Genomic DNA, 114,988 nt, shown 5'->3' on the forward strand with positions numbered 1-114,988 from the left:
CGCGTTCTTCGACCTGCACCTGCGCGGCATCCCCTCGCCCCGCCTGGACGGCCCCACGGCCGCCGACCCCGAGGTCGTGTTCCACCGCACGTGAGGCACGCGGCCGGTGGGCGGCGCACCCGCCGTGCGCCGCGTGCGCCGTCCACCGGCTCCACCGGTGTCGGGGTCCCCCCGAGGGCGGCTCGGCAGGTCAGGCGTCCACGGGCTGCCAGGCCGGGCCGCCCCCGTCCTGCCGGACGCGGCCGAAGACCACGTCGGCGAAGTGCACGCCGAAGCCGATCGTGCCGGGCTCCGCGAGCTCGGCGACGAGGCGGCGGCGGTGCTCGGCGGTCCGGGCGAGGTCGTGGTCGAAGGCCGAGGACCACTCGGGGTGGTCGATCTGGATCGGCGAGTGCACGGCGTCGCCGAAGGCGATGAGCCGCCGTCCGCCCCCGCTGATGACGTACTCGGCGTGCCCGACGGTGTGGCCGGGGGTGATCCGCACGCGGACGCCGGGGAAGACCTCCTGGCCGTCCGTGACCGTCCGCACCCGCTTGGCGAGTGCGTCGGCCTGTTCGGTCATGCCCTGCTCGTCCAGGAGGTCGCGCCGGTCCCACTCCGGCTCGGAGACCAGGTACTCGGCGTGGTCGAACACCGGCCGGTCGCCACCGGGCGCGGGGAGGGCGGCCCAGCCGAGGTGGTCGGAGTGGAGGTGGGTGAAGGCCACCGCTTCGACGTCCTCGGGGCGGCGGCCGAGTTCGGCCAGGCTGTCCGGGAGCGCGCCGCCGCGGATCGTGCCGAGGGGCCCTTCCGGGGCCCGCAGCTCCTGCGGGCCGAAGCCCGCGTCGATCAGCAGCGCACGGTCACCGTGCTCGACCAGCAGACCGCCGACGCTGCCCACGAGGTGGCCGGTGGCGTCCAGGTACTCCGGGTGCGCGGCCCACACCTCGTCGGTGGTGTCCCGGAGCAGCGGCAGCGGCCGGAGCCGCACGTCGCCGTCCGGCACGTAGGAGACCCTGATGTCGCCCAGCCGGATCGAGCGGATCCGCCCCGGGCGGCGCAGTCGCGAGTCCTGATCCGCCGTCAGATCTGCCATGGGTGCTCTCCCGTGGTTCGCCGTCGGGCCGTCGCCGGCCCGTCGCCGCGTCTTCCGCGGCGACGACGCCAACCATAAGCATCAAGCTTGAATCATTCAAGCTGTAATTATTCTGTCTTGATGAACTTGGTAGACTGCCGCCATGACGACGTCCCCCGAGCCGCAGGCCATCGCCGAGCGACAGCTGTGCGGTCTGGTGAACGGACTCGCCCAGCGGATCGCCGAGCACGTGCGGGAACGCGCCGCCACCCTGGGCCTCACCGCCTCCCAGGCGACCGCGCTACGCGAGATGAGCGGGCCGATGACCATGCGGGAGCTCGCCGAGCGCATGAGCTGCGAGCCCTCCAACACCACGTTCGTGGTCGACAAGCTGGAGAAGCAGGGCCTGGTCGAACGCCACCCGCACCCCACCGACCGCCGCGCCAAGCACCTCGTCCTGACCGCCGAGGGCACCGCGCTGCGCGAACGACTGCTTGAACTCCTCCACACGGACTCCCCGCTGTCCGGCCTCACCCCGGAGGAGCAGCGCGTGCTTCACGGCCTGCTGGAGCGGGCCGTCAACCCCGCCTGAACCCGCAGCGGCGCCTGCCTGCAGCCACTCGGACGCAGCGGCACGGGGGCACGCGGGCACGCCCGAACGGACCCGGGACGCGGCCGTTCGACCCCACCGATCGACCCGGGCCGCCCCGGGCCGCCCCGGAACGCCCTAACCGGCGCTGCCGACCAGCCGGGCGATCTCGGCGGCGACGGCCTCCGGCTCGGCCGCGACGGTGACGTGGGCGACCTCGTCGAGGCCGGTGTGGGTGCCGACGCGGACCGCCCGCTCCGCGTTCCGCAGGAGGTCGAAGTCGTTGATGTCGTTCCCGAACGCCACGTACCCGCCGATCCCCATCGACGTCAGGGCCTCCCACTTGGTGGTGGAGCCCGGGGCGAAGTCGATGATCGCCTCGTCCAGGTGGTGGTTGACCGTCAGCCCCAGGCCGCGGCCGGCCGCGGCGAGCGCCGTCATGTCCGACGCTCCGACGACGAGGAACTTGACGACCTCGGGGAGTTCGGCGAGGTCCACCCGGCGCGCGAGGGCGCCCTGGTCGACCCGGCCCAGGATCGGGTGGTCCGCGGGACCGGTGTAGGCGTAGTCCCAGGGCCCGTCCGCGAGGTAGACCGCCGCGTGGCGACGGACCTCCTCCAGCAGCGCGCCGAACTCGACGGGACCGAACGCGGCCCGGGAGCGCACCCGGCCGTCGACGGAGACGAGGCTCCCGTTGCCGCCGATCAGCACGGCGGACGGGAAGGCGCCGCCGAGCACAGGCAGGAGGTCGCGGACGGGCCGGGCCGACGCGAAGACCAGGCGGAAGCCGGCGCGCTCGCACGCGGCGATGGCAGCGAGGATCCGGTCGTCGATCGTCCGCCCGTCGAAGCAGAGGGTGCCGTCGATGTCGAAGACCGCCGTGCGGGCGCCAAGGCTGAGCATGATCGGATCATATCCGCCGACCGGTCCTGACCTGCGGCCGAGGCAGGGCGAGGAGCGGCCGGGGTGGGAGCGGGGCGGGGCCGGGTCAGCTCCCGCTGCCACCGCCGTCGCCGCCACCGCCGCCGTCACCGCCGAGGAAGGCGGACCCGTCCTGGGACCGCCCCCGGTTCCGCCGGGACCGGCGCACCAGCCCGCCCGCGCCGAGAGTCGCGGCGGCCACCGCGCGCACCCAGCGGGGACCGCCGCGCTCCGCCCACACCACGCAGACGCACCCGCCGACGACCACCACCAGCACGCCCACCAGCACCAGACCGATCACGTTCCCCACCTTCGTCCTCGTCCACGTGTCGTGCCGGTGATCCTCCCAGACCCGACCCGCTGCACCGTACCCGAACCGCCCGGCACCGCTCCCGGGCGATCCGGCGGCCCCGGCACCCGTCCCCCGCTCCGCCCGGGCGAGCCGCCTCGACGAACCCTCCCGCGCACGCTCTCGGTCAGGAGCGCCGGGTGGCGACGACCGCCGAACTGGCGGGTGTCGTGAGTACTTCGGTGCCGTGGAGGGCGGGATGGGTGAGGTAGAGGAGCCGGAGCTCGTCCACCTCGCCGCCGTAGCGGGGCGGCCAGTGGGACGAGGGCGTGAAGTCGTCCAGGATGAGGAGGCCGCCGGGGGCGAGCAGCTCGACGACCCGCTGGGGATCGTCGCGCTTGCCCCCGCCGTCGCAGAAGAAGACGTCGAACGGGGCGTGCCGTTCGAGCAGCCGCCAGTCCCCGGTGAGGACGCTGACGCGCTCGTCGTCGGCGAACGCCACGGCCGCCCGGCGGGCCAGATCCTCGTCACGCTCCACCGTGACCAGGCGCGCACCGGCGCCGAGGCCGCTGTGCAGCCACGCGGTTCCGACCCCCGCTCCGGTGCCGCTCTCGGCGATGACGCCGCCGGGCTTGGCGGCCGCGGCCAGACTCAGCAGCCGACCCACTTGGGGGAGGCAGCTCTTCGTGAACCCGGCTTCCGCGGCGGCCTTCTCCGCGGCTGCCACACGTGGCGGAACCGCACGTTCTGCCTGCTCCATGACCCTCCCCCTGCGAACGGTGAGGCCGACGCTACCCGCCGGCGGACGCATGCGCCCGGTCTTCCGCCCGTCCGGTCCCGGCGGCGGCCGCGGGGCGCAGCACCGGTGTCGGCGTACGGCCCGAACCACTCACCTGCGCACGGCCCCGCTCCTCCGGAGGCAGACCCTCACCGCGCCCCTGCCGTGCCGGGGGCGGACCCCGGGCCGGACCCCGGGCCGGGCAGGACCGTGAGTCCACCGCCGGGCACCGACGTGAAGCACCACCGCTCCGGCCCGGTGATCCTCCACGCCGACGACTCCCCCGGGCACGTCAGATGCAGACCGGTGTCGAACACCACCCGCAGGGCACCGGACTTGAACGCGACGGCGGACAGGACCGAGGCCCCGAGCAGTCGGAGCGCCAGGTCCCGTGAGGCCGGTGCGAGCGGCAGGCCGGGGTTCGCGTGCACCGGGCCGTGCGACAGGAGGGCGGGGCCTTCCACCCCGACCTCCCACCCCGGCGCGAGCGAGAGCACCAGGTGGGGAGTGGTGCCGACGCCGGTGACCGGTCGGCCCCGGAGGCCCGGCACCCACCGGTCAGCGTGTTCGACCGAGGTCGTGTCAGTTCTCACCCCTGCACCCTGCCCCGCTCCGCCACGGCGGTCCAGGGATTTACGTCCCCGCGCCGCGCCCGTCAGGCCGCCTCGGGATTCCGTCGGATGACCCCGGGACGGCCCAGGCCGACGGGCGGCGGACGCCGCGTCAACCCGGCGGTCCGGGGCCGGAGCCCGCCGCGGGCCCGTGCGCTTCTCACCGGATGGAATAGGGGGTTCCGCTCGCGGAGGTTCCTGCCAGACTGTGCACCACATGTGCCCGACACCGCGGGCCCGTGCTCAGCGACCATGCCAGGAGGCCGACATGACCGCGCCCAGCACCACCGCCCCCGAGACCCGCGACCCCGGCGACAACCGCGAGGCCGGCACACCCGGCACCGTGCGCACCTCGCTGATCAGTGGAGTCATCGGTGGCGTGATCGGCGCGGTGATGAGCGCGGCCGCCAACTACCTGATCGTCGGCACTCCTGACGACGAGACGGCCAACGCCGTCAACCACGCCGTGTCGGGCCTGATCAGCGGCTTCATGGCCGGCTTCATCGGCCTCCTCGTCCACCAGCGCAAGACGGCCGCCGCGGCGCGGCAGCGGTAGCCGCAGCCGTGACGGCCGCGGCAACGACCGCGGCGGCGGCAGCCGTGGCAGGAGCGGACGAGTGACGGCGGCCCGCCTCCCGACGGGGAGGCGGGCCGCCGTCACGACGCGCACAGGTCAATCCCAGTTGACCGCTCCGCATTTCTTGCAAATCGTCGGCTGCCCGGCGATGAGGTTGAAGATGGGATTCCAGTCGAGGCCGATGCGGTTGATGATCTCGTCGAACGTGCCGGGCTTGGAACCGAACGCCCGCGCATTGCTGACCTTCACCTGGTCGGTCACCCGCCGGCAGCCCTTGCCGTCGCAGTAGGCGGACACCGGCCTCCCCACACCGGTGTTGAGCAGGCGCTCGATGATCGACTTCGGGACGGGAACAGAGACGGTCACGGGAACCCCCTGGAAAAAGAGTTTCTGTCATGCGCAGCGTCGAATTCGCCGCGGGAAGTCCATCCAGGATCAGGCTAACCCCGCCGCCGAAGATTGGGAAAGCGAATTTCCGGAATTCTTTCCGACCTTTCCGGGAGCCTTGAAAAAATACCTGAGAATTCCCGCGAACCCGCAACAGGACGGGGACGGCCCGCGCCGGAAAGCACACGGCCCACCCCCTTCGGCAAGGGGGTGGGCCGTGAACCGTCCGTGAACCGGTCGGACTCCGGACGACGGACGGAGGACTCAGTCCACCGGGCGGCGGGCGGCGGAGACCCGGGCCGAGAGGGCTGCGAGCAGCTCCCGGGCGGGCTCCAGGCCGGGTTCCACCGTCAGCGCCCGGCGCAGCAGGAGCACGGCCGAGGAGTCGTCGCCGACCCGGGCCAGCTCCAGGGCCTCGTTGTAGTCGATCCGCCCGGCGTAGCGGAGCCTGACCAGGGCGGCCAGGTCCTCCCGGCAGGACGGGCAGCGCAGGGTCTCCGGGTCGGCGGGGAGTGCGCACTGGGGGCACGGCACGTCGATCGGAGGCACCGTGTCCACCGGTCCCGCACCCGGCAGCGGCCCAGGCTCCGGTTCCGCCCCCGGTACCGGTCCCGACTCCGTGCCCGGTCCTGTGCCCGGCGCCGCGTCAGCCCCCGGCAGCCCGCCCGCCGCCGGACCGCCCGCCGCCGGACCGCCCGCCGCCGGATCGTGCGCCGCCCGCTCGTCCGTAGGGAGTTCGCTCATCGCGGCCCCGCCTCCTCCGGGCGGACCGGGCCGAGCGACTCGGCCGCCGGCTCGCTGCCCATCTCGCGCTGCGCCTCCGCGTACAGCAGCAGCAGCGCCGAGGTGTGCCGGTTGGCCGCCTCCATGTTGGCCGACTCGACCGCCGAGTCGAGCCCGCGCAGCTCCGCCAGGATCCGCTGGGCCAGGGCCGGCGAGACCAGGTTCTGGTTCACGTAGACGTTGCACATGGTGAGCATCCGGAAGGTGTGCCCGAGCGAGTCGCACAGCTCGTCCGCGCGGGCGGCTGCGGCCATCGCGCCCTCCCAGTCGGCCGCCTCGCGACGCAGCCGCAGCTCCGCCGCCACCGAGCGGAGCCGGTCCAGGTCGCTCGGGTCGAGGTGCTTCTCGCAGTAGTGCAGGAACAGGCTCAGGTAGGCCTCCGAACCGCGCACCCAGCGCTGGGCCTTGAGCTGGCGCTGCGCCCGCTCCAGCGCCTCGTCCACCGACTGGCCCCGGCTCTGGCCGGCGGCCAGGTCGTCGAGGGTGTCCATCAGCCGCTGCGCGTCGCGCAGTTCGGCTTCGGTGAGCTCGGTCCCCCAGCGGTCGGTGAAGCTCTCGATCTGCCGCTGCTGCTCCTCGACCTGCACCTTGAGCTCGGGGTCGAGGGTGACCCGTTCCAGCTTGACGGTCTTCTCGCCGCCGCCCTGGATGCGCACCGAGAGGGTGATCGTGCGGTCCCGGTCGAGGCCGAAGGAGACGTCGATGGGGGTGCGGCCGCCCAGGCCGGCGGGCAGGCGCAGGGTGAGGTGCCCGATCAGCTCGTTCCGCTGGGCGGTCTCGTGCTCGCCCTCGTAGACGGCGACTTCGAGCCGCTGGCGCCCGCCGCCGGATACCACGAACTGCCGGCTGACCGGCGAACTCGTCGGGTAGCTGGTGTTCTTGGGGATGATGACGGCCAGCCGGCCGTCGTTGAGCTCGATGCCGAGGTTCTTCGGGGTGATGTCGAAGGGGTTGGTGACCTGCATCAGCTCGCCGCAGCCCGTACAGACCTCCACGCCGGGCGGGTTGACGATGCCGCAGGAGGCGCAGCGCAGGCCCACGTCCTCGGACGCTGTGGAGGCCACCCTGGTGTTCCCGGAGGCGGCGGAGTTCAGTGCCTCGCCGCAGAGTTCGCAGGAGGTGACGCCGGGGGCGGCCGGGGTGCCGCAGCGGGGGCAGTTGTCGGTGCGGACGACGGTGGCCGCCCGGGAGGCGGCCGGGGCCGCGCCGCCGCCCGGACCTCCGGTGGCCTGGCCGCACTTGGGGCACTCGGCGGCCGCGGTGTCCACCGGGATGTGGCAGCCGGTGCAGGAGACCCGGTCGCCGCCGAGCAGCGAGTGCGCGCAGTTGGAGCAGGCCGAGGCGGCCAGGTCCGCGGGGGCCCGGCATTCGGGGCACTCGACCTCGCCGACCAGCGCGGACTGCACGGCCGCGCCGAGTGCCACGCACTGCATCGGGTTGACGCCGCGGCGGACCCGCCGGGGCCCGAACACCTCGCCGAGGCGGCGCGCCACCAGCGGGATGGAGGTGGAGCCGCCGACCAGCAGCACCTCGTCGATGTCCCCGACGGTGAGGTTGGCCTGCATGATGGCCTTGTGGGTGAGTTCGATGGTGCGCTCGATCTGGGCCTCGATCAGTTCCTCGAAGCGGGAGCGCTCGAACTCCGTCTCCAGGACCAGCTGGCCGGCGCCGAGGCCGGGCAGGATCACCTCCGAGGACTCCTGGTGGGACAGCTCGATCTTGACGGTCTCGGCGGTGGACGCGATCTTGGGCCGGTCCCGCAGGTCGGGCTGGTAGTCCGAGCCGTACTCGGCCCGGATGTCGTCCAGCAGCGCGGTGGTGATCGCGCGGTCGAAGTCGTCGCCGCCGAGCAGGTTGTCGCCCTCGATGCCGAGCACCGAGACCGAGCCGGGCACCAGCAGCAGGATCGAGATGTCGAAGGTGCCGCCGCCGAGGTCGTAGACCAGGACCGTCCGGCCGTCGATCCCGGCCTCGGCGGTGATCCCGTAGGCCAGCGCCGCGGCGGTGGGCTCGTTGATGACCCGCAGCACGTGCAGGCCGGCCATCCGGCCCGCCTCCTGGGTGGCGGCGACCTGGCGCTCGCCGAAGTAGGCGGGGACGGTGATGACCGCCCGGTGGAAGGGCTCGCCGAACCGCTGTTCGGCGTCCTCCTTCAGCCGGTGCAGGATGATCGCGGAGATCTCGATCGGGGTGTAGGAGCGGCCGTCGAACCAGACGTTGACGTCGCCGTCGGCGCCCGCGGTGACCCGGTAGTCCAGCTCGCCGAGGGCCGCCTGGACCTGCGGGTCCTTGAACTTCCGCCCCATGAAGCGCTTGACCGAGCGGATCACGTTCTCACCGTCGAGGGCGAGGCGGCTGCGGGCCGTGGAGCCGACCAGCAGTTCGCCCTTGCGGCCGCGGCCGACGACGGAGGGCGTGGCCTCCTGGTTCTGCCGGTTGAAGACGATCTCCGGCTCGCCGCGGCGCAGGTGGGCCACCACCGAGTTGGTGGTGCCCAGATCGATGCCGAGTGTGCGGTACATGTGTTCCCCTCTTGCCCCTCGTGTTCCTAACGCTTCTTCCGCTTGCGCCGGTTGGCCGCCCGGCCACCCCTGGGCTTCGCGGCCCGTACCCGCGCGGCCTGCTCGGGGGCCGGCGGTTCGGGAGACGTCCGTTCGGCGGCCGGCGGTTCGGCCCCGGCGGCGGTGGATCCGGCGGCGCTCCCGGCGGCGCTCTCGGCGGCGGCCGGTCCGGCGGCGGTCCCGCCCACGTACACGGTGTCGGTGTCCGCCTCCGCCCCGGCCACCGGGCCGATGACGGTGCCGGACCCGGTTTCGGGACCGGTGCCCTCGCCCGCGCCGGCCCCGGTCGTGCGGCCTGATTCCGGTAGCACCGACTCCGGTAGCACCGACTCCGATAGCGCCGGCTCCAGTAGCACCGGCTCAGCCGGAACGTGCGCCGCGACCACGACCTGGGCCCGGCGCAGCACCTCGTCCCCCCAGAAGAAGCCGGTGACGACGGTCTCCACCACGGTCTCCGGCGCCACCCCGCGCCTCGGCTCACTGCCCACGATCTCGGTCAGCGCCGGGTCGGCCGCCAGTCCGTCCAGCCGCATCGGGCGCACCCCGGCTCTGGCGAGCTTGCCGAGCAGGCGGCGGCGGGTGGCCTCGATCCCGGCTCCCCGCCCCAGCAGCACGAGTTCACGGTCCAGGCCCAGGGACGCCAGCGCGTCGTCCACCTCGATCAGGGCCGCGACCAGCTCCCGCTGGGCGGACTTCGCCGCCTGCGCCTCCTCGGCCCGGCGGCGCTGCAGCATCGAGGCCCGGAACAGCAGTTGGCCGAAGGCCTGGGGCAGGTCGACCTCCAGGGCCCGCTGCGGGACCTCCAGCGGCTTGCGCGGCTCGGGTGTCGTCACGTCGTTCACTCCGGGATCTCGATCTGCGGCAGCACCGACAGGTCGGCGGCGAAGCGCGCGGGGACCGCGGGCTCGGGGTCGACACCGGCGGGGACGGGTTCGGCGAAGTCCGCCGCCAGCTCTCCGCCGTGCAGGACGAGCAGTTCGGCGGCGGACGGCAGCGGCGGACGGTCGATCACCAGCAGGGGTTCGGCCAGCGCGGGCGCGAGCAGGCCGGCCACCTGGTCCACCGGCTCGGGCGGGAGCGGCTGTTGGAGGTCCGCCTCCAGGCGCCGGTCCGGGTTGCGGAGCAGCGCCGCGGCCTCCTGGATCTGCTGGCGGGTGAAGCGGCCGGCCCGCATGGCGGGGCCCACGGCCAGGTTGATCTCGCGCACGCCGGCCGAGAGCGGGATGCCCAGGACCTCGTACGGTGACGGTTCGTGCAGTGGCATGGCGAGGGTCGTCTCTCCTTCTCTCCTCCGGACGGCGGACCCGGCCGGACGGCCGGGACGCGCCGACCGCCCGGCCCGGGGCCGGGGTTCCGGAGACTGGTTCTCCGGTGGCCGGTCCCGGCCACCGGTTGTCCGGGGCCGGTCGGGCCGGTCTGGCCGGTACGGCCGGTCCTCCGGAAGCCGATGGCCGGTCGGCCGGCGGCCGGGCGGTCCGGCCACCGGGTGCTGGGGATGGGTGGCCTCAGTAGAGCGAGTTGATCTTCTTCTGGAGTCTCTTCAGCTCCCGGTCGTCGGGGCAGTACTGGACGGCCGTCTTGACCAGCTCCCTGGCCTGCCGGAACTCCCGCAGGTTGGCCCGGGCGACGGCGTAGTTGCCGTACACGACGCCGAGTTCGCGGTGGAGCTTCGCGGTCTCCTCGTGCGAGGGGGAGAACTCCAGCGCCTGCTCCAGCAGCCTGGTGGCCTCCAGGTAGCGCGTCGCCTCGTACAGGTCCGCGGCCTCGCTGCGCCAGACGCCGACCATCAGCTGGCGGATGTCGACGGAGTCGTCGTAGGTCCGCGCCTTGCGGAGGATCGCGGCGCGCTCGGAGAACGGGCGCCCGGTCATCTCGTCCAGCATGTGGTTGGCCAGCATCACCGAGACCCTGCGGCGCGACTCGTGGCCGGTCTCGCCGGTCCACTCCGGGTCCGCCTCCAGGGCGGCGGCCATCCGGCTGACGGCGACGCTGGAGCGGTCGTTCATCGCGGCGTGGCGCGCCAGGTGGCGCATCACGAACACGTAGCCGAGCAGGTGGTCGGACTCCGGGTTGAGCGCGTGCAGTTCCTTCCAGAGCTCGGCCGCCTCCAGCAGGTCCGCCTCCGGGGCCTCGGCGTCGGTGAGGTCGCCGGCCCGGTTGCCGAGCACGGCCTCCAGGAAGTGCCGGGCCGTCGGGTCCTCGGGGGCGAGGGCCATGCCCTTGCGGAGCAGGCCGAGGGCCCGGGAGTAGTCCTTGGTCTCGTTGTTGATCTTCCGGGCCCACTGGGCGTAGGTCGCGCCGAGGTCGCCGCGCACCTCGGCGTGGTCCGGTGCCAGGTCCAGCGCCTGCTCCAGCAGTTTCGCCGCGCCTTCCTGGTCGTCGTCGCTGGCCTTGAGCAGGGCGCGGGCGGCGCGCAGCCCGGACTCGGCGGCGATGTCGGCGGCGTCCGCCGGGAGTTCGACGTCCGGGACGGTCCGGGCCCGGGCCAGGCAGTCGAGCGCCTCGCGCCACTCCTGGTGGCGGTGGTGCTCCCGGGCCTGGCCGACCAGCGCCTCGGACAGCAGGACCCGCCAGTCCTCGCCGCGCTCCTCCCCGGGGATCGCGTCCAGGGCGCTCACGGCGGCGGACTGGCGGCCCTGGAGCAGCAGGTAGCGCTGCGGGCCCAGGCCGTCGAACAGGCCGAGCGACCGGCCCAGCGGGTGGCCGTCCTGGCCGCGCCAGGCCCGCACCGCGCGCTTGAACTGCCGTTCCCAGAGCGGGACCGCGGGATCGTCGCAGAGCTCGCGGTGGAGCACGGGGCCGATCACGAGGCGCCGGAGCGGGCGGTCCGGCAGGGCGATCCGGACGTCCTCCCCGGCGAAGGCGGCGGCGCAGTGCGCCTCCATGCCGAGGCGGACCGTCCAGGCGTCCAGTTCGTCGCCGGTGCGGCCGCGGAGGACGTCCAGCTCGCGCAGGTCGGTGCGGAGCCGGTCGAGCAGCGCGGTCCGGGCCGCGGCGGCGCGCTGCTCCTCGACCGGGCGTCCGGTGACGCGGGCGGTCTCGGCCCAGAGGTCCGGCAGGTGCAGGGCCGCGGTGAGGCAGCCGAGGGTCCAGGACCAGAGCCGCTCGTCACCGCTCCGGGCGGGACCGGCCGCCCCCTCCGCCCCGGTGGTCGTTCCGGGCGCGGCGAGCCGGTAGCCCGCCAGGCCCAGGGCGTGCAGCAGCCGGGGGTGGGCCGGGTCCTTGAGCAGCAGGGCGCGGTAGCCGTCCCAGGCCTCCTGGTGCCGGCCCTCCGCCGCGTGCTGCCTGGCCTCGTGCTCGGCCAGCAGGCCGAGGGCGGCGGCCGCCTGCGGGTGGTCCGGCGTCAGTTCCAGTGCCCGGCGCAGGTCTCCCGCGGACCGGCCCGGCTCGCCGGACTCCAGCGCGGCCGCGGCCCGGCGGACCAGTACGGCGGAGCGCTCCCGTCCGGCCGTGTCCGGCAGTTCGGCCAGGGCGTCGTCCAGCAGACCGAGTTCGGCGCGGAGCAGCGCGAGGTCGAGGCGGACGGGAGCGGCGGCGGGGCTGTCGCCGAACGCCCCGGCCCAGTCCGCCAGGACGGCCTCGGCCTCGGCGGGGAGCCCGGCCCGGCGGGCGCAGTCCAGTACGGCGCGCAGTGCGGGGAGGGCGCAGTGGAGGCAGCGGGGCGAGGCGGCGGGTCCGGGGCGGTGCAGGTGGGCGGCGCAGCCGGCCCGGCCGCAGCCGCCGCAGGTGCCGGAGGCGGGACGGTCGCAGGCGCTGCAGGCGCCGGTCGCCGGATCGCCGGGGGTGGTACCGGCGGTGGTACCGACGGTGCGGGGCGCGGGACCGGCGCCCGGTGCGGGCCGGGGGCCGGGTACGCCGGGTACGCCGACCGTGGCGGGCGCGGCGGCCGGGGCGGCGTGGGCCGACAGGGAGTTGCGGTGCCACTCCAGCGCGCCGGACCAGTTGCCGGCCCGCTCGGCGAGCAGCGCGCGGAGCCGGGCGAGGCCCGGGTCCCCGGCCGGATCGGGTTCGAGGGGGGCGAGCAGGGCGATCGTCTGGACCGGGCGGGCGGCCAGCAGGGCGGCGGCGGCCAGGTGGTAGCGGTCGCGGGGCGTCGCGGCGGCCTCCAGCAGCCCGGGGAGCGGCTCGGTCGAGCCTTCGGCGAGGGCGAGCACGGCGCGCAGCCGGTTCCGCCGCCGCAGGGCCGCGCCGGGTGCGGGCACGGGCGCCGCGGGTCCGTACGCCGCGGGTCCGGACGCCGTGAGGGCTGCGGTCGGCGCAGGGCCCGACGCCGTCCGCCCCCACGCCGACGAGCCCGGCGCGCGCGGGTCCTGGACCGAGGGGCCGGGCACCGACGGGTCCTGCGCGGGCGGGTCCTGCGCGGGCGGGTCCGCCGGGGGCAGCACCCGGCCGAAGACCAGCGGCGGTGCCGCCGCGGGTGCCCCGCCGGGCGTCCCGCCGTCGGGAGCCCGCTCCTCGGCCCGGTCGGCGTCGGCCGGGGACACCGGGGAGACCGGGGCCGCCTCGGACAACGGGGACGACGGGGACGACGCGGACGGCTGGGCCGCCCGGGCGTCCGGGAGCGACTCCACCGGCAGCGAGTCCGCCAGGGCGAGGGCCGTCCCGGCCCGCTCGCGGTCCTCGGCCCGGTCCCGTCCGTTGACCAGCAGGTGGGCGGCCTCGCGCAGCGCGGCCTCCGCCAGCGCCACCGGGTAGCCGGGCGCGGCCGGGTCGTCGGCGGCGGCCTGCTGCCACAGCTCGCGGGCCGCCACCGGGTCGGCGGCGAGCCTCTCGCGGGCCAGCCGGTCGCGCAGCAGCGCGAGCCGGTCCAGCAGGTCGGCCGCGCGCAGCGGCTCCCAGCGTTCGAGCGCGCCGGCCGGGTCGCCGGTCCGCGCCAGGGCCAGGCCGTGGTGGAAGGCGGCGATCTGCCCCCAGCGGGAGTCCTGCCCGGCCTCGGCGCGCAGCAGCGGTTCCGCCTCCGCCGTCCGGCCGGAGGCGAGCAGTGCCGCGCCGAGCCGGACCCGGGCCGGACGCCAGCCGGGGGTGAGGGCGAGCGCCGTCTGGTAGTCGACGGCCGCCTCGGCGGGGCGCCCGGTGCGTTCGTGCACCAGGGCGAGCCCGAGCCGGGCCGGGGCGAACGAGGGCTGGGCGGCCAGTGCGGCCGTGAACTGCTCCTGGGCGCGGTCGTCGGCGCCGAGCAGCAGGGCGAGCCGTCCCAGCGCGTAGCGGGGCCTGGGGTCGGTCGGGGCTTCGGTGGCGGCGGCGTTCAGGTCGGCCCAGGCCGCCCCGGTGTCGCCGAGCCGCTGCTGGGCCAGGCCGCGGAAGAGCAGGGTCTCGGTGTGCAGCGCGGGCCCCCGGGACCAGGGCGACGCCTCGCCCGGGCCGCGTCGCAGGGCCTCGTCGAAGGCCACCACGGCCGGGGTGTCCTGGTGCAGGGCGTAGAGCTGGGTGCCCCAGCGGAACCAGAGTTCGCCGCTGCCGCCGGGGGCCGCCGCGGCGAGCAGCGGTTCGGCCTCGGCCGCGCGGTCGTCGAGTCCGCGCAGCAGGGCGGCCCGGGCCAGCACCGGCCACTCGCGGCCGGGGAGTGCGGCCATGGCCTGCGCGGTCGCGGTCTCGCGCCGTTCGGGCGTGCCGTCCCGGCAGAGGCGCTGCAGCCAGTCGCGGGCGCGGGCGGCCGTCGCGGCGTCGGCCTCGTCCGCCGCCGGGTCGAGTGCGTGGCCGGGCGCGTGGCCGGGCACCGGGCCCGCCTGGACGGCCCCAGGAGCTCCCGGAGCTCCCGGAGCTCCCGCGGCTCCCACCGCTCCTGCGGCGGCGTCGGGTGTGGCGGCGGCGCCGAGTCCTCGGCCGACGCCCTGACCGAGCCCCGGACCGCTACCGGTGTCCTGGAGGGGCCCGGCGCCGGTGCCCCGGACGGCCTCCGGACCCGGACCCTCGCCGGCCGCCCGTTCCATCGCCTGCAGGAAGGCGAGCAGCGGCCCGAGTTCGCCGTCCGGGGCCTGCATCCGCTCCTCGGCCATCCGCCGCAGGCTCCACCGGGGCAGTTGGCGGGCCGGGTCGGCCAGCAGCGGGAAGGCCTCGTGGTGCAGGGCGAACGTGGCGGCGGCGTCTCCGGCCGCGGTGGCCGCCTCGGCCTGGCCCAGCAGGGCGAGGCCGCGCTGGGGCCGGAGCGCGTCGGGCGCCGTCGCCAGCCGTTTGGCCAGCCGCGCGTACTGGCGGCGGGCACGCTGCGGCTTGCCCGCGGTGAGCTGGGCGGCGGCCCGGGTCAGCGCCGTCGCCACCGACGCCGGCTCGTGGGCCCGGCGGCGGCGGACCAGGACGGTGCCGCCCGCGCCTGCGAGTGCCGCCACGACCAACAGCAGCAGCACGAGCTGAGCCATGCAGTGTCCCCCTGCAGTCCGGAATCCCCCGACGTCATGATCAACATCCGCTGGACGATCATGAGTTGACGACTCTTCATGATGTTGCTCGGTGGCCATCAGGATAGGCCCTCCTCAGGGCGGACGAACAGAAAAGAGCACTATCCTGAGATCCGCGAGAGACCGACGCCGAGTCGGTGCCGGGCGTCAGTCGGGGGTCGAGTGTCAGAGTCGCGTTGGGTTCCCGGGCTCCGGTTCGGGCCGGAGTTCGACCCCGAGCAGTACGAACTCCTGGAGTTCCACCACCGGGGCGGCGAGGCCGAGGTGTGGCGGGCCGTCCGCACCGGGCACAGCGGCCTCAAGGAGCTGGTCGCCGCGAAGATCATGCTGGAGCGCGACCCCTCCGAGGTCCGCCGCTGGCTCGGCCGCTGGGACGACGTCTCGCACAACGCCCACCGGCTGGGCGTCAACGACCTGGTGGTGCCCAGCTTCCTGCTCGGCCCCTCCCCGCACCGGCCCGGCACCCGGCCGGGCGGCGGCCTGCTCGGCTACCAGATCTCGCCGTGGGTCGAGGGCGTTCCGCTGCACACCTGGGCCCGCTCCAACCGGGGCGGACTGCCGGCCGCCGCCGAGGTGCTGGCCCGGCTCTGCCGGATCGTCGACGAGCTGCACCGCAAGCGCTGGGTCCACCGCGACATCTCCCCCGCCAACGTCCTGGTCGACGCCGAGGGCCAGGTCAAGCTGATCGACCTCACCTTCCTCGCACCGCTCGACCACGCGCTCACCGTCGCGGTCTTCACCCCGGGGCACGTCCCGCCGGAGGCCGAGCGGGTCGGCGGGTTCCCCACCACCGCCAAGGACCTGTTCGCCGTCGGCACCCTCGCCCGCACCCTGCTGCTGCCCGACCACGGCCGGCTCGACCACCGGCTCGCCGTCGAACAGGCCCGCAACGAGCTGCTGGCCTGCGGGTTCGGCGAGGAGCTCGCCCAGTGGGCCTGCGAGCCGCTGGCCCGCGAACCGGAGCGACGGCCCACCCCGCTCGGCCCCTGGGCGGCGCGGGGGCGCGAACTCCTGCGCGCCCACCGGGCGATGCCGCGCACCGCCTGCCTCGCCGTCCTGCCCGACGCCGGCGGCCGGCCGCTGCTGGTCGCCGGCGGCGCCGACGGGGTCGTGTTCGCCGGCCCCGGCCTCGCCGGGCACCCGCCGCCCCCCGGCCCCGGACCGCGCGCCGTCCGCACCCTGGTCTGCGGCTGGGCCGGACGGCAGGCCGAACTCGCGGTGTTCGCCGAGGACCAGACCGGCACCCTCTGGGTCGGCAACGGATCCGGCTGGTGGGAGGCGGCGCGCGGCATCGGCGGACTCGCCGGAGCGGTCAACTCGGCGGGCGAGCTGGTCGTGTGGACGGCCGCGGGCGGCGCCCTGCGCTCGTACCGCTGGGCACCCGGCCTCACCCTCACCGGCCAGGAGCTGGCCGGCTGCCCGGCCGACCGCGTCCTGGCCGCCATGGAGGAACGGGCGGGCGCCTGGCTGCTCCTGGTCGAACACCGGGAGCGGCTGCTGCGCTGGCGGGTCGGAACCGACACCCCGCCCGAACCGCTCGGCCCCCCGGGCCCGATCCGCGCGGGGGCGCTGGCCCGGTCCTCGGCCGGCCCGCAGGCCGCCGCGCTGCGCCGGGACGGCTCGGTCCACCTGTACGGCGCGGAGCCGACCGGCGCGGCGAGCGAGATCGGCGACGGCGAACCCGCGCTCGGCGCCGCGATGGCCGGGCACCGCGGCGGTCCGACCGTCGCCCTGGCGGGCGAGGGCGGCGTACGGCTGCGGCTGCCCGCCGTCGGCAGCTCCCGGCGCCCCCGCTGGTGGCGGCCGACGCTGCGCCCGGCCACCCAGGTCGCACTGGCCGTCGGCGACGACTGGCGGCTCTGCCTGGCCGCCGTGGTGGAGGGCGAACTCCACTGCTGGCAGGAGGACTCGGGATACCGCTGGCAGCCGGTCGCGCTCCCCGGCCAGGGCGAGGACTGAGCGCCGCCGACCCGGGCGCGGCGCCCCGGTCCGCGCCCGCCCCCGGCGACCGGTGGCCGACCGGGTACACGGGCGCCGGGGTCCCCACGGCACACCCGCGGTGCCGTTCGGCATAGGTTCACCCGGAGTGCGCGCTTCACCTGCCGGTCGCGGACCGGGAAAGCTATAGTCGCGTACACGACAACTCCGCCCCGTCCCACCCCGCCCACCGGAGGTCGCCCGTGGCCCGGCTGCATGTCCGAACCGGTATCAACCCCGACGACCCGGACGCGCCCGTGGTGGCGCTGCTCGTCGACCCCGAGGGCCCGCCCGGCGAACGAGCCGTCGCACGACTGGGCTGGTACGGGCACGAGGGGGACGGCGCGGTCTTCCTCCTCCCCACCGACGGATGGGCGGAACACGCCCTCGACGGGGACCGGCTGGCCGTCGACATCGCCGTCTACCCGTTCGCGCTGGAGCAGATCGGCGTCGACCCGGCACACTTCCCCGCCCGCTCGCCGATCGTCCCGCAGGCGGCCCTGGTACTGCGCGCCGAGACGGCGGTCGACCCGGAGCTGTACGCACGGGCGGCCGACACCGGCACCGCGGTCTTCCCGGCCGCACCCGACCGCACCCTCGACCAGGTGCTCGCCGGCGACGACTGGCCCACCCTGCTCGCCCCGCCACCGCCCCCGGACACCGAACCGACGGACGACCCGCAGAACCCGTAGGACCCGCAGGACCCGCAGGACCCGCCCACCCGACCGCGCGCCCGTATGAACGCATGAACGCCGAACGCGCAGGGCTCCGCGCCCCGTCCGGGTCGACGGGGCGCGGAGCCCTGGGGGAAGCGCGGGCAGGCTAGGCCCCGCTGTGCTTCAGCATGTCCTCCCGCTCCACGACCTTGACCCGCTCGCGCCCCTCCGCCGCACCGAGCGCGCGCTCGTGGGCGTCGAGCAGCTGCCAGCCCTCCCACGTGGTGTACCGGACCCCCTGGGCGCGCAGGTGCGCGACGACCGCGTCCGGCTCGGGCTCGGCGGCGCCGGGGAGGCGGCCTTCGCGCTGGTCGGCGAGCAGGCAGGCGACGGTCTCGTTGGCGTCGCCCTTGGTGTGCCCGATGAGGCCGACCGGGCCGCGCTTGATCCAGCCGGTGACGTAGGTGGCGGCCTGGTGCGAGCCGTCGGCCGCGAGCACCCGGCCGGCCTCGTTCGGCACGGTGCCGGACACCGGGTCGAACGGCACCTTGGGCAGCTCGTCCGAGTAGTAGCCGATCGCCCGGTAGATCGCCTGCACGTCCCAGTCGGTGTGCCGGCCGGTGCCCCGCACGTTGCCCGTGCCGTCGAGCTCGGTGCGCTCGGTGCGCAGCCCGACCACCCGGCCGTCGCCGCCGAGGATCTCCACCGGGGACTCGAAGAAGTGCAGGAAGAGCTTGTGCGGGCGGTCGCCGACGTCGCGGATCGCCCAGTTCTCGATGGTCGAGGCGACCATGTCGACGTGCTTGGCGCCGCGACGCTCGGCGATCGAGCCGTCGTCGTAGTCGATGTCCTCGGGGGCGACGATGACCTCGATGTTCGGCGAGTGGTCGAGCTCGCGCAGCTCCATCGGGCTGAACTTGGCCTGGGCGGGGCCGCGTCGGGCGAAGACGTGCACCTCAAGGGCCTTGTTGCGGCGCAGTCCCTCGTGGACGTTCGGCGGGATCTCGGTCGGCAGCAGTTCCTCGGCGGTCTTGGCGAGGATGCGGGCCACGTCCAGCGCGACGTTCCCGGCGCCGAGCACGGCGACCTTCTCGGCCTCCAGCGGCCAGGTGCGCGGCACGTCGGGGTGGCCGTCGTACCAGGAGACGAAGTCGGCGGCCCCGTAGGACCCGTCGAGCCCGACGCCGGGGATGTCGAGCGCCCGGTCGGCCATCGCGCCGGTCGAGAAGACCACCGCGTCGTAGAACCGGTGCAGGTCGTCGAGCGTGAGGTCGCCGGGGTAGTCGACGTTGCCGAAGACCCGGATCTGCGGCTTGCTCAGCACCTGGTGGAGCGCGGTGACGATCCCCTTGATCCGCGGGTGGTCGGGTGCCACGCCGTACCGGATGAGGCCGAACGGTGCGGGCATCCGCTCGAACAGGTCGATCGCGACCCCCGGCTGCTGGGCGGCGTCGGACTTGAGCAGGGCGTCGGCCGCGTAGATGCCGGCGGGGCCGGCGCCGACTATCGCGACTCGGATCGGACGGGACATGGCGGGGCGATCCTCCGAACGGGAACACGGGCAGGCGGGGAGGGTGAGGGCGACCCCCCGGCCAGCCAACACTGCTGGTCCGTGCCGAGAGTAGTCGGTGTGGATCTATGAGGTCATAGAGCCGACCTATGGGCCGGCCGGGAACTTCCACCGGCCCTTCCCGTCCGGGCCCGGGCACCACCCGCCCCGGCCTCCCGCCGACCCCGCACCGGCCCCGCACCGGCCCCGCGGACCTGCCGGACCCGGCCGGACCCGCCCGCCTCCACCGGAGGCCCCGGCCTCCAGGACGCGATCGAGCCGTTCTCGAACGGTCGACCAGCGGCGTCCCGCCCCCGCCCGCACGAGGTCCGAAAACCGCCCCCGGAACGCCTCCCGGGTGCCCTAGCCTGACCCTCGCACCACGACATGATGTCTAGACCACAGGGTGGGGAATCATGAATTCGCGCATGTCGAAGGCTCGTTGGACGGGCTCACTGGTGGCCTCGGCGGTACTCCTGCTCACCGGCGCGGGCGCCGGTGCAGCCGTCGCCGACACCGTACCCGCCGCGACCGACGGTACCGCCATCGGATGGCGGGCGCTCGGACTGGCCGTCTCCCCGGAGGGGAACCGGGCGTACGTCGTCGCCGCCGACCGGTCCGGCAGCCGGACCCCGGTCGTCCTGCGCACGGTCGACACCCGGACGGGCGCGGTGGTCGCCGAACTGCCCCTGGCGGACGACGGCACCGCCGGCCGGCCCGTGGTGAGCCAGGACGGCCGCCGCCTGTACGTCCTGGTGTCGGACCGGCTGGTCGCCGTCGACACCGCCACCGCCACGGTGCTGTCCCGCACCCCGGCACCGGACCAGCCGCGTCCGGACGGCTGGTCGACGGGCGGCCTGACCGGCCTGGCCGTCAGCCCCGACGGTTCGAAGGTCTACGTCGACCAGGACGGCCCGGAGGCCTACGGCCAGGGCGTCCGGCCGGGCCGGGTGCTGGTGTTCGGCACCCCGCAGGGCGCCTTCACGGCGTCCGTGCCGCTGCGCGGCCACACCGTGAGCGCCATCGCACTCCAGCCCGGCGGAGCCGGCGCCTACGTCTCCACCGACGCGGGCCTGGAGCACCTCGACACCACCGCCCCGGTCCCGACCGTGCTGCGCACCGTCGCACGGATCGGCGCCACCAAGGAGCTGACCGCCTCCCCGGACGGCCTGCACCTGTACGCGCTGGGCTCCCAGGCCGACGCCGGCACCGGCTACGTGGTCGACACCGTCAACGACACCGCGAGGCCCGTGTTCACCTTCGCCGACGGCCCGGTCGACCTCCACTACGTGGCGGTGAGCCCGGACGGCGGCCGGGTCCACGTGCTCAAGGGCGGCTGGACCCCGCAGGCCTCGGTGCTCTCCTACGACACCGCCACCGACACCGGCGTCCCGGGCGAGACGCTCACCGGCTTCGGCCTGGACGGCGTCTCGGCCGCGGCGGTCGCCCCCGGCGGGCACACGCTCTACCTGGCCGGCATCCGCGGTGACCTCTCGTACCTGAAGACCGTCAGGTACTGACACCCCGCACCGCCACCCGGCCGCACCGCGGCATGCCGCGCCATGCCGCGGGCCGCATGCGTCGCCGGGTGAGGAGGAGGCGGTTCCCCGGCGGCGGTTCCGCTCCGGGGACCGCCTCCGAGTACCCGTCCGGCCACCGGCCGGGTGCCCGCTCGCGCAAGGGGGCCCGGCGAACTCGCCCGTCCGCACCGACGGTTGGTGCCCTCCGGACCGTCCCCGCTGGCACCGCATCCGGACCTCGCCCCGACGCGCGACGGCCCGACGGGCGGCGCCGTCCGCGTCGATAGGGCATCGGAGCCGACCACGCGGGCACTGCGCAGCGGGAACCCGGCGGCGCCGGTACCACCGGCGCCCGGCAGCCCGGGCCGCCCGCGCCGACGCCGGACATGAGGCGCCGACCGCCCCGGCGTCGGCAGACGCCGTCGGCCGCACCCGGCAGCCCGCCCCGCAAACCGCCCGCCCCACCACACCGCCACCGCCACCGCCACCGCCGAACGGGCGGGTGCCGCCGGGCCGGCCGCGCGCGGGGACGGCGGGCACGTACCACCTCAGCCCACGGTGAGCGCGAGCACAGGCGGACGCCCCCGACGACCCCCGCCCCCGACACTCCCGCCCCCGACCCCGGCAGACGCCGTCGGCCGCACCCGGCAGTCCGCCCCCCGACGCTCCCACCCCCGGCCCCCGGCCCCCGGCCCCCGGTTCAGCCCGCCCCGGCCCCCGGGTTCAGCCCGCCGCGGGCCCGGTGCCGCCGCCCCGGGGCGCCAGCCCGTCCAGCACCAGGCCGAAGAGGCGGTCGCTCCGCTCGGCGAGGCTCGGCGCCTGGTCGGCGATCCAGGCGAGGCCGTTGGCCAGGGCGAACAGGTCGACGGCGTCCACGTCCGGCCTGATCAGACCGTCCCGCTGCGCCGCCACCAGCAGCCGCCCACACGCTTGACGCATCGTCAGGCAGGAGGCGTGCAGAGGCGATTCGGGGTCCTGGAGGGTGGCGAGCAGCGCGGCGGAGAGCCCCTGGTAGGCGCCCGCTCCGCGCGTGAACTCGCGCAGCCAGTCGCCCAGCGCGCGGTCCGGCGCAACGGCGGCGGCGAGTTCCTCGGCCCGCTCGGCGAGCAGTTCGAAGCGGCGCCGCAGCAGCGCCTCCAACAGGGCGTCCCTGGTGGGGAAGTGGCGGTAGAGCGTGCCGAGGCCGACGTCGGCGCGGCGGGCGATGTCCCGCAGGGAGGCCTGGGCGCCCTGCTCGGAGACCACCTCCGCCGCCACCTCCAGGACGCGGTCGCGGTTGCGCCGGGCGTCGGCGCGCGGGGCGCGCCCGGCCGGAGGCGTGGCTGGCTCGACGGGCATGGGGTTCCTCACCGTTGACAAGTGGAGCGCTGCTCCGCTTATCTTTCCGGAGCACCGCTCCGGATTCTACCGGGAGGTCGCCCCCGCGATCGGGGAGAGATCCGGGGGCACCTGGGGAGAGGGAGAGACGACCATGGGAAACCGCACCGCGACCATGCGGGCCGTCCGGCTGCACGCTTTCGGAGGCCCCGACGTGCTGGTCCACGAGGAGGTGCCCCGTCCGTCGCCCGCGCCCGGCGAGGTACTGGTCCGGGTCCACGCCGCGGGCATCAACCCGCCCGACCTGTACGCCCGCACCGGCTTCACCCGCATCCCGGCCGAACTGCGGCCCGCCTGGACGCCGCCGCTCGTCCTCGGCAGCGACGTCTCGGGCGTGGTGGCCGAGCTCGGCGAGGGCGTCACCGACTGGCAGCCCGGGGACGAGGTCTTCGGACTGATCCGCTTCCCCGGACAGGGCTCCGGGTACGCGGAGTACGTCACGGCCCCCGCCGACCACCTGGCCGCCAAACCGGCCTCACTCGACCACACCGAGGCCGCCGCCGTCCCGATGGCCGGGCTCACCGCCTACCAGTTCCTGATCGGGGGGCGGGCCCCGCTGCCGGGCGGCACCGCCCTGGTCAACGGCGCGGCGGGCGGGGTCGGACACTTCGCCGTCCAGCTCGCCCGGATCGCCGGTGCGGAGCGGGTGATCGGCGTGGCCTCCGGGCGGCACGAGGCGTTCCTCCGCGGACTCGGCGTGGACCGGTTCGTCGACTACACCCGCACCCCGGCCGCCGAGGCCGTCCCGGACGCGGCGGACCTGCTGGTCGACACCGTCGGCGGGCCGGACGCCCACCGCCTCCTGCCGGCCGTGCGGCGCGGCGGCCTGGTCCTCCCCGTCTACCTGGGCGACTACCACCGCGAGCGCGCCGCCGGGCTCGGCGTCACCATCCCCGAGCGGATGCAGCAGGTGCGTTCCAGCGGGGCCGACCTCACCGAACTCGCCGCACTGCTCGACTCCGGCCGGGTCCGCGTCCACCTCGACGGCGTCCACCCGCTCGCCGAGGCGGCGGCGGCGCACCGGCGGGCCGAACTGGGGCACCTCCAGGGCAAACTCGTGCTGCGGGTCCACCCGTAGGACCGGCCGGACGGCTCCGGCCGGACGGCAGCGCGGCCGGGCCGCACAACCCCGGCGGACCCGGCCCGGCCCCGAACCGGCCGGGGTCCCAGCCCAGCGCGACCCCGGACCGGCCCTGCTCCGACCCGGCCGGTCAGTGCCCCCGACGCCGCACCCCGGCGCCGGGGGCACCGGTCGTCCCGGACCGGCCCGCCCCCGCGGATCACCCGTCAGCACCCCTCCCCCGCCCGCCCGTCACCGCCCCTTCGGACACGGCTCTGCTCGAACGGGCAACGGGTGCTGCCCCTTCATCCGACCGCCTCACCACCGGTTCGGACTCGTCCGGACCAGGGGGTTCCGGCGCAGGTCATGCCCCGTTCGGCGCTCGCGCGGAGCCGCCTCCCGGGCACCCCAGGACAAGGGTTGACACCGGAAGTTGGTCTAGTCCACCGTAGGGGGAACGCACGTTTGACGAGGCCGGAACACCTCCCGAGACACCTTGTCGAGCACGCGAGTTGACGAGTCACGCGACAGGTCCACCTAGGGCGTCAGTCCCCGCGCGAGGGCACCGAGAACAGAAGGAGGCCAGGAATTCCGGCCACGGCATCCGCCCGAACGCCCGGCGGCGCCGACCGCCGAACGGCGCACCGGTACGCCCGGTCGCGCGACGTCGCGCCGCCGGAGCCTCCCGCACTCCGCCTTCCTGCGCCGACACCGGACGCCTGACACCGGCCACCTGACACGGGACGTCCGGCGAAGGACATCCGACGGAGGACATCCGACGGAGGACGCCTGACACCGGGCCTCCGACACGGGAACTCCCGCACAGGAACTCCCGCACAGGGTGTCCGGCACCGGACATCCGCACTCCCGACCCCCGACACCGCACGCCCACCCTCCTCAGGGCTTCCTCCGGCCCTGCCTCACCCGCGCCCCGCGGACCCGGGCCCTCCGGCATGCCCGAGCACCGCCGCCCGCGCGGGCACCAGCCCGACGTCCCGACCCGAACCTTGGAGTGACGTGATGCCGAAGCCCGACGGGTACCTGTATCGAGCCGCTTCGGAGCACCCCTGCTTCAGGACCGGCGGCGGGCCCCGCCTCGCCCGCACCCCGCTGAAGGACACCGGGCGGCAGCGGCCACTGCGCGTGCTCTCCGAGGGGCGGTCCGCGTTCCGGCTGACCCGCGGCCACGGCGTCGTGGAGGAGGCGGTCCCGACCGGGGCCGCCCGGCGCCCGCTCGACCCCGCCCGGGACCACCAGGGCCTCGGCCCCGCACGTCCGGAGACCTGTGACGGGGAACGCGGCTCCCGCGCGGAGCCGGATCCCCGGCCGCACGCCCCCCGGGGCAGCGCAGGGTGAACGACGGCACCCACACGCGCAGCATCCGCCCGACCCCGCCCACCGACCGGGCCCGCACCCCTGCCCTCGCCGGCTCCGGCGGGGAAGCCTGCCACCCCGCAGGGGAGTTCGGCGCCGAGGCGCACCGGCCGGACGAAGCGCGCACCGATATCGAGACCTTCGCGCCGCCCGTCGACGCCCGGACCACCCCCCTGGTCCGCGCGGCCCGCGGCCTTTCGCCGGACGGGCCCGACGCGGCCGCCGCCGCCTCCGGTTGGAGCACCCACCATGCCTGAGTACGCACGCCTGCGCACCGCCCTCGCGGCCGGCGAGGACGACCGGCTGATCCTCGACCTGGACGGCATCGAAGCCCAGTACGACGCCCTGGTCGGCGAACTGCCCGGCGTCGCCGTCCGGTTCGCCATGAAGGCCTGTCCGGTGGACGAGGTGCTGGCCACCCTGGCCGCCCGCGGCGCCGGCTTCGACGCGGCCGGACCGCAAGAGATCGCCCAGGCGCTGCGCACCGGCGTCCCGGTCGAGCGGATCCACTACGGCAACACCATCAAGTCGGACCGCCAGATCGCCGAGGCCCACCGGCTCGGTGTCCGGGACTTCGCGACCGACAGCCTGGCCGACCTCGCCGCGATCGCCGCCCACGCCCCCGGCGCACGGGTCTTCTGCCGGCTCGCCACCACCGGCGAGGGCGCGCTCTGGGGTCTCAGCCGCAAGTTCGGCTGCTCGCCGGAGGACGCGCTGCGGATCCTGGAGGCGGCCCGCGCCTCGGGACTCACCCCGGCCGGGCTCTCCGTGCACGTCGGCTCCCAGCAACTCACCTCCGAGGCCTGGCAGAACGCCCTGGACACCCTCGCCACCGTGATCGAGGAGGCCGGCCGGCACGGCATCCGGCTGGACCACGTCAACCTCGGCGGCGGCCTGCCCGCACTCGGCGCCCTGGACCGGAGCGGCCGCCCGCTCGACCCGCCGCTGGACAAGATGTTCACGGTGATCCGGGAGGGCGTCCAGCGCCTGCGCGAGGTCTCCGGCGGGCCGCTGGACGTCCTGATCGAGCCCGGCCGCCACCTGGTCGCCGACCACGGGGCCATCCGCGCCCACGTCACCCGACTGACGGAGCGTCAGCAGCTCGACGGCGGGCGGGCGTACTGGCTCTACCTGAGCTGCGGGAAGTTCAACGGCCTCTACGAGATGGACGAGTTGCGCTACCGGTTGGAGTTCCCCGGCCGGGCCGGTGCACCGACCGTCCCCGCCGTGGTCGCCGGACCCACCTGTGACAGCGACGACGCCTTCGCCGACGACGGCCCCGGCATGCAGGTGCCCCGGGACGCCGCGTCCGGGGACCAGGTCTGGGTCCTGTCCTGCGGCGCCTACTCCACCGCCTACACCACCCAGGGGTTCAACGGCTTCCCGCCGCTCCCCTACAGCTGTGTCCGCACCGGCGCCGCGGACGCCCCCGCCACCACCGGGGCGGCCCCGAAGGAATCCTGAGGAGTCCCCGGCCGAAGGCCCGCCCGCTCCGCCCCCGCCTCGTCCCCGGCCCGCCCACCCCCGGACGTCCGGCCCCCGCCCACCCCCGTACCGGGTGCGTGGGGGCCGGACCGCGTCCGCCGAAAACCCGTGGCGCCCGCTCCGCGCCCGTCACTAGGCTCGACGGATGACCACCCGCACCTTCCGCATCACCGTCCGCGGCGTCTTCGACGACCTCACCCCCGAGCAGCTCGCCGAGCTCCGCGCCCGCGCCGCCGACCACGACGTGCTCTTCGCCGCGTTCACCCCCGAGGGCCACCTCAGCTACGACGTCGACGCCCGCGCCGTCTTCACCTTCCGCTTCCAGGACACCGGCGAGGCCGAGGAGGACATCCTCGACGCCACCGAGCGGGCCGAGGAGCGCGCGCGGGCCTGGCTCGACGAGCGCGGCTACGGCCACAAGAACCTCCGCTCGCAGTCCGAGGACCTCTCCCAGGCGCCGCTCGGCAAGCGTCAGCGCCGCGCCAACCGGTCCGCCACCGGCTGACCGGATCGTTCCGCAGCGCGCCCCGATGATGCCTTCAGCGGCGCCCGGCCGGTCCGCGATGATCGGGGCATGAACAGCGCACTCGTCGTGATCGACGTCCAGGAGTCCTTCCGGCAGCGGGCGAACTGGGCCGCCGTCTCCAACCCCGGCGTCGTCGGGCAGGTCCGCCGCCTGGTCGAGCACACCCGGGCCGCCGGGGACCTCGTCGTCTGGGTCCTGCACGCGGAACCCGGCACCGGCAATGTCTTCGACCCGGCGCTCGGCCACGTCCGCCTCATCGACGGACTGGCCCCCGCCGCGGACGAGCCGGTCCTCACCAAGACCTCGCACAACGCCTTCACCACCACCAACCTGCAGCAGCTGCTCACCGAACGCGGCCTGCGCGCCCTCACCGTCTGCGGCATCCGCACCGAGCAGTGCTGCGAGACGACCGCGCGGCTCGCCGCCGACCTCGGCTACGAGGTCGTCTTCGCCGTCGACGCGACCGCCACCCACCCGATCGAGCACCGCGACGCCCCGCCCGGCCGCACCCTCGACGAGATCCTCGCCGACCCGCGTACGCTCGGCACCGACGAGATCGTCGCCCGCACCGAGTACGCCCTGGCCGGCCGGTTCGCCCGGATCGCCACCGTCGACGAACTGGTCGCCCCCGCCGCCCACCCGGCCGGCGCCACCCCCGCCGGCCACCCGGCAGCCGCCGCCGACCCGACCGGCGCCGACACCCCGAGGAGCTGACCGGATCGTGACCCGCGTCGTCTTCCTGCTCGTCCCGCAGCTGCACCTGCTGGACCTCGCCGGCCCCGCCCAGGCGTTCTCCACCGCTGCCGACCAGGGCCACGGGTACGAGATCGGCTACGTCGCCGAGCAGGAGGACGTCCCCACCGCCCAGGGGCTCACCCTCCGCGCCGCCACCGAATGGCCCGACCTCACCGCCGACGACCTGCTCGTCGTCCCCGGCTGGCGCGCCCCCGTCCTGCGCGGCCACGGCGAGATCGCCCCCGCCACCCTGGCCCGCCTCGCCGCCCACCACGCCCGCGGCGGCACCGTGGCCTCCGTCTGCGCCGGAGCCGACGCCCTCGGGCGGGCCGGGCTCCTCGACGGCCGCCGCTGCACCACCCACCACGACGTGCAGGACGAACTCGCCCGCCGCCACCCGCGGGCCACCGTGGTCCGCGACGTCCTGTACGTGGTCGACGACCGCGTGGTCACCTCCGCCGGGATCGCCAGCGGCATCGACCTCGCCCTCCACCTGCTCGCCGTCCGGCACGGCCCGGCGGCCGCCGCCCGGGTCGCCCGCGAGATGGTCGTCTACGCCCGGCGCAACGGCGACGAGCAGCAGACCGGCGTCATGCTCAGGCACCGCGCCCACCTCGTCGACGCCGTCCACCGGGTCCAGGACCTCATCGACGCCCGGTTCACCGCCGCGCTCCCGCTCGCCGACCTCGCCGACGCCGCCGGAGTCAGCGAACGCACCCTCACCCGGCACTTCGCCGCGGCGACCGGCCTCACCCCGCTCCGCTACCAGCAGGAACTCCGCGTCGAACGCGCCGAGCACCTCCTCTCCCACGGCGCCACCGCCGAGTCGGCCGCCCGCGCGGTCGGCTTCCAGGACGCCCGGATGCTCCGCCGGCTGCGCTCGTCACGCGCCTGACCGGCCCAGCGCCCACCGCCACGCCCGCGCGGCCGCCCCCGGTCCGGCGGACCCGCCCTCGCCCGGCCCGCCCTCGCCCCGCCCGGCCCGCCACTTCCGGCTCCGCTGCCGCTCCCGGACCCGCCGCCCCAGCCACACCCCCGCCAGGAGCAGCACCAGCCCGTCCGTCACGGTCGCGATCACCATCACCGGCACGACGTTCGACCAGGAGTGCTCGTCCAGTTCGGCCCGCCCCGGCGAGGCCCACCGCTGCAGCTCCTGCCCGTTCGGGTAGGACCGGTCCGTCGCGAGCCGCACGTCGACCCCCCGGCCGCCGGCCGTCCAGGTGTGCCGGCACTCGTAGGAGTTCAACCATCCCGCGACCTCGTCGTACTGACGTCCCGTCAGTCTGCAGCTGTCCACCGTGACGGTCACCCGCTCGGTCGTCCGCTGCCACCGCAGGGCGTTGCCGGCCGTCCCGGCCGTCGTGCCGACCGCCACCAGCACCAACGCCGCCACCCCGCCGGCCACCAGCGCGTCGAACCACTTGTGCATGTCGGGCCTGAGGAGCTGCCCGACCAGCGCCACCGCGAGTCCCGCACCGAGCACCACCTCGGCCCACTGGGGCCGCGGCCACCCCAGCACCCCGCTCCAGAGCAGCGCGCCCGCCCCGAGGACGATCGCCACCAGCCCCCAGCCGGCCGCTCGCCCACCCGCCTTCCGCACCCGCCCCACGCCCCCTTCGGCAGCCCTGCGACAGCCCTCGGGCTGCCGCCGGCCGCGCCTCGTCCGGGCCCTCCGACGGACTCCGGCCCCCGCTCCCCCGCTACCCACCCACCCGTTCGCGCAACCAGGCCGCGACCGCCGCGTAGTCGCCGTCCGCCAGTCCCACCGCGGGATCCACCCACCACAGCAGCGCCCGACCCGGGTGCCGGTCCGCCACCCACGCCCGGTCGGCGCCGCCGATCTCGTCGTCCACCCACACGAAGTCCCGGCCGGCCGCGAACGCGACGATCCCCCGCGTCTTCCAGCTCAGCCCCGCCCGCTCGTCCCCCGCGAGAACCGCGGCCGGATCACCCACCTGGTCCGGCGCGCCCACCAGGTCCGACTCGCCCACCGGGTCAGGCAGTTCACGCAGTTCCGGCAGCCCCAGCCGCGGCGCGAGGCACGCGTTGGCATCGGGCCCCCACGTCGTCGCCCACACCAGCTCGCACGGCAGCCCCGCCAGCCGCGGCCCGTGCGCCGGATCGAGCCGCCCCAGCAGCGGGTTCGACGGGTCCTCGCTCTCCGGGTACACCGGATACCGCCCGGCCGGACCCCCGAACGGGATCAACGGCCCGTCCACGTCCAGGAAGAGCAGCGGCAGCCGGCCCGCGTCGGTGGTCATCCCCGCACCATAGCGCCCCGGAAATCCCCGTGCGCCCCGCGCCGCCCCTGCACCACACTGTCCGTCATGGACCAGGAACCGCCCCGCCTCGGCAGTGAGTTGCTCGGGTTCGCCCCCGACGCCCGCGTCCTCCTCCTCACCTGCGACGACCTCGGCCTGAACGAGGACGTCAACCTCGCCGTCGTCGACGCGGTGGAGCACGGAATCGCCGCCTCCGCGAGTCTGATGACGGTCTGTCCGGCGACGCGGCACGCGCTGCGCCTGCTCCGCGAGCGCCCGGAGCTGCCCTTCGGGATCCACCTCACCCTGGTCTGCGACGCCGGATCCCCCCGCCGGCGCTGGGGCCCGCTCTGCCCGGCGGCCGCGGTCCCCTCGCTCGTCGACCCGGCCGGGCGGTTCCTCCCCGCCGACCCCGACGGCCGTGCCCGGCTCCTCGCCCGGGCCCGCCCCGCCGACGTCGAGCGGGAGTTCCGCGCCCAGATCGAGGCCGCGACCGGCACCGGCCTGCACCCCACCCACCTCGACTTCCACTGTCTCGCCGACGCGGGCCGCCCCGACCTCCTCGACGTGGCCCTCGCCCTCGGCGCCGAGTACGGCCTCGCCGTGCGGGTCTGGCTCCCGCCCGCCCTGGACCGCCTCCGACGCCGTGGGCTCCCCGTGATCGACCACCCCTTCCTGGACAGCTTCGCCGTCCCCCTCGACGACAAGCCCGCCCACTACGCCCGACTGCTCGCCGCCCTCCCGCCCGGCCTCACCGAATGGGCCGTCCACCCCGGTCTCGGCACACCCGGCTCCCGCCCGGACGACGGTGGTCGGCGGGTGCGCCGGTCGGACCACGCGTTCCTGGTCTCACCCCGCGCCCGCGAGCTGATCGCCGAGCACGGCATCACCGTGATCGACTACCGCCCGCTGCAGGCGGTCTGGGCCTCGGCGCCACCCGGCCGGACGTCCGATTCCTTCAAGACCGCCGCCCCGCGGCCGCCTACCGTCGAGCCATGACCTCCACCGCACGCCTCTCCGGCGCCGTGCTCGACGCGGCCGGCCGGTTCCTCTGGACCTCCGGCCGCGTCCTGGAACAGCGCCGCTTCGCCCACCTCTTCGACGGCGGGACCGATCCCGCGGGCGTCCTCGCCGCCCTCGACGCCCACCGCACCGACGACGGCGGCTACGCCTTCGGCCTCGAACCGGACGTCCGCGGACCGGCCGGCCAGCCGATCGCCGTCCCGACCGCCCTGGAGGTCCTGGAGGAGGCCGGACGGCTGGACGCCGCGGCTGCCCGCCGGATCTGCGACTGGCTGGCCGGTGTCACCGCACCCGACGGCGGCGTGCCGGTCGTCCTGCCGAGCCTGCGCCCGTACCCGCGCCCGCCCTGGCTCCCCGTCCCCGAGGACGACGCGAAGCCGGCCGGCGAACTGCTGGTCACGGCCCAGATCGTCGGCCCGCTGCTCCGCAACGGAATCGACCACCCGTGGCTGGCCGGGGCCGCCGCCTTCTGCCGCACCGCCGTCGAGAACCTCGACCGGACGCACCCGTACGAGGCCGGTGCCGCCCTGCGCTTCCTGGACGCCGCGCCGGACACCGCGTGGGCCCGGCGTGCGGCGGACCGCCTGGGCGGGCTGGTCCGCGAGCAGCGCATCGTGCTCCTCGACCCGGACCGGCCCGAGGAGGCGGCCCTCTCCCCCGGCTACGCGCCCGGCGAGTACCACCTGCCGCACGACTACGCCCGCCGGCCGGACAGCCTGGCCCGCGCCTGGTTCACCGACGCGGAACTCGGCCGCGGACTCGACCACCTCGCCGCGCAGCAGCAGCCGGACGGCGGCTGGCCGATCCACTGGGCGCGCTGGTCGGCCACCACCGAGTCCGAGGCGCGCCCCGGGGTGACCCTGGCCGCCCTGCTCACCCTGCGCGCCCACGACCGGACCACCGGCTGACCGGACGACGCGCTGACCCGCTGACCGAACGACCGCCACCGGCACCACCACCCGGCTACCCGACCGCCCGGCCACCACCCGCCCGGCTACCCGGGCCGCTCCGCCCGGCCCGGCCTCCCCAGCAGCACCGTCGGCGAGACCCCGGACCACCGCCGCACCTCCCGGGTGAAGTGCGCCTGGTCGGCGTATCCGGCCCGCACGGCGGCCTCGGCCAGCCCGAGACCGCCGGACCGGGCCTCGTCGACCGCCCGCCGGAACCGCAGGACGCCCTGCAGGGTCTTCGGCCCGTACCCGACCGCGTCGGTGATCCGCCGTCTCAACTGCCTTTCGGACAAGCCTAGTTCCTCCGCGATGACGGGCACCCGGGCGGCGTCCGCGCGCCCCAGCTCGGCGACCGCCCGCTCGACCGCCGCGTCCGGCGTCCACCGGCGCGCCAGCGAGGCGGCGAAGGCGTCCAGCAGCGACGCGGCCGCCCGGGTGTCCCGGGCCCGGCCCAGCCGCTCCCCGAGCCGCTCCGCGGCCTCCGGCCCGAGCACCTCGCCCAGGGGTACCTGGAGGTCGCACAGCTCCCGCGCGGGCACCGCCCCGAGCAGCAGCCCGGCCGCTCCGGGCCGGAACCGCACCCCGGCGAGCCCGGCTCCGCCGGACACCGGAACGCTCCGGGGCGCGCGGTCCGGCCCGACCACCTCCAGCGCCCCGCCCGACCAGACCAGGTCCACGCAGCCGTCCGGCACGACGAGCTGCCGGTAGGCCGGGCCTCCGGCGTTCTCCCGCACCCAGAGGCACCGGACCTGCCGCCCGGGCGCCGCCCCCGGCCGCCACTGCACGTAGCGCGCACCGCCCGCCGCACCGGCGGCGGCACCGCCCACCGCAGCAGAAGCAGCGGCAGCGGCAGCGGCACCGGCGGCGGCAGCAGCAGCAGCCGTACGGGACCTGTCGTTCACGTCTCCGAGCGGGCTCACCACCCCACTCTCACCCGATCGCCGGCACGTACGCCAGCCCGTGCGGCCCGGCGTCGCGCCCCAACGCGACCTCGCGGACCACCCGCAACCGCTCCAGGTCGACCACGGTGACCGTGTCCGAGGCGATGTTGGAGACGTACCCGAGCCTGCCGTCCGGCGACGAGTGGACGGTGAGCGGCACCTGTCCGACCACCACCTCGCCCAACTCCTCCAGTTCCCCGGCCGCCGCGTGGCCGCCGCCCGCCGCGCCGAACACCCGCAGCCGCCCGGCCGCGGGCACCGGCCCGCCGTCCGCGGCCGGGGCGGCGAGGTGGACCTCCCCGGCCAGCACCAGTCCGCCCGCCGTCCTGTGCACGGGGACCGCCGGGGCCGCCAGCGGGAGCGTGCGCACCACCTGGTCGCTCCGGACGTCGACCACCGCCAGCGCGGGCGGCGCGGCGAGCGGGCCCGTCGGGTCGAGCTTCGGCGTGGCGACGACCGCGTACCGCCCGTCGCGGCTCATCGCGATGCCCTCGCTGCCCGGCACCGCCACCGTCCTGCCGGTCCGGGCCGGGCGGCCGGTCCCGGCGGCCGGCTCCACGACGGTGAGGAACGGGGCCTCCTTGTTGGTCGTGTAGCCCTTGGCGCCGTCCGGCGTGAGCGCGAACCAGTGCGGCCCGGGCGCGCCGACGGCGGTCCGCTCGACGACCTTGCCCGCCGCGAGGTCGACGGTGAGCACCGCCCCTTCCCCGGCCGGGCCCGCCTCCACGCTCACATACAGGAGACCGCGCGCCGCATCGAGCGCCAGCCCGTGCGGGGCGCACTCCGGCGCCAGGTCAATGGTCTCTACCACTACCCGGTGATCCGGATCGACCACTACCAATTCGGTGGCCCGCTCGCCATGGTGCTCGTAGAAGCCCGAGCGGTAGGTGACCGTGCAGTACAGCAGCCTTCGATCGGCGTCGAACAGCACCTCGTGCGGCTCCGGCGGCAGCGGCAGCTCGCCGAGCCGCCGCGAGCCGTCGGCGGAGAGGAAGACCAGCATGCGGCCGCCTTGGCAGGCTACCGCCAACATGTCATTGTCGTTCATCGCGTCAGATCCTTTACTCCGAAGGGGAGTTGTCACGATCGACGGTAGATGCCGAATCCGCATGCACTCCAGTGAAAGTCTGGTCACCACACTTTCCACTTACGGTCATCCGCCTCCCCCACCACCCCCACCACCCCCACCCAGTCGACCGACCACTCGCGGAGAAGCCCATGCCCGACCTCGACCTCAACCTGCTCGTCGCCCTGGACGCCCTGCTCGACGAGGGCAGCGTCACCGGCGCCGCCGAGCGGCTGCACACCTCGGCCCCGGCGATGAGCCGCACCCTGGGACGGCTGCGCCGCGTCCTCGGCGACCCGATCCTGGTCCGCGCCGGACGCGGCCTGGTGCCGACACCGCGCGCGGTGGAGCTGCGGGCGGAGGTGCGGGCGCTGGTCAGCCGGGGCCAGGCCCTGCTCGTACCGCAGACCGCCACCGAACCCGCCGACCTGAACCGCCGGTTCACCCTGCAGACCGGCGACGTCCTGCTGACCGCGATCGGCTCGACGCTGGTCGAGACGGTCCGCGTGCAGGCGCCCGCCGTGACGCTCCGCTTCCTCGGGGACCACCTGGAGGGCACGACCGCGATGCGCGACGGCGTGGTGGACCTGGAGGTCGGCGTGATCGACCACCTGGACCCGGAGACCCGGACCGAGCCGCTCACCACCACCGGGCTGGTCGGTGTCGCCCGCGCGGGGCACCCGTTGACGGTCGGACCCCCGCCCACCGTCCGCGACTTCGCCGACGCCGACCACCTCGCCGTCTCCCGGCACGGCCGCGGGCCCGGCCCGGTCGATCAGCGGCTCGCCGACGTCGGGCTCTCCCGGCGGGTGGTGACCATCGTGCCGAGCTTCACGTCGGCGCTGTTCCTGCTCCGCGACACCGAGTTGGTCGGCCTGGCGCCGGCCCGGCTCGGCAGCTCGGCGGCCACCGCGCTGGGGCTGAGCACCTTCCCGCTGCCGGTGGAGCTGCCCGAGGTGGTACTGAGCATGGCCTGGCATCCGCGCAACGACCAGGACGCGGGCCATCGCTGGCTGCGCGAGCTGGTCCGCGGCGTGGTGACCGCCCAGGCCGGGCCGAGCACCGCCCCGAACGGTTCCACCAGGTCCGACACGGCCCCGGCCGGCGCGCCGGTCCCCACCCGTGGCGCCGTCCCGGCCCTCGCCCCGTCGGCCAGGCAGACACCCAACACACCGGCACTGAGCGGGCGTTGACCCTGCCGGGCGTCACAACCGCCGGGGGCGGCGGACGAGCCGGACGAACCGGTCCGCCCGCCGCCCCCGGCCGGCCGTCGCGCCGTACCCCCTGCCGCGGCCCCCGCTACGACGCCGGGCGCGGGGTGCGACCCCGGACCCGGCGCCCGGGCCTCACGCCGTGCGGCGCAGCAGTGCCAGGTACATCGCGTCCGTCCCGTGCAGGTGCGGCCAGAGCTGGACGTCCGGTCCCTCCCCCAGGGCCGGCACGCCCGGGAGCAGCGGCCGTGCGTCGATCCACTCGACCCGGCCGCCCTCGGCCCGCAGCACGTCGTCCACGACGGCCCGGGTCTCGGCGAGGTGCGGCGAGCAGGTCGCGTAGCCGACCACCCCGCCCACCCGCACCGCGTCGATCGCCGAGGCGAGCAGCTCGCGCTGGAGCGGTCCGAAGGCGGCGACGTCCTGCGGGCGGCGGCGCCAGCGGGCCTCCGGGCGGCGGCGCAGCGCGCCCAGCCCGGAGCAGGGCACGTCGACGAGGACCCGGTCGAAGCCGCCGGACTTCCAGGCCGGCCGGGTGCCGTCGGCGGCGATGACGGTGTACGGGCCGGGGTTGCCGGCGAGGGTGCGGGCGACCAGCCGGGCCCGGTGCGGCTGCTTCTCGCTGGCCACCAGGGCGGCCCCGCGTTCGGCGGCGAGCGCCGCGAGCAGCGCGGCCTTGCCGCCGGGGCCGGCGCAGCCGTCCAGCCAGAGCCGGTCGGGGCCGTCCAGCGGTGCGGCGGCGAGGGCGAGGGCGACCAGCTGGCTGCCCTCGTCCTGGACTCCGGCCCGGTTCTCCTGCACCGCCGCCAGCGTGCCCGGGTCGCCGCCCTCGGCGAGCCGGAGCGCGAACGGGGACCAGCGGCCGGCCTCGGCCTCGGGCAGTGCCTCGGCGAGTTCGCCGACGGTGGCCCGGCCGGGGCGGGCGACGAGGGTGACCTCGGGGCGCTCGTTGTCGGCGCGCAGCAACTCCTCCATCGCGGCGCGGCCGGAGGCGTCGGGCTGCCAGCGGCCGAGCGAGTCCCAGAGTGCGGCGACCACCCAGCGCGGGTGGGAGTGGACGACGGCGAGGTGGTCCTCGGCGTCCTTGTCGTACGGCGGGGCGACCAGGGCGATCCACTCGTCGAGGTCGTGGGCGCTGATCCGGCGCAGCACGGCGTTGACGAACTTGGCCTTGCCGTCGCCGAGCACCACGCGGGCCAGTTCGACGGTGGCCGAGACGGCGGCGTGGCTGGGGATGCGGGTGGTGAGCAGCTGGTGGGCGCCGAGCGAGAGGACGTCGAGGACCGGCGGGTCGACCTTGCTCAGCGGGCGGTCGATGCAGGCGGCGATGACGGCGTCGTAGGTGCCCTGGAGGCGGAGGGTGCCGTAGACCAGTTCGGTGGCGAGTGCCGCGTCGCGCCGGTCCATGCCCTTCTGCTCGGCCTCGCGGAGCAGCGAGGGCAGGATCAGGTTGGCGTAGGCGTCGCGCTCGTCGACGGCGCGCAGGGCGCGGAAGGCGACGATCCGGGCCGGGTCCTTCTTCGGCCTGCGGTGCGGGCGGGGGGCGCGGTTCGCGCCGTGGGCGCCGGAGGTGCTGCTGGGCGTGCTCATGGGATGTGCCTCAAAGTGCTGCGGGATCAGTTCGGGATCTGCGGATCCCGGGACTCCTGGAACAGTAACGCGAAACCCGGGCCGCGGGCTCGCCGGCGGGGTCAGCCCGCGTCGGGCTCCGCGCCGGGCTCCGCGCCGAGCGTCTCGCCGGACTCGATCCGCGCACCGCGCGCCCAGTCCGCGGCCCGCATCGCCTTCTTGCCCTGCGGCCGCACCTCGCCCAGCTCGACGTCGTGGCTGCCGGTGCCGACCCGGACGGCGTTCTTGCCGACGGCCAGCTCCCCGGGGGCCAGTTCGGCCGAGCCGGGCAGCAGCGTGACGGGGCCGGTGACCTTGAGCCGCTCGCCGCGGAAGAGCGTCCAGGCGCCGGGTGCGGGGGCGCAGCCGCGGACCACGCGGTCGATCCGGAGGGCGGGGGCGGTCCAGTCGATCCGGGCGTCCTCGACGCTGATCTTCGGGGCGAGCGTGACGCCCTCGGCGGGCTGCGGGACGGCCCGCAGGGCGCCGTCCTCGATGCCGTCCATGGTGGCCACGAGCAGGCGGGACCCGGCGTGCGCGAGGCGGTCGAGCAGTTCGCCGCTGGTGTCGCTCGGGCGGATCTCCTCGGTGAGGACGCCGTAGACGGGGCCGGAGTCGAGCCCCTGCTCGATCAGGAAGGTGGACGCGCCGGTGACCTCGTCGCCGGCCATCACCGCGTGCTGGACGGGTGCCGCGCCGCGCCAGGCGGGGAGGAGCGAGAAGTGCAGGTTGACCCAGCCGTGGACGGGGATCTCCAGGGTGCCGGGGCGCAGCAGTGCGCCGTAGGCGACGACCGGGCAGCAGTCGGGGGCGAGTTCGGTGAGGCGGGCGACGAAGTCGGGGTCGCTGGGCTTCGCCGGCTTGAGGACCTCGATCCCGGCCTCCTCGGCGCGCTGGGCGACGGGGCTGGCGACCAGCTTGCGGCCGCGGCCGGAGACGGCGTCGGGGCGGGTGACCACCGCGACGACCTCGTGCCGGTCGGAGGCGAGCAGGGCGTCCAGGGCGGGAACGGCGACCTCGGGGGTGCCGGCGAACACGAGGCGCATCAAGTGCCTTTCTGCTGTGCTGAGGTGTACGGGGCTGTGCTGGTACGGGCTGTGCAGGACGGGTGCGGGCGGGCGCCCGGGCCGGAACGGCCGAGGACGGCCCCGGCTGACCGGGATGCCCCGGGATGACCGGGGAACGACCGGGCCGGGGCCGGAGGGGTCAGCGCGCGGCGCCGAAGGTGCTGTGCGGGGAGACCTTGACCACGGGGACCGGGCCACTGCCCCAGTCCGACTCGCGGATCGCCTTGAGCGCGGCCTTCCGCTGCCCGGTGTCGAGGCGGTCGATGAAGATGATGCCGTCGAGGTGGTCGGTCTCGTGCTGGATGCAGCGGGCGAGCAGCTGGGTCCCCTCGACGGTGACCGGCTCGCCGTACATGTCGAAGCCCTTGGCGACGACGCCGTACGAGCGCCGGGTGTCGTAGCGCAGGCCGGGCAGCGAGAGGCAGCCCTCGGGGCCCTCCTGCTCCTCCTCGCTCAGCGACAGGTCCGGGTTGATCAGGTGCCCGGTGACGCCGTCCACGTGGTAGGTGAACACCCGCAGTGAGATGCCGAGTTGGGGCGCGGCCAGGCCGGCGCCGGGGGCGTCGAGCATGGTGTCGGTGAGGTCCTTGACGAGGTTCCGGAGCTCCTTGTCGAAGGTGGTGACGGGCCGGGCGGTGGCGCGCAGGACGGGGTCTCCGAAGATGCGGATCGGCTGGATCGCCACGGGTGCGGGCTCCTGTCCGTCGGGGTGCGGGTCGGGTGCGGGCGGCTTGCTGCGGCCGTCGGAATCGGCCGCCGGTCAGTCTATGCAATCGGCCCGCAGCGCTTTCTGGCATATCCCGACTCACCTGCCTGCGTGACCCCGGCGGCCGGTCCGGCGTTGGTCAAGTGGGATTGACCAACGCCGGAGCGCGCGGGAAGGGCGCTCCGGGCGAGCCGAACCGTACGGAAGGTGGCACGTAGGCCATGGCCGAGCAGATCAACCACGACGCCCGGGCGCGGGCGAGCCTGCACCTGCTGGTGCGGGACATCGAGCGGGTGAGGCGGCAGGTCGACGCTCTGCGGACGCTCACCGCCCAGTTGGGCAACGTCTACCGGCCCCGCCGGCCGAGCACCTCGGCGGGGTTCGTCGTGTACGGGCGCGCCCCCGCGCCGACCGTGCGCCTGGCGCAGGAGCTGCGGGAGAGCGTGGAGACGCTGGTGGCGGCGGCGGTCGAGTTCGACCGGGCGCTGGGCTTCTCCTGGGACTCGGTGGGCTCGGCGCTCGGGGTCACCAAGCAGGCGGTGCACCGGCGCTACGGGATGCGCCGGCCGGCCGGCGAGCTGCTGGCGGCGGGCGGCACCGTGCCCAACCCGAGCCGGCCCGACCGTTCCGAGGAGCTGCCCGGGCACACGCCCGGCCACACCTCCAGCCACACCTCCGGCCACGCGCCGAGCCCCGCCCCGGCCCCGACCGGCCTCGCCGCCACCGTTCCGGCCGCCCGCCAGGGCGGGCTCGACCGCAGCAGCCTGGACCGGGCCGCGATGGAGCGCGGCACCCTGGACCGCTCCACCCCGATGGACCGCTCCACCCTCGACCGCACCCCGATGGACCGCTCCACCCCGATCGACCGCTCCCCGATCGACCGTGCGCCGATCGACCGCACCCCGGTCGACCGCACCGCCCTGGACCGCCCCGGCGTCCCCCTCCGCAGCTGACCCCGCCCGCCGGCCACCGGGTGGGGGGCGACGGCTCACCCCGTCCCGCTCCTCACCCGATGTCCGTCGGGTCGACCCGCACCTTCACCGCCTCCGGCGTCCGCAGCGCGATCCGGGCGATCTGCGCCGCCTTCAGCGCAGCGGCCAGCGCCGCGCCCTGCCCGGGCGCGACCCGCAGCAGCGCACGCTCCTGCTCCTCCCCCCGCAGCTTCGGCACCGGGACCGGCCCGAGCACGTCCGCGCCCTCCGGCAGCCGGATCAGCCCCAGCAGGTCGGCGACCGCCGCCGGACTGCCGGCCACCGAGGCCATCCGCGCGACGGGCGGGAAGTGCAGCTGCGCCCGTTCGTCCAGCTCCAGCCCGGCGTGCCCGAACGGGTCCCAGCGCACCAGGGCCTGCACCGGCCGCGCGGTCGGCTCGGCGACGACGACCACCGTGCCGCCCTCCGTCGACGGCCGGACCAGCGCCGCGGCGGCCAGCCAGAGCCGCAGCGTCTCCTCCCCGGCCCGCAGGTCGGGGCGGCTGAGCAGCGCCCAGCCGTCCAGCAGCAGGGCGGCCGCGTACCCGCCGCCGCCCTCGACCACCGGTTCGGCGCCGGGCGTGGAGATCACCAGCGCGGGCTCGTCCGGCACCGTGGCCAGCACCGCGTCCCGCCCGGAGGTCCGGACGGGGACCCGCGGGAACGCCTTGCCCAGCTCCTCCGCCGTCCGCCGCGCGCCCACCACCGAGGCCCGCAGCCGGAACGAACCGCACTCGGGGCAGTGCCAGTCCCGTTCCTCCTCGCCGCACCAGCCGCAGTGCAGCGGGGCGTCCGCGCCGGCGGCCTCCAGCGGGCCCTCGCAGCGCCGGCAGCGGGCGGGGGTGCGGCAGCGTCCGCAGGCCATCCGGGGCACGTAGCCGCGCCGCGGCACCTGGATCAGCACCGGCCCGCCCGCCGCCAGCCCCTCCCGGGCGGCCTCCCAGGCGACCGAGGGCAGCCGGGCGGCCTGCGCGGCGGCGTCCCGGTGCTGGTCCTGGTCGGTGACGGTCCGCACCCGCGGCGCGACCCGCCGGACGGTCTCCCGGTCGGCGGCCAGCGGCCGGGCCCACCCGGTCCGCACCAGCTGCGCGCCCTCCACGGTGACGGCGTGCCCGCCGAGCAGCACTCCGGCGCCCTCCTCGGCGGCACGCAGCAGGGCCACCTCGCGGACGTGCGGGTGCGGTGCGCGCGGGTCGCTGTGGCTGGAGTCGCCGTCCGACCAGACGACGACCAGCCCGAGGTCGTGGACGGGCGCGAACATCGCGGCGCGGGTGCCGACGGCGGCGTGCACCGAGCCGCGGGCGACGGTGAGCCAGCGCCGGTACCGCTCGCGCGGGCCGAGGTCGGCGGCGAGGGTGGCGTGCATGCCCTCGCCGAGCAGGTCGGTCAGGGCCCGGTCGACCCGGGCGACCGCCTTCCCGTCGGGGAGCACGACCAGCGCGCCGCGCCCCCCGGCCAGGGTGGCGGCGACGGCGCGGGCGATCTCGTGGGGCCAGCCGGGGCCGGGCAGGGCCGTCCAGACGGCGCGGGGCGCGCCGCCCGCGGCGAGGGCGGCGAGGAAGTCGGCTCCGGCGGGGTAGCGCGACCAGCCGCCGGGTTCCGGCGCGGCCGGCCGCGGCAGCGGCGGCGGGGAGGGTTCGGCCTCGGCCTTGGCGTGCCGGGGCGGGACGGCCAGCTGGAGGACGTCGGCGAGGGTGCCGGCGTACCGGTCGGCGACGGTGCGGCAGAGCCGGAGCAGCTGCGGGGTGAGCACCGGCTCGGGCGAGAGGACCTGGGCGAGCGGGGCCAGTGGGCCGGGGAAGTCGCTCTTCTCCAGCCGGGCGACGATGAACCCGTCGTGGAGTTCCCCGCCCTCGCGCTGCCCCTTGACCACGCGCGCCCCGAAACGCACCCGGACCCGGACGCCGGGCTGCGCCTCCTCCGCCATCGCGGCGGGCACCGCGTAGTCGAAGAACTTGTCGATGGTGAGCACGCCCTTGTCGACGACCACCCGGGCCACCGGCAGGTGCTCGGCCCGCTTGGCGCCGTGCCAGGTGCGCGGCTTGGCCCGGCGGACCGTCTCCCGGATGAACGCCAGCTGCTCCGGCGCCCCGCCCTCGTCACTCCCCTGCGTGTTGCTCATCGCCCCAAGTACTACCAGGTCCCACCGACAGAAAACCGCAGGTGGTGCCCGTCCGGCTCACCGGACGGGCACCACCTGCGGTCGGACGACCGAACGGTCCGGTCAGGCCTGGACGGCCTTCTTCAGCTGGTCGACCCGGTCGGTCCGCTCCCAGGTGAAGTCCGGCAGCTCACGGCCGAAGTGGCCGTACGCGGCGGTCTGCGAGTAGATCGGCCGGAGCAGGTCCAGGTCGCGGATGATCGCGGCCGGGCGGAGGTCGAACACCTCGGTGACGGCCTTCTGGATGGTGAGGACCGGCACGGTCTCGGTGCCGAAGGTCTCCACGAAGAGGCCGACCGGCTCGGCCTTGCCGATCGCGTACGCGACCTGCACCTCGGCGCGGCGGGCGAGGCCGGCGGCGACGATGTTCTTCGCCACCCAGCGCATCGCGTACGCGGCCGAGCGGTCGACCTTGGACGGGTCCTTGCCGGAGAAGGCACCGCCGCCGTGGCGGGCCATGCCGCCGTAGGTGTCGATGATGATCTTGCGGCCGGTCAGGCCGGCGTCGCCCATCGGGCCGCCGATCTCGAAGCGGCCGGTCGGGTTGACCAGCAGCCGGTAGCCCTCGGTGACCAGCTTGATGCCCTGGTCGGCGAGCGCCTTCAGCTCCGGCTCCACGACGAACTCGCGGATGTCCGGGGTGAGCAGCGAGTCGAGGTCGATGTCGCTGGCGTGCTGGGTGGAGACGACCACGGTGTCGAGGCGGACGGCCTTGTCGCCGTCGTACTCGATGGTGACCTGGGTCTTGCCGTCGGGGCGCAGGTACGGGATGGTCCCGTTCTTGCGGACCTCGGTGAGGCGGCGGGAGAGGCGGTGCGCCAGGGTGATCGGCAGCGGCATGAGCTCGGGCGTCTCGTCGGACGCGTAGCCGAACATCAGGCCCTGGTCACCGGCGCCCTGCTTGTCCAGGGAGTCCTCGTCGCCCTCGACCCGGGCCTCGTACGCGGTGTCGACGCCCTGCGCGATGTCGGGCGACTGCGCACCGATGGACACCGAGACGCCGCAGGAGGCGCCGTCGAAGCCCTTCTTGGAGCTGTCGTACCCGATCTCCAGGATCTTGTCCCGGACGAGCTGGGCGATCGGCGCGTACGCCTTGGTGGTCACCTCGCCGGCCACGTGCACCTGGCCGGTGGTGATCAGCGTCTCCACCGCGACCCGGGAGGTCGGGTCCTCGCGGAGGAGGGCGTCAAGGATGGTGTCGCTGATCTGGTCAGCGATCTTGTCGGGGTGTCCCTCGGTGACGGATTCCGAGGTGAACAGGCGGCGAGACACAGCGCTCCCTGGGGTTGCAGCGGCTGCTGACTGAAAGCCCGGTCGGACCGGGACTTCCGGAAAGACTTGATTCCTGGAGTGTAACGGTCGGGTTCCCGCAATCGTCACGCCATTCCGCAATTGGAGACCGTCCGCCCACCCTTCGAGATCACTCGCCGAGCAGATCGAGCCGTTCCGCGACGAGGCTCCAGACGACGTCCGCGAGAGCCTCCTTCGGACCCACCGGAACGGGCGTCTCAGTGCCGTCCGAGCCCAGTACGACGGCCTCGTTGACGTCCTGGCCGAAGGCCTTGCCGTCGCCGACCTCGTTGACGACCAGCAGGTCGCAGCCCTTCCTGGCGAGCTTCGCGCGGCCGTTCGCCAGCACCTCGTCGGTCTCCGCGGCGAAACCCACGACCAGTTGGCCCGAACGGGGGCGGTGGGCCGAGAGCTCGGCCAGCACGTCGGGGTTGCGGACGAGCGCGACCGGGGCCGGCTCGACCCCCTCGACCTTCTTGATCTTGCCGGCGGCGTAGACCGCGGGCCGGAAGTCCGCCACCGCCGCGGCCATGACCACGGCGTCCGCGTCGGCCGCCGCCGCCAGCGCCGCCTCCCGGAGCTCCAGGGCGGTGGCCACCCGGACCACGTCCACCCCGGCCGGGTCGGGCAGCTCCGCATTGGCCGAGATCAAGGTCACACGGGCGCCGCGGGCGGCGGCGGTCGCGGCGAGCGCGTACCCCTGCTTGCCGGAGGAGCGGTTGCCGAGGTAGCGGACCGGGTCGAGCGGCTCCCGGGTGCCGCCGGCCGAGACCACCACGTGCCGGCCGGCCAGGTCGGTCCGGACGCCGCCGTACCGCAGCACCGCCCGGCAGGCGTCGAAGATCGCCGAGGGCTCGGGCAGCCGGCCCTTCCCGGTGTCCTTGCCGGTCAGCCGCCCGCTGGCGGGCTCCAGCACGATCACGCCCCGGCGGCGCAGCGTGGCGACGTTGTCCCGGGTCGCCGGGTGCTCCCACATCTCGGTGTGCATCGCGGGCGCCAGGACGACCGGGCAGCGCGCGGTGAGCAGGGTGTTGGTGAGCAGGTCGTCCGCGAGCCCGTGGGCGGCCTTGGCCATCAGGTCGGCGGTGGCGGGGGCGACCACGACCAGGTCGGCGCCCTGCCCGATCCGCACGTGGGGCACCTCGTGCACGCGCTCCCAGGTCTCGGTGGCGGCCGGGCGGCCGGAGAGCGCGGCCCAGGTCGCCTCGCCGACGAAGTGCAGCGCCGCCTCGGTGGGCACCACGGTGACCTGGTGGCCGGACTCGGTGAACCTGCGCAGCAGCTCGCACGCCTTGTACGCGGCGATGCCGCCGCTGACGCCGAGGACGACGCGCGGGGCGCCCGCCTGCTCCGTGCTGCCGCTCATGATCCCCATCTCTCCTCGCTCGGTGCGTGCTCACCCTACGACCCTCCGGTGATCACCCGCACGCACCCGGCGCTGTGGCCCCCCGCACACCCCGCGGACCGCGGGGCCCGGCGACCCCACCGACCCCACCAGGCTCCGGAAACGCCGCAGGGCCCGCCGGAGCGAACTCCGACGGGCCCTGCGGGTGAAGGCGGGTGCCTCAGGCAGCCTCGATCGCCTCGGCGGTCAGCATGCCCGCGTTGATCTCGCGCAGCGCGATCGACAGCGGCTTCTCGTGCACGTGGGTGTCGACCAGCGGACCGACGTACTCCAGCAGGCCCTCGCCGAGCTGGGAGTAGTACGCGTTGATCTGACGGGCACGCTTGGCCGCGTAGATCACCAGGCTGTACTTGGAGTCGGTGGCCTCAAGCAGCTCGTCGATCGGCGGGTTGATGATGCCCTCGGGCGCGGTCATGGAAGAGGACACGCGAAAACCTTCCGAAAGGGTGGAAAAGACAAAAGCTCAGCCTACACCGAGCAAGGCTAGCAGTTCGGTCGCCACCTGCTCGACGGAGGTGTTCACCAGGGTCGAGTCGAACTCCGGCTCGGCCGCCAGCTCCACCTTCGCCGCCTCCAGCCGCTTCTCGATCACGTCCTGCGGCTCGGTGCCCCGGCCGGTGAGCCGGCGCACCAGCTCGTCCCAGCTCGGCGGAGCCAGGAAGACCAGCTGCGCCTCCGGCATGGACTCCCGCACCTGCCGGGCGCCCTGCAGGTCGATCTCCAACAGCACGGGCTCGCCGCGCTCCAGCTTCTCCAGAACCGCCGAACGCGGGGTGCCGTAGCGGTTGCCCGCGAACACGGCCCACTCCAGCAGCTCGCCGTTGGCGATCAGCTTGTCGAACTCGTCGTTGTCGACGAAGTGGTACTGGACCCCGTTCTGCTCGCCCGGCCTCGGGTGGCGGGTCGTCGCCGACACCGAGAGCCAGACCTCGGGGTGCTGCTTCCTCATATGAGCGACGACCGTGCTCTTGCCGACCCCCGAGGGGCCGGAGAGCACGGTCAGCCGCGGACGCTCACTCATGCACCGATTATCCCGGATCGCGGACGATCCCGGGACCACGGGGCACGGTCAGGCGGCACCGCCGCCGAACTCCCGCTCCAGGGAGGCGATCTGGTTGGTGCCGAGACCACGGACACGCCGGCTCTCGCTGATTCCGAGCCGCTCCATGATCTGCTTGGCCCGGACCTTGCCGACGCCCGGGAGGGACTCCAGCAGGGCGGAGACCTTCATCTTGCCGATCACGTCGTTGTCGGCCTTGCCGGCCTTGATCACCTCGTGCAGCGAGGCGCCGGAGTGCTTGAGCCGGTTCTTCACCTCGGCGCGCTCCCGGCGAGCCTCGGCGGCCTTGGCGAGCGCGGCGGTGCGCTGTTCAGGGGTAAGGGGCGGAAGAGCCACGCCGTTCACCTCAGGTGTGGATGGAAGGGATTGAACTATGACTGGTTTGGTTCCCAGGACACCGGCCACAGGGCGAACTCGCCGCCCCTGACCTGCGAGAGCAACGAGATTCGCGGCTCTTCGATGACCTATCGCCGGACACTACCCGGATTGCGGCGCCGCGTCAGGAAAAGAACACGAAAAGTCCTGGTCAGCCAAGGCCGACCAGGACTTTCCCGGGCAAAATGACCGCGATTGCGGACCTTTGGCGCCCCCGATGTGACGGCGCTCACGTCAAGCCCCGGGACACCGCGCCACCCCGCCGCGCCGCCGGTGCCCGCCCACCGGCCCCCGGACCGGCGCCCAGGGGGCCGAGGGGGCGCCCGGGGCGGCGGATCACGCCGCCCCGCCCGCTACTTCACCGCGTCCGCGTACTCCTGGACGAACCGGTCGGCCGCCGCCCGCAGCGCGTCCACCGAGGGGCCGTGCTTCAGCACGTCGCGGCTGACGCTCGGCACCACGTTGCGCACCGAGTCGCCGAAGACCCGCGGCAGGTCCGCCATGGTCGCGCCCTGGGCGCCGATCCCGGGGGCCAGCAGCGGGCCGTTGATCGCCAGGTCGACCCCGGCGTCGGCCAGCGTCGCGCCGACCACCGCGCCGAAGGAGCCGAGCGGCTCGGCGCCGGCGTTCTCGGCGGCCAGCTGCCGCAGCACCGAGGCGGCCACCGGGAGGCCGTCCGCGCCGACCGCGCGCTGCACCTCGGCGCCCTCCGGGTTGGAGGTGAGGGCGAGCGCGAAGACGCCAGCGCCGTTGGCGGTGGCGAGGTCCAGGGCCGGCCGCAGCGAGCCGAAGCCCAGGTAGGGGCTGACGGTCACGGCGTCCGAGAAGAGCGGGCTGCCGGGCGCCAGGAAGGCCTCCGCGTAGGCGGCCATGGTGGAGCCGATGTCGCCGCGCTTGGCGTCCATCAGGACCAGTGCGCCGGCCGCCCGGGCCTCCTCGACGGACTTCTCCAGGACGGCGACGCCCCGGGAGCCGAAGCGCTCGAAGAACGCGGCCTGCGGCTTGAGCACGGCCACCCGGCCGGCCAGCGCCTCGACCACGGTGCGGCTGAAGGTCTCCAGGCCCGCGACCGAGTCCTCCAGGCCCCAGGCGGCCAGCAGGGAGGCGTGCGGGTCGATGCCGACGCAGAGCTGGCCGCGGGTGTCGAGGGCGTGGCGCAGGCGGGCGCCGAAGGGGGCGAGGGTCATGACGTCCTTCCGGGGAGCGTGGGGGGGTGTTCAGGCGGCCTTGGGCGCGTCGACCGCGCTGCCGACGGCGGCGGCGAGGTTGCGGAAGCCGCCGGCCCGTACGCGGGCGGAGAGGCCCTTGTGGATGCGGCGGCACCAGAACGGGCCCTCGTAGATGAAGGCGCTGTAGCCCTGGACCAGGTCGGCGCCGTGGACGATCCGCTGCCAGGCGTCCTCGGCGGTCTCGATGCCGCCGACCGAGACCAGCACGAGCCGGCCCCCGGTGCGGGTGCGCAGCCGCTGGAGGACCTCCAGCGCGCGGTCCTTGAGGGGGGCGCCGGAGAGGCCGCCCATGCCGATCTCCTCGACCCGGGCGGCGGGGGTCCGCAGGCCCTCGCGGCCGATCGTGGTGTTGGTGGCGATGATGCCGTCCAGGCCAAGCTCCAGGGCAAGGTCGGCGACGGCGTCGACGTCCTCGTCGGCCAGGTCGGGGGCGATCTTGACCAGCAGCGGGACGCGGTGCGGGGTGGTCCGGTCGGCGGCCTCGCGGACGGCGCCGAGCAGCGGGCCGAGGTGGGAGACGGCCTGGAGGTTGCGCAGCCCGGGGGTGTTCGGCGAGCTGACGTTGACCACCAGGTAGTCCGCGTAGCGGGCGAGGCGCTCGGTGGACTTCACGTAGTCCGCGATCGCGTCGGCCTCCTCGACGACCTTGGTCTTGCCGATGTTGACGCCGACGACCGGGGTCGAGGTGGTGTGCGGGCGGGTGGCGAGGCGGGCGGCGACCCGGGCCGAGCCCTGGTTGTTGAAGCCCATCCGGTTGATCAGGGCGCGGTCCTCGACGAGCCGGAAGAGCCGCGGCGTCGGGTTGCCGGGCTGGGCCTCGCCGGTGACGGTGCCGATCTCGACGTAGTCGAAGCCGAGCATCGACAGGCCGTCGATCCCGACGCCGTTCTTGTCGAAGCCGGCCGCGAGGCCGAACGGGCCGGGCAGGTCGAGGCCGAGCGCGCCCGTGTGGAGCGCGCGGTCGCGCGGGGCCAGCACCCGCCGGACCAGGATCCGCAGGCCGGGCACCGAGGAGGCCAGCCGGATCCAGAAGAAGGCCAGGTGGTGGGCCTTCTCCGGGTCCATCTTCTTGAAGACGAGGTCGAACAGCAGCTTGTACACAAAGTCCTCCCAGGGCATGGAAGTGGGGGGCACCCGGCGGTACTGGTGCCCCCCACTGCGGTGGTGCTACTTGGCGCGGCCGGCGTTGATCAGCTCGGCGTGCTCCTGGAGCGACATGACGCCGACCTCGTCGCGCAGCAGCCGGTCGATGCCCTGGACGGCGGCGCCCATGGCCTGCACGGTGGTCAGGCAGGGCACCGAGCGGGCGACGGCGGCGGTGCGGATCTCGTAGCCGTCGAGGCGGCCGCCGGTGCCGTACGGCGTGTTGATGATGAGGTCGACCTCACCGTCGTGGATCAGCTGGACGATGGTCCGCTCGCCGTTCGGGCCCTCGCCCTCGCTGTGCTTGCGCACCACGGTGGCGGGGATGCCGCCGCGCTGGAGCACCTCGGCGGTGCCGGCGGTCGCGAGCAGTTCGAAGCCCAGGCTGGCCAGTGCGCGGGCCGGGAAGACCAGGTTGCGCTTGTCCCGGTTGGCGACCGAGACGAAGACCTTGCCCTTGGTCGGCAGTGCGCCGTAGGCACCGGTCTGGGACTTCGCGTAGGCGGTGCCGAAGACCTTGTCGATGCCCATGACCTCGCCGGTCGAGCGCATCTCCGGGCCGAGCACGGTGTCCACGCCGCGGCCGTGCACGTCGCGGAAGCGGCTCCACGGCATCACGGCCTCCTTGACCGCGATCGGCGCGTCGGCGGGCAGCGTGCCGCCGTCGCCCTCGGCCGGGAGCATGCCCTCGGCGCGCAGCTCGGCGACGGTGGCGCCGAGCGAGATCCGGGCGGCGGCCTTGGCCAGCGGCACGGCCGTCGCCTTGGAGGTGAACGGCACGGTGCGGGAGGCGCGGGGGTTGGCCTCCAGCACGTAGAGGATGTCGCCGGAGAGCGCGAACTGGATGTTGATCAGGCCGCGGACGCCGACGCCGCGGGCGATCGCCTCGGTGGAGGCGCGCAGCCGCTTGATGTCGTAGCCGCCGAGGGTGATCGGGGGCAGCGCGCAGGCGGAGTCGCCGGAGTGGATGCCGGCCTCCTCGATGTGCTCCATGACGCCGCCGAGGTAGAGCTCGGTGCCGTCGTAGAGCGCGTCGACGTCGATCTCGACCGCGTCGTCGAGGAAGCGGTCGATCAGCACCGGGTGCTCGGAGATCAGGCCGGCGTGCCGCTCCAGGTAGGAGGCGAGGGACTCCTCGTCGTAGACGATCTCCATGCCGCGGCCGCCGAGCACGTAGGACGGGCGGGCGAGGACCGGGTAGCCGATCTCGTCGGCGATCGCCTTGGCCTCCTCGAAGGAGAAGGCGGTGCCGTGCTTGGGGGCGGGCAGGCCGGCGTCGCGCAGCACGCGGCCGAAGGCGCCGCGCTCCTCGGCGAGGTCGATGGCCTCGGGCTGGGTGCCGACGATCGGCACGCCGTTGTCCTTGAGCGCCTGGGCGAGGCCGAGCGGGGTCTGGCCGCCGAGCTGGACGATGACGCCGGCCAGCGGGCCCGCCTGCCGCTCGGCGTGGACGACCTCCAGCACGTCCTCCAGGGTGAGCGGCTCGAAGTAGAGCCGGTCGGAGGTGTCGTAGTCGGTGGAGACGGTCTCCGGGTTGCAGTTGACCATCACGGTCTCGTACCCGGCGTCGGACAGCGCGAAGGAGGCGTGGACGCAGGAGTAGTCGAACTCGATGCCCTGGCCGATGCGGTTCGGGCCGGAGCCGAGGATGATCACCGCGGGCTTGGTGCGCGGGGCGACCTCGCTCTCCTCGTCGTAGGACGAGTAGAAGTACGGGGTCTTGGCGGCGAACTCGGCGGCGCAGGTGTCCACTGTCTTGAAGACCGGGCGGATGCCGAGTGCGTGCCGGACCTCGCGGACCACGTCCGGGCGCAGGCCGCGGATCTCGCCGATCTGCTGGTCGGAGAAGCCGTGCCGCTTGGCGTGCCGGAGCAGGTCGGGGGTGAGCTCGGCGGCGTCGGTGAGCTCGCCGGCGATCTCGTCGAGCAGGAAGAGCTGGTCGACGAACCACGGGTCGATCTTGGTGGCCTCGAACACCTCCTCCGGGGTGGCGCCGGCCCGGATGGCCTCCATCACGGTGTTGATCCGGCCGTCGGTCGGGACGACCGCCTTGGCCAGCAGTTCGGCCTTGTCGCCGACCGGACCGGTCCAGGTGAACTGGGAGCCCTTCTTCTCCAGCGAGCGCAGCGCCTTGTTGAGCGCCTCGGGGAAGTTGCGGCCGAGGGCCATGGCCTCGCCGACCGACTTCATGGTGGTGGTCAGCGTCGCGTCGGCGCTCGGGAACTTCTCGAACGCGAACCGCGGGACCTTCACCACGACGTAGTCGAGGGTCGGCTCGAAGGAGGCCGGGGTCTCCTCGGTGATGTCGTTGGGGATCTCGTCGAGCGTGTAGCCGACGGCCAGCTTGGCGGCGATCTTGGCGATCGGGAAGCCGGTGGCCTTGGAGGCCAGCGCCGAGGAGCGCGAGACGCGCGGGTTCATCTCGATGACGATGACCCGGCCGTCGTCGGGGTTGACGGCGAACTGGATGTTGCAGCCGCCGGTGTCGACGCCGACCTCGCGGATGACGGCGATGCCGATGTCGCGCAGGATCTGGTACTCGCGGTCGGTGAGCGTCATCGCCGGCGCGACGGTGATCGAGTCGCCGGTGTGCACGCCCATCGGGTCGAAGTTCTCGATGGAGCAGACGACCACGACGTTGTCGCTCTTGTCGCGCATGAGCTCCAGCTCGTACTCCTTCCAGCCGAGGATGGACTCCTCCAGGAGCACCTCGGTGGTCGGCGAGAGGGTCAGGCCCTGGCCGGCGATGCGGCGCAGCTCCTCCTCGTCGTGGGCGAAGCCGGAGCCGGCGCCGCCCATGGTGAAGGAGGGGCGGACGACGACCGGGTAGCCGCCGAGGGTGTCGACGCCGGCGATCACCTCGTCCATGGTGTGGCAGATCACCGAGCGGGCGGACTCGCCGTGGCCGATCTTGGCGTTGACCGCCTCGACGACGCCCTTGAACAGCTCGCGGTCCTCGCCCTTGTTGATCGCCTCGACGTCGGCGCCGATCAGCTCGACCCCGTACTTCTCCAGGGTGCCGGCCTTGTGCAGGGCGATCGCCGTGTTGAGCGCGGTCTGGCCGCCCAGGGTCGGCAGCAGCGCGTCGGGGCGCTCCTTGGCGATGATCTTCTCGACGAACTCCGGGGTGATCGGCTCGACGTAGGTGGCGTCGGCGATCTCCGGGTCGGTCATGATCGTGGCGGGGTTGGAGTTGACCAGCACGACCCGCAGGCCCTCGGCCCGCAGGACGCGGCAGGCCTGCGTGCCGGAGTAGTCGAACTCCGCCGCCTGGCCGATCACGATCGGGCCGGAGCCGATCACCAGGACGGACTTGATGTCACTGCGCTTAGGCACGCTGGCCCTCCATGAGCTTCACGAAGCGGTCGAACAGGTAGGCGGCGTCGTGCGGACCCGCGGCCGCTTCGGGGTGGTACTGCACGCTGAAGGCGGGGACGTCGAGCGCCTGGAGGCCCTCGACCACGTCGTCGTTGAGGCAGACGTGGGAGACCTCGACGCGCCCGAACGGCGTGTCGCTCACCTTGTCCAGCGGTGCGTTCACGGCGAAGCCGTGGTTGTGCGCGGTCACCTCGACCTTGCCGGTGGTGCGGTCCTGGACCGGCTGGTTGATGCCGCGGTGGCCGTACTTGAGCTTGTACGTGCCGAAGCCCAGCGCGCGGCCGAGGATCTGGTTGCCGAAGCAGATCCCGAAGAACGGGGTCCTCCGCTCCAGCACGCCCTGCGCGACGGCGACCTGGTGGTCGGCGGTGGCCGGGTCGCCCGGGCCGTTGGAGAAGAACACGCCGTCGGGGTTCACGGCGTAGACGTCCTCGATGGTGGAGTTCGCCGGCAGCACGTGCACCTCGATGCCGCGCTCGGCCATCCGCTGCGGGGTCATCGCCTTGATGCCGAGGTCCAGCGCGGCGACGGTGAAGCGCTTCTCACCGATCGCGGGCACCACGTACGCCTCGGTGGCGGCGACCTCGGCGCACAGGTCGGCGCCCTTCATCTCGGGCGAGGACTGCACCCGGGCGAGCAGCTCGGCCTGGTCGGCCAGCGCCCCGCCGGAGAAGATCCCGCAGCGCATCGCGCCGCGCTCGCGGAGGTGGCGGGTGAGCGCCCGGGTGTCGATGCCGCTGATGCCGACGACGCCCTGCTTGGCGAGCTCCTCGTCGAGGGGGCGGCGCGAGCGCCAGTTGGACGCGACGCGGGCGGGGTCGCGGACGACGTAGCCGGCGACCCAGATCCGCCCGGACTCGTCGTCCTCGTCGTTCCAGCCGGTGTTGCCGATCTGCGGCGCGGTCATCACGACCACCTGGCGGTGGTAGGACGGGTCGGTGAGGGTCTCCTGGTAGCCGGACATGCCGGTGTTGAAGACCGCCTCGCCGAAGGTCTCGCCGGTCGCGCCGTAGGCCTCGCCGCGGAAGGTCCGGCCGTCCTCCAGGACGAGCACGGCGGGGGTGCGCTCCCGCCGTTGGCGCTGCGTGGTGGGGGCAGGTGCGGTCATTGCGCGGCCTCTTCCGTCTTCGTGGTCGTACGTGTTGCGAGTAGAGCGATCGCCTCGACCCAGGCGGCGTGCTCGTCGGGGTGGTCGAGCCGGAACCCGGAGTCCAGCTCCGTCCCCTCGTGCGTCCAGCTGACGACGAGGATTCCGGACGGGACGACCTTGCCGGCTATCCCGGAGTCCGTGCGGGCACCGGTGAGGTGCTCGGCGGGGATCCAGAAGTCGACGTCGCCGGGGCGCTGCACCAGCAGGCCGTTCGCGCCGAGGGTCAGGTCGGCACGGCTGCGGGTGCCCAGGCCGTGCGCGACGACCCGGTCGAGCCAGTTCCCGGCGGTGGTGCTGCCGTGGTACCGGCCGCCGGTCTCCAGGATGGTCCGGCCGGCGCGCTCCGGCACGGCGGGCAGCGGCGGGATCCCGGACTGGAGGGTGCGGCGCCAGTTCCAGCCCTGCCGCATCAGCCAGTACACCAGGCCGATCACCAGCAGCAGGCCGATCGCCCAGCCGATGTAGCCCGGCCAGTCGGTCACCCTGGCCTGCTCCTGGGCGAGCAGTGCGGGGGTGGTCACGCGAGCCCGCCCTGCTCGACGAGCTCGCCGGCCAGCACGGTCGCGGTGCCGCGCAGGAACGTGGCGTGCACCCGTCCGGGCAGGTCGAGGCCCCGGTAGGGGGTGTTCCGGGAGCGCGTGGCGAAGCTGTCGGGGTTCACGGCACCACGGTACGCGGGATCGAACAGCACCAGGTTGGCCGGCTCACCCACCGAGATCGGCCGGCCGTGTCCGGCGAGGCGGCCGATCCGGGCCGGGCGGTGCGACATCCGGTCGGCGACGCCCTCCCAGTTCAGCAGGCCGGTCTCGACCATCGTCTGCTGGACGACCGACAGCGCGGTCTCCAGGCCGACCATGCCCATCGCGGCCACGGCCCACTCGCAGTCCTTGTCCTCGGCCGGGTGCGGCGCGTGGTCGGTCGCGACGGCGTCGATGGTGCCGTCGGCGAGCGCCTTGCGCAGCGCCTGGACGTCCTCGGCGGTGCGCAGCGGCGGGTTGACCTTGTACACCGGGTCGTAGGAGCGGACCAGCTCGTCGGTGAGCAGCAGGTGGTGCGGGGTGACCTCGGCGGTGACGTCCCAGCCCTTGGCCTTGGCCCAGCGGATGATCTCGACCGAGCCGGCGGTGGAGACGTGGCAGACGTGCAGGCGGGAGCCGACGTGCGCGGCGAGCAGCACGTCGCGGGCGATGATCGCCTCCTCGGCCACGGCGGGCCAGCCGCCGAGGCCGAGCTCGCCGGAGACCTGGCCCTCGTTCATCTGGGCGCCCTCGGTGAGGCGCGGCTCCTGGGCGTGCTGGGCGACGACGCCGTCGAAGGCCTTCACGTACTCCAGGGCGCGGCGCATGATCACCGCGTCGTCGACGCACTTGCCGTCGTCGGAGAAGACCCGGACGCCGGCGGCGGAGTCGTGCATGGCGCCGAGCTCGGCGAGCTTCTTGCCCTCCAGGCCGACGGTGACGGCGCCGACCGGCTGCACGTCGCAGTAGCCGGACTCCTGGCCGAGCCGCCAGACCTGCTCGACCACGCCGGCGGTGTCGGCCACCGGGAAGGTGTTGGCCATGGCGTGGACGGCGGTGAAGCCGCCCTTGGCGGCGGCCTGGGTGCCGGTGAGGACGGTCTCGGCGTCCTCGCGGCCGGGCTCGCGCAGGTGGGTGTGCAGGTCGACCAGGCCGGGCAGGACGATCAGCCCGCGGGCGTCGATCTCGATGTCGGCCGTGGCGTCCAGGCCGGTGCCGATCGCCTGGACGACGCCGTCGGCGATGTGGAGGTCCTGCGGGGCACCGCCGAGGATCTGGGCGTTGCGGATCAGGTAGGTGGTCACTGAGCAGTCTCCACGGAGTCGGTGCGGGGGGCGTCGTTGAGGGTGGCTCCGCCGAGCAGCAGGTAGAGCACGGCCATCCGGATGGAGACTCCGTTGGCGACCTGCTCGACGACGGTGCAGCGCGGTGAGTCGGCGACCTCGGCGGTGATCTCCATGCCGCGGACCATCGGGCCGGGGTGCATGACGATCGCGTGCTCGGGCAGCTGGGCCATCCGGGCGGCGTTGAGGCCGTAGCGGCGGCTGTACTCGCGCTCGGTCGGGAAGAAGGCGGCGTTCATCCGCTCGCGCTGCACGCGGAGCATCATCACCGCGTCCGACTTGGGGAGCACCCTCTCCAGGTCGTAGCTGACGTCGCAGGGCCAGTTCTCGATGCCGATGGGCAGCAGCGTCGGCGGGGCGACGAAGGTGACGTGGGCGCCGAGGGTGGTCAGCAGGTGGACGTTGGAGCGGGCGACCCGGCTGTGCAGGATGTCGCCGACGATGGTCACCCGGCGGCCCGCGAGGTCGTTGCCGTGGCCCGGGTTGAGGTGTCGGCGCATCGTGAACGCGTCGAGCAGGGCCTGGGTGGGGTGCTCGTGGGTGCCGTCGCCGGCGTTGATGACGCTGCCGTGCAGCCAGTCGGACTGGGCGAGGCGGGCCGGCGCGCCGGAGGCGTGGTGCCGGATGACGACCGCGTCGGCGCCCATGGCCTGCAGGGTGAGCGCGGTGTCCTTGAGGCTCTCGCCCTTGGAGACGGAGGAGCCCTTGGCGGAGAAGTTGATGACGTCGGCGGAGAGCCGCTTCTCGGCGGCCTCGAAGGAGGTCTTGGTGCGGGTCGAGTCCTCGAAGAAGAGGTTGACGACCGTCCGGCCGCGGAGCGTGGGCAGCTTCTTCACGGCCCGTCCGGAGAGCTGGGCGAGCTCCTCGGCGGTGTCCAGGATGAGCAGCGCGTCGTCGCGGGTGAGGTCGGCGGCGGAGACGAGGTGGCGCTTCACGCGGGTTACTCCGGGAGGTGCGGTTCGGACGGCCGGGCGGCCAGGGCCTGCGAGGAGCGGGCCGCGAAGTCGCGGTCCCCGACCAGGACGGCGTCCACGCCGTCGCGGTCGGCGAGCCGGACCTGGACGGCCTCGCGCAGCGAGGTGGGCAGGTTCTTGCCCACGTAGTCGGCGCGGATCGGCAGCTCGCGGTGGCCCCGGTCGACCAGGACGGCGAGCTGGACGGCGCGCGGCCGGCCGATGTCGTTCAGCGCGTCGAGCGCGGCCCGGATGGTGCGGCCGGAGAAGAGCACGTCGTCGACGAGGATGACGAGCTTGCCGTCGATGCCGCCGGGCGGGATCTCGGTGTGCTCCAGGGCGCGGGCGGGCTTCAGGCGCAGGTCGTCCCGGTACATGGTGATGTCCAGGGTGCCGAGCGGGATCTCGCTGCCGGTGATCTGGGCCAGCCGGGCGTGCAGGCGCTTGGCCAGGTGGACGCCGCGGGTGTGGATGCCGAGCAGCACGACGTCCTCGGCGCCCTTGGCGCGTTCGACGATCTCGTGCGCTATCCGGGTGACGACCCGGGCGATGTCCGTGCCGTCCAGCACCTGGTGCGGCGGTCGCGGAGCGGTCTCGTGGTGTGCGGTCATGCCGAAGCGGACCTCCTTCCCCGCCTCACGGGACGGGTCTTAAAGGATGTCGGGAAGGCCTCCGCCGACGCGGCGTTGGCTCAGGTCATCGTATCAGCGCGGCCACCGGCAAACCGACGGCCATCGTTCCGCTTCCCCCGGTTCACGCACCGGACGCACGGCTGATGCGGGCCATTCGCACGACTGCCCCATTCGGCTTGACGCAACTACCTCACTCTACGTAACCTCACAGTGAGTTACGAGACGGACGTCGAACCCACCGGTAACGGCGTCGGCAATCGCCCGTGACCCACCACTGAACGCGAAGCAATCTCGTCCGGGGAGATCAATGTCCAGCGACTACGCGAAGCAGCTCGGAGGCAAGCTCCGAGCCATCCGCACACAGCAGGGTCTCTCCCTGCACGGTGTCGAGGAGAAGTCCCAGGGGCGCTGGAAGGCAGTCGTCGTCGGCTCTTACGAGCGCGGCGACCGTGCGGTCACCGTGCAGCGGCTGGCCGAACTGGCGGAGTTCTACGGGGTCCCGGTCCAGGAGCTGCTGCCGGGCGGGACGCCCGGCGGTGCGGCCGAGCCCCCGCCGCGCCTGGTGCTCGACCTGGAGAGACTGACCCAGGTGCCGTCCGAGAAGGCCGGTCCGCTGCAGCGCTACGCGGCGACCATCCAGAGCCAGCGCGGCGACTACAACGGCAAGGTGCTGTCGATCCGCCAGGACGATCTGCGCACGCTGGCCGTGATCTACGACCAGTCGCCGTCGATCCTCACCGAGCAGCTGATCTCCTGGGGTGTGCTCAACCCCGACGCGCGCCGTGCGGTGCGCGAGGAGGAGGCGGGCTGAGGCTGGCTCCGCACCGGTCCCCCCACCGGGGACAGGAAGTACCCGAAGCGGTTTCCGGGGCAGTACCCAGCAGAAACGTCACGGCGCGGTTCCCCTCCAGGGGGGCCGCGCCGCGGCGTGCCCCCGTACGCCCCGGCCGCGCCCCGCGCCCGTCGGCGCCCTCCCCCGGGCGCCGTCCCGCCCCGGACACCGTCCCATCCCGGGCACCGTCCCATCCCGGGCGGCGGACCGCTCAGCAGACCGTCTCCAGCCGGTAGCCCGGCTCCGCGGCCACCCCGTCCAGCCGGACGGGACCGCCCGCCGGCGCCCACACCCGGCCCTCGCTGGCCCAGGCCCAGGCGGTCGGCCGGTACTCCCCGCAGGACGCCGCCGAGCCCTGCGCCCCGTGCAGCACGGCCAGCCCGGGCAGTTCGCGCGCCAGGCCCGTGCAGAGCACCGCGCAGAGCAGCTCCAGGTCCTCGTCGTTGATCCGCACCACGCCGTCCTCCCACTGGAGCACCCGGGCCGCCGCGCCGAGCCGCCCGCCCGGCGCGTCCACCGCGAGGCGCAGCTCGTAGACCCCGCTGCCGGCGCCGAGCAGCATCCGGCGGAACACCTCGGCGCCGCGCTCGTAGGCCGCCGCCACCACCTCGTCGCGCTCCCCGTACAGCCCGCCGTCGAGCAGCAGGTCGGCGTGCCGCAGGGTCAGCCCGTTCTCCCGGGCCCGGACCAGCCGGGGCACGAAGTCGCCGACCAGCTCCTCCCCCTGGTAGGCGAGGAGCTGGGTCTGCAGCGGCGGGTTGACGAGGTAGCGGTCGCGGGCGGCCTGCTCGGCCGGGTCGAGCCCGTGCAGCAGGCAGAAGTCGGCGAAGTCCTGCGGGTGGAACATCCGGGCCCGGACGGTGTCGAAGCGCCGCCGGGCGTCGGCGAGCAGCTCGGCCGTCTCGCGCAGGTACTGCTCGTGGTCCGGGGCGTCGGAGAGCCCCCAGGTCCGGGCCCGCTCGAAGTCGGCGGCACCGGTCAGCACGCCGATGACGAAGGCCTGGCCGCCGTCGGCCCGGTGCCGGTCGCGCCCCTCGGTCCGCTCGTGGCCGTCGGCCCGCTCCGCCCGCTCGTACCGGGAGCGCGACCGCGGCCGGGAACCGGCGGCGGTGCAGTCGGGGGTGCGGCGGGCGCGGCCGTTGCGGCTCATCGGGACTCCTCGGGCGGGCGGCGGACGGGCGGCGGCGGGTGCTGCCGCCGCCCGTTGTCCTCCCCAGCCCCGCGTGGCGCACACGTACGGCGTGTCACAGGACTGTAACCGAGGGTGAATCAGGTGTTTGGAGTCACGCACGGTTGTGCGGACGGGCCGTCACGCCCCGCGCGCCCGCCCCGCACGCCGGTCCATGGTCACGCCCCGTATCCGTTCGCTCACGCCCAGCGGCACTGAAGCAGCGTGCGGCGGCAGTCGCGCGCCGGGCGTTCGCGCCCCTCGCACCAAGCGCCCCGCGCGCACCCGTCCGCACCCGCCCCCCGACGACGCACTCCTGACCCTTCCTCACGTCCGGCCCGGTCCCGCCCCCGCCCCGGCCCCACGTCCACCTGACCCGGCCTCACGACCGACCCGGCTTCACGCCTGACCCGGCCTCACGCCTGACGCGGCACCCGGGCCAGCTGGCGGGACTGCGCGACCAGCCGGCCCGCCTCGTCCCAGACCTCGGCATCCTCCTCGAAGTACCCGCCGGCCAGGTTCCGGGTGGCGTGCACCACCCGCAGCCACCCCGGGACGGGCTTGGCGCGCAGGTGCACGGTCAGCTCGACGGTCGGCGCCCAACCCGGCATCCCCAGGTCGAAGGTGACCGGCGGCAGCGAGTCCGCGACCAGCAGGAGCAGCAGCGGGTCGGGCTCGCGGCCGTCGGCGAGCCGGAACCAGCCCTGGATCCGCCCCTCCCCCGACGGCTGCCCGAGCGCCCAGCCGATGGTGGCCGGGTCGAGCCGCATGTCGAACCGCTCCAGCAGGGCGGCCTGCGCGATCAGCTCCTTGGGCGCGTGCTCGACGCCGATGCACTGGTCCGGCGGCGGCAGCTGGGGCGGCCGGGCACTGGTGCGCACCTCGCCGTCGACGGCGCCGAGGTCGCCGTGGGTGGCGATCACCCGCAGCCGCTCGACGCCGTCCTGGCTGAGCGAGGCGGTGCCGGTGGACAGCGAGCGGCCGGTGCGGACCACCTCGGTGCGCACGGTGGCCGGGCCGGGGGTGGAGGCGGAGAGGTAGTAGCCGCTGATCGAGACCGGGTCGGCGTGGTCGGCGCTCTCCGCGCGGGTGCCGTGCTCCAGCGAGAGCGCGTGGCCGGCCACCGCGAGCAGCAGTCCGCCGTTGACGCCGCCGCCGATCTGCCAGCCGGCGCCGAGTTCGCCGTCGTACCGGCCGGACTCGTCCGGGTGCGGGGTCAGGGCTATGCCCTGGTCGAACTCGCTGCGGATCGCCGTGGTCATGGGGGGTGGCCTGCCCTTCGCTGCGGGGTCGCCGACGGGCGCGGGGCCGCCGGCGCACCAGGTTACTGGCGAGTAGGCACCAACATACGCCACCCGGGGGAAACGCACGACGGCCGCCGGACCGTTCCCGGTCCGACGGCCGTCGGTTGACGCTGGTGAGCCGCTACCGGCGGATGCCGGGCTTCAGCTCCATGAAGCGGGCGAGCAGGCCGTTCACGAAGGCCGGGGAGTCGTCCGTGGAGAACTCCTTGGCGATCTCGACCGCCTCGTCCAGGACGACGGCGTCCGGGACGCCGTCCTCCCAGATCAGCTCGTACGCGCCGAGCCGCAGGACGTTGCGGTCCACGATCGGCATCCGGTCGAGCGTCCAGCCGACCGCGTACTGCGAGATCAGCTCATCGATGCGGCGGGCGTACTGGACGTAGCCCTCGACCAGCTCCATCGTGTACTCGCCCACCTGCGGGGTGCCCTCGTCCGGCTTGGCCACCCGGGCCCGGGCCACCCAGTCGGCGAGGACCGTCAGCGGGTCGACCCCGCGGTGGTCGGCCTCGAAGAGGATCTGGAAGGCTCGCGTACGGGCCTTGGTGCGTGCGGACGACACGGACTTACTTCACCCGGCCGAGGTAGCTGCCGTCGCGGGTGTCGACCTTGATCTTCTCACCGGTGACGATGAAGAGCGGGACGGCGATCTCGGCGCCGGTCTCCAGGGTGGCCGGCTTGGAGCCGCCGGTGGAGCGGTCGCCCTGCACACCCGGCTCGGTGTGCGAGATGAGCAGCTCGACCGAGGCCGGGAGCTCGATGTACAGCGGCGCGCCCTCGTACATGGCGACCAGGGCCTCGAAGCCCTCAAGCAGGTACTTGGCGGCGTCACCGACGACGGCCGGCTCGACCGTGACCTGGTCGTAGGTGTCCGTGTCCATGAACACGAAGTTCTCGCCGTCCTTGTACGAGAACTGCATGCCGCGCTTGTCGACGCTGGCGGTCTCGACCTTGGTGCCGGCGTTGAAGGTCTTGTCGACGACCTTGCCCGACAGGACCTCCTTGAGCTTGGTGCGCACGAAGGCCGGACCCTTGCCGGGCTTGACGTGCTGGAACTCGACGACGGACCAGAGCTTGCCGCCCTCCAGCTTGAGGACCATGCCGTTCTTGAGATCGTTCGTGGAAGCCACGGGCGCACTTACTCCTGGATATAGCTGTCAAGGAACCAAGGGATTGCGTCCGGTTCACCGCGGCTGCTCTTCAGCAGTGCGCGGCTCACAGGGCGAGGAGCTCCTTGGTGGTGATGGTGAGCAGCTCGGGCCCGCCCTCCTCTGGGGGGCGCACGACGAGCGTGTCCTCGATCCGGACACCGCCCCGGCCCGGGAGGTGGACCCCTGGACCGACGGTGACCGGCACGCGGCTGTCCAGTTTACCCATGTCCGAAGGGCCCAGGCGCGGCGCCTCCCGGATCTCCAGCCCGATGCCGTGACCGATCGGGTGCGGAGAGGCCTCGGTGTGCCCGGCGGCGTGCAGGATCTCCCGCGCGGCCTGGTCGGGCACGTACTGCTCGACGCCCGGTCCGAGCGCCTCCCGCCCGGCCCGCTGGGCGCGGAACACCAGCCGGTGGAGCTCCACCTGCCAGGGCGCCGGGGCCGCCCCGATCACGAAGGTCCGGGCGGTCGACACCCCGTACCCGCGGTACCGGGCGCCCAGCACCACGGTCAGGAAGTCGCCCTCCTCCACCCGCCGGTCGGTGGGCTGGTGCGCCTGCTGGCCCGAGTGGCTGCCGGTGCCGACCGAGACCGGGAACGCCGCCCGGTCCGCGCCGTGGTCGATCATCCGGCGCTCCAGCTCCATCGCCAGGTGCCGCTCGGTCCGGCCGACCAGGATCGACTCCAGCAGCTCGCCGAGCGCCTGGTCGGCGATCTCGGCCGCGATCCGCAGATCGGCGATCTCGTGCTCGTCCTTCACCACCCGCAGCCGCTCCACCGCCTGGCCCAGGTCGGCCAGCCGCACGCCCTCGGCCAGCCCCGCCACGGAGCGGTGCCGGGTGACGGTCAGGTCGTGCTCCTCCACCGCCAGACCGCCCACCCCCAGCCGCGCCGCCGAGGCGGCCGCCGCCAGCGCGGTGTCGGCCCCGGCCGCGACCGGCACCCGGGTGACGTCCGCGGCGATCAGGTGCTCCCCCGCGTCGTCCGGCGGCAGGTCGTCGGGCAGCGTCAGCAGCACCCGGTCCCGGGTGAGCAGCAGCGTCGCCCCGCACGGCGGGCACCCGGTCAGGTACCGCACGTTCGCCGCCCTGGTGATCAGCGCCGCGTCGGCCCCGGTCGCACTGCAGTGCTCCCGCAACCGCTCCCGCCGGCCCGCGTACGCATCAGACATGGGTCGAGCCTACGAACCCCCACCCCGATCCGCCCGCCGAACGCCCCCACCCGGGCACGGGGGCGGCGCCCGCCGGGCCTCCGGGGGCCGGGGAGGGCGCCGGGGAGGGCGCCGCGTCCGGCGCCGGGAGGGGCCTCCGGGAGCCGCACGGATGCGGCTCCCGTGCCCGGTCGGCCCGGTGCCGCGCCGACCGGGCCGGGCCGGGCCGGGGCTACCCGGCCTCCCCCGCCGGCTCGGGAGCCGCCTCGGGAGCCGCCTCGGGGGCCGGAGCGGCGGCCGGTGCCGGTCGGAGCGGCTGCGGGCTCCACTTCCGCTCGACGCCCGCCAGCCGCCAGTACGCGATGGCCGCCGCCCAGACCACCACGAACAGGCCGACGATCGCGTAGCCGACGTTGTCCAGCGAGATCTCCGCGATCCAGCCGCTCACCGGGTCGGTGAGGTCGAGCTTCTCGTGCAGCACCCCGACCAGTTCGATGGTCCCGATGATGAACGCCACCGCGATCGACAGCCCGGTGATGGTCAGGTTGTAGTAGACCTTCCGCACCGGGTTGGAGAACGCCCACTGGTAGGCGAAGTTCATGAAGGTGCCGTCCAGCGTGTCGAACAGGCTCATCCCGGCCGCGAACAGCAGCGGCAGGCAGACGATCGCGTACCAGGGCAGGCCCGAGGCCGCACCGGAGCCGGCCATCACCATCAGCGACACCTCGGTCGCGGTGTCGAAGCCCAGGCCGAGCACCATCCCGACCGGGAACATCTGGCCCGGCCGGGTGATCGAGCGGGTCGCCCGGTTGAGCACCCGCGCCAGGAAGCCCCGCGCGTTCAGGTGCTCCTCCAGCTCGGCCTCGTCGTACCGCCCGGCGCGCATCGAGCGGAACACCTTGAGGATGCCGAACAGCGCCGCGAGGTTGAGCGCGCCGATCAGGTAGAGGAACACCCCGGAGGCCGAGGTCCCGACCACGCCCAGCCACTGGTGGGTGGTGGACTCGTCGTCCATCAGCGTTCCGGCCAGCTGGGCGCCGCCCGCCACCAGGGCCGCCATCAGCACGACCATCGAGGAGTGCCCGAGGGCGAACCAGAAGCCCACCGAGACCGGCCGCTTGCCGTCCGCCATCAGCTTGCGCGTGGTGTTGTCGATCACCGCGATGTGGTCGGCGTCGAAGGCGTGCCGCATGCCGAGGGTGTAGGCGGTGATGCCCAGGCCCACCCCGAAGACCTGGGTCCCGACCTCGTACTCCTCCGGCGCGACCAGGAATATCAGGGTGCCGAAGGCCACCACGTGCATGGCCAGGATCACACCCATCAGGCCGGCCGTGCGGAGGCTGTCCTCCCGCCTCCAGCGGAACGTCGGCAGGACGCTCGACGCCGTCGGATCGGCGGCGGTTTCGGGCAGGGTCATCTGCGGATCACGCTCCAGCACCTCGTGGAATGACGTTCGTGAGATGCCGTGGCCGGTCTCCTGGCTTACGGGCTTCCGGTACCCGCCTTCCCGGACGCGAGGCGTCCAGTGGCGTCGTGGGTACCGACGACTCCCCCGATCACAGTGGCGAGGGCCGCTCCGGACTGGGACCCCTGAGGGTCCGCCACCGGTCTTCCCGAGCACCACGGCGGGGAACACCGTAGGGGCCCCCGAACACCCTTGCAAGGCTGCGCACCTGCGCAGGTGTCCGGGATCACAGCCCGCCGGCTGCAAGAATGCGGGCATGCATCTCGTACCGGCCGACCGCGCGGGCCACCGCACCATCGACGGGCACCGGGTCTGCGAGGCGATCGCGGCGATCGGCGACGCCCACCGGGTCCGGACCTGGGCCGAGCGCTTCTCACTGCTCGCCGACCCCGGGCGGCTCTCCCTGCTGCTCGCCCTGCACCGGGCCGGGCCGCTCGCCGTCACCGACCTGGCGGTCGCCACCGGCATGCGCGACCCGGCCGTCTCCCAGGCGCTGAGGCTGCTGCGCACCGCGGGCGTGGTGGCCGGGGAGAAGGACGGACGTGTGGTGCGCTACCGGCTCGTCGACGACGCCATGCGCCCCCTCCTCGACGAGTGCGCCGGGGGCGAGCACATCGAGCTCCCCGGTCACACGGCCGACGAGGAGCGTCCCGGGTCCACCGCCGCGACCGGCTGACCGTTCCTCCGACCGGACGGCTGGCGGGGTACGGCGGCCGACCGCCGCGCCCCGGCGCCGCTCCCCCGCGGCGGCGGAACCGCTACGCCCGCTGGCAGGTCGGGCACCAGAAGAGGTTACGCGAGGCGTGCTCCTCGGTGCGGACGTCGGTGCCGCAGACCAGGCAGGGCATGGCGGCCCGGCGGTAGACGTAGACCTCTCCGCCGTGGTCGTCGACGCGCGGCGGCCGGCCCATCGCCTCCGGGGTGTGCTCGGGCCGGACGGTGTCGATCCGGCCCGCGCCGACGCCCTCGCGCATCAGCGCGACCAGGTCCGCCCAGATCGCGTCCCACTCGGCGCGGCGCAGGTCGCGGCCGGCCCGGTGCGGGTCGATGCCGTGCCGGAACAGCACCTCGGCGCGGTAGACGTTGCCGACCCCCGCCAGCACCTTCTGGTCCATCAGCAGCGCCGCGACCGTCGTCCGGCTGCCGGATATCCGCCGCCAGGCGAGCTCCGGGTCGGCGTCGGCCCGCAGCGGGTCGGGCCCGAGCCGGGCGGCGACGGCCGCCTTCTCCTCGCCGGTGATCAGCGCGCAGGTGTTGGGGCCGCGCAGGTCGGCGAAGTGGTCGTCGTTCTCCAGCCGCAGCCGGACCAGGCCGACCGGCGCCGGAGCCGGCCCGTCCCCGAAGCTGAAGCCGCCGTAGAGGCCGAGGTGGACGTGGACCCACGCGTCGTCCGCAAAGCCCAGGAACAGGTGCTTGCCGGTGGCCTCGGCCGCGACCAGCTCCTGCCCGTCGATCAGTGCGGCGCTGTCCGCGAACCGGCCCTGCGGGCTGGTGGCACGGACCGGACGGCCACCGAAGGCCCGGTGGTTCTCGGCGGCGAGACGGTGGATGATGTGGCCTTCCGGCACGGGCGCGGCTCCCCCTGGTGGTGCGATCAGGACCCGTCCATCTTCTCAGCCGGCACCGACAGACCGGGCCGGCGGACAGCCGCACGGACAGCCGCACGAACGGACTGTCGGACCGCCGGACGAACGGACGGGCAGCCGGTCGGACGAACGGACGAGCGGCCCGTCGGACCGACCGCTCAGCGCACCGGGATGCCCAGCAGCCGGGCCAGGATCACCCGGTCCAGCTCGGCGGCGGTCGCCGCGACGTCCAGGTGGGAGTTGTCGATGATCGGCAGCCCGGAGTTGTACCAGCCGGCCATCCGCCCGTGGATCCGGGCGACCTCCTCGTCCCCGAGCCGCCGGTTGCCGCTGCGCCGCGCGTTGCGGCTGAGCACCGAGTCCAGACTGGGCAGCAGCACCACCGGGATCATGCCCGGCCCGATGTGCCGCTTCCAGCCGCCGAGGCCGATCGCCGGGCGGTCCGGGAAGACGGCGTCGTCGATGATGCAGGAGATGCCGTTGGCGAGGTAGTTGCGGCAGGCGAAACCGCAGGTCCGCCGGGCCAGCCGGTACTGCGCCTCGGAGGCGTTGTTCCAGCCGGACTGCGGGTTGGCGAAGCCGGACTGCACCCACTCCCGGACGTCGTCGAGGCTGATGTGCGCGGTCGGGCTGGGGCGCCGCTCGGCCCAGTGCCGGGCGACGGTGGTCTTGCCGGCACCGGCCGGGCCGATCAGCAGCACCGCGATCGGACCGGTGGGCGCGTGCTGCTGCGGCGCGTGCACCGGGAGCTGGACGGGCGCACCGGAGGGCAGCAGGAAGTGCCCGGTGGAACCGGGCGGCACCGGGGCCGGGGCGGGAGCCGCCAGCCGTACGGGCGGCGGACCGGCCGGGGCGGGAGCGGGAACCGGGGCGGGCACGGGAGCGGGCGCGGGAGCCGGCGGCACCGGAGGCAGCCCGGCCGAAGGCCCGGCCGGGGAACCCGGCGGCCGCCCCACGGGCGGGCCCGGCTGCTGACCCGGCTGCGGACCGGGCAGCTGACCCGCGGACGGCCCCGCCGGCACCCCGGCGGGCGCCCCGGAAGGCCCCCCGCCCGGGGAGGGCGCGGTGTCCGGCCGGACCACCGGCACGGGCACGGTCGGCGGCCCCGACAGCGGGTCCGGCGCGGACGAGGGCGCGGACGCGGCCGGCCCGGCGGCGCTACCGGGGTACGGCGGGGCCGGCGGAACCGGCGGAGCGACGGGACGTGGGGGGACTTCTCCACCCCCGGCGTACTGCGTCACGGTCACCTCCCGACTTCTTTTCAGCGGGGACACTACACGGCGGCCGGGCAGCGGACACAGTCCGCCGCCCGGCCGCCGACGTGCTCACCGCCCGCCCGTCAGCCCGTGGTGAGCTGCTCGGCGAGGGCGCGCAGGGCCAGCTCGTACGAGCCGATCCCGAATCCGGCGATCGTGCCGGAGGCCACCGCGGCGATCACCGAGGTGTGCCGGAAGGTCTCCCGGGCGTACGGGTTGGAGATGTGCACCTCGATCAGCGGTGCGGTCCGCTGCGCGGCGGCGTCCCGCATCGCGTACGAGTAGTGGGTGAACGCGCCCGGGTTGATCACCACCGGGACCCTGCCGTCGGCCGCCTCGTGCAGCCACTCGACCATCTGCTGCTCGGAGTTGGTCTCGTGCACCTCGACCGCGAAGCCCAGCTCCTCGCCGAGCGCCGTGCAGCGCGCGACCAGCCCGGTGTACGAGGTGGAGCCGTAGACGTCCGGCTCCCGGCTGCCGAGCCGGCCGAGGTTGGGGCCGTTGAGCACCAGGACCCTCGTCACGAGGAGACCTCCGCGTACGCGGCGACCAGCAGGGACGGGTCTGGGCCCTCCAGCACGGAGGTCCTGCCCAGGCCGTCCAGCACGATGAAGCGGATCAGGTCGCCGCGCGACTTCTTGTCGATCTTCATCGCGTCCAGCAGCTTCGGCCAGGCGTCCGCGCGGTAGCTGAGCGGCAGGCCGACCGAGGCGAGCACCTTGCGGTGCCGGTCGGCGGTCTCGTCGTCCAGCCGGCCGGCCAGCCGGCCCAGCTCGGCGGCGAACACCATGCCGATCGAGATCGCGGCGCCGTGCCGCCACTTGTACCGCTCGTTGCGCTCGATGGCGTGGCCGAGGGTGTGGCCGTAGTTGAGGATCTCCCGGCGGCCCGACTCCTTGAGGTCGCCGGAGACCACGTCGGCCTTGACCTGGATGGCGCGCCGGATCAGCTCGACGGTGTGCGGCCCGGCGGGGGTCTTCGCGCCCTCCGGGTCGGCCTCGATCAGGTCGAGGATGGCCGGGTCGGCGATGAACCCGCACTTGACGACCTCGGCGAGGCCGGAGACGTAGTCGTGCTTCGGGACCGTCTCCAGGGTGCCGAGGTCGGCCAGCACGCCCACCGGCGGGTGGAAGGCGCCGACCATGTTCTTGCCCTCGGCGATGTTGATGCCGGTCTTGCCGCCGACCGCCGCGTCGACCATGCCGAGCAGCGTGGTGGGCATCGAGATCCAGCGGACCCCGCGCAGCCAGGTGGCGGCGACGAAGCCGGCCAGGTCGGTGGTGGCGCCGCCGCCGAGCCCGACGACGACGTCGCTGCGGGTGAAGCCGGTCTGGCCGAGCACCGACCAGCAGTAGGCCGCCACCTCGGCGCTCTTCGCCTCCTCGGCGTTGGGCACCTGGAGGGCGATCGCCTCGTAGCCCTCGCCGAGCAGGTCCTCGCGGATCGCCTCGGCGGTGGCCTCCAGCGCCTCCGGGTGGATGATCGCCACCCGCCTGGCCCGGCCGCCGATCAGCGGCGCCAGCTCGCCGAGCAGCCGGTGCCCGATCAGCACGTCGTACGGGTCGTGGCCGGCGCTGCCGCCGACGTGAATCCTGACGATGTCAGTCATGGGGGGTCTTCAGCTCCAGTGCTTCCAGTACGGCGTCCGCGACCTGCCCGGGCGTGCGGCCGGCGGTGTCGACGACGGCGGTGGCCACCTCCAGGTAGAGGGGGCGGCGGGCCTCCATCAGCTCGCGCCAGCGGGCCCGCGGGTTGACGGCCAGCAGCGGGCGGGGGGCGTCCAGGCCGACCCGCTTGACCGCGTCGGCCTGCGGGACCTCCAGGAACACCACTGGCAGCCCGTGCAGCAGTTCGCGGGTGGCGTCGGCCATCACCGCGCCGCCGCCGAGCGCGAGCACGCCGTCGTGGGTCCCGGCGGCGGCCCGCACGGCCGCCGCCTCCAGCTCGCGGAAGTGCGGCTCGCCCTCGTCGATGAAGATCTCCGGGATGGGCTTGCCCGCCTGCGCCTCGATGTCCGCGTCGGTGTCCCGGAACCCGACGCCGAGCCGCTCGGCGAGGGCCCGCCCGACGGTGGTCTTGCCACTGCCGGGCGGGCCGACCAGCACCACGACGGGTGCGGTCATCGGACGATCAGGTTGTCGAGGTAGCCCTGCACGTTGCGGCGGGTCTCCGACACGTGGTCGCCGCCGAACTTCTCGCTCACCGCGTCGGCCAGCACCAGGGCGACCATGGCCTCCGCGACGATGCCGGCGGCCGGCACGGCACAGACGTCCGAACGCTGGTGGTGCGCCTTCGCCGGCTCGCCGGTGCGCACGTCGACGGTGCGCAGCGCGCGCGGGACGGTCGCGATCGGCTTCATCGCGGCGCGCACCCGCAGCAGCTCCCCGGTGGAGAGGCCGCCCTCGGTGCCGCCGGAGCGGCCGGAGGTGCGCCTGGTGCCCTCGGGGGTCGGGACGATCTCGTCGTGCGCCTGGGAACCGGGCACCCGGGCCAGCTCGAAGCCGTCGCCGACCTCGACGCCCTTGATCGCCTGGATGCCCATCAGCGCGGCGGCGAGGCGGGCGTCCAGCCGGCGGTCCCAGTGCACGTGCGAGCCGAGGCCGACCGGCACGCCGTAGGCGAGCACCTCGACGACGCCGCCGAGGGTGTCGCCGTCCTTGTGGGCCTGGTCGATCTCGGCGACCATCGCCTTCGAGGCGTCGGCGTCCAGGCAGCGGACCGGGTCCGCGTCCAGCTTCGCCTCGTCGGACGGCAGCGGCAGCACGCCGGCCGGGGCCTTGGCGGCGGCCAGCTCGACCACGTGGCTGACGATCTCGATGCCGCAGGTCTCCTTGAGGAACGCGCGGGCGACGGCGCCGAGCGCGACCCGGGCGGCCGTCTCACGGGCGCTGGCGCGCTCCAGGATCGGACGGGCCTCGTCGATCGAGTACTTCTGCATGCCGGCCAGGTCGGCGTGGCCGGGGCGGGGGCGGGTCAGCGCCTCGTTGCGGCCGAGCCCGGCCAGCACCTCGGGGTCGACCGGGTCGGCCGACATGACCTGCTCCCACTTCGGCCACTCGGTGTTGCCGACCATGATCGCCACCGGGCTGCCCATGGTCTCGCCGTGCCGGACGCCGCCGAGGAAGGTCACCTCGTCCTGCTCGAACTTCATCCGTGCGCCGCGGCCGTAGCCGAGCCGGCGGCGCGCCAGCGCGTCGGCCACCACGGCGGTGGTGACCGGTACACCGGCGGGCAGGCCCTCCAGCGTCGCGACGAGTGCGGGACCGTGCGACTCCCCCGCCGTCAGCCAGCGCAACGTACCCAACGGAGCTCCTTCATCAGCGGACCGGCCGCGCAGCCGCGACCCGCCCGGGCGTGCGTGCCTTCTCCCCCGAATCCTTTCACGTCCCGGGACCGCCCGGCCGCACGGTCCGCGTGACGGACGGCGACCGGCCGACCTGCGGACGGACCGGACCAGGGTCCGGCGCGCCCCGGGGTGGTGCCGCGGCGGGTCCGGGGCCGCGCCCGGCGGACCCCCGGGCTCAGCGGGCGGCGAGCGCCGCCTCGCCCGCCGCGCGGACCGCCGCCAGCGGGCCGGGCGTGCGCCCGGTGAAGAGTTCGTCCTGGAGCACCGCCTGGTGCACCAGCAGGTCCAGCCCGCCGAGCACGGTCGCCCCGCGCTCCGTGCAGACGGCGGCCAGCCGGGTCGGCCACGGGTGGTAGAGCACGTCGAACAGCGCACCCGGCTCGGCCGGGAGCGCGTCCGCGAAGCCGTCGGTGGCACCGGCGGGCGTGGTGGAGACGGTCAGCGGCTGGGCCAGCGCCTCGGCACCGCGCGCCCAGTCGGCGGTCCGGACGGCGACGCCGAGCCGCTCGCCCAGCTCCGCCATCTCGCGGGCCCGCTCGGGGCTGCGCACGTAGACGGTCACCTCGCGGGTGCCGAGCAGGGCCAGCGCCGCCAGCGCCGAGGAGGCGGTGGCGCCGGCGCCGAGCACCGCCGCCGACGGGACGTCGGTCACGCCGCGCTCGCGCAGCGCGTTGACCAGCCCGGGGACGTCGGTGTTGTCACCGGTCCGCCGCCCGTCGGCGGTGAACACGACGGTGTTCACCGCCTCCACCGAGCGCGCGGTGCCGCTGACCTCGTCGAGCAGCGGGATGACCGCCCGCTTGAGCGGCATGGTGAGCGACAGGCCCGCCCACTCGGCCTCGTCCAGTCCGGCGAGGAAGGCGGGCAGCCCCTCCTCGTCCACCTCGAAGCGGTCGTACCGCCAGTCGTCCAGCCCGAGCGCCGCGAAGGCGGCCCGGTGCAGGTCCGGCGAGAGCGAGTGGACGATGGGCGAGCCGAGGACGGCGGCCCGGTGCCTGCTGGTCATGCTGGTGCCTCCCCGGCCGTGGTCCGCCGTCACTTGGTCGTGCAGTGGACGGCCACCTTGTCGAACTTCTGGCCGTTCGCCTTGCAGTACTCCTCGACGTTGGCCGCGTGCTCGGTGTCCGTCTCGGCGAACAGGGTGCTGGTCGGCGACATCGCGATGAAGTACAGCCACTTGCCGTCCGCCGGGTTCAGCGTCGCCTTGATGGCGTCCTGGCCGGGGTTGGAGATCGGGCCGGGCGGCAGGCCCGGGTTGTAGTAGGTGTTGTACTTGTTGGACGCGTCGTTGATGTCCTTCTTGTCCAGCACCTTGCGGCCCAGCGCGTACTGCAGCGTGGTGTCCATACCGAGCTTGCCGTCGATCTTGCCCTTGTCGGCCAGCCGGTTCTGGATGGTCCGGGCCATCTTCGCGAAGTCCGCCGGGTTGTTGCCCTCGGCCTGCAGGATGCTCGCCTCGATGACGACCTCGTAGCCGGTCTTGAGGCCGATCTTGGGAGCCTCCGCGTCCAGGGCGGCATAGCGCTCGACGGCGTTCTTGACCATCTGCTTGAGCAGGTCCTCGGGCTTCATGCCGTCGGCGATCGAGTAGCGGGCCGGCCAGAGGAAGCCCTCGATGTTGCCGTTGGCGTACGGGGGCAGTCCGAGGCTGCCGACCTGGGCCTTGGCGACCTCGGCCGTGGTGCCCTTGGGGAGCTGCAGCTTGTCGTCGATCTTGACGTAGGTGGCGGCGGCGGTCAGCCCCTCCTGGATGATCAGCTTCTCGCCGCCGTTGGCCTCCACGAGGCTCGTGACGGCGGACTCGGCCGACATCTCCCGGGGAACGGTGTACGTACCGGGCTGGATGGTGGCGCACTTCGGGTTCTTGTCGCACGCGTTGGTAAAGGCCTTGACGCTCTTCACCACGCCCGCGGCCTTCAGCGCCGCACCCATCTGGGACCCGACCGCGCCCTGCTTGATCTCCACCGTCGTCGTGCCGCTGCCCTTGCCGCTGAAGTCCGGCGGCGGACCGAAGTTGTCCTGGTAGAAGCCGTAGCCCCACCAGCCGGCGCCGCCCATGGCGCCGAGCAGCACCAGTGCGACCACCAGGCAGGCGCCGCCGTTGCGGCGCCCCGACTTCTTGCCCTTCTCCTTGCGCTTCTTCTTCGCCTCGCGGGACTGGTCCTCCTCGCCGAGGAAGCCGTCCTGCTCCTCGAACGCGTCCCCGTCGCCCTCGGAGTACTCCTCCTCGTGGCCGTCCCACTCGTCCTCGGCGTGCTCGGGCGCGGCCTCCGCGGGGCCGGCGCCGGCCTCCAGGGCGGCGGCCTCGGCCTCCCAGTCGATGCCGTCCGGGCCCGGACCGGAGGCCGGCGCGGCGGCGGGCGCCTTCCGCCGGCGCGATCCGGCCTGCGCCTCCCCGGCCTGCGGCGGGACGGGCTGCTGCTGCAGGGGCTGCTGCTGTCCGGGCTGCTGGCCGGGCTGCTGCTGCGTGCCCTGGGGCATCTGCTGCTGCGGGTAGCCCTGCTGGCCGCCCCCGAACTGCTGCTGCTCCTGCGGGAATCCCTGGCCCTGCGGGTAGCCCTGCTGGGGCTGCCCCTGCTGGGGGTAACCCTGCTGACCCATGCCCTGCTGACCCATGCCCTGCTGCTGGCCGCCCATGCCGGGCTGCATCTGCTGCTGCGGGTAGCCCTGCTGCGGCATGCCCTGGGGGACCTGCTGCTGCCCGTAGCCCTGCTGGCCGCCCCCGAACTGCTGCTGCTCCTGCGGATAGCCCTGGCCCTGCGGGAATCCCTGGCCCTGCGGGTAGCCCTGCTGGGGCTGCCCCTGCTGGGGGTAACCCTGCTGACCCATGCCCTGCTGACCCACGCCCTGCTGCTGGCCGCCCATGCCGGGCTGCATCTGCTGCTGCGGGTACCCCTGTTCACCGCCGCCGTACTGCGCCTGCTGGGGGTGCTGCTGCCACTGCCCGTCCTGCTGGCCGGGGACCGGCTGCTGACCGCCGTACCCGGGATCGTCCGGATTCCACGGCTCGGAGCCCTGGGGGCCGTAGCCCCGACCCAGATCGGTCATTGATCCCCTTATACCGACGGAGACGACCGGAGGATCGGCCCGGCCGTCCGGGACGGTGTCCCGGCTGATTCTCGAACCGGCGTGCTAGCGCAACACCTGGACGGAGACGCTACCGTACCGCAGACGGTCTCCCGGCCGGGCCCTCGGCCGCCGGCCGGACCCTCCGTACGCGGCCGGTGCACCGCGGGCCGACCCCCGGCGGGAGTCCGCCCGACCGGGCCGGCGGACGTGCACCGCCCCGTCACCGGACCGCCACCGGACGCACTCCGGAGACCCGTCGAACACCCGCCGAACCGCCACCGGACAGCCACCGGGCGCCTGCCGGACCGTCACCGCGCCACCGTCCCGCCCGCCCCGCCCGCCCCGGCGGCGACGGCCGCCCGGCAGGTCGGCGGCCCGCGCGGCGGCTCAGTGCCCGGCCTCCCCCGACGGCACCGAGGCACCCGCCGAGGCCGCCCCCGAGGACGGCTCCGACGCGGAGGCCGAGGGGCTCGCCGACACCCGGTTGGCGTTGAACTCCGCCACGTTCTTCTGCTGCACGTCGAAGCTGTCGGTGAACCGGGTGTCCCCGGGCTTCACCGTGACGAAGTAGAGCCAGTCCCCCGCCACCGGGTCGACCGCCGCCATGATCGCCTGCCGCCCCGGGTTGGAGATCGGCGTCGGCGGCAACCCGGTGTGCCGGTAGGTGTTGTAGGGGGAGTCGAGCCGCGTGTCGGTGACGCTGGTGTTCAGCGTCGACCGCCCGAGCGCGTAGTTGATGGTCGAGTCCAGCTGGAGCGGCATGCCCTTCGCCAGCCGGTTGTAGATGACCCGGGACACCTTGCCCATGTCCTCGGTGTTGTCGGCCTCGCCCTGGATCATGCTCGCGATGGTCACCAGCCCGTACAGGCTCTGCCCGAGGTTCTGCGCGACGACCTCCGCGTCGTCCCGGGCGAACTCCTTGCCGGCCCGCTCGACCATCTGCTTCAGCAGGTCGACCGCGGTGGTGTCCTCGGTGACGCTGTACGTCGCGGGGAAGAGGTACCCCTCGGGGCTGCCGTTGGTGAACTCCGGCAGGCCCAGTTCGGCGGCCTGCTCCTGGGCCGCCTTCTCGGTGGTGCCCTCGGGGAGCTGGAGCTTGCGGTCGATCGCCGCGTAGATCTGGCTGCCCCGCCACCCCTCGGGGATGGTCAGGCCGTTGGCGTTGGCCGGGTCCACCAGCACGGCGAGCGCGGCGGCCGCGGACATCTTCTGCCGCAGTGTGTAGGTGCCGGGCTGGATCCGCCCGGCGGCGGCCGCACTGCCCTTGGCCGCCCGGGTGAAGGCGATCGAGCTGGCGACGACGCCGTTGCGCACCAGGGCCGAGGCGATCTGGCTGAGCCCCGCGCCCTCCGGCACCGAGACCTGGACCGAACCGGACCCGCCGCCCGCGTAGTCCGCGACGGCCGGCGGCTTGTGCTGGCCCTGGATCCAGCTGAACCCGGCCAGCCCGGCCCCGCCGAACACCGCGATCAGCGAGAGCGCGGTGAGCAGGCAGGCCAGCCCGTTGCGCCGGCGGTGCGGGTCCGGCGGCTCGGGGCGCCGGCGGTGCGCCCCCGGCGGGCGGCCCTCCGGTTCCACGGCCGGCGCACCGAGATGGCCGGGGGTGAGTCCGGGCGTGAAGTCCAGGTCGGTCACTGCGCCCCTCTGCGGGTCCGCGCGGAAAGCGCACGACGGCAACGGCAGAGGGGCCCGTGCGGACGCGTCCGCACGGGCCCCTCATCGGGACGTTAGATCAGGCCGGTCAGCCGGCCGCCTCGACGCTCTCACCGGGCGGGCGTCCGCTCACCCGTTCGGACTCAAGGGCGGACTGGAGGATCACGACGGCCGCCGCCTGGTCGACGACCGAGCGGCCCTTCTTCGCCTTGACCCCGGAGGCGCGCAGCCCGTGGGTGGCGGTGACGGTCGACATCCGCTCGTCCACCAGCCGAACCGGCACCGGCCAGAGCCGGTTCGCCAGCCGGGCCGCGTACCCGCGGACCTTCTCCGCCGCCGGGCCCTCCTTGCCGCTGAGCGAGCGCGGCAGCCCGACGATCACCTCGATCGCGCCGTACTCCTCGGCGATCGCGGCGATCCGGGCCTGCGACTTCACCCCTGCGGGGACGGTCTCGACCGGTGTGGCGAGCACCCCGTCGGGGTCGCAGGACGCGACCCCGATCCGGGCGTCCCCGACGTCGACGGCGATCCGCCGCCCCCGCCGGAAGGGCCGTTCCTCGACCTGCTCGTCCATCAGGAGGCGCGCTCCGCGACCAGGCCGCGCACCGCGGCGATGGCCTCGTCGACCGCGCCCGGGTTGCTGCCGCCGCCCTGGGCGACGTCGTCCTTGCCGCCGCCGCCGCCGCCGAGGGTCTTGGCGGCGGTGCGGACCAGCTCGCCGGCCTTGACGCCGCGCCCGCGGGCTTCCTCGTTGGTGGCGATCACGGTCAGCGGGCGGTCGTTCGCGACGGTGAAGGCGGCGACCACGGCCGGGCGCGAGCCCAGCCGACCGCGCACGTCCAGGACCAGCTTGCGCAGCTCGTCCGCGCCGGTGCCGTCGGCGACCCTGGCGGCCACCACGGCGATGCCGCGCACGTCCTCGGCCGAGTCGGCGAGGCCCGCGGCGGCCGCGAGCACCTTCTCGGCGCGGAAGCGCTCGATCTCCTTCTCGGCGTCCTTCAGCTTGGCGAGCATGCCGGAGATCTTCTCGGGCAGCTCCTCCGGGCGGCCCTTGACCAGCTCGGTGAGCTGGGCGACCACGGTGTGCTCACGGGCCAGGAAGCGGTACGCGTCGGCGCCGACCAGCGCCTCGACGCGGCGCACGCCGGAGCCGATCGAGGACTCGCCGAGCAGCTTCACCAGGCCCAGCTGGGCGGTGTTGCCGACGTGCGTGCCACCGCACAGCTCCTTGGAGAAGTCGCCGATGGTGACGACCCGGACCTCGTCGCCGTACTTCTCGCCGAACATGGCGATGGCACCGGCCTTGCGGGCCTGGTCCATCGTCATGACCTCGGCGGTGACCTCCAGCTCGCGGGTCAGCACGTCGTTGATCTTCTGCTCGACGTCGACCAGCACGCTGCCGGGCACGGCGGCGGGCGAACCGAAGTCGAAGCGGAAGCGGCCCGGCGCGTTCTCCGAACCGGCCTGGGCGGCCGTCGGGCCGAGCGCGTCGCGCAGCGCCTGGTGGGTCAGGTGGGTGGCCGAGTGGGCACGGGCGATCGCCCGGCGGCGCTCCACGTCGATGGTGGCGTACGCGGCGGCGCCGAGCACGACCTCGCCGAACAGCACGCCGCCGGAGTGCACGACCACGCCCGGGACGGGCTGCTGCACGTCGCGGATCTCGACGACCGCGCCGGAGTCCAGCCGGATCCGGCCGTGGTCGGCGAGCTGGCCGCCGCCCTCGGCGTAGAACGGGGTGCGGTCGAGGATGATCTCGACCTCGTCGCCCTCGGACGCGGCCGGCGACGGCACGCCGTCGACCAGCAGGCCGACCACGGTGGCCTCGCCCTCGGTGAGGGTGTAGCCGGTGAAGACGCTGGCCCCGGAGCCGTCGGCGACCTCGCGGTACGCGGCGACGTCGGCGTGGCCCATCTTCTTGGCCCTGGCGTCCGCCTTGGCGCGGTCCCGCTGCTCCTGCATCAGGCGGCGGAAGCCGGCCTCGTCGACCTGGAGGCCCTGCTCCTCGGCCATCTCCAGGGTCAGGTCGATCGGGAAGCCGTAGGTGTCGTGCAGCTTGAAGGCCTGGTCGCCGGAGAGCACGGCGCCGCCGGCCTGCTTGGTCTCGGTGACGGCGGTGTCCAGCAGGGTGGTGCCGGACTTCAGGGTCTGCAGGAAGGCCGCCTCCTCGCCGGTGACGACCGTCTCGATGCGCTTGCGGTCGCTCTCCAGCTCCGGGTACTGCGGGGCCATCGCCTTGATGGCGGTGTCGGTGAGGTCCTTGGCGACCACGCCGGTGGCGCCCAGCAGGCGCATGTTGCGGATGGCGCGGCGCAGGATGCGGCGCAGCACGTAGCCGCGGCCCTCGTTGCCCGGGGTGACGCCGTCGCCGATCAGCATCAGCGCGGTGCGGATGTGGTCGGTGACCACGCGCAGCGAGACGTCCGACTTGTGGTCGGCGCCGTAGGTGTGGCCGGTGAGCTCGGCCGCCCGGTCCAGGATCATCCGGCTGGTGTCGATCTCGAAGAGGTTGTCGACGCCCTGCAGGATGGCGGCGAGGCGCTCCAGGCCGAGGCCGGTGTCGATGTTCTTGCTCGGCAGGTCGCCGAGGATCTCGAACCCGTCCTTGCCGTCACCGTGGCCGCGCTCGTACTGCATGAAGACCAGGTTCCAGATCTCCAGGTAGCGCTCGCCGTTGACGGCCGGGCCGCCCTCCTCGCCGTAGGCGGGGCCGCGGTCGTAGTTGATCTCCGAGCACGGGCCGCACGGGCCGGGGACGCCCATCGACCAGAAGTTGTCCTTCATGCCGAGGCGCTGGATGCGCTCGGACGGCACGCCGATGACGTCGCGCCAGATCTGCTCGGCCTCGTCGTCGTCCTGGTAGACGGTGATCCAGAGCTTCTCCTTCTCCAGGCCGTAGCCGCCGTCCGCGACGGAGCCGGTGAGCAGCTCCCAGGCGAACTTGATGGCGCCTTCCTTGAAGTAGTCGCCGAAGGAGAAGTTGCCGCACATCTGGAAGAAGGAGCCGTGCCGGGTGGTCTTCCCGACCTCCTCGATGTCCAGGGTGCGGACGCACTTCTGCACGCTGGTGGCGCGCGAGAACTGCGGCTTGACCTCACCCAGGAAGTACGGCTTGAACGGCACCATGCCGGCGTTGACCAGCAGCAGGGTGGGGTCGTCGGCGACCAGGGACGCCGACGGAACGACGGTGTGGCCGCGCTCCTCGAAGAAGCGCAGCCAGCGGCGGCGGATCTCTGCCGACTCCATTAGTGGTCCTTCCGGTTCGTACCGCCCCGCGGCGGAAGCGCACGACGGGGCGTCTTTTCGATGGCTTGGGGGGTGGTGCGGGCATCGTCGGACGATGCGCGGGCACTGCTGGACGGAGGCAGGGCGGCGGCCGGGCTGCCGGGCGCCGCCGAGATAGCTCGGTACTGGGGCTCGCCGCGCAGGACCCTGCGGCGGCGGGGCTCCACGACGGCGGTGCCGTCCAGCCCGAGGTCCTCGCGCAGCTGCTCCTCGCGCTCGGCCATGCCGGCCTTCACGTCCCGCGCGAACCGCTTGGCGGCGTCGCCCAGGTCGAGCGCGCCGCGCGCAGCGGTGCCGGAGAGGCTGTCGGGGGTGAGCCGGTGGACCGCCTCGTTGGCCTTGTTCACGGCCCAGACGGTGGCGCCGGCGCCGACCGCCATCCAGAAGATGCGTCGCACCATGCCGTCAGCTCCTCACCGCGCGCCGGACCCGGGCGATCAGGCCGCTCTTCTGCACGGTCGCCGCGCGCACCTCGGCCCGGATCAGCCGGGCCAGCTCCTCGCGCTCGGACGGCTGGGCGGGCACCGACGGGCCGCCCTGCTGCTTGGCGACGGCCTTGCGCACGCCGTAGCTGAAGGCCGCGACCTTGACCAGCGGCCCGCCCAGGGTGGCCGCGACGGTGGAGGAGAGGGCGTTGGCGTTGGCCGCGGCGTCCTGCACGTTGGCGGTGATCTCGTCGACCCGCTCCAGCTGCTCGTTGGCGCTGCGCACGGCCGCGCCGGCGTCGGTCAGCAGGGGGACGGCCTGTTCGGTGACGGCGGAGACCAGGACGGTGGCCTCCTTGAGCACCCGGGAGAGGCGGACCAGGACGACCGCGAGCAGGGTGACCAGGACCGCCCAGAACACGGCGACGAGCAGACCGGCCAGCTCTCCCACGGACACTTTTGCGCGCTCCCTCGCCTTGCGGTTCTCCAGGGGAACCCTATCGCGACCACGACCGGTTTCCGGACCGGGTTATCCGGGCGGGCCCGCCCGGCGATCCGGTCGGGTGTGCGATCCGCGCGCGTAACCTACCCGCCGGTCACCTCGTTCTGCCAGGCAGGCCGCCACCCACGCGGCCCGACGGACGCCCGGACCGCAGGCCCGGGCCGGGACACGGGGAGCAGCGCTTGGACGGGGAATCCACACCGCAGCCCGGAGGTGCGCCGCCGGGGCGGCTGCCGGCGGAGGTCACCAGCTTCGTCGGCCGGCAGCGGGAGCTGACCGAGCTGGCCCGGCTGCTGGCGGGGCAGCGGCTGGTGACGGTGACCGGCCCGGGCGGGGTCGGCAAGAGCCGGCTGGCGCTGCGCGCGGCGGCCCGGGCGGCCGGCGCGTTCCCGGACGGCACCTGGCTGGTCGAGGTCGCGCCCGTGCAGGACCGGCAGCTGCTGGGGCACGCCGTCCTGGAGGCGCTGCGGCTGACCGACGGCACGGCCCGGCCCCCGCTGGACGTGCTGGTCGAGCAGCTGGCCGGCCGGCGGCTGCTGCTGGTGCTGGACGGCTGCGAGCACCTCGTGGAGGCCTGCGCGGAGCTGGTCCGGGCACTGCTGCGGGCGCTGCCCGGGCTGCGGGTGCTCACCACCAGCCGGGTGGCGCTGCGGACGGCCGGCGAGCACCTGCTGACCCTGGCGCCGCTGCCGGTCGGCCCGGTGCGCCCGGGGGTGCTGCCGGACGCGGTGCGGCTGTTCGCGGACCGGGCCCGGGCGGTGGTGCCCGCCTTCGACGTCTCGACCGAGGGCGCGGAGGTGATCGCCCGGCTCTGCCGACGGCTGGACGGCATCCCGCTGGCCGTGGAGCTGGCCGCCGGGCGGCTGCGGGCGCTGTCGGTGGCGCAGATCGGCGCCCGGCTGGACGACCGGTTCCGGCTGCTGACCGGGGGCGACCCGACGGCCCTGCCGCGCCACCAGACGCTCCGCACGACGATCGGCTGGAGTCACGAGCTCTGCACAGTGCAGGAACGTTTACTCTGGGCCCGCCTCTCGGTCTTCGCGGGCGGCTTCGACCTGGACGCCGCCGAGTACGTGTGCGCCGGCCGGGGCGTCGACCCGGACGAACTGCTCGACCTGCTGACCGAGCTGGTCGCCAAGTCCGTGGTGCTGCGCGAGGACTGCGCCTACGGCGTCCGGTTCCGGCTGCTGGACACCGTCCGCGAGTACGGGCTGCAGTGGCTGCGCGCGGCCGGGGACGAGCAGCGGCTGCTGCGCCGGCACCGCGACTGGTACCTGGGCGTGGCCACCTGGGGCGAGGTCGAGTGGTTCGGCCCCCGGCAGGCGGAGACCGCCGAGCGCACCGAGCTGGTGCACGCCGACCTGCGGGCCGCGCTGGAGTTCTGCCTGGCCGAGCCCGGCGAGGAGCAGCTCGCGCTGCTGATGGCCGGCACGCTCTGGTTCTACTGGGTCGGCTGCGGACACCTCGGCGAGGGGCGGCACTGGCTGGACCGCGCGCTGGCGCTGGACCCGGAGCCGACCGGGGCCAGGGCCAAGGCGCTCTGGGTGACCGGCTACATGGCCACCCTCCAGGGGGACCTGGTCGCCGCCCGGCCCGCCCTGGAGGAGTGCCGCCGCCAGGCGCTGGCCACCGGCGACGACCGCGCGCTCGCCTACGCCGTGCACCGGCAGGGCTGCGCGGCGCTGATCGGCGACGAGCCGGCCCGCGCCGCCGAGCTGTTCGAGGAGGCCCTCTGGCACTACCGGACCATCGGCGAGCTGAACAGCAACGTGCTGATGGCGATGTTCGAGCTGGGCATCGCCTACCTCTTCCAGGGCGACCAGGAGAGCGGCGAGCTCTGGCTGGGGCAGGCCCGCGAGCTCTGCGAGGAGCACGGCGAGCAGTGGGCGTACGCGTACGCCCTCTACGCCCTCGCGTACGCGCACTGGCTGGACGGCGAGGTGCGGCCCGCCCGGGCGCTGGCCCGGGAGAGCGTCCGGCTCAACCACCTGTTCAACGACCTGCTGGGGATCGTGCTGGCGATCGACCTGCTGGCGCTGCTGGAGACGGAGCCGGCCGGCCCGGGCGAGCCCGGCGACCTGCGGGAGGCCCGGGTGCTCCAGGGCGCGGCGCACCGGATCTGGCGGACGGTGGGCAAGCCGTTCTTCGGTTCGCGGACCTTCAACGGACCGCACCGGGCCTGCGAGGAGCGGGCCGGGGCGGGACTGACCGAGCAGGAGTTCACCGACTTCTTCGCCTCCGGCGCCCGGCTCGACCTGGACGCGGCCGTGTCCCGGGCGCTCGGCGGCGGGGAGCACCCGGGCGGCCCCGGCCACGGGACCGGGCCCGGGCCGGTGCCGCCGACGCCGCAGCCGTCCCCCGTCTGGCACTGAGCGGGCGGCGGAGCCGGCGGGGGTCTCCGGGGGCCGCGCGGGCCCGCCCCGGTCCGCCCGGCCTCGCCCCGGTCCCGCGCCGGTCCCGCACCCGGGAATAGTTGAATCTTGTCCATTGCTGGAGCGGCCAGAGACACCCGGCCCGTACGGAAGGAGCACCCCGTGGCCACCCACACCGCCGACCAGTACCGCATGGCGACGTTCTACTTCGAGTCCAAGGCGTACACCGACGCCGCCCGGATGCTGGAGGACGTGCTCGCCGAGGAGCCGGCCAACCTCTCGGTCCGGATGCTGCTCGCCCGCAGCTACTTCCACTCCGCCCAGCTCTCCCGGGCCGAGGCCGAACTGCGCCGGGTACTGGACTCCGACCCGGCCGAGGACTACGCCCGGCTGATGCTCGGCCGCACGCTGGAGCGCCAGGGCCGCGCCGAGGAGGCCCGCCCGCACCTGCGGCTCGTCGCCGCGATGACCGGCGAGGAGTACTGAGCCGGTCCGCGTCCGCCGTGGTCCCGGACCACACGGTCCGGCGCCGCGGCCGCATCACGGCGGCGGCACCGGAAAAGGGGCGAGCCCCCGTCGCCACGAGGGCGACGGGGGCTCGCTGGGTACGGCAGGCGTACCGCTCGCGGGTCAGCGCGAGTAGTACTCGACGACGAGCTGCTCGTCGCAGATCACCGGGACCTCCTTGCGCTGCGGCGCGCGGTCCAGGCGGAAGGCCAGGGCCTTCAGGTTGACCTCAAGGTACTTCGGGGTCTGGCCCTCGCCCGCGTAGCCACCCTCACGGGCGACCTGGAACGGGACCTTCTCCTTGCTGCGCTCGCGGACGGTGACCACGAAGCCCGGCTTCATCTGGTACGACGGCTTGTTGACCTTGCCGCCGTTGACCTCGATGTGACCGTGGACGACCATCTGGCGGGCCTGGTAGATGGTGCGGGCGATGCCCGAACGCAGCACCAGGGAGTCCAGGCGGGTCTCCAGCTCGGCGACGAGCGCCTCACCGGTCTTGCCCTCGGCCTTCTTCGCGCGGTCGAACGCGCGCGCCATCTGCTTCTCGCTCAGGTCGTACTGGGCGCGCAGACGCTGCTTCTCAAGCAGACGGACCTTGTAGTCCGAGTTCTGCTTGCGACCACGGCCGTGCTGGCCGGGCGGGTACGGGCGGGCCTCGAAGTACTTGACGGACTTCGGGGTCAGCGGCACGCCGAGCGCACGCGCGATCTTGACCTTGGGACGCTTCTGGTTCGCCATGAACCAAACCTTCCTTGCTTATGAATACGGCTTCACCAGGTGTTGACGGAGGTCGCTCGTCGCGACCCGGAGAAAACCCCACCGCCCTTGCGGGCAGTGCGATCAGCCGCTCTCCGGAGCCGGGCACGGAAGTGCTTGCACACGAGTGGCCCACCGCGGACGAGCCGGTGGGCTGCACGCGACACCGAAACGGTGCGCAACGCTCCTGGGCCCCCGCGGAGGAGGGCCTGGCCGGTGTCCCGCTGGTGCGGCCGGTCGGTCGGGGTCTCCCCCTGTCCGCCGTCCCGGGACATGGCACTCCGCACGAGTATACCCGGGGATCACTCGCCCCTGAGCCGCCCCCTGGTCCACTCCACGACGTCCGCGTACCGGGCCTCCCCGCCCCGCCGGGTCGGCTGGTAGTACTCCTTGCCGTGCACCGCGTCCGGCGCGTACTGCTGGGCCGCGATCCCCTCGGGCAGGTCGTGCGGGTACCGGTAGCCCTTGCCGTGGCCCAGCTTGCCGGCACCGCCGTAGTGCGCGTCCCGCAGGTGCGGCGGCACCGGACCCGCCAGACCCTGCCGGACGTCCGCCAGCGCCGCGTCGATCGCCAGGTAGGCGGCGTTGGACTTGGGCGCCAGCGCCAGCGCGATCGCCGCCTGGGAGAGGATGATCCGCGCCTCGGGGAAGCCGATCAGCGCCACCGCCTGGGCCGCCGCCACCGCCGTCTGGAGCGCGGTCGGATCGGCCAGGCCGACGTCCTCGCTGGCCGAGATCATCAGCCGGCGGGCGATGAACCGCGGATCCTCGCCCGCCTCGATCATCCGCGCCAGGTAGTGCAGGGTCGCGTCCACGTCGCTGCCCCGGATCGACTTGATCAGGGCGCTGGCCACGTCGTAGTGCTGGTCGCCGTCCCGGTCGTAGCGGACGGCGGCCTGGTTGACGGCGGTCTCGGTGGTGGCCAGCGTGATGCTCGCCTCGCCCTTCTCCAGCGCCGCACCGGCCGCGGCCTCCAGCGTGGTGAGCGCCTTCCGGGCGTCCCCGCCGGCCAGCCGGACCAGGTGGTCCTCGGCCTCCGCGGTCAGCTCCACCGCACCCTCCAGGCCGCGCTCGTCGGCCACCGCGCGGTGGAGCAGCGAGCGGACGTCGTCGTCGGTCAGCGACTCCAGGGTGAGCAGCAGCGAGCGGGAGAGCAGCGGGGAGATCACCGAGAAGTACGGGTTCTCGGTGGTCGCGGCGATCAGGGTGACCCAGCGGTTCTCCACGGCGGGCAGCAGCGAGTCCTGCTGCGCCTTGGAGAAGCGGTGGATCTCGTCCAGGAAGAGCACCGTCTCCCGGCCGCTCATGCCGACGGCGCGGCGGGCGCCGTCGATGACGGCGCGGACCTCCTTGACCCCGGCGGTGATCGCGGACAGCTCGACGAAGCGGCCCTCGACGGCCTGGCTGATCACGTGCGCGAGCGTGGTCTTGCCGGTGCCGGGCGGGCCCCAGAGGATCACCGAGCTGGTCGCGGCCGGGCCGCGCGACCCGGCGACCAGGCGTTGCAGCGGTGAGCCGGGCTTCAGCAGCTGACGCTGCCCGGCCACCTCGTCGAGGGTGCGCGGGCGCATCCGCACGGCGAGCGGGGCCCGGCCGGGCTCCTTGGCCTGGCGTTCCTCGGCGGCGGCGGTGAAGAGGTCCGGTTCGTCCACACCGGAAGCCTATGCGAGCACGCCGACAGCCCGGTCCGGCACCGCGGAGCCCGCCCGCCGCCGCCCGCCGCCGCGGCCGTCCAACGCCGCCGCCAGCGCCGGCGGCGGCGCCTACGCGTGCTTCGGCAGGTCCAGCACCACGGCCTCGAACTCCTCCAGCGAGCGCAGCGTCACCCCGCCGGCACCCACCGCCCTGGCCCGGGCCCCGGCGACCGCCCCGCGGGAGGCCACCAGCGCGGCCCGGCTCTCGAAGAGCCCGCCCACCGACCCGCGCTCGTCCTCGACGCTGAACAGCATGGAGCCGCCGAGGAACCCGTCCAGCCGCTGCATGGCGGGCAGCGCCTGCTCGCGGAAGGCGGCGGCGATCCGGTCGCCCTGCGCCCGGTCGAAGTCGAACCGGGCCAGCCGGAACCAGGCGCCCGGACCGGCCTTGACGGGCCGGGCGGCCACCACGGCCTCCCAGACGTCGGTGGTCACCGTCCCGGCGAAGGGGGCCAGCAGCTCGGCGCGCCGGCCGCGCAGCCGTTCGTCGCTGTCCCGCTCCGCCTCGGCGCTCTCCCACCAGGAGCCCAGGGTGAGGATGCCGAGCTGCCGGTCGGCGAACAGCCCGAAGCCCCGGTAGCCGGGCTGCGGGGCGAGGAGTCCGACCGCCTCGGCCCGGAGGCCGTCGAGGGCCTGGTCCAGTGCGGCCGGGTCGCCGGTGGCGTAGACCGTACGAACGAACATGGGCGGGTCTCCTGACCTCCGGCGGGCGCCGCGCCGGGCGCCCGCGCCTTCCCGAGCACATCCATCGCACGCCGCGGGAGGGGCCCCGGCAACGCCGCGCGGCCGTTCGGAGCAGTTCCGGCGCCCACCCCGCCGACCGCCGGTCCCCGCGCCCTCCGGCCCCTCCGCCTCCAGCCCCCTCCGCCGCTCAGTCCCGGCCCAGGCCCGCCGCGTGGTCCGGGACGTACTTCTGCAGGTCACGCGGAGGGCGCCGGTAGCCGCGCGAGGCGGGCCGGGGCGGCAGGACGATCTTCCGCGGGCCGACCTCCCGGTAGGGGACGGTGGAGAGCAGGTGGGCGATCATGTTGATCCGGGCCCGCCGCTTGTCGTCGCTCTCCACCACGTTCCAGGGCGACTCCGGGGTGTCGGTGTGGACGAACATCTCGTCCTTGGCCCGCGAGTAGTCCTCCCAGCGGGTGACCGACTCGACGTCCATCGGCGAGAGCTTCCACCGCTTCATCGGGTCCGCCAGCCGGTCCCGGAAGCGCCGCTCCTGCTCGGTGTCGCTGACCGAGAACCAGTACTTGCGCAGCAGCACGCCGGACTCGGTGATCATCCGCTCGAAGGTCGGGCACTGGTGCAGGAACTGCCGGTACTCCTCCTCGGTGCAGAAGCCCATCACCTTCTCCACCCCGGCCCGGTTGTACCAGCTGCGGTCGAACAGGACGATCTCCCCGGCCGCCGGCAGGTGCTCGACGTACCGCTGGAAGTACCACTGGGTGCGCTGGCGCTCGGTGGGCGTGGGCAGCGCGACCACCCGGGCGATGCGGGGGTTCAGATACTCCGTCACCCGCTTGATCGCCCCGCCCTTGCCGGCCGCGTCCCGCCCCTCGAACACCACCACCACCCGGGCCCCCTCGGCCCGCACCCACTCCTGGAGCTTCACGAGTTCCTGCTGGAGCCGGAGCAGTTCCCGCTCGTACGGCTTCCTCGCCAGCCGCCCGGCCGTCGGCTCCCCGGCGGACCGGCCGTCACCCCCGGAGCGGCCGTCCCCGGCGGACCGGCCGTCACCGCCGGCCCTCCCGCCCGGACCGCTCTGCTCGCGCTTGGCCTTGGCTGCCACCTGGGTGCCTCCGTTCGGCGGGGTGCTGATGACCCCTCACGGTAGGCGCTCCGCGTGGTTCCCGCAGGTCCTGGGCCTCCGGCGCGGCAGCGGCGGCCCCCTGAACCGCCGCTGCCGGGCTCCCCCGTGGACCGGCCCGAGGGCCGAACGATCAACCATGACCCAGACCTGCCGGACAGGTCCAATTTCCGGTTCCATAACCTTGGGGCATGGATGTGGACACCCGGCTGCTGCGCAGCTTCGCCGCGGTCTGCGAGGAGGGCCAGCTGACCGCCGCCGCGGCCCGGCTGTTCGTCTCCCAGCCGACGCTGACCAAGCAGATCCGCCAACTGGAGGCGCTGCTCGGGGTGGAGCTGTTCGAACGGTCCCGGCGCGGCATGTCCCCCACCCGGGCCGGCCGGGCCCTGGCCGCCCACACCGGCGCGATCATGTCCGGCTGGGAGGAGGCGCTGCGCGCCACCCGGGCGGCCGCGGCGGAGCAGGGCTCGACGCTGCGGGTGGGTTTCGAGGGCGGCATCATCAACCTGATGACCCACCGCACGGTCGCCGACTTCACCCGGCGGATGCCGGGCTGGCAGGTGGAGCTGCGGCAGAACAACTGGTTCGACCCGACCTCGGGCCTGGCGACCGGCGAGATCGACCTGACGCTCTGGCACGCACCGCCGTCGCTGTCCGAGCGGTTCAACGTCGCCGTGCTGGGCGAGGAACCGCGCTGCGCGGCGCTGCCGGCCGGACACCGGCTCGCCGACCGCGCGGTCATCGACTTCGAGGAACTGCTGGACGAGCCCTTCGTGGCGATCCCGCACGAGTCGGGGCACTGGCGGGAGTACTGGCTGGCGGTCCGGGAGCGGGGCGGGCGACCTGTGCGGATCGGCGCGGTGGCGCACAACACCGACGAGTGGCTGGCCGCTGTGGTGTGCGGCCAGGGCGTCGGTTTCGCCCCGGAGACGATGAGCCGGCTGGCACCGCGCGAGGATGTCGCGTACCGGCCGGTGCGGGGACTCAGCCCGAGCCAGGTCGGGCTGTACTGGCCGAAGGACCGGAGGCTGACGCCCGCCATGGCCGCGTTCGTGCGCAGCTGCCGGGCCACGGTCGGCTTCGGCGGCAGGCCGTAGGACCCGTCGGAGCCGGACCCCGCTGCCGGGCCGTCGGAGGCGGCCCGCAGGCGTCCGGTTCCGGGCCTCGGGCCCGCACCGCGGGCCCCGGGCGTCGGGGGGTCGGGACGCCCTAGTCGGCCTCGAAGGGGTCGGGGTACTGGCACAGCCCCCGCGGGGAGCCGTCGTACCCGGGCAGGGCGAGCGCCTGGAAGTAGGCCTCCGGCACCTCGAACGGCCCGCTGACCTCGTGCCGCTGGGCCGGGATGAACCCGAACCGCCCGTAGTAGTCCGGATCGCCGAGGACGACGACCAGCTTCTCGCCGGCCTCCTCGGCGGCGGTCAGCGCCGCCTTGACCACGAGCTCGCCGACCCCCTTGCGCTGCCACTCCGGCGCGACCGCGACCGGCGCGAGCGCGAGGCCGTGGCCCTCGCCGACCCGCAGCCGGGTGAGCAGCGCGTGCCCGACCACGAGCCCGGCGTCGTCCACCGCGACCACCGACAGGCCGGGCAGCCAGGCGGGGTCGCGGCGCAGCGCGTCCACCAGGTCGGCCTCGTCCGGGCCGGGGAAGGCGGCCATGTGGACGCGTCTGGTGGCGGGTGCGTCCTCGGGACACTCGACTCTGGTACTGACCTTCACAGGGGAACCCTCTCTCTGTCACACACCGTTGTGGACCGGCCCCGGACGACGGTGATGCCGTCCGGGGCCGTGAAAGGTTAGCCGATGTCGGCCGATGCGGCGTCAGGCCTTCGGCTGGGCCTCGGACTTGGCGTCCTCGCGGACCTTCGGCTGGGCGTCGACGCCGGCCTCACGGCGCTGCGCCGGCGTGATCGGGGTGGGGGCGCCGGTCAGCGGGTCGCCGCCGGTGGACGTCTTCGGGAACGCGATGACGTCCCGGATGGTGTCGTACCCGCCGAGCAGGGTGACGATCCGGTCCAGGCCGAAGGCGACGCCACCGTGCGGCGGCGGGCCGTAGTTGAAGGCGTCCAGCAGGAAGCCGAACTGCGAGGCGGCCTCCTCCTCGGAGAGGCCGATCGCGTCGAACGCCCGCTTCTGCACGTCCCGCTGGTGGATACGGATCGAACCGCCGCCCAGCTCCGAGCCGTTCAGCACCAGGTCGTAGGCGTTGGAGAGCGCCGGGCCCGGGTCGGTGTCGAAGGTGGCCAGCGACTCCGCGGTCGGGGCGGTGAACGGGTGGTGCACCGCGTGCCAGCCCTGGAACTCGCCCTTGTCGTCCTCGATGGGCTCGAACATCGGGAAGTCGACGACCCAGAGGAAGGCCCACTGGGACTCGTCGATCAGCTCGCAGCGGCGGCCGATCTCCAGGCGGGCGGCGCCGAGCAGCTCCTGCGAGGGGCGCTGCTTGCCGGCCGCGAAGAAGATCGCGTCGCCGTTCTTGGCGCCGGCGGCGGCGGCCAGGCCGGCCAGGTGCTCCTCGGAGAGGTTCTTGGCGACCGGACCGCGCAGCTCGCCGGTCTCGGCGTCGATCAGCACGTAGGCGAGGCCGCGGGCGCCGCGCGCCTTGGCCCAGTCCTGCCAGGCGTCGAGCTGCTTGCGCGGCTGCGAGGCGCCGCCCGGCATGACCACGGCGCCGACGTACGGGGCCTGGAAGACCCGGAACGAGGTGCCCTGGAAGTACTCGGTGAGGTCGGTGAGCTCCTGGCCGAACCGGACGTCCGGCTTGTCGGAGCCGTAGCGGCCCATGGCGTCGGCGTAGGTCATCCGCGGCAGCGGGTTCGGGACCTCGTAGCCGTGCACCTCGCTCCAGATCGAACCGATGATCTTCTCGCCGAGGGCCAGGATGTCCTCCTGGTCGACGAACGAGGCCTCGATGTCCAGCTGGGTGAACTCCGGCTGCCGGTCGGCGCGGAAGTCCTCGTCGCGGAAGCAGCGGGCGATCTGGTAGTAGCGCTCCATGCCGGCCACCATCAGCAGCTGCTTGAACAGCTGGGGCGACTGCGGGAGGGCGTACCAGTGGCCGGGCTGGAGGCGGACCGGGACGAGGAAGTCGCGGGCGCCCTCGGGGGTGGAGCGGGTGAGGTACGGCGTCTCGATGTCGAGGAAGTCGTTCTCCTCCATCACCCGGCGGATGATGTTGCTGACCTTGGAGCGCAGGCGCAGGCCCTTGGCCGGGCCCTCGCGGCGCAGGTCCAGGTAGCGGTAGCGGAGGCGGACCTCCTCGTTGACCGTGCCGGGCTCGTACTCGGCGACCGGGAACGGCAGCGGCGCGGCCTCGGAGAGGACCTCGATCGCGCTGACCACGACCTCGACGGCGCCGGTCGGGATGTCCGGGTTCTCGTTGCCCTCGGGGCGCACGCGGACGTCGCCGACCACCTTGACGCAGTACTCGGCGCGCAGGCCGTGCACCGAGTCGAGGTCGCGGACCACGATCTGCACGGTGCCGGAGGCGTCGCGCAGGTCGATGAAGGCGACGCCGCCGTGGTCGCGGCGGCGGGCGACCCAGCCGGCCAGGGTGACGGTGGTGCCTGCGTGCTCCGGGCGGAGCGTGCCCGCGTCGTGCGTGCGGATCACAGCTGCTTCTCCTTCAGGGTGGTGACGAGTGCGTCGAGGGCGACGGGGTTCTGCTCGCCGGTGGTCAGGTCCTTGAGCTGGACGACGCCTTCGGCGAGGTCCCGGTCCCCGGCCACGAGGGCGAAGCGGGCGCCGGACCGGTCGGCGGACTTCATGGCGTTCTTGATGCTCTTGACGCCGAAGGCGAGGTCGGTGGCGACGCCGGCCCGGCGCAGCTCGACCACCTTGGCGAACAGGACGTTCTTGGCCTCCTCGCCGAGCGCGACGGCGTAGACGGAGGTGGCGGCGGGCAGGTCGAGGGCGACGCCCTCGGCCTCCAGCGCCAGGAAGGTGCGGTCCACGCCGAGGGCCCAGCCGACGGACGGCAGCGCGGGGCCGCCGATCATCTCGGAGAGGCCGTCGTAGCGGCCGCCGCCGCCGATCGCGGACTGGGCGCCGAGGCCGTTGTGCACGAACTCGAAGGTGGTGCGGGTGTAGTAGTCCAGGCCGCGGACCAGCTTCGGGTCGTCGGTGAAGGCCACGCCGTTGGCGGTGAGCAGCTCGCGCACCTTCTCGTCGTAGGCCTTGCAGTCCTCGCACAGGAAGTCGCGCAGCATCGGGGCGCCGGTGAGCTGGGCCTGCACCGACTCGCGCTTGTCGTCCAGGACGCGCAGCGGGTTGATCCCGGCGCGGCGGCGGGTGTCCTCGTCGAGGTCCAGGCCGTCCAGGAACTCGATCAGCGCGGCGCGGTACACCGGCCGGCACTGCTTGTCGCCGAGGCTGTTGAGCAGCAGCGTGTAGTCGCTCAGGCCGAGCGAGCGGAAGGCGTCGTCGGCCAGGATGATCAGCTCGGCGTCGAGCGCCGGGTCCTCCGCGCCGATCGCCTCGGCGCCGACCTGGGAGAACTGTCGGTAGCGGCCCTTCTGGGCCCGCTCGTAGCGGTAGTACGAGCCGGAGTACCAGAGCTTGACCGGCAGGTTGCCCTGCTTGTGCAGGTTCGCCTGGAGCGCGGCGCGCAGCACCGAGGCGGTTCCCTCGGGGCGCAGCGCGAGCTCGTCGCCGCCCTTGGTGGTGAGGTTGTACATCTCCTTGGTGACGATGTCGGTGGACTCGCCGACGCCGCGGGAGAAGAGCTTCACGTCCTCGAAGACCGGGGTCTCGACGTAGCCGTAGCCGGCCCGGCGGGCGGGCGCGGCGATCGCCTCGCGGATCGCCAGGAAGGTCGCGGAGCTGGGGGGCAGCAGGTCGTAGGTGCCCTTGGGGGCGGTGAAGGTGCTCAACTTCTCTTCCGTCACATTCCTCGTCGCGGGAAAGCCGGGGCGCCGGCGGGCCCCGCTGCCTCTCGGAGGTAGGGGTTGGTGGCGCGCTCACGGCCGATGGTGGTCTGTCCGCCGTGGCCGGAGAGGACCACGGTGGCGTCGTCGAGGGGCAGGCACACCCGGGCCAGCGACCGCATGATCGCCTCGCTGTCCCCGCCCGGGAGGTCGGTTCGCCCTATGGAGCCGGCGAAGAGCAGGTCACCCGAGAAGAGCACCGGGGGGAGGTCCTCGGCGCCGGGTGTCCGGAACGTCACCGACCCCCCGGTATGGCCGGGGGCGTGGTCGACGGTGAGGGAGAGGCCGGCCAGCTCCAGCACGCTGCCGTCGGTCAGCTCGCGCACGTCGTCGGGCTCGCCGACGGTGAGTTCGCCCATCAGCTGCGTGCCGAGCGAGCGGCCGAGCGCCTTCTCCGGGTCGCTCATCATGTAGCGGTCCTCGGGGTGGATCCAGGCGGGGACGCCCCTGGCGCCGCAGACCGGGACCACCGAGGCGACGTGGTCGATGTGGCCGTGGGTGAGCAGCACGGCGACCGGCTTCAGGCGGTGCTCGCGGACCATCTCCTCGACGCCCCGCGCGGCCTGGTGGCCGGGGTCGACGATGACGCACTCCTCGCCCGGCGCCGGAGCGACCAGGTAGCAGTTGGTGCCCCAGGCTCCAGCGGGGAATCCGGCGATGAACACGCGCGTCCTTCGGGTGTCGGTCTTCGGCTGTCGGTCGTGGCGGCGGCCAGGGGACGCGGCTACGAACGGTGATGTAGGGGCAGCCTACCGGCGGGGCGGGCCCGGTTGCGAACCAGATGGGCGTGACAGGTTCACTGCGACCTGACAGGTTCACCCCGTTCTTACGGTCGCGGTCCCTACACTTGGCCGCCGATGGATGCGATGATCCGCATCGGCATCCGCACACGAAGCCCCCACATCCGAGACCGCACATCCGTAGGAGACTGAGCCGGTGGTCAGCAGCGAACAGCGGCGGCGGCAGCTCGCCCGTGACAAGTACGAGCGCCAGATGGAGCGCCGGGTCGCCGACGCGGCCAAGCGCAGGCGCCGCAACTCGATCCTGGGCGCCTCGCTCGCCGTGGTCGTGCTGGCCGGCGGCGGCACGCTGTTCGCCACCGGCGCCTTCGACTCGGACGACAAGAAGGACTCGTCGAGCGCCCAGGCCGCGCCCACCCCCACCGAGCCCGCCGTCCCGACCCGCAAGCCGGTCGAGGGCTGCGCGGAGCCGGCGCCGGGCGCGCCGAACGGCAAGCAGTGGCAGGCCGAGCCGGCGATGACCGTCGACGCGGCGGCCACCTACACCAGCACGCTGGACACCAACTGCGGCAAGGTGACGCTCACCCTGGACGCGGCCAAGGCCCCGCACACGGTGAACTCCTTCGCGTTCCTCTCCGGCGAGCAGTACTTCGACCACACCAAGTGCCACCGCCTCACCACCGAGGGCATCTTCGTGCTGCAGTGCGGCGACCCGACGGCGAGCGCCACCGCCCCCGGCGGCACCGGCGGCCCGGGCTACAAGTTCGCCGACGAGAACCTGACCGGCGCCACCTACCCGGCGGGCACCGTGGCGATGGCCAACGCCGGCCCGGGCACCAACGGCAGCCAGTTCTTCCTGGTCTACAAGGACACCCAGCTCGGCCCGAACTACACCCCGTTCGGCAAGATCACCGGCGGCCTGGACGTGGTCCAGAAGATCGCCGCCGCGGGCACCCTGGAGGGCGGCGGGGACGGCCACCCGATGGCCGACGTCACTCTCAACACGGTGACGACCGCGAAGGGTTGACCCGTCCCGGGGCCGCCCGCCGCCGCCCGCGCGGCGCCCGGCGGGGCGGCCCCGGCCCGAAATCGCCCGGCCCGGATGCGGACAGCACCGGTCCTGGTCGCCTATGTTGGCGTTGTGTAGGGTGCCCAGACCCGCCGGCCGTCACCCTCGGCAGCAGAACACGGCGGGCGGGGACGGCGGACTCATCGGTCCGCCGCACATCAACTGTGGACGACGAACGCGGACCGCCCCGGCGCGGACGCGACGTCATGTGGAGGACGCGCTATGAGCAGCGACCCGTGGGGCCGTGTCGACGAGCAGGGCACGGTCTACGTCAGGACGGCCGACGGCGAACGCGTCGTGGGTTCCTGGCAGGCCGGCTCGCCCGAAGAGGCGCTCGCCTACTTCGAGCGCAAGTACCAGGGCATCGAGGTGGAGATCGGCCTGCTGGAGAAGCGGGTGCGCACCACCGACCTGGCCGCCAAGGACGCCCAGGCCGCGCTGGACCACCTGCGCGAGCAGGTCACCGAGGCGCACGCGGTCGGTGACCTCGCCTCGCTGGCCAAGCGGCTGGACACGCTCGCCGGCGAGATCGAGAGCCGCCGCGAGGAGCGCAAGGCCGCCCGGGCCAAGGCCCAGGACGAGACCCGCACCGCCAAGGAGGCGCTGGTCGCCGAGGCCGAGCAGCTCGCCGAGTCCACCCAGTGGCGGGAGGCCGGCGACCGGCTGCGCGCCCTGGTGGACACCTGGAAGGGCCTGCCCCGGCTGGACCGCAAGAGCGACGACGAGCTGTGGCACCGCTTCTCGCACGCCCGCTCGGTCTTCTCCAAGCACCGCAAGTCGCACTTCGCGGCCCTGGACGCCGAGCGCGACCAGGCCCGGCTCACCAAGGAGGCGCTGGTCGCCGAGGCCGAGGCGCTCTCCTCGTCCACCGAGTGGGGCGACACCGCGGCCTCCTACCGCGACCTGATGGCGCGCTGGAAGTCCGCCGGGCGCGCCCAGCGCGACATCGAGGACGAGCTGTGGGCGCGGTTCCGCGGCGCCCAGGACGTCTTCTTCCAGGCGCGCTCCGCGGTGTTCAGCGAGCGCGACGCCGAGCAGGTCGCCAACCAGAAGCTCAAGGAGGCGCTGGCGGCCGAGGCCGAGGCGATCCTGCCGATCACCGACCTCAAGGCGGCCAAGGCCGCGCTGCGCGAGGTGAACGAGCGCTGGGAGGCGATCGGTCACGTGCCGCGCGACGCCCGGCCGAAGCTGGACGGCCGGCTGAACACGGTCGAGCGGGCGATCCGCGAGGCCGAGGACTCCGAGTGGAAGCGCTCCAACCCGGAGGCCAAGGCCCGCGCCGCCGGCATGGTCGGCCTCTTCCAGGCCAAGGCCGACAAGATCCAGACCGACCTGGACAAGGCCCGCGCGGCCGGCAACGCGAGCAAGGTCGCCAAGCTGGAGAACGAGCTGGCCGGCGTCCGGACCCTGCTGGAGCAGGCGCACCGGAGCCAGGAGGAGTTCAGCGGCTGATCCCGGCCCGCTGATCCCGGGCCGTCGCGGACGCGGCCGACGGACACGAGGAAGGGCCCCCGGGGGAATCCCCCGGGGGCCCTTCCCTTCGCCGCCGTCCGCTACTTGCGGGCCGAGGTGACCCGGTAGACGTCGTAGACGCCCTCGACGCCGCGGACCGCCTTGAGCACGTGGCCCAGGTGCTTCGGGTCGCCCATCTCGAAGGTGAACCGGCTCATCGCCACCCGGTCGCGGGAGGTCTGCACCGCCGCCGACAGGATGTTGACGTGCTGGTCGGAGAGGACCCGGGTGACGTCCGAGAGCAGCCGGGAGCGGTCCAGCGCCTCGACCTGGATGGCCACCAGGAAGACCGAGGACTGGGTGGCCGCCCACTCGACGTCGATCATCCGCTCGGGCTGCTGGCTGAGCGCCTCCACGTTGACGCAGTCGGCGCGGTGCACCGAGACGCCGTTGCCGCGGGTGACGAAGCCGACGATGCCGTCGCCGGGCACCGGGGTGCAGCAGCGCGACAGCTTGACCCAGACGTCCTCGACGCCCTTGACGATCACACCGGGGTCGCCCTTGGCCCGCCGGCGCACCGCCCGGCGGTTGTCGTGGGTCGGCGTCGCCGTCTCGGCGAGGTCCTCGGTGGCACCCTCCTCGCCGCCCAGTGCCTGCACCAGCTTCTGGACGATGTTCTGCGCGGCGACGTGGCCCTCGCCGATCGCCGCGTAGAGCGAGGAGATGTCCGGGTAGCGCATCTCGTGGGCCAGCGTGACCAGCGAGTCGCCGGTCAGGATCCGCTGGATCGGCAGGCCCTGCTTGCGCATCGCCCGGGCGATGGCGTCCTTGCCCTGCTCGATCGCCTCCTCGCGGCGCTCCTTGGAGAACCAGGCACGGATCTTGTTGCGGGCCCGCGGCGACTTGACGAAGCCGAGCCAGTCCCGGGACGGGCCGGCGTTCTCCGCCTTGGAGGTGAAGACCTCCACGGCGTCGCCGTTCTCCAGGGTCGACTCCAGCGGCACCAGCCGCCCGTTCACCCGGGCCCCTATGGTCCGGTAGCCGACCTCGGTGTGCACCGCGAAGGCGAAGTCCACCGGGGTGGCGCCGGCCGGCAGGGCTATGACGTCGCCCTTGGGCGTGAAGACGAAGACCTCGTTGCTGGCCAGGTCGAAGCGGAGCGACTCCAGGAACTCGCTCGGGTCGGCGGTCTCCTTCTGCCAGTCCAGCAGCTGCCGCAGCCAGGCCATCTCGTTGACGGCGCCGGCCTTGTCGTCCTTGCGGGTCTGGGTCGGGGTGTCGGTGCGCACCTTGGAGGCGCCGGCCACCGCGCGCTGCTTGTACTTCCAGTGCGCCGCGATCCCGTACTCGGCCCGGCGGTGCATGTCGAAGGTGCGGATCTGCAGCTCGACGGGCTTGCCCCCGGGACCGATCACCGTGGTGTGCAGCGACTGGTACATGTTGAACTTGGGCATCGCGATGTAGTCCTTGAACCGCCCCGGCACCGGGTTCCACCGCGCGTGGATGGTGCCCAGCGCCGCGTAGCAGTCGCGGACGGTGTCGACCAGGACCCGGATGCCCACCAGGTCGTAGATCTCGGCGAAGTCCCGGCCCCGGACGATCATCTTCTGGTAGACCGAGTAGTAGTGCTTCGGCCGGCCGGTGACGGAGGCCGTGATCCGGGCGCCCCGCAGGTCGCCCTGGACCTGGTCGATGACGGTCGCCAGGTACTCGTCCCGCTTGGGGGCGCGCTCGGCGACCAGCCGGACGATCTCGTCGTACATCTTGGGGTAGAGGATCGCGAAGGCGAGGTCCTCCAGCTCCCACTTGATGGTGTTCATGCCCAGCCGGTGTGCCAGCGGGGCGTAGATCTCCAGCGTCTCGCGGGCCTTCTTCTCCTGCTTCTCCCGCTTGAGGTAGCGCATGGTGCGCATGTTGTGCAGGCGGTCGGCGAGCTTGATCACCAGGACCCGGGGGTCCTTGGCCATCGCGACGACCATCTTGCGGACCGTCTCGGCCTGCGCGGCCTCGCCGAACTTGACCCGGTCCAGCTTGGTGACGCCGTCGACCAGCAGGGCCACCGAGTCGCCGAAGTCCTTGCGCAGGGTCTCCAGGCCGTAGTCGGTGTCCTCGACGGTGTCGTGGAGCAGCCCGGCCATCAGGGTCGGGGCGTCCATCCCCAGCTCGGCCAGGATGGTCGCGACCGCCAGCGGGTGGGTGATGTACGGGTCGCCGCTCTTGCGCTTCTGCCCCCGGTGCCACTTCTCGGCGACCGCGTACGCCTTCTCGATGTCGCGCAGCAGCGCCGGATCGGCCTTGGGGTCGTTGGCCCGGATCGACCGGAAGAGCGGCTCCAGCACGGGGTTGAGCACGCTGGAGCGCTGGCCGCCGAGCCGGGCCAGACGGGCGCGCATCCCGCCGGTGGTCGAGGGGCGGCCCGCCGGGGCCACCGCACGGGACGGGGTCGACGCCGGGCGTGCCGGGGTGGCCCCCGAGGGCGTGGGCCGGTTCTCGGGGGCGGCCGCAGCGGCCGTGGGCACAACCTCGTCGGGCAAGGACACTCCTCAGGGCGCTCGGCCTGCCCCTCCGCGCGGGCCGCGCGACCCGCACAACCGGGAGGGGATGAATCTTCATGGTACCGAGCCGGGCGCCGGGGCGTTCGGTCGGCCGCCCCCGGACACGCACCGGACACACGACCGACACGAACCGGTCGGCCCCGGAACGCCGACGAGCGGCGGCCGGATTCCTCCGGCCGCCGCTCGTCGCAGCGTTGGGCCCGCCCGGTTCAGACGGTGACCAGCGTCTCCAGCGGAGCCGCGCCCAGGTGCGGCGCCAGCCGCTCGCGCCCGTCCAGGAAGCCCAGCTCCATCAGGACCACGACGCCCGCGAGCTCGGCGCCGGCCTCCTTGACCAGGTCCAGCGAAGCACCGATCGTCCCGCCGGTGGCCAGCACGTCGTCCACCACCAGCACCCGCTCACCGGGCGCGAAGGCGTCGCACTGGACCTCCAGCGTCGCCGAGCCGTACTCCAGCTCGTACGAGCGGCGGAACACCTCGCCGGGCAGCTTGCCCTGCTTGCGGATCGGCACGAAGCCGAGCCCGGCCGCGAAGGCCGCCGGGGCCGCCAGCACGAACCCGCGCGCCTCCAGGCCGACCACCTTGGTCGCCCCGAGCTCCCTGGCCCGGTCCGCCAGCGCCCGGGTGAGCGCCGCGAAGGCCTCGGCGTCGGCGAGCAGCGGCGCGATGTCCTTGAACAGCACGCCCGGCTTCGGGTAGTCCGGGACGTCCCTGATCCGGCTGTTCAGCAGCTGGGCCAGGGTGGTGTCGGCGGTGGTCACGAAGGGTCCTTAGGGTCGGCGGGGTCAGCGATTGGTGGACGGACGGCCCTTGGCACGCGTGGTGCCGGCCGCCCTTCCGCGCTGACCGACCATACCCGCCGGCTGCTCGTCCCCGGAGCCGTCCTCGCCGTCCTCGCCACCGGCGTCCCTGGCCGCCTCGGCCTTGGCGTCCGCGGCGCGCCGCTGGGCGACCCGCTTGGCCAGGGCCTTCATCTCCGGCTGCTCCTCCTTCAGCTGCGCGAGCAGCGGGGTGGCGACGCAGATCGAGGAGTAGGCACCGGCGGCGAGGCCGATGAACAGCGCGAGCGAGATGTCGTTCAGCGTGCCGGCCCCGAGGAAGCCGCCACCGATGAACAGCAGCGCCGCCACCGGGAGCAGGGCGACCACGGTGGTGTTGAGCGAGCGGACCAGGGTCTGGTTGAGGCCCGCGTTGGCCGCGTCGCTGTAGGTGAGCTTGTTCTGCTTCGTGAGGTCCTTGGTGTTCTCCTTCACGGTGTCGAAGACGACGACCGTGTCGTAGAGGGAGTACCCGAGGATGGTCAGGAAGCCGATCACGGTGCCGGGGGTGACCTCGAAGCCGACCAGGGCGTAGACGCCGATGGTGATCAGGAGGTCGTGGATGAGGGCGACCAGTGCGGCCACCGCCATCCGCCACTCGAAGGCGATCGCGAGGTAGATCGTCACCAGGATCATGAAGATGACCAGACCGGTGAGGGCCTTGTTGGAGATCTGCTCACCCCAGCTGGGGCCGATCACCTGGGCCTCGATCTCCTGGACCGGGACACCGAGCCCCTTCGCCAGGCTCTCGGTGATGACCGAGGAGGAGACCTTCTCCTCGGAGGAGACCTGGATGCGGATCTTGCCGTTCTCGGTCGACTGCACCAGCGGGTGCGACTCGACGATCTTGTCGACCGCCTCCTGCGTCTGCGAGATCGTGAGCCCGGGCTTGGCCACGGTGTAGACCGAGCCGCCCTTGAACTCGATGCCCAGGTGGAGGCCCATCGTCAGGCCGATCGCGGCGACCAGGACGATCACCCCGGAGATGCTGTACCAGAGCTTGCGGCGCCCGACGAAGTCGAAGCTGACCTCGCCCTGGTAGAGCTTGTGGCCCAGATTGGAGAAGCGTGACACGGTGTCAGGCCTCCTTCACGGCGGCGGAGGACGAGGGGTTGCGGCGACGGGTGCTGCGCAGCGGCGGGCGGGCACCCAGCCGCTTCGGGTCCAGGCCCGACCACGGGTGGCCGTCGGAGAAGAACTTCTTGCGGGCCAGCAGCGTGATCAGCGGCTTGGTGAAGAGGAAGATCACCACGACGTCGAGCGCGGTGGTCAGACCCAGCGTGAACGCGAAGCCCTGCACCTTGCCGACCGAGACCACGTAGAGCACGGCGGCACAGAGGAAGGAGACGAAGTCCGACACCAGGATGGTGCGCCGGGCGCGCGGCCAGGCCCGCTGGACCGCCGGGCGCAGCGGGGCGCCCTCGCGGACCTCGTCGCGGATCCGCTCGAAGTACACGATGAAGGAGTCGGCGGTGATACCGATCGCGACGATCGCACCGCAGACCGCGGGCAGGTTCAGCGCGAAGCCGATCCCGGCGCCGAGCAGGCTCATGATCGAGTAGGTCAGGGCCGCCGAGACGAGCAGACCGGCGATCGAGACCAGGCCCAGGCCGCGGTAGTACACCAGCGAGTAGAGGACCACCAGGACCATGCCGATCAGGCCGGCGACCAGACCGGCCTTCAGCTGGTCCCCGCCGAGCTGCGGGGAGACGGTGGTGACGTCGCTGGTGGTGAACTCCAGCGGCAGCGCGCCGAAGCTCAGCTGGTTGGCGAGGCCCTGCGCCTCGGCCTGGGTGAAGCTGCCCGAGATCACGGCCGAGCCGCCGGGGATGGCGCCGCGCACGTACGGGTGGGAGACGACCTGGCCGTCCAGCACGATGGCGAACTGGTTGGCCGGCTGGGGCTGGGAGGCCAGCTGGCCGGTGACGGCGGTGAAGGCGTCGGTGCCCTTGCCGTTGAACTGCAGCTGGACCTGCCAGCCGCCGCCCTGCTGGGTGTCGATGGTGGCCTGCGCCTTGGAGACGTCCTTGCCGAAGACCGCGACCGGGCCGAGGGCGAGCTTGTACCAGACGCCGTCCTCCTGCTTCTGGCTGCAGGCGACGGCCGGCGCGCCCTCGGAGGTCTGGTGGTTCTGGCGCTGCTCCAGCTTGCTGCAGTCGAGTGCGGCGAACTGGGCCGCCAGCTCCGGCGGCACGGTGCCCGAGGTCATCGCGGCGGAGAGGTCCGGCGTGGCCGGGGGCGTGGCGGCGGCGCTCGGGGTGCCGGTCGCGGCGGCGCCGGTGGCGGCCGCGGACGGGGTCCCGGTGGCCGCGGCGCCGGTGGCGGCGGCGGTCGGCGTGGTGTCGGCCGCGAGGGCCTCGCCGGCCGGCCGGCCCTGCTTGGTGGCGCCGGTGCTGGGCGCGGCCGCCGTGGCGCCGGCGCTCGGGGTGCCGGTGGCCGCCGGGGTGCCGGTGGCGGACGGGGCGGCGCTGCCGCTCGCCGACGGGGTGTCGGTCGGGGCCGGGGCCTGGAGACCGCTCGGCGCGAGGGCGAGGACCGGGCGGAAGTACAGGTTCGCGGTGGATCCGACCTGGTCGGCCGCGGTCTGCTTGTCACCGCCCTTGGGGATGTTCACGATGATGTTGCGGTCGCCCTGGGTCTGGACCTCCGCCTCGGAGACACCCATCCCGTTGACCCGCTGCTCGATGATCCCGGTGGCGATGTCCATGTTGGACTTGTTGATCGCCTTGGGGTCGGTCGACTTCGCGCTCAGCGTGATGCTGGTGCCGCCTGCGAGGTCGATCCCGAGGCGGGGCTTGGTGTGACCCGTCCCGAACATGAGGGCGACCAGTCCGACGGTGACGACCAGGATGAGGGCCAGCGCCCGCCCTGGGTAGCCGTCGCGCGGGCGCGACTTGGGTGTTGCCACCTTGCTCGTTTCTCCCTGTCCATGCCACTTCCCCCCACCGGACCCCGCCCTGCGCGTGGCTGGACGGGGTGTGGCGGAACTGCGGCCCTGAGTCCTGTGGGCTCGCGGCGGTGCGCCGCGCGGCCGGGCGGGTGCCCGACCGTACTACTTGCTCGCGGGAGCGCCGCCCTCGGCCTCGGCCTTCTCCGCGCCGTCCTTGCTGAGCGACAGCGGCTGCTCGTCCGCCGGCTCGATCGCGGCGTCCTCGTCGGAGGCCTCGGACAGCTCGTCGTCGGCGGGGCGGCCGTTGATGATCGCGTCGTACTCCGCGGGATCCAGGACCGCCGCGATCGCACTCTTGGTGAAGTGGGTGACCACGCCGGGCGCGATCTCCAGCTCGACGGTCTCGTCGTTGACCGCCTTCACCTGGGCGTACAGGCCGCCGATGGTGCGCACCCCCGCCCCTGGCTCCAGCGCGGTCTGCATCTTCTGCATCTGCTGCTGGCGCTTCTTCTGCGACCGGAACATGAGCACGATCGCGATGATCGGGAGGAGAAGGATGATGAGGTTCACTGCAGCCAGGGTCCTTTACGGGCCGCCGGCCGGCGGCCTGTGTGGTATTGGTCGTCCCGTCGGGTGAGAGGGGCGGTCCGGCGGAGTCTAGGCGACCCCGAACTGATCGGACAACGCCAAGCATCGCATCCTGCCGCCGAAAGTGGCGAGCCTCGGCCTGCACAGTTTCCCGGGACTTCCCCCACGGCTTCTCCAGCCGCCCCCTGGGCGGGCGTGCACGGTGCGCACACGCTCCGTTCTCACCCTTTCAGCCCTGTTCGGGTCGGAAAAGCTCCGGTTGGGCCGGTACGGCACCCCTGGCGACCTGGGCCGGCGGGGTGAGACCGAGGTGCTGCCAGGCGGCGGGGGTGGCGATCCGCCCGCGCGGGGTGCGGGCGAGCAGGCCCTCGCGGACCAGGAAGGGCTCGGCGACCTCCTCGACCGTCTCGGACTCCTCCCCCACCGCGACGGCCAGGGTGGACAGTCCGACCGGACCCCCGCCGAACAGCCGCAGCAGCGCGTCCAGCACCGCGCGGTCCAACCGGTCCAGGCCGCGGGCGTCGACCTCGTAGACGTCCAGCGCCTGGTTGGCGATGTCGACGGTGACCACGCCGTCGTGCCGGACCTGCGCGTAGTCGCGGACCCGGCGCAGCAGCCGGTTGGCGATGCGCGGCGTGCCCCGGGAGCGGCCGGCGATCTCGGCGGCGCCGGCCGGGTCGATCTCGACGTCCAGCAGGGCGGCCGAGCGGTGCACCACCCGCTGGAGCTCCGACGGGGCGTAGAACTCCATGTGCCCGGTGAAGCCGAACCGGTCGCGCAGCGGCGGCGGCAGCAGTCCGGCCCGGGTGGTGGCGCCGACCAGGGTGAACGGCGGCAGCTCCAGCGGGATGGCGGTGGCGCCCGGACCCTTGCCGACGATCACGTCGACCCGGAAGTCCTCCATCGCCATGTAGAGCATCTCCTCGGCGGGCCGCGACATCCGGTGGATCTCGTCGAGGAAGAGCACCTCGCCCTCGGTGAGCGAGGAGAGGATCGCCGCGAGGTCGCCGGCGTGCTGGATCGCCGGGCCGGAGGTGATCCGGATCGGGGCGCCCAGCTCGGCCGCGATGATCATCGACAGGGTGGTCTTGCCGAGCCCGGGCGGGCCGCTGAGCAGCACGTGGTCGGGGGCGGTGCCGCGCTGGCGGGCGGCCTGGAGCACCAGTGACAGCTGCTCGCGCACCCGCTCCTGGCCGATGAACTCGTCCAGCTGCCGGGGGCGCAGCGCGGCCTCGACGGCCTGGTCCTCGCCGTCGGCGGCGGCCGTCACCAGCCGGTCGGCCGGGTCGGAGTCGTACGGGCTCATGCCCTCTCCTCGCTCGGCCCGGCGGTCTCGCCGGCGCCCCTCTGGATGGTTCGCGCGCTCACGTGCTGCGGGCTCCAATGTCGACAAGGTGACAGGTGGTCAGATCGGTGGGGCGACACAAGGTCCGTGGTCAGCGGGCCCGGTTGAGGGTCCGCAGGGCGGACCGCAGCAGGGTGCCGACGTCCGGGACGGACTGCGTCTCGGCCTCCGGGGTGACGGCGGCGACCGCCTCGTCCGCCTCGCGCGGCGCGTAGCCGAGGCCGACCAGCGCCGCGTGCAGCTGCTCGCCCCACGGCGCCGGGCCGGTGGCGACCGGCTTCTGCGCCGGCACGCTGCCGTGCGGGGCGCCCAGCTTGTCCTTGTACTCCAGCAGCAGCTTGGCGGCCTTGGCCTTGCCGATGCCGGGCACCGCGATCAGGGCCCGCTCGTTGCCGGCGGCGACGGCGGCGCGCAGCTCGTCCGGGCTGTGCACGCCGAGCATCGCCTGGGCGAGCCGCGGGCCGACGCCGGGCGCGGCCTGGAGGATCTCGAAGACCGCGCGCTCGTCGTCGTCGGCGAAGCCGTACAGGGTGAGCGAGTCCTCCCGGACGACCAGCGAGGTGGCGAGCCGGGCGGGTTGGCCGGGCCGCAGGGCGGCGGCGGTGGCCGCGGTGACCTGGACGGCCATCCCCACGCCGCCGACCTCGACGACGACGGTGGTGCCGCTGATCACGGCCACCGGTCCCTGGACGAACGCGATCATCGGGCGGCTCCTCGGGTGGGACGGGCGGAGTACGGGCGGGCGGTGGGCGCCTTGGCGGGGGCCGTCCCCGCCGGGGCCGCCTTGGCCAGCGCGGCGGCGATCCGGTCGGTGGCACCGCCGCGCCAGATGTGACAGATGGCCAGCGCCAGCGCGTCGGCGGCGTCGGCCGGCTTGGGCGGGGCGTCCAGCCGCAGCAGCCGCTGCACCATGGCGGTGACCTGGGCCTTGTCGGCCCGTCCCGAGCCGGTGACGGCGGCCTTGACCTCGCTCGGCGTGTGCAGGGTGACCGGTATGCCGCGCCGGGTGGCGCACAGCATGGCGACCGCGCTGGCCTGGGCGGTGCCCATCACGGTACGCACGTTGTGCTGGGCGAAGACCCGCTCGACGGCGACCAGGTCGGGCCGGTGCTCGTCGAGCCAGCCCTCGATGCCCTGCTCGACGAGGAGCAGCCGGTGCCCGATCTCGGCGTCGGCGGGCGTGCGCACCACTCCGACCCCGACCATCCGCAGCGGCCGGCCGGGCGCGCCGTCGACCACGCCGACCCCGCACCTGGTCAGCCCCGGGTCCACACCCAGTACCCGCACTCCTGCCCCGCCTCTCGATGGATCGCCACTCGACGGATCGCCACCCGGTCGGTCACCGCCCCGGTGGGTCGCCGCCGCCTCCGGGCGCTGCGACCCGTCGGCCCGGCGACCTGCGAAGGCTACCGCCCGGGTCGGACAACGGCTCGAACGACACCGGCCCGGTGGTCGTGGGACCACCGGGCCGGGACGCGGGTTCGGTCACTCGGCGTCGAGCTGGGCACCGACCTCGTCGCTGATGTCGTAGTTGGCGAAGACGTTCTGCACGTCGTCGCTGTCCTCCAGGGCGTCGATCAGCTTCAGGATCTTGCGGGCGCCGTCGACGTCCAGCTCGACCTGCATGCTCGGGAGGAAGTTGGCCTCGGCCGAGTCGTAGTCGACACCGGCGTCCACCAGGGCGGTGCGGACCGCGACCATCTTGGAGGCCTCGGAGACGATCTCGAAGGAGTCGCCGAGGTCGTTGATCTCCTCGGGCTCCTGGTCGAGGACGACCTCGAACAGCTTGTCCTCGTCGACGCCGTCGGCCTTGGGGACGATCACGACGCCCTTGCGGTTGAACAGGTACGAGACCGAGCCCGGGTCGGCCATCGAGCCGCCGTTGCGGGTCATCGCGACGCGCACGTCGGAGGCGGCGCGGTTGCGGTTGTCGGTGAGGCACTCGATGAGCACCGCGACGCCGTTCGGGCCGTAGCCCTCGTACATGATCGTCGAGTAGTCGGCGCCGCCGGCCTCGGCACCCGAACCGCGCTTGACGGCGCGGTTGATGTTGTCGATCGGGACCGAGCTCTTCTTCGCCTTCTGGATGGCGTCGTAGAGGGTCGGGTTGCCGGCCGGGTCGCCGCCTCCGGTGCGCGCCGCCACCTCGATGTTCTTGATCATCTTGGCGAAGAGCTTGCCGCGCTTGGCGTCGATCACGGCCTTCTTGTGCTTGGTGGTAGCCCACTTAGAGTGGCCGGACATCGCCAGCTCCTTTACGTCGCCAAAGGGAAATGAACAGATGAGATCTTACCGGTGCCGCCACCGGTCGCCCGCACACGGTCGCTCGCGGACGGTCACGCGGCGGCGAGGTGCTCCTCGACCATCCGCACGAAGTAGGCGTGCACCCGGTGGTCGCCGGTGAGCTCGGGGTGGAACGACGTCGCCAGCAGGTTGCCCTGGCGCACCGCCACGATCCGGCTCTCCGGGCCGTCGGCGGCGGGCAGCTCGGCCAGCACCCGCACGCCCGCGCCGACCGACTCCACCCAGGGGGCGCGGATGAACACGCCGTGCACCGGCGCGTCGTCCAGGCCCTCGAAGGCGATGCCCGACTCGAAGGACTCGTTCTGCCGGCCGAAGGCGTTGCGGCGCACGGTCATGTCTATGCCGCCCACCGTCTCCTGGTCCTCGCGCCCGTCCAGGATCTTGTCGGCCAGCATGATCATGCCGGCGCAGGTGCCGTAGACCGGCATGCCGGCGGCGACCCGCTCGCGCAGCGGCCCCATCACGCCGAACAGCAGCGCCAGCTTCGACATGGTGGTGGACTCCCCGCCGGGGATCACCAGCGCGTCGACCCCGGCCAGCTCCTCGGCACGGCGGACCGGGCGGGCCAGCGCGTCGGCCTCGGCCAGCGCGACCAGGTGCTCGCGGACGTCGCCCTGCAGGGCGAGGACGCCGATCACTGGAGTGGACACTGTTACTACCTCTTCAGACTCTTGTTCGGACGACGCGCAGCGGCCCGCCGCACCGATGATCACACCGTGCGGCGGGCCGTCCGGCGGGGACTACCAGCCGCGGTTCGCGTAGCGCTCGCTCTCCGGCAGGGTGTCGCAGTTGATGCCGACCATGGCCTCGCCCAGGTTGCGGGAGGCGTCGGCGATGATCTTCGGGTCGTCGAAGAAGGTGGTCGCCTTGACGATCGCGGCAGCACGCTTCGCCGGGTCGCCCGACTTGAAGATGCCGGAGCCGACGAAGACGCCCTCGGCGCCCAGCTGGCGCATCAGCGCGGCGTCGGCCGGGGTGGCCACGCCACCGGCGGAGAACAGCACGACCGGCAGCTTGCCCAGCTCGGCGACCTCCTTGACCAGCTCGTACGGCGCACGCAGCTCCTTGGCCGCGGCGTACAGCTCGTTGTTGTCGAAGCCGCGCAGCTTGGCGATCTCGTTCTTGATCTGGCGCAGGTGGCGGACGGCCTCGACGACGTTGCCGGTGCCGGCCTCGCCCTTCGAACGGATCATGGCCGCGCCCTCGGCGATGCGGCGCAGCGCCTCGCCCAGGTTGGTCGCGCCACAGACGAAGGGGGTGGTGAACGCGAACTTGTCCGAGTGGTTGACCTCGTCGGCCGGGGTCAGCACCTCGGACTCGTCGATGTAGTCGACACCGAGCGACTGCAGGACCTGGGCCTCGACGAAGTGGCCGATCCGGGACTTCGCCATGACCGGGATGGAGACCGCGGCGATGATCTCCTCGATCATGTTCGGGTCCGACATGCGAGCGACGCCGCCGTCCTTGCGGATGTCCGCCGGAACCCGCTCAAGCGCCATGACGGCGACAGCGCCGGCGTCCTCGGCGATCTTGGCCTGCTCGGCGTTGACCACGTCCATGATCACACCGCCCTTGAGCTGCTCGGCCATGCCGCGCTTCACCCGGGCGGTACCGATCTGCGGCTGGTCTGCGGTGGTGGGGGTGGTGGACACGTGAGACCTCACTCGAAGATGAACCAGTGCTATCGCCCTATGGTAGGCGGAAGAAACGGCGCCTCCATGCGCCACCAAGTCCAGCCCGACCGGCGGGATACGACAAACAGGACGGATCCGGACCCCCGTCCCGACGGGCGAAACCAGCGGACACCGGGACGTGTCCGACACGGCCGGGGACCCCGCGTCCGGGCGGGCGCACCCCCTCGGGGACGCCCCTCGGACGCCGCCGTGAAGGCACACCCTACGAGGGCGCACCCTCCGGGGTCAGCGCCGACGGCGGCGCGTCGTCCATCTCGAAGGCCATCGGGAACGGCGCCTTGCCCGCCAGTCGGAAGTAGCGCACCAACCGGTGCTCACGAACCGCCCGCGCCGCCCGCACCGCGTCGTTGTGGAACCGCCGCGCCATCGGCACCCGCCGCACCGCCGCCGTCAGCTCCCGCACCGCCTCCTCGCCGCCCGGCTCGGCCACCAGCACCGCGACCTGCTCCGGATCCGCGAACACCGCACGCAGCGCCAGACTCAGCTGGCTCTCCGCCACCTCGCGCTGCTCGTCCTCCGCCTGCCGCGCCGCGTGCGCCGCGTCCAGCAGCAGCAGCGACGCCGCCGGGTCCAGCAGCGAGGACGTCGCCAGCTCCATCGCCACCGACCCCCGGCGGACCAGCTGCGCGTCCAGCGCCGCACGGGCGGCGTCGATCCGGGCGTGCAACCGGTCCAACCGGCCGGCCGTCCAACTCAGGTACATGCCGAACAGCACCACGGCCACGCCGGCCCAGATCCAGGTAGTCACGGGGCGCTACGCTACCGGGTGCCACCGGTTCACCCCTCGATCGCCGTGTTCCGGTAGGCCTCGCGGTCGATGTCCCGGACGTCCACCGCCAAGTGCAGCCGCTCGCCCGGCGCCGGCGCCAGGTGCTCGCCCAGCAGCGCCAGCACCCCCTCGGTCAGCGCCGCCTTCGCCTCGCCGCTGCGCCCCGGGAAGATCCCGAACTGCACGAACACCTGGGCCTCGGGGCGCTCGCTCTCCCCGACCACGACCTCGGGCTCGTTCCGACGGAAGATCGTCTTGCACGCCTCCGGCTTCGCGGCGATCGTCTTCACCGCCAGCCGGTTGATCGCCAGGCCCAGGGCCCGGCGGTCGAAGGAGCCCTCCAGGCTCGGCGAGTAGTCGACGGAGATCTGCGGCATCGGGTGCCTCCAGGTACGCGGGAAAGGGTCTGGCAGACCCAACCACGGCGGCCCCCCGGGCCATCCCGGACCGGGCCCCCGGTTTCGGCCCGGCCCGGGCCCGCTCCCCGCCCCGCTCAGTCGCGGGCCAGCCCGAACCGGCCCCGCCGGCCGCTGCGCTCGTCCTCCTCGACCACCGCCGCCGCACCCGACGCCACCGTCTCGTACACCGCCAGGATGTCCGCGCCCACCGTCGACCAGTCGAACCGCCGCACGTGCCGCGACGCCGCGCCGCTCAGCTCCCGCAGCCGCCGCGGATCCGCCAGCAGCCGCAGCGCCGACCGGGCCAGCGCGTCCGCGTCCTCCACCGGGAACAGCTCGCCGGCGTCCCCGCCGTCCAGCACCTGCTTGAACGCGTCCAGGTCGCTCGCCAGCACCGGCGCACCCGCCGACATCGCCTCGACCAGGATGATCCCGAAGCTCTCGCCGCCGGTGTTCGGCGCCACGTACAGGTCGACGCTGCGCAGCAGCCGGGCCTTGTCCCGGTCGCTCACCATCCCGAGGAACTCCACCTGGGCGCGGACCTCCGGCGCCAGCCCGGCGACCGCCTCCTCCTCGTCGCCCTTGCCCGCCACCAGCAGCCGCACCCCCGGCCGCTCGGCCAGGATCCGCGGCAGCGCCGCCAGCAGCGTCGGCAGGCCCTTGCGCGGCTCGTTGATCCGCCCGACGAAGCCGATCGTGCCCGGCCCGCCGTCCGCCGCCCCGCCCGTCCAGCGGGCGTCCGGCTCGGCCTCCGCGAAGAACCCCACGTCCACGCCGTTCGGGATCACCACCGCGTCCCCGCCCAGGTGCTCCACCAGCGTCCGCCGCGCGTACTCACTCACCGCGATCCGGGCCCGCATCTTCTCCAGCCCCGGCTGCAGGATCGGCGACGCCGCGATCATCGCCCGCGACCGCGGGTTGGACGTGTGGAACGTGCCCACCATCGGCCCGGACGCCGACCAGGCGGCCAGCATCGACAGGCTCGGCGCGGCCGGCTCGTGCACGTGCAGGATGTCGAACCGCTCCTCGTGCAGCCACCGCCGCACCCGGGCCGCCGACAGCAGGCCGAAGCTCAGCCGGGCCACCGAACCGTTGTACGGCACCGCCATCGCCCGCCCCGCCGAGACCACGTACGGCGGCAGCGCCTCGTCGTCCTCGGCCGGCGCCAGCACCGACACCGCGTGGCCCAGACCGATCAGGTGCTCGGCGAGGTCCCGGATGTGGAACTGCACCCCGCCGGGGACGTCCCAGTCGTACGGGCAGACGATGCCGATCTTCACAGGTCTCCTCATCCTCCTCCGGGCGGGCCGTCAGGCCCCGGAGGCCTCCGCGGCGGGCTCCTCGACGGGGCGGCCCGGCGGACGCTCCGCAACCTCCACCGTCTCACGGACCGGGAGGTCGGCCAGCCAGAACCGTTGCAGCATGTGCCAGTCCTCCGGGTGCTCCCGGATCGCGTCCTCCCAGACCGCCGCCATCGCCTGCGTCATGATCCGGGTCTTCTCCTTGCGGTCCCCCTCGGCCGGGACCGCGACCTCCGGGTGGATCTGCGCCCGCAGCATCCGCCCCTCGTACCAGAGCGACACCGGCATCAGCGCCGCCCCGGTCCGCTGGCACAGCGCCGCCGGACCCGCCGGCATCCTGGTCGCCTCACCGAAGAACGACACCTCGACCCCGGCCTCCGACAGGTCGCGGTCCCCCACCAGGCAGACCAGCTTCCCCTCCCGCAGCCGCCGCGCCAGCGTGCCCACCACGTTCACCGAGCCACCGGTCAGCGCCAGCACCTCCATGCCCAGGCTCTCGCGGAACGCCACGAACCGGTCGAACAGCCGCTCCGGCTCCAACCGCTCCGCAACCGTCGTGAACGGGTACCCCTCCAGCGCCACCCAGGCGCCCGCCAGGTCCCAGTTGCCCATGTGCGGCAGGGTGATCACCGCGCCCCGCCCCGACTCCAGGGCCTCCCGCAGCTGCTCGAACCCGTCCACCCGGACGTCCCGGGCCACCCGCTCCCGGCTCCACACCGGCAGCCGGAACGACTCCAGCCAGTAGCGCATGTACGAGCGCATGCCCGCCCGCGACAACTCCCGCAGCCGGGCCTCGTCCGCTCCCGGACGCACCCGCAGCAGGTTCGCCTCCAGCTGCAGCACCCGCGGGCCGCGCCGCCGCCACGCGTAGTCCGCCAACCGGTCGAACAAGCCGCGCGCGGCCGGCTCGGGCAGGTGCTTGAGCACCCCCCAGCCCGCCGCGTACGCCCCGTACACCAGCCGGTCCTTCAGGTCCTTCACCGCAGGCCCGCCCCTTCAGCTCCCGGCCGCCACGCGGTCCGCCTCGAACGCCTCGCGGCGCACGGTCACCATCCGCTGGACCACCGTCACCAGACTGCCCGCCGCCACCAGCCACAGCGCCACCGGCAGCAGCCACTCCACGTACGGCACCCCGAACGTGGCCAGACCCGCGACACCGGCCGCCACCAGGCTGATCACCAGCCGCTCGGCCCGCTCCACCAGCCCCGACACGTCGCACGGCAGCCCCTGGCTCTCCGCCCGCGCCTTGGTGTACGACACCACCAGCCCGCTCGCCAGGCAGAACACCGCCACCGCGCACAGCAGGTCGTTGTCGCCCTTGCCCGCGTACCACATGGCCAGGCCGCCGAAGACCGCCGCGTCCGCGACCCGGTCCAGCGTGGAGTCCAGGAACGCCCCCCACTTGGTGGACCGCCCCAGCTGCCGGGCCATGTTCCCGTCGACCAGGTCCGAGAAGATGAACAGCGTGATCGTGACGGTGCCCCAGAAGAACTCCCCGCGGGGGAAGAACACCAGCGCACCCGTCACCGAACCGGCCGTACCGACCAGCGTCACCGTGTCCGGACTCACACCCAGCCGGATCAGGAACGCGGCGAACGGGGTCAGGACACGTGTGAAGAAGGCACGCGCGTATTTGTTGAGCATGGCCTTCCGGACCGCTCCGATCTCCCTGGTACCCGCCTGCGGCCAGAGAACGCGGCAGACGACCGGATGGATCAGCCCACCCGGCGCACCCATGGTAGCCACGCCGGGGAACCGACCCCGCCCACACACCGCCCGACCCGGCCCAGCGCGCCCCGGCACCCGCCGCTCTCCCCCGCACCCGCACCCGCCCCGCACCCGCCCCGCACACCGCCGACCCGGCGCGCGCGCACCACCGCACCTAGACTTTCACCGACAGCCTCGGCGCGACGGGAGGAGACCCCGATGCCCGACCGCAGCACCGCCCGAGCCGGCCAGGCACCCGCCGTCACCGGACCAAGCGACCTGCGCAACGTCGTCCTCATCGGCTGCGCCGGCGTGGGCAAGACCACGCTCGCCGAATCCCTCGCCCACGCCGCCGGCGCCGTCGGCCGCCCCGGCCGCGTCACCGACGGCACCACCGTCGCCGACCACGAACCCGTCGAGCACCAGCAGCAGCGCTCCGTCCAGCTCTCGGTCCTCCCGCTCGCCTGGAACGGCGTCAAGATCAACCTGCTCGACCCGCCCGGCCACCCCGACTTCGCCGCCGAACTGCGCGCCGCCCTGCACGCCGCCGACGCCGCCGTCTTCGTCGTCTCCGCCACCGACCCGGTCACCGCCCCCACCCGCGCCCTCTGGCGCGAGTGCGCCGCCGAGGGCATCCCCCGCGCCATCGCCGTCGCCAAACTCGACATCGCGCGCAGCGGCTTCGACGAGATCCTCACCGCCTGCCACGACGCCTTCGGCCTCGGACCCGACACCCTCCGGCCGCTCTTCGTCCCCGTCCACCACGACGGCCGCCCCGACGGCAGCGTCGACCTGCTCACCGGCCACACCTACGGGCGGACCGACCCCCTGCCCGACACCGCACCCGCCCGCGAGAGCCTCGTCGAGGCCATCTCCGGCCAGGACGACGCCCTCATGGAGCGCTACCTCGCCGGCGACCCCCTCGACACCGACGCCCTCGAAGCCGGACTCCGCCGCGAAGTCCTCACCTGCGCCCTCCACCCCGCCGTCCCCACCAGCGAGAACGGCCTCGGCGCCACCGAACTCCTCGACCTCATCACCACCTCCTTCCCCGACCCCACCGAACGCACCCGCCCCGCCCCCGAGTGCGACCCCGACGCCCCGCTCGCCGCCCAGGTCGTCCGCGTCACCGGCGACGCCTACGTCGGCCGGATCAGCCTCCTGCGCCTCTACGCGGGCACCCTGCGCCCCGACACCCGGATCCAGCTCGCCGGCCCCGACCACCCCGCCGACCAGGACACCGAGGAACGCGTCACCGGCCTCACCAGCCCCTTCGGCAAACTCCAGCGCCCCGTCCCGCACGCCGTCGCCGGAGACCTCGTGTGCGCCGCCAAACTCACCAGCGCCCGGGCCGGCGACACCGCCCACGACCCCGGCCACCCCGTCAAGCTCGACGGCTGGACCCTCCCAGAACCACTGCTCCCGATCGCCGTCGAGGCCCACAGCAAGGCCGACGACGACAAGCTCTCCCAGGCGCTCACCCGGCTCGCGGCCGAGGACCAGGCCCTCCGCCTGGAACAGAACCCCGACACCCACCAGCTCGTCCTCTGGTGCACCGGCGAAGCCCACGCCGAAGTCGTCCTCGACCGCCTCCGCACCCGCCACGGCGTCCACGTCGACACCGTGGAACACCGGGTGGCCCTGCGCGAGACCTTCGGCACCGCCGCCGCCGGCCACGGCCGCCTCGTCAAACAGTCCGGCGGCCACGGCCAGTACGCCATCTGCGAACTGGAGGTCGAACCCCTGCCCTCCGGGTCCGGCTTCGAGTTCCAGGAACACGTCGTCGGCGGCGCCGTCCCCCGGCACTTCATCCCCTCCGTCGAGAAGGGCATCCGCGCCCAGCTCGGCAAGGGCGTCGCCACCGGCCACCCGCTCGTCGACATCCGGGTCACCCTCACCGACGGCAAGGCGCACTCCGTCGACTCCTCGGACTCGGCCTTCCAGACCGCCGCCGCCCTCGCCCTGCGGGACGCCGCCGAGCACGCCGTCATCCGGCTGCTCGAACCCGTCGCCGCGGTCGGCGTCCTGCTCCCCGACGACTACCTCGGCGCCGTCCTCGGCGACCTCTCCGCCCGGCGCGGCCGCGTCCTCGGCACCGAGACCGCCGGCCCCGGCGTCACGCTGCTCCGCGCCGAGGTGCCCGAGCTCGAACTCGCCCGCTACCCGGTCGACCTGCGCTCGCTCACCCACGGCACGGCCGAATTCAGCCGGTCCCACCTGCGGCACGAACCGATGCCCGCCGCGCTCGCGGCCCGCTTCACCGAGAAGGACTGAACCCCGGGGAGCGCCGGGCCCGGTCGCGGGCCCGGCGCCGCACCCCGCCCCTGCGGCCGCCCGTCACTCCTGGTCGGCCCCGGCCGGCGGCCGCTGCGGCAGCGCGCAGGCGGGCGTCCCGCCCGGCATCCGGTGCCGGTTCCCCGCCACCCACCGGTACGCGAGCGCCGCCACCGGCCGCACCGGCGCCAGCGCCAGCAGCCCGCCCAGGTACGCCCACGCCCCGCCCGACCTCAGCAGCAGCCGCGCCACCGCCTGCGCCCCGCCGTACACCCGGCCGGCCGGCGTCACCCAGAGCAGTTCGCGCTCCGCGCGCTCCCAGGACACCTCCCCGCGCCCCCCGGCCAGGACGTCCAGACCCTCCAGGTCCGCGAACTGGAACGGCACCGCGTCCCAGCCCCCCGACGCCAGCGTCTGCCGCAGGTACCGCTCGGCCCAGTTCTTGCACGTCGTGCAGAAGGCGCAGTCGCCGTCGAAGACCAGCACCGGGTCCTTCACCACCGCGTTGTCCATACCGCCATCGTGCACCATCCGGCACCACCGTCCACCGACGGGGCGGCCCCGCGGGCGACCGGGCGCATCGTGCCGGCGAAACGTGGGCATCATGCCCCACAGGTCCACCATGGCGCGTTCGTGACGGCACTTCAGACGATCATCCACACCGCGGCACCGGGGCACGGTAACCTGCCGCAGGACAATGGGGAGGAGGGGACGCCACCGTGACCACACTCGACATGACCCCGGGTGCGCAGATACCCCGGACCGACACCGGCCCGCAGACCGCCGGCACGCAGGCGCTCTCCTCGGCCGCGTACCGCGACGGCAAGCTCGAAGTCGACGCCGGCAAGCTCGACGGGGCCACCGCCAAGAAGGGCCGCTTCGCCCTCTTCGCCCCCAACTTCGGCGAGGCCTTCAGCAAGGCGCTGATCTCCCGCGCGCTCGGCGGCGACCGGAAGCCCCTGGTCCCCGCCTTCGGCGTCGACACCCGCCAGATCGTCGAGCACTCCCTCGCCGCCGAGGAGATCCGCCGCAACCGCGACCGGCAGCTGTCCACCGTCTCCGTCGTCACCGGCGTGCTCTGCCTGCCCGGCACCCTGATCTGGCTCGGCGCCTTCCAGCTCCGCGCCTGGCTCAGGCGCGACAACCCCAAGAACGCCGGCGTCTACGGCGGCATCGTCCTCGCCCTCGCCGCCACCCTCGCCGTCCTGTTCGCCGTCAAGCCCCCGGCCGGCGGGATCCTCGGCCTCTACCTGCGCATCGTCATGCTGGCGCCCGTCATCGGCTGGTACCTCGCGAAGCGCATCGTCGTACGCACCGCCGTCGACCTGCGCGCCCGCTGGCTGCAACTGGTCGAGGGCAACGCCGTCGCCGCCACCGTCCCGATGGCCGTCCCCCGCGACGACCTCGACAAGAAGGCCGCCGACCTGCGCGCCAAGCTCGGCCGGCTGGACGCCGAGCAGGAGACCAACGTCCAGCACTACGCCGGCCCCAAGGGCATCCTCGGCGCCGGCCGCCGCTGGGGCGAGTGGAAGCTCGTCGACACCCTGCGCCCCGCCGAGGGCCAGATCGACTTCCGCCAGTTCCACCCCTGGGACCTCGTCCGCAAGATCGCCGGCCACCTCAAGTCGCTCGGCATCAGCGAGGTCGCCAACAGCGGCATGCCCGGCGTCCGCGTCAAGCAGTGGGTCGTCTTCGAGGTCGGCGAGAGCGCCGACGAGATCAGCCGCCCCGGCAACGCCGACATGGACGGCGACCACATGCGCGACTTCGCCGTCCAGGCCATCGCCGACAAGCAGACCTTCGGCGGCGGCCCCCGCCACTACCTCGCCACCCAGTTCATCACCCACGACGGCAAGCTCGTCCTGACCTTCACCGTCACCGTGGTGCTGCTCGCCAACACCCTCAACATCACCGTCGCCGGCTACGCCCTCGGCCCGATCAACGGCTACTTCTTCGACAAGCCCAAGGACAAGGAGAAGTCGGTCGCCAAGACCGTGCGGTTCTGGGAGGAGCGCACGGTCAAGCTGCCGCTGATCGACAACGACGAAGTCGTCCGGCAGGCCGTCCGCGCCCCCTTCTACCGGATGCCCGGCCTGCTCTCCTGGCTCGGCGGCGGCCTCGGCCTGCCCGAGCCCTTCGGCCTGCGGCACATCTGGGCCGGCGCGCCGTGGGGCACCCGCACCATGGCGGACAACGCGCTCAACTCCGCGCACCCCGTGCTCGGCGCCGTCCACACCGCCACGCTGGAGTTCCTCGCCGAACACGACCTGGACACCGAGCGCGCCTTCAAGGGCCGCGCCGCCGGGCTCAAGGCCGAGGCCCAGGGCAGCCGCCCGTTCAAGGTCGACCAGTACGACGCCTGACGCCCGCACCGGGCACGACGACGAGGGCCCCGCCGACTCCACGGTCGGCGGGGCCCTCGTCCGTTCCGGCTCAGTCCTGCGGCCAGGCCTCGGCCAGCATCTTGCGGGTGTCCGCCAGCAGCTGCGGCAGCACCTTGGTGTGGCCGACCACCGGCATGAAGTTGGTGTCCCCGCCCCAGCGCGGCACCACGTGCTGGTGCAGGTGCGCCGCGATCCCGGCACCGGCCGCCGTGCCCTGGTTCATCCCGATGTTGAAGCCGTGCGCGCCCGAGGCCGCGCGCAGCGCCGTCATCGCCTTCTTGGTGAACACCGCCAGCTCGGCCGTCTCCGCCCCGTCCAGCTCGGTGTAGTCCGCCGCGTGCCGGTACGGGACCACCATCAGGTGGCCGCCGTTGTACGGGTAGAGGTTGAGCACCGCGTACACGGAGCCGCCGCGCGCGACGACCAGCCCGTCCTCGTCACTCAGCGACGGAATCGAGCAGAACGGGCAACCGTCGTCCGGAGCCGGGCCGGTGGGCTTGTTCTCGCCCTGGATGTAGGCCATCCGATGGGGGGTCCACAGGCGGCGGAAGCCGTCCGGCTCGCCGACGCCCCGCTGCAGTTCCGGCTCAGTCGTCATGCTGATCAGCATATTCTCCCGCGCGTGCTTGCAAAGCAGCGCGGGGCAGACTCCTGAGGAGCCCGCCCCGCGCTCAGGCGCGCCCGCGGCGTCACACCTGGATGCGGCGCTCCACGGCGTCGACGATCTCGGCGACCGCGTCGGCCACCGGGACACCGTTCTTCTGCTCGCCGTTGCGGTAGCGGAAGGACACCGCGCCCGCCTCGACGTCGTCGT

General features: G+C 74.0%; 106 protein-coding genes and 1 riboswitch (2 of these 107 only partly in view). Of the genes, 26 read left to right on the forward strand and 80 right to left on the reverse strand.

Features of this window, described 5'->3' with window-relative positions; all coding sequences use genetic code 11:
• A protein-coding gene (locus tag OG550_RS06695; RefSeq protein ID WP_327675575.1) for an alpha/beta hydrolase family protein crosses the window boundary here: on the forward strand, positions 1-94 show its 3' portion. 1,091 nt of this gene lie to the left of the window's left edge; 94 of the gene's 1,185 nt are visible here — the last part of the coding sequence; its start codon lies off the left edge, out of view; its stop codon occupies positions 92-94.
• A gap of 96 nt (positions 95-190) precedes the next feature.
• On the opposite strand, the gene OG550_RS06700 is transcribed toward OG550_RS06695, so the two are convergent.
• The gene (locus tag OG550_RS06700) at positions 191-1,075 is read right to left on the reverse strand and encodes an MBL fold metallo-hydrolase (protein ID WP_327675577.1); all 885 of its coding nucleotides are present in this window, start codon (positions 1,073-1,075) and stop codon (positions 191-193) included.
• Between the two features lie 142 nt (positions 1,076-1,217).
• On the opposite strand from OG550_RS06700, the gene OG550_RS06705 reads away from it, so the two are divergent.
• The gene (locus OG550_RS06705; RefSeq protein ID WP_327675579.1) at positions 1,218-1,646 is read left to right on the forward strand and encodes a MarR family winged helix-turn-helix transcriptional regulator; all 429 of its coding nucleotides are present in this window, start codon (positions 1,218-1,220) and stop codon (positions 1,644-1,646) included.
• Positions 1,647-1,781: 135 nt separating this feature from the next.
• Here OG550_RS06705 and OG550_RS06710 read toward each other — a convergent pair whose 3' ends face one another.
• From OG550_RS06710 to OG550_RS06725, 4 genes are all read right to left on the reverse strand, one after another.
• Positions 1,782-2,546: an HAD family hydrolase gene (locus OG550_RS06710; protein ID WP_327675581.1), complete on the reverse strand. Its 765-nt coding sequence runs from the start codon at positions 2,544-2,546 to the stop codon at positions 1,782-1,784.
• 85 nt (positions 2,547-2,631) lie between these two features.
• Complete coding sequence (locus tag OG550_RS06715; RefSeq protein ID WP_327675583.1) at positions 2,632-2,865, reverse strand: hypothetical protein; 234 nt, start codon at positions 2,863-2,865, stop codon at positions 2,632-2,634.
• A 175-nt stretch (positions 2,866-3,040) separates the two neighbouring features.
• Entirely contained in the window at positions 3,041-3,613 is a 573-nt protein-coding gene (locus tag OG550_RS06720; protein WP_327675585.1) for an O-methyltransferase, read from the reverse strand.
• Between the two features lie 167 nt (positions 3,614-3,780).
• Entirely contained in the window at positions 3,781-4,224 is a 444-nt protein-coding gene (locus OG550_RS06725; RefSeq protein ID WP_327675587.1) for a DUF6188 family protein, read from the reverse strand.
• Positions 4,225-4,510: 286 nt separating this feature from the next.
• On the opposite strand from OG550_RS06725, the gene OG550_RS06730 reads away from it, so the two are divergent.
• Positions 4,511-4,798 carry a hypothetical protein gene (locus tag OG550_RS06730; protein ID WP_327675589.1) on the forward strand — a complete coding sequence of 96 codons (288 nt, stop codon included), beginning with the start codon at positions 4,511-4,513 and terminating at the stop codon, positions 4,796-4,798.
• Between the two features lie 117 nt (positions 4,799-4,915).
• On the opposite strand, the gene OG550_RS06735 is transcribed toward OG550_RS06730, so the two are convergent.
• From OG550_RS06735 to OG550_RS06760, 6 genes are all read right to left on the reverse strand, one after another.
• Positions 4,916-5,185, reverse strand: a complete 270-nt coding sequence (locus OG550_RS06735; protein ID WP_327675591.1) for a hypothetical protein — start codon at positions 5,183-5,185, stop codon at positions 4,916-4,918.
• 285 nt (positions 5,186-5,470) lie between these two features.
• On the reverse strand, positions 5,471-5,764 hold the full coding sequence (locus tag OG550_RS06740) for a hypothetical protein (RefSeq protein WP_327675593.1): 294 nt from the start codon (positions 5,762-5,764) through the stop codon (positions 5,471-5,473).
• A 182-nt stretch (positions 5,765-5,946) separates the two neighbouring features.
• Positions 5,947-8,511 carry an Hsp70 family protein gene (locus OG550_RS06745; protein ID WP_327675595.1) on the reverse strand — a complete coding sequence of 855 codons (2,565 nt, stop codon included), beginning with the start codon at positions 8,509-8,511 and terminating at the stop codon, positions 5,947-5,949.
• Between the two features lie 26 nt (positions 8,512-8,537).
• The gene (locus OG550_RS06750) at positions 8,538-9,383 is read right to left on the reverse strand and encodes a nucleotide exchange factor GrpE (RefSeq protein ID WP_327675597.1); all 846 of its coding nucleotides are present in this window, start codon (positions 9,381-9,383) and stop codon (positions 8,538-8,540) included.
• Between the two features lie 5 nt (positions 9,384-9,388).
• Positions 9,389-9,814 carry a hypothetical protein gene (locus OG550_RS06755; protein ID WP_327675599.1) on the reverse strand — a complete coding sequence of 142 codons (426 nt, stop codon included), beginning with the start codon at positions 9,812-9,814 and terminating at the stop codon, positions 9,389-9,391.
• A gap of 241 nt (positions 9,815-10,055) precedes the next feature.
• Positions 10,056-14,906 carry a hypothetical protein gene (locus tag OG550_RS06760; RefSeq protein ID WP_327675601.1) on the reverse strand — a complete coding sequence of 1,617 codons (4,851 nt, stop codon included), beginning with the start codon at positions 14,904-14,906 and terminating at the stop codon, positions 10,056-10,058.
• Positions 14,907-15,107: 201 nt separating this feature from the next.
• On the opposite strand from OG550_RS06760, the gene OG550_RS06765 reads away from it, so the two are divergent.
• Together OG550_RS06765 and OG550_RS06770 are read left to right on the forward strand one after the other, a co-directional pair.
• Positions 15,108-16,904: a protein kinase domain-containing protein gene (locus OG550_RS06765; protein ID WP_327675603.1), complete on the forward strand. Its 1,797-nt coding sequence runs from the start codon at positions 15,108-15,110 to the stop codon at positions 16,902-16,904.
• 221 nt (positions 16,905-17,125) lie between these two features.
• Entirely contained in the window at positions 17,126-17,614 is a 489-nt protein-coding gene (locus OG550_RS06770) for a hypothetical protein (RefSeq protein ID WP_327675605.1), read from the forward strand.
• Between the two features lie 130 nt (positions 17,615-17,744).
• On the opposite strand, the gene OG550_RS06775 is transcribed toward OG550_RS06770, so the two are convergent.
• The gene (locus tag OG550_RS06775; protein ID WP_327675607.1) at positions 17,745-19,109 is read right to left on the reverse strand and encodes an FAD-dependent oxidoreductase; all 1,365 of its coding nucleotides are present in this window, start codon (positions 19,107-19,109) and stop codon (positions 17,745-17,747) included.
• A 446-nt stretch (positions 19,110-19,555) separates the two neighbouring features.
• Here OG550_RS06775 and OG550_RS06780 point away from each other — a divergent pair, with 446 nt between their 5' ends.
• Positions 19,556-20,647 carry a hypothetical protein gene (locus OG550_RS06780; RefSeq protein ID WP_327675609.1) on the forward strand — a complete coding sequence of 364 codons (1,092 nt, stop codon included), beginning with the start codon at positions 19,556-19,558 and terminating at the stop codon, positions 20,645-20,647.
• Positions 20,648-21,370: 723 nt separating this feature from the next.
• On the opposite strand, the gene OG550_RS06785 is transcribed toward OG550_RS06780, so the two are convergent.
• Positions 21,371-21,985: a TetR/AcrR family transcriptional regulator gene (locus OG550_RS06785; RefSeq protein WP_327675611.1), complete on the reverse strand. Its 615-nt coding sequence runs from the start codon at positions 21,983-21,985 to the stop codon at positions 21,371-21,373.
• 133 nt (positions 21,986-22,118) lie between these two features.
• Here OG550_RS06785 and OG550_RS06790 point away from each other — a divergent pair, with 133 nt between their 5' ends.
• From OG550_RS06790 to OG550_RS06820, 7 genes are all read left to right on the forward strand, one after another.
• Positions 22,119-23,102: an NADP-dependent oxidoreductase gene (locus tag OG550_RS06790; protein ID WP_327675613.1), complete on the forward strand. Its 984-nt coding sequence runs from the start codon at positions 22,119-22,121 to the stop codon at positions 23,100-23,102.
• Between the two features lie 1,002 nt (positions 23,103-24,104).
• Positions 24,105-24,440 carry a hypothetical protein gene (locus OG550_RS06795; protein WP_327675615.1) on the forward strand — a complete coding sequence of 112 codons (336 nt, stop codon included), beginning with the start codon at positions 24,105-24,107 and terminating at the stop codon, positions 24,438-24,440.
• Entirely contained in the window at positions 24,437-24,715 is a 279-nt protein-coding gene (locus OG550_RS06800) for a hypothetical protein (RefSeq protein WP_327675617.1), read from the forward strand. The genes OG550_RS06795 and OG550_RS06800 overlap by 4 nt, the downstream gene beginning before the upstream one ends.
• Positions 24,708-25,922, forward strand: a complete 1,215-nt coding sequence (locus tag OG550_RS06805) for a type III PLP-dependent enzyme (protein WP_327675619.1) — start codon at positions 24,708-24,710, stop codon at positions 25,920-25,922. Before OG550_RS06800 ends, OG550_RS06805 begins: the two co-directional genes overlap by 8 nt.
• A 166-nt stretch (positions 25,923-26,088) precedes the next feature.
• Positions 26,089-26,448 carry a DUF6204 family protein gene (locus OG550_RS06810; protein WP_327675621.1) on the forward strand — a complete coding sequence of 120 codons (360 nt, stop codon included), beginning with the start codon at positions 26,089-26,091 and terminating at the stop codon, positions 26,446-26,448.
• 69 nt (positions 26,449-26,517) lie between these two features.
• On the forward strand, positions 26,518-27,183 hold the full coding sequence (locus tag OG550_RS06815; protein ID WP_327675623.1) for a cysteine hydrolase family protein: 666 nt from the start codon (positions 26,518-26,520) through the stop codon (positions 27,181-27,183).
• Positions 27,184-27,190: 7 nt separating this feature from the next.
• Positions 27,191-28,099, forward strand: a complete 909-nt coding sequence (locus OG550_RS06820; RefSeq protein ID WP_327675625.1) for a GlxA family transcriptional regulator — start codon at positions 27,191-27,193, stop codon at positions 28,097-28,099.
• On the opposite strand, the gene OG550_RS06825 is transcribed toward OG550_RS06820, so the two are convergent.
• Together OG550_RS06825 and OG550_RS06830 are read right to left on the reverse strand one after the other, a co-directional pair.
• Complete coding sequence (locus OG550_RS06825; RefSeq protein ID WP_327675627.1) at positions 28,088-28,804, reverse strand: hypothetical protein; 717 nt, start codon at positions 28,802-28,804, stop codon at positions 28,088-28,090. The two genes, OG550_RS06820 and OG550_RS06825, sit on opposite strands and share 12 nt — an antisense overlap.
• A 100-nt stretch (positions 28,805-28,904) precedes the next feature.
• A complete protein-coding gene (locus tag OG550_RS06830) occupies positions 28,905-29,465 on the reverse strand; it encodes a hypothetical protein (RefSeq protein WP_327675628.1) in 561 nt (186 codons plus the stop codon).
• Positions 29,466-29,531: 66 nt separating this feature from the next.
• Here OG550_RS06830 and OG550_RS06835 point away from each other — a divergent pair, with 66 nt between their 5' ends.
• Together OG550_RS06835 and OG550_RS06840 are read left to right on the forward strand one after the other, a co-directional pair.
• Positions 29,532-30,464: a polysaccharide deacetylase family protein gene (locus OG550_RS06835; protein ID WP_327675630.1), complete on the forward strand. Its 933-nt coding sequence runs from the start codon at positions 29,532-29,534 to the stop codon at positions 30,462-30,464.
• Positions 30,461-31,396, forward strand: a complete 936-nt coding sequence (locus OG550_RS06840) for a hypothetical protein (RefSeq protein ID WP_327675632.1) — start codon at positions 30,461-30,463, stop codon at positions 31,394-31,396. The genes OG550_RS06835 and OG550_RS06840 overlap by 4 nt, the downstream gene beginning before the upstream one ends.
• Positions 31,397-31,482: 86 nt before the next feature.
• Here the strand turns inward: OG550_RS06840 and OG550_RS06845 are convergent, their stop codons facing one another.
• Positions 31,483-32,340 carry a helix-turn-helix transcriptional regulator gene (locus tag OG550_RS06845; RefSeq protein WP_327675634.1) on the reverse strand — a complete coding sequence of 286 codons (858 nt, stop codon included), beginning with the start codon at positions 32,338-32,340 and terminating at the stop codon, positions 31,483-31,485.
• Positions 32,341-32,368: 28 nt separating this feature from the next.
• Positions 32,369-33,427 carry a YncE family protein gene (locus OG550_RS06850; protein WP_327675636.1) on the reverse strand — a complete coding sequence of 353 codons (1,059 nt, stop codon included), beginning with the start codon at positions 33,425-33,427 and terminating at the stop codon, positions 32,369-32,371.
• A gap of 170 nt (positions 33,428-33,597) precedes the next feature.
• On the opposite strand from OG550_RS06850, the gene OG550_RS06855 reads away from it, so the two are divergent.
• Positions 33,598-34,638: a LysR family transcriptional regulator gene (locus OG550_RS06855; RefSeq protein ID WP_327675638.1), complete on the forward strand. Its 1,041-nt coding sequence runs from the start codon at positions 33,598-33,600 to the stop codon at positions 34,636-34,638.
• Positions 34,639-34,791: 153 nt separating this feature from the next.
• On the opposite strand, the gene OG550_RS06860 is transcribed toward OG550_RS06855, so the two are convergent.
• The 3 genes from OG550_RS06860 to def form a co-directional block, all read right to left on the reverse strand.
• Complete coding sequence (locus OG550_RS06860) at positions 34,792-36,246, reverse strand: RsmB/NOP family class I SAM-dependent RNA methyltransferase (RefSeq protein ID WP_327675640.1); 1,455 nt, start codon at positions 36,244-36,246, stop codon at positions 34,792-34,794.
• Positions 36,247-36,347: 101 nt separating this feature from the next.
• A complete protein-coding gene (gene fmt, locus OG550_RS06865) occupies positions 36,348-37,310 on the reverse strand; it encodes a methionyl-tRNA formyltransferase (RefSeq protein WP_327675642.1) in 963 nt (320 codons plus the stop codon).
• A 160-nt stretch (positions 37,311-37,470) separates the two neighbouring features.
• A complete protein-coding gene (def, locus tag OG550_RS06870) occupies positions 37,471-38,016 on the reverse strand; it encodes a peptide deformylase (protein ID WP_327675644.1) in 546 nt (181 codons plus the stop codon).
• A gap of 242 nt (positions 38,017-38,258) precedes the next feature.
• Here def and OG550_RS32770 point away from each other — a divergent pair, with 242 nt between their 5' ends.
• A complete protein-coding gene (locus OG550_RS32770; RefSeq protein WP_442905949.1) occupies positions 38,259-38,990 on the forward strand; it encodes a hypothetical protein in 732 nt (243 codons plus the stop codon).
• Positions 38,991-39,042: 52 nt separating this feature from the next.
• Here the strand turns inward: OG550_RS32770 and OG550_RS06880 are convergent, their stop codons facing one another.
• From OG550_RS06880 to pyrR, 14 genes are all read right to left on the reverse strand, one after another.
• A complete protein-coding gene (locus OG550_RS06880; RefSeq protein ID WP_327675646.1) occupies positions 39,043-41,130 on the reverse strand; it encodes a primosomal protein N' in 2,088 nt (695 codons plus the stop codon).
• A 102-nt stretch (positions 41,131-41,232) separates the two neighbouring features.
• A complete protein-coding gene (gene metK, locus OG550_RS06885; RefSeq protein WP_327675648.1) occupies positions 41,233-42,441 on the reverse strand; it encodes a methionine adenosyltransferase in 1,209 nt (402 codons plus the stop codon).
• Between the two features lie 148 nt (positions 42,442-42,589).
• Positions 42,590-43,825 (reverse strand): bifunctional phosphopantothenoylcysteine decarboxylase/phosphopantothenate--cysteine ligase CoaBC, encoded by a 1,236-nt coding sequence (gene coaBC / locus OG550_RS06890; protein ID WP_327675650.1) that lies wholly within the window; start codon positions 43,823-43,825, stop codon positions 42,590-42,592.
• Positions 43,826-44,024: 199 nt separating this feature from the next.
• Positions 44,025-44,291, reverse strand: coding sequence for a DNA-directed RNA polymerase subunit omega (gene rpoZ / locus OG550_RS06895; protein ID WP_030240625.1), 267 nt, complete (start codon positions 44,289-44,291; stop codon positions 44,025-44,027).
• Positions 44,292-44,327: 36 nt separating this feature from the next.
• On the reverse strand, positions 44,328-44,885 hold the full coding sequence (gene gmk / locus OG550_RS06900; RefSeq protein ID WP_327675652.1) for a guanylate kinase: 558 nt from the start codon (positions 44,883-44,885) through the stop codon (positions 44,328-44,330).
• A gap of 48 nt (positions 44,886-44,933) precedes the next feature.
• Positions 44,934-45,260 carry an integration host factor, actinobacterial type gene (gene mihF / locus OG550_RS06905; protein ID WP_030056187.1) on the reverse strand — a complete coding sequence of 109 codons (327 nt, stop codon included), beginning with the start codon at positions 45,258-45,260 and terminating at the stop codon, positions 44,934-44,936.
• Between the two features lie 392 nt (positions 45,261-45,652).
• Entirely contained in the window at positions 45,653-46,486 is an 834-nt protein-coding gene (pyrF, locus tag OG550_RS06910) for an orotidine-5'-phosphate decarboxylase (RefSeq protein WP_327675654.1), read from the reverse strand.
• Positions 46,487-46,516: 30 nt separating this feature from the next.
• On the reverse strand, positions 46,517-47,629 hold the full coding sequence (locus tag OG550_RS06915) for a quinone-dependent dihydroorotate dehydrogenase (protein ID WP_327675656.1): 1,113 nt from the start codon (positions 47,627-47,629) through the stop codon (positions 46,517-46,519).
• A 66-nt stretch (positions 47,630-47,695) separates the two neighbouring features.
• A complete protein-coding gene (carB, locus tag OG550_RS06920) occupies positions 47,696-51,007 on the reverse strand; it encodes a carbamoyl-phosphate synthase large subunit (RefSeq protein ID WP_327675658.1) in 3,312 nt (1,103 codons plus the stop codon).
• On the reverse strand, positions 51,000-52,157 hold the full coding sequence (gene carA, locus OG550_RS06925) for a glutamine-hydrolyzing carbamoyl-phosphate synthase small subunit (protein WP_327675660.1): 1,158 nt from the start codon (positions 52,155-52,157) through the stop codon (positions 51,000-51,002). The genes carB and carA overlap by 8 nt, the downstream gene beginning before the upstream one ends.
• Positions 52,154-52,720, reverse strand: coding sequence for a PH-like domain-containing protein (locus OG550_RS06930; RefSeq protein WP_327675662.1), 567 nt, complete (start codon positions 52,718-52,720; stop codon positions 52,154-52,156). The genes carA and OG550_RS06930 overlap by 4 nt, the downstream gene beginning before the upstream one ends.
• Positions 52,717-54,021 (reverse strand): dihydroorotase, encoded by a 1,305-nt coding sequence (locus OG550_RS06935; protein ID WP_327675664.1) that lies wholly within the window; start codon positions 54,019-54,021, stop codon positions 52,717-52,719. The genes OG550_RS06930 and OG550_RS06935 overlap by 4 nt, the downstream gene beginning before the upstream one ends.
• Positions 54,018-54,995: an aspartate carbamoyltransferase catalytic subunit gene (locus OG550_RS06940; protein WP_327675666.1), complete on the reverse strand. Its 978-nt coding sequence runs from the start codon at positions 54,993-54,995 to the stop codon at positions 54,018-54,020. Before OG550_RS06940 ends, OG550_RS06935 begins: the two co-directional genes overlap by 4 nt.
• Positions 54,996-55,000: 5 nt before the next feature.
• Positions 55,001-55,624 carry a bifunctional pyr operon transcriptional regulator/uracil phosphoribosyltransferase PyrR gene (pyrR, locus tag OG550_RS06945; protein WP_327675667.1) on the reverse strand — a complete coding sequence of 208 codons (624 nt, stop codon included), beginning with the start codon at positions 55,622-55,624 and terminating at the stop codon, positions 55,001-55,003.
• A gap of 328 nt (positions 55,625-55,952) precedes the next feature.
• Between pyrR and bldD the strand changes: the two genes are divergently transcribed.
• Complete coding sequence (bldD, locus tag OG550_RS06950) at positions 55,953-56,456, forward strand: transcriptional regulator BldD (RefSeq protein WP_045692870.1); 504 nt, start codon at positions 55,953-55,955, stop codon at positions 56,454-56,456.
• A 232-nt stretch (positions 56,457-56,688) separates the two neighbouring features.
• Here bldD and OG550_RS06955 read toward each other — a convergent pair whose 3' ends face one another.
• The 6 genes from OG550_RS06955 to OG550_RS06980 form a co-directional block, all read right to left on the reverse strand.
• Positions 56,689-57,627, reverse strand: a complete 939-nt coding sequence (locus OG550_RS06955; protein ID WP_327675671.1) for a hypothetical protein — start codon at positions 57,625-57,627, stop codon at positions 56,689-56,691.
• A 434-nt stretch (positions 57,628-58,061) separates the two neighbouring features.
• Complete coding sequence (locus tag OG550_RS06960; protein WP_327675673.1) at positions 58,062-58,907, reverse strand: thioesterase family protein; 846 nt, start codon at positions 58,905-58,907, stop codon at positions 58,062-58,064.
• A gap of 163 nt (positions 58,908-59,070) precedes the next feature.
• Positions 59,071-59,508, reverse strand: a complete 438-nt coding sequence (gene nusB / locus OG550_RS06965) for a transcription antitermination factor NusB (RefSeq protein WP_327675675.1) — start codon at positions 59,506-59,508, stop codon at positions 59,071-59,073.
• 4 nt (positions 59,509-59,512) lie between these two features.
• Positions 59,513-60,076 carry an elongation factor P gene (efp, locus tag OG550_RS06970; RefSeq protein ID WP_327675677.1) on the reverse strand — a complete coding sequence of 188 codons (564 nt, stop codon included), beginning with the start codon at positions 60,074-60,076 and terminating at the stop codon, positions 59,513-59,515.
• 85 nt (positions 60,077-60,161) lie between these two features.
• Positions 60,162-61,268: a M24 family metallopeptidase gene (locus OG550_RS06975; RefSeq protein ID WP_327675679.1), complete on the reverse strand. Its 1,107-nt coding sequence runs from the start codon at positions 61,266-61,268 to the stop codon at positions 60,162-60,164.
• 211 nt (positions 61,269-61,479) lie between these two features.
• Positions 61,480-62,664 carry a HoxN/HupN/NixA family nickel/cobalt transporter gene (locus OG550_RS06980; protein WP_327675681.1) on the reverse strand — a complete coding sequence of 395 codons (1,185 nt, stop codon included), beginning with the start codon at positions 62,662-62,664 and terminating at the stop codon, positions 61,480-61,482.
• A 33-nt stretch (positions 62,665-62,697) separates the two neighbouring features.
• Positions 62,698-62,887: riboswitch (cobalamin riboswitch) on the reverse strand.
• Between the two features lie 81 nt (positions 62,888-62,968).
• On the opposite strand from OG550_RS06980, the gene OG550_RS06985 reads away from it, so the two are divergent.
• On the forward strand, positions 62,969-63,388 hold the full coding sequence (locus tag OG550_RS06985) for an ArsR/SmtB family transcription factor (RefSeq protein ID WP_327675683.1): 420 nt from the start codon (positions 62,969-62,971) through the stop codon (positions 63,386-63,388).
• Positions 63,389-63,470: 82 nt separating this feature from the next.
• Here OG550_RS06985 and OG550_RS06990 read toward each other — a convergent pair whose 3' ends face one another.
• The 13 genes from OG550_RS06990 to OG550_RS07050 form a co-directional block, all read right to left on the reverse strand.
• Positions 63,471-64,280 carry an Fpg/Nei family DNA glycosylase gene (locus OG550_RS06990; RefSeq protein ID WP_327675685.1) on the reverse strand — a complete coding sequence of 270 codons (810 nt, stop codon included), beginning with the start codon at positions 64,278-64,280 and terminating at the stop codon, positions 63,471-63,473.
• Between the two features lie 176 nt (positions 64,281-64,456).
• Positions 64,457-65,293, reverse strand: a complete 837-nt coding sequence (locus tag OG550_RS06995; RefSeq protein ID WP_327683708.1) for an AAA family ATPase — start codon at positions 65,291-65,293, stop codon at positions 64,457-64,459.
• A gap of 344 nt (positions 65,294-65,637) precedes the next feature.
• Positions 65,638-66,078, reverse strand: coding sequence for a type II 3-dehydroquinate dehydratase (gene aroQ / locus OG550_RS07000; protein ID WP_327675687.1), 441 nt, complete (start codon positions 66,076-66,078; stop codon positions 65,638-65,640).
• On the reverse strand, positions 66,075-67,163 hold the full coding sequence (aroB, locus tag OG550_RS07005; protein ID WP_327675688.1) for a 3-dehydroquinate synthase: 1,089 nt from the start codon (positions 67,161-67,163) through the stop codon (positions 66,075-66,077). The genes aroQ and aroB overlap by 4 nt, the downstream gene beginning before the upstream one ends.
• A complete protein-coding gene (locus tag OG550_RS07010) occupies positions 67,156-67,677 on the reverse strand; it encodes a shikimate kinase (RefSeq protein ID WP_327675690.1) in 522 nt (173 codons plus the stop codon). Before OG550_RS07010 ends, aroB begins: the two co-directional genes overlap by 8 nt.
• The gene (gene aroC, locus OG550_RS07015) at positions 67,674-68,858 is read right to left on the reverse strand and encodes a chorismate synthase (RefSeq protein WP_327675693.1); all 1,185 of its coding nucleotides are present in this window, start codon (positions 68,856-68,858) and stop codon (positions 67,674-67,676) included. The genes OG550_RS07010 and aroC overlap by 4 nt, the downstream gene beginning before the upstream one ends.
• 217 nt (positions 68,859-69,075) lie before the next feature.
• Positions 69,076-69,906 (reverse strand): shikimate dehydrogenase, encoded by an 831-nt coding sequence (locus OG550_RS07020; protein WP_327675695.1) that lies wholly within the window; start codon positions 69,904-69,906, stop codon positions 69,076-69,078.
• A gap of 29 nt (positions 69,907-69,935) precedes the next feature.
• Positions 69,936-71,948 carry an endolytic transglycosylase MltG gene (gene mltG, locus OG550_RS07025; protein WP_327675696.1) on the reverse strand — a complete coding sequence of 671 codons (2,013 nt, stop codon included), beginning with the start codon at positions 71,946-71,948 and terminating at the stop codon, positions 69,936-69,938.
• Positions 71,949-72,356: 408 nt separating this feature from the next.
• Complete coding sequence (gene mltG / locus OG550_RS07030; RefSeq protein WP_327675698.1) at positions 72,357-73,604, reverse strand: endolytic transglycosylase MltG; 1,248 nt, start codon at positions 73,602-73,604, stop codon at positions 72,357-72,359.
• 106 nt (positions 73,605-73,710) lie between these two features.
• The gene (gene ruvX, locus OG550_RS07035) at positions 73,711-74,196 is read right to left on the reverse strand and encodes a Holliday junction resolvase RuvX (RefSeq protein ID WP_327675700.1); all 486 of its coding nucleotides are present in this window, start codon (positions 74,194-74,196) and stop codon (positions 73,711-73,713) included.
• Positions 74,196-76,865: an alanine--tRNA ligase gene (gene alaS / locus OG550_RS07040; RefSeq protein WP_327675702.1), complete on the reverse strand. Its 2,670-nt coding sequence runs from the start codon at positions 76,863-76,865 to the stop codon at positions 74,196-74,198. The genes ruvX and alaS overlap by 1 nt, the downstream gene beginning before the upstream one ends.
• Positions 76,865-77,305, reverse strand: a complete 441-nt coding sequence (locus OG550_RS07045; protein WP_327675704.1) for a DUF6167 family protein — start codon at positions 77,303-77,305, stop codon at positions 76,865-76,867. Before OG550_RS07045 ends, alaS begins: the two co-directional genes overlap by 1 nt.
• Before the next feature lie 4 nt (positions 77,306-77,309).
• Positions 77,310-77,786, reverse strand: coding sequence for a DUF948 domain-containing protein (locus OG550_RS07050; protein ID WP_327675706.1), 477 nt, complete (start codon positions 77,784-77,786; stop codon positions 77,310-77,312).
• 227 nt (positions 77,787-78,013) lie between these two features.
• Here OG550_RS07050 and OG550_RS07055 point away from each other — a divergent pair, with 227 nt between their 5' ends.
• The gene (locus OG550_RS07055) at positions 78,014-80,203 is read left to right on the forward strand and encodes an ATP-binding protein (protein ID WP_327675708.1); all 2,190 of its coding nucleotides are present in this window, start codon (positions 78,014-78,016) and stop codon (positions 80,201-80,203) included.
• Between the two features lie 192 nt (positions 80,204-80,395).
• On the forward strand, positions 80,396-80,689 hold the full coding sequence (locus tag OG550_RS07060; protein ID WP_327683710.1) for a tetratricopeptide repeat protein: 294 nt from the start codon (positions 80,396-80,398) through the stop codon (positions 80,687-80,689).
• Between the two features lie 144 nt (positions 80,690-80,833).
• Here OG550_RS07060 and rpsD read toward each other — a convergent pair whose 3' ends face one another.
• The 4 genes from rpsD to ppk2 form a co-directional block, all read right to left on the reverse strand.
• Positions 80,834-81,448, reverse strand: coding sequence for a 30S ribosomal protein S4 (gene rpsD, locus OG550_RS07065; protein ID WP_063346792.1), 615 nt, complete (start codon positions 81,446-81,448; stop codon positions 80,834-80,836).
• Positions 81,449-81,768: 320 nt separating this feature from the next.
• Positions 81,769-83,118 (reverse strand): replication-associated recombination protein A, encoded by a 1,350-nt coding sequence (locus tag OG550_RS07070; protein ID WP_327675713.1) that lies wholly within the window; start codon positions 83,116-83,118, stop codon positions 81,769-81,771.
• A 111-nt stretch (positions 83,119-83,229) separates the two neighbouring features.
• Complete coding sequence (locus OG550_RS07075; protein WP_327675715.1) at positions 83,230-83,844, reverse strand: hypothetical protein; 615 nt, start codon at positions 83,842-83,844, stop codon at positions 83,230-83,232.
• 187 nt (positions 83,845-84,031) lie between these two features.
• Positions 84,032-84,820, reverse strand: coding sequence for a polyphosphate kinase 2 (gene ppk2 / locus OG550_RS07080; protein ID WP_327683712.1), 789 nt, complete (start codon positions 84,818-84,820; stop codon positions 84,032-84,034).
• Positions 84,821-85,155: 335 nt separating this feature from the next.
• Between ppk2 and OG550_RS07085 the strand changes: the two genes are divergently transcribed.
• A complete protein-coding gene (locus OG550_RS07085) occupies positions 85,156-86,061 on the forward strand; it encodes a LysR family transcriptional regulator (RefSeq protein ID WP_327675717.1) in 906 nt (301 codons plus the stop codon).
• Positions 86,062-86,173: 112 nt separating this feature from the next.
• Here OG550_RS07085 and OG550_RS07090 read toward each other — a convergent pair whose 3' ends face one another.
• The 4 genes from OG550_RS07090 to OG550_RS07105 form a co-directional block, all read right to left on the reverse strand.
• Positions 86,174-86,680 (reverse strand): GNAT family N-acetyltransferase, encoded by a 507-nt coding sequence (locus OG550_RS07090; RefSeq protein ID WP_327675719.1) that lies wholly within the window; start codon positions 86,678-86,680, stop codon positions 86,174-86,176.
• A 102-nt stretch (positions 86,681-86,782) separates the two neighbouring features.
• The gene (aspS, locus tag OG550_RS07095; RefSeq protein ID WP_327675721.1) at positions 86,783-88,573 is read right to left on the reverse strand and encodes an aspartate--tRNA ligase; all 1,791 of its coding nucleotides are present in this window, start codon (positions 88,571-88,573) and stop codon (positions 86,783-86,785) included.
• Positions 88,570-89,832, reverse strand: coding sequence for a histidine--tRNA ligase (hisS, locus tag OG550_RS07100; protein WP_327675723.1), 1,263 nt, complete (start codon positions 89,830-89,832; stop codon positions 88,570-88,572). Before hisS ends, aspS begins: the two co-directional genes overlap by 4 nt.
• A gap of 11 nt (positions 89,833-89,843) precedes the next feature.
• Positions 89,844-90,551: an MBL fold metallo-hydrolase gene (locus OG550_RS07105; protein ID WP_327675725.1), complete on the reverse strand. Its 708-nt coding sequence runs from the start codon at positions 90,549-90,551 to the stop codon at positions 89,844-89,846.
• A gap of 271 nt (positions 90,552-90,822) precedes the next feature.
• Between OG550_RS07105 and OG550_RS07110 the strand changes: the two genes are divergently transcribed.
• The gene (locus OG550_RS07110; RefSeq protein ID WP_327675726.1) at positions 90,823-91,653 is read left to right on the forward strand and encodes a peptidylprolyl isomerase; all 831 of its coding nucleotides are present in this window, start codon (positions 90,823-90,825) and stop codon (positions 91,651-91,653) included.
• A 264-nt stretch (positions 91,654-91,917) separates the two neighbouring features.
• Positions 91,918-93,147 carry a DUF349 domain-containing protein gene (locus OG550_RS07115; protein WP_327675728.1) on the forward strand — a complete coding sequence of 410 codons (1,230 nt, stop codon included), beginning with the start codon at positions 91,918-91,920 and terminating at the stop codon, positions 93,145-93,147.
• A 101-nt stretch (positions 93,148-93,248) separates the two neighbouring features.
• Here OG550_RS07115 and OG550_RS07120 read toward each other — a convergent pair whose 3' ends face one another.
• From OG550_RS07120 to pgsA, 16 genes are all read right to left on the reverse strand, one after another.
• A complete protein-coding gene (locus OG550_RS07120) occupies positions 93,249-95,681 on the reverse strand; it encodes a RelA/SpoT family protein (protein WP_442905950.1) in 2,433 nt (810 codons plus the stop codon).
• Positions 95,682-95,911: 230 nt separating this feature from the next.
• Entirely contained in the window at positions 95,912-96,463 is a 552-nt protein-coding gene (locus OG550_RS07125) for an adenine phosphoribosyltransferase (protein ID WP_327675730.1), read from the reverse strand.
• A 24-nt stretch (positions 96,464-96,487) separates the two neighbouring features.
• On the reverse strand, positions 96,488-97,594 hold the full coding sequence (gene secF, locus OG550_RS07130) for a protein translocase subunit SecF (RefSeq protein WP_327675732.1): 1,107 nt from the start codon (positions 97,592-97,594) through the stop codon (positions 96,488-96,490).
• Between the two features lie 4 nt (positions 97,595-97,598).
• The gene (gene secD, locus OG550_RS07135; protein ID WP_442905951.1) at positions 97,599-99,428 is read right to left on the reverse strand and encodes a protein translocase subunit SecD; all 1,830 of its coding nucleotides are present in this window, start codon (positions 99,426-99,428) and stop codon (positions 97,599-97,601) included.
• Positions 99,429-99,572: 144 nt separating this feature from the next.
• The gene (gene yajC / locus OG550_RS07140) at positions 99,573-99,980 is read right to left on the reverse strand and encodes a preprotein translocase subunit YajC (RefSeq protein WP_327675733.1); all 408 of its coding nucleotides are present in this window, start codon (positions 99,978-99,980) and stop codon (positions 99,573-99,575) included.
• A 247-nt stretch (positions 99,981-100,227) separates the two neighbouring features.
• Positions 100,228-101,304 carry a Holliday junction branch migration DNA helicase RuvB gene (gene ruvB, locus OG550_RS07145; protein ID WP_327675735.1) on the reverse strand — a complete coding sequence of 359 codons (1,077 nt, stop codon included), beginning with the start codon at positions 101,302-101,304 and terminating at the stop codon, positions 100,228-100,230.
• A 130-nt stretch (positions 101,305-101,434) separates the two neighbouring features.
• Complete coding sequence (gene ruvA / locus OG550_RS07150) at positions 101,435-102,046, reverse strand: Holliday junction branch migration protein RuvA (protein ID WP_327675736.1); 612 nt, start codon at positions 102,044-102,046, stop codon at positions 101,435-101,437.
• The gene (ruvC, locus tag OG550_RS07155) at positions 102,043-102,630 is read right to left on the reverse strand and encodes a crossover junction endodeoxyribonuclease RuvC (protein ID WP_327675738.1); all 588 of its coding nucleotides are present in this window, start codon (positions 102,628-102,630) and stop codon (positions 102,043-102,045) included. Before ruvC ends, ruvA begins: the two co-directional genes overlap by 4 nt.
• A gap of 198 nt (positions 102,631-102,828) precedes the next feature.
• Entirely contained in the window at positions 102,829-103,587 is a 759-nt protein-coding gene (locus OG550_RS07160) for a YebC/PmpR family DNA-binding transcriptional regulator (protein ID WP_327675740.1), read from the reverse strand.
• 92 nt (positions 103,588-103,679) lie between these two features.
• Positions 103,680-104,297: a pyridoxal 5'-phosphate synthase glutaminase subunit PdxT gene (gene pdxT, locus OG550_RS07165; RefSeq protein WP_327675742.1), complete on the reverse strand. Its 618-nt coding sequence runs from the start codon at positions 104,295-104,297 to the stop codon at positions 103,680-103,682.
• A gap of 90 nt (positions 104,298-104,387) precedes the next feature.
• Positions 104,388-105,299: a pyridoxal 5'-phosphate synthase lyase subunit PdxS gene (pdxS, locus tag OG550_RS07170; protein ID WP_327675744.1), complete on the reverse strand. Its 912-nt coding sequence runs from the start codon at positions 105,297-105,299 to the stop codon at positions 104,388-104,390.
• Between the two features lie 244 nt (positions 105,300-105,543).
• The gene (locus OG550_RS07175; RefSeq protein WP_442905952.1) at positions 105,544-106,089 is read right to left on the reverse strand and encodes a hypothetical protein; all 546 of its coding nucleotides are present in this window, start codon (positions 106,087-106,089) and stop codon (positions 105,544-105,546) included.
• A gap of 29 nt (positions 106,090-106,118) precedes the next feature.
• Positions 106,119-106,487 carry a 5-carboxymethyl-2-hydroxymuconate Delta-isomerase gene (locus tag OG550_RS07180; protein WP_327675746.1) on the reverse strand — a complete coding sequence of 123 codons (369 nt, stop codon included), beginning with the start codon at positions 106,485-106,487 and terminating at the stop codon, positions 106,119-106,121.
• A 116-nt stretch (positions 106,488-106,603) separates the two neighbouring features.
• Positions 106,604-107,788: a glycosyltransferase family 4 protein gene (locus OG550_RS07185; RefSeq protein WP_327675748.1), complete on the reverse strand. Its 1,185-nt coding sequence runs from the start codon at positions 107,786-107,788 to the stop codon at positions 106,604-106,606.
• Between the two features lie 30 nt (positions 107,789-107,818).
• Complete coding sequence (locus OG550_RS07190; RefSeq protein WP_327675750.1) at positions 107,819-108,790, reverse strand: phosphatidylinositol mannoside acyltransferase; 972 nt, start codon at positions 108,788-108,790, stop codon at positions 107,819-107,821.
• Between the two features lie 15 nt (positions 108,791-108,805).
• The gene (pgsA, locus tag OG550_RS07195) at positions 108,806-109,453 is read right to left on the reverse strand and encodes a phosphatidylinositol phosphate synthase (RefSeq protein ID WP_327683718.1); all 648 of its coding nucleotides are present in this window, start codon (positions 109,451-109,453) and stop codon (positions 108,806-108,808) included.
• A gap of 282 nt (positions 109,454-109,735) precedes the next feature.
• Between pgsA and OG550_RS07200 the strand changes: the two genes are divergently transcribed.
• On the forward strand, positions 109,736-111,790 hold the full coding sequence (locus OG550_RS07200) for an elongation factor G-like protein EF-G2 (protein WP_327675752.1): 2,055 nt from the start codon (positions 109,736-109,738) through the stop codon (positions 111,788-111,790).
• 63 nt (positions 111,791-111,853) lie between these two features.
• On the opposite strand, the gene OG550_RS07205 is transcribed toward OG550_RS07200, so the two are convergent.
• Positions 111,854-112,303 carry a thiol-disulfide oxidoreductase DCC family protein gene (locus OG550_RS07205; RefSeq protein WP_327675754.1) on the reverse strand — a complete coding sequence of 150 codons (450 nt, stop codon included), beginning with the start codon at positions 112,301-112,303 and terminating at the stop codon, positions 111,854-111,856.
• Between the two features lie 206 nt (positions 112,304-112,509).
• On the opposite strand from OG550_RS07205, the gene OG550_RS07210 reads away from it, so the two are divergent.
• Positions 112,510-114,153: a hypothetical protein gene (locus tag OG550_RS07210; RefSeq protein WP_327675756.1), complete on the forward strand. Its 1,644-nt coding sequence runs from the start codon at positions 112,510-112,512 to the stop codon at positions 114,151-114,153.
• 70 nt (positions 114,154-114,223) lie between these two features.
• On the opposite strand, the gene OG550_RS07215 is transcribed toward OG550_RS07210, so the two are convergent.
• Positions 114,224-114,784, reverse strand: coding sequence for an HIT family protein (locus OG550_RS07215; protein WP_327675758.1), 561 nt, complete (start codon positions 114,782-114,784; stop codon positions 114,224-114,226).
• 79 nt (positions 114,785-114,863) lie between these two features.
• Positions 114,864-114,988 carry the 3' portion of a threonine--tRNA ligase gene (gene thrS, locus OG550_RS07220; RefSeq protein ID WP_327675760.1) on the reverse strand. It continues 1,855 nt past the right edge of the window, so only the last 125 of its 1,980 coding nucleotides appear in the window; the start codon falls outside the window, past its right edge; its stop codon occupies positions 114,864-114,866.

It is taken from the genome of Kitasatospora sp. NBC_00458, assembly GCF_036013975.1.
In the GTDB taxonomy this organism is placed as follows: domain Bacteria; phylum Actinomycetota; class Actinomycetes; order Streptomycetales; family Streptomycetaceae; genus Kitasatospora.

Coding starts and splice junctions, on each gene's coding strand:
- OG550_RS06700 (WP_327675577.1), bottom strand. CDS start 1,075: ATGGCAGATCTGACGGCGGATCAGGACTCGCGACTGCGCCGCCCGGGG.
- OG550_RS06705 (WP_327675579.1), top strand. CDS start 1,218: ATGACGACGTCCCCCGAGCCGCAGGCCATCGCCGAGCGACAGCTGTGC.
- OG550_RS06710 (WP_327675581.1), bottom strand. CDS start 2,546: ATGCTCAGCCTTGGCGCCCGCACGGCGGTCTTCGACATCGACGGCACC.
- OG550_RS06720 (WP_327675585.1), bottom strand. CDS start 3,613: ATGGAGCAGGCAGAACGTGCGGTTCCGCCACGTGTGGCAGCCGCGGAG.
- OG550_RS06730 (WP_327675589.1), top strand. CDS start 4,511: ATGACCGCGCCCAGCACCACCGCCCCCGAGACCCGCGACCCCGGCGAC.
- OG550_RS06745 (WP_327675595.1), bottom strand. CDS start 8,511: ATGTACCGCACACTCGGCATCGATCTGGGCACCACCAACTCGGTGGTG.
- OG550_RS06755 (WP_327675599.1), bottom strand. CDS start 9,814: ATGCCACTGCACGAACCGTCACCGTACGAGGTCCTGGGCATCCCGCTC.
- OG550_RS06760 (WP_327675601.1), bottom strand. CDS start 14,906: ATGGCTCAGCTCGTGCTGCTGCTGTTGGTCGTGGCGGCACTCGCAGGC.
- OG550_RS06775 (WP_327675607.1), bottom strand. CDS start 19,109: ATGTCCCGTCCGATCCGAGTCGCGATAGTCGGCGCCGGCCCCGCCGGC.
- OG550_RS06780 (WP_327675609.1), top strand. CDS start 19,556: ATGTCGAAGGCTCGTTGGACGGGCTCACTGGTGGCCTCGGCGGTACTC.
- OG550_RS06785 (WP_327675611.1), bottom strand. CDS start 21,985: ATGCCCGTCGAGCCAGCCACGCCTCCGGCCGGGCGCGCCCCGCGCGCC.
- OG550_RS06790 (WP_327675613.1), top strand. CDS start 22,119: ATGGGAAACCGCACCGCGACCATGCGGGCCGTCCGGCTGCACGCTTTC.
- OG550_RS06795 (WP_327675615.1), top strand. CDS start 24,105: ATGCCGAAGCCCGACGGGTACCTGTATCGAGCCGCTTCGGAGCACCCC.
- OG550_RS06805 (WP_327675619.1), top strand. CDS start 24,708: ATGCCTGAGTACGCACGCCTGCGCACCGCCCTCGCGGCCGGCGAGGAC.
- OG550_RS06810 (WP_327675621.1), top strand. CDS start 26,089: ATGACCACCCGCACCTTCCGCATCACCGTCCGCGGCGTCTTCGACGAC.
- OG550_RS06815 (WP_327675623.1), top strand. CDS start 26,518: ATGAACAGCGCACTCGTCGTGATCGACGTCCAGGAGTCCTTCCGGCAG.
- OG550_RS06830 (WP_327675628.1), bottom strand. CDS start 29,465: ATGACCACCGACGCGGGCCGGCTGCCGCTGCTCTTCCTGGACGTGGAC.
- OG550_RS06835 (WP_327675630.1), top strand. CDS start 29,532: ATGGACCAGGAACCGCCCCGCCTCGGCAGTGAGTTGCTCGGGTTCGCC.
- OG550_RS06840 (WP_327675632.1), top strand. CDS start 30,461: ATGACCTCCACCGCACGCCTCTCCGGCGCCGTGCTCGACGCGGCCGGC.
- OG550_RS06850 (WP_327675636.1), bottom strand. CDS start 33,427: ATGAACGACAATGACATGTTGGCGGTAGCCTGCCAAGGCGGCCGCATG.
- OG550_RS06855 (WP_327675638.1), top strand. CDS start 33,598: ATGCCCGACCTCGACCTCAACCTGCTCGTCGCCCTGGACGCCCTGCTC.
- OG550_RS06860 (WP_327675640.1), bottom strand. CDS start 36,246: ATGAGCACGCCCAGCAGCACCTCCGGCGCCCACGGCGCGAACCGCGCC.
- fmt (WP_327675642.1), bottom strand. CDS start 37,310: ATGCGCCTCGTGTTCGCCGGCACCCCCGAGGTCGCCGTTCCCGCCCTG.
- OG550_RS32770 (WP_442905949.1), top strand. CDS start 38,259: ATGGCCGAGCAGATCAACCACGACGCCCGGGCGCGGGCGAGCCTGCAC.
- OG550_RS06880 (WP_327675646.1), bottom strand. CDS start 41,130: ATGAGCAACACGCAGGGGAGTGACGAGGGCGGGGCGCCGGAGCAGCTG.
- coaBC (WP_327675650.1), bottom strand. CDS start 43,825: ATGAGCGGCAGCACGGAGCAGGCGGGCGCCCCGCGCGTCGTCCTCGGC.
- gmk (WP_327675652.1), bottom strand. CDS start 44,885: ATGAGTGAGCGTCCGCGGCTGACCGTGCTCTCCGGCCCCTCGGGGGTC.
- pyrF (WP_327675654.1), bottom strand. CDS start 46,486: ATGACCCTCGCCCCCTTCGGCGCCCGCCTGCGCCACGCCCTCGACACC.
- carA (WP_327675660.1), bottom strand. CDS start 52,157: ATGACCGCACCTGCCCCCACCACGCAGCGCCAACGGCGGGAGCGCACC.
- pyrR (WP_327675667.1), bottom strand. CDS start 55,624: ATGACCGCACACCACGAGACCGCTCCGCGACCGCCGCACCAGGTGCTG.
- bldD (WP_045692870.1), top strand. CDS start 55,953: ATGTCCAGCGACTACGCGAAGCAGCTCGGAGGCAAGCTCCGAGCCATC.
- OG550_RS06955 (WP_327675671.1), bottom strand. CDS start 57,627: ATGAGCCGCAACGGCCGCGCCCGCCGCACCCCCGACTGCACCGCCGCC.
- OG550_RS06960 (WP_327675673.1), bottom strand. CDS start 58,907: ATGACCACGGCGATCCGCAGCGAGTTCGACCAGGGCATAGCCCTGACC.
- OG550_RS06975 (WP_327675679.1), bottom strand. CDS start 61,268: ATGTCTGATGCGTACGCGGGCCGGCGGGAGCGGTTGCGGGAGCACTGC.
- OG550_RS06980 (WP_327675681.1), bottom strand. CDS start 62,664: ATGACCCTGCCCGAAACCGCCGCCGATCCGACGGCGTCGAGCGTCCTG.
- OG550_RS06985 (WP_327675683.1), top strand. CDS start 62,969: ATGCATCTCGTACCGGCCGACCGCGCGGGCCACCGCACCATCGACGGG.
- aroB (WP_327675688.1), bottom strand. CDS start 67,163: ATGACTGACATCGTCAGGATTCACGTCGGCGGCAGCGCCGGCCACGAC.
- OG550_RS07010 (WP_327675690.1), bottom strand. CDS start 67,677: ATGACCGCACCCGTCGTGGTGCTGGTCGGCCCGCCCGGCAGTGGCAAG.
- OG550_RS07020 (WP_327675695.1), bottom strand. CDS start 69,906: ATGACCAGCAGGCACCGGGCCGCCGTCCTCGGCTCGCCCATCGTCCAC.
- mltG (WP_327675696.1), bottom strand. CDS start 71,948: ATGACCGATCTGGGTCGGGGCTACGGCCCCCAGGGCTCCGAGCCGTGG.
- ruvX (WP_327675700.1), bottom strand. CDS start 74,196: ATGGACGAGCAGGTCGAGGAACGGCCCTTCCGGCGGGGGCGGCGGATC.
- alaS (WP_327675702.1), bottom strand. CDS start 76,865: ATGGAGTCGGCAGAGATCCGCCGCCGCTGGCTGCGCTTCTTCGAGGAG.
- OG550_RS07045 (WP_327675704.1), bottom strand. CDS start 77,305: ATGGTGCGACGCATCTTCTGGATGGCGGTCGGCGCCGGCGCCACCGTC.
- OG550_RS07060 (WP_327683710.1), top strand. CDS start 80,396: ATGGCGACGTTCTACTTCGAGTCCAAGGCGTACACCGACGCCGCCCGG.
- rpsD (WP_063346792.1), bottom strand. CDS start 81,448: ATGGCGAACCAGAAGCGTCCCAAGGTCAAGATCGCGCGTGCGCTCGGC.
- OG550_RS07075 (WP_327675715.1), bottom strand. CDS start 83,844: ATGTTCGTTCGTACGGTCTACGCCACCGGCGACCCGGCCGCACTGGAC.
- OG550_RS07085 (WP_327675717.1), top strand. CDS start 85,156: ATGGATGTGGACACCCGGCTGCTGCGCAGCTTCGCCGCGGTCTGCGAG.
- OG550_RS07115 (WP_327675728.1), top strand. CDS start 91,918: ATGAGCAGCGACCCGTGGGGCCGTGTCGACGAGCAGGGCACGGTCTAC.
- ruvB (WP_327675735.1), bottom strand. CDS start 101,304: ATGAGCCCGTACGACTCCGACCCGGCCGACCGGCTGGTGACGGCCGCC.
- ruvA (WP_327675736.1), bottom strand. CDS start 102,046: ATGATCGCGTTCGTCCAGGGACCGGTGGCCGTGATCAGCGGCACCACC.
- OG550_RS07160 (WP_327675740.1), bottom strand. CDS start 103,587: ATGTCCGGCCACTCTAAGTGGGCTACCACCAAGCACAAGAAGGCCGTG.
- OG550_RS07180 (WP_327675746.1), bottom strand. CDS start 106,487: ATGCCGCAGATCTCCGTCGACTACTCGCCGAGCCTGGAGGGCTCCTTC.
- pgsA (WP_327683718.1), bottom strand. CDS start 109,453: ATGCTCAACAAATACGCGCGTGCCTTCTTCACACGTGTCCTGACCCCG.
- OG550_RS07200 (WP_327675752.1), top strand. CDS start 109,736: ATGCCCGACCGCAGCACCGCCCGAGCCGGCCAGGCACCCGCCGTCACC.
- OG550_RS07205 (WP_327675754.1), bottom strand. CDS start 112,303: ATGGACAACGCGGTGGTGAAGGACCCGGTGCTGGTCTTCGACGGCGAC.
- OG550_RS07215 (WP_327675758.1), bottom strand. CDS start 114,784: ATGCTGATCAGCATGACGACTGAGCCGGAACTGCAGCGGGGCGTCGGC.